Annotated in this window: 100 protein-coding genes, 4 tRNA genes and 17 pseudogenes (2 of these 121 cut by a window edge); 90 read left to right on the top strand and 31 right to left on the bottom strand. The window is 72.9% G+C overall.

Annotated features, from left to right (window positions below; all coding sequences use genetic code 11):
* Positions 1-808 carry the 3' portion of an ABC transporter ATP-binding protein gene (locus QQK45_RS02870; RefSeq protein ID WP_431310318.1) on the top strand. Its footprint begins 242 nt before the window's first position, so the window shows 808 of its 1,050 coding nt (coding positions 243-1,050); the start codon falls outside the window, past its left edge; its stop codon occupies positions 806-808.
* Here the strand turns inward: QQK45_RS02870 and QQK45_RS02865 are convergent.
* The 6 genes from QQK45_RS02865 to QQK45_RS02840 form a co-directional block, all read right to left on the bottom strand.
* Positions 771-1,340: a GNAT family N-acetyltransferase gene (locus tag QQK45_RS02865; RefSeq protein WP_284291990.1), complete on the bottom strand. Its 570-nt coding sequence runs from the start codon at positions 1,338-1,340 to the stop codon at positions 771-773. The genes QQK45_RS02870 and QQK45_RS02865 overlap by 38 nt on opposite strands.
* A 20-nt stretch (positions 1,341-1,360) precedes the next feature.
* On the bottom strand, positions 1,361-1,579 hold the full coding sequence (locus tag QQK45_RS02860; protein WP_284291989.1) for a hypothetical protein: 219 nt from the start codon (positions 1,577-1,579) through the stop codon (positions 1,361-1,363).
* Positions 1,576-2,283, bottom strand: coding sequence for a metallophosphoesterase family protein (locus QQK45_RS02855; protein WP_284291988.1), 708 nt, complete (start codon positions 2,281-2,283; stop codon positions 1,576-1,578). The genes QQK45_RS02860 and QQK45_RS02855 overlap by 4 nt, the downstream gene beginning before the upstream one ends.
* Entirely contained in the window at positions 2,280-3,368 is a 1,089-nt protein-coding gene (locus tag QQK45_RS02850; RefSeq protein ID WP_284291987.1) for a hypothetical protein, read from the bottom strand. The genes QQK45_RS02855 and QQK45_RS02850 overlap by 4 nt, the downstream gene beginning before the upstream one ends.
* Before the next feature lie 582 nt (positions 3,369-3,950).
* Positions 3,951-4,973: a 1,4-dihydroxy-2-naphthoyl-CoA synthase gene (locus QQK45_RS02845; RefSeq protein ID WP_284291985.1), complete on the bottom strand. Its 1,023-nt coding sequence runs from the start codon at positions 4,971-4,973 to the stop codon at positions 3,951-3,953.
* Position 4,974: 1 nt separating this feature from the next.
* Positions 4,975-5,898 carry an EamA family transporter gene (locus QQK45_RS02840; RefSeq protein WP_284291983.1) on the bottom strand — a complete coding sequence of 308 codons (924 nt, stop codon included), beginning with the start codon at positions 5,896-5,898 and terminating at the stop codon, positions 4,975-4,977.
* A gap of 132 nt (positions 5,899-6,030) precedes the next feature.
* Here QQK45_RS02840 and QQK45_RS02835 point away from each other — a divergent pair, with 132 nt between their 5' ends.
* From QQK45_RS02835 to QQK45_RS02795, 10 genes are all read left to right on the top strand, one after another.
* Positions 6,031-6,432, top strand: a complete 402-nt coding sequence (locus QQK45_RS02835; RefSeq protein WP_348525131.1) for a DMT family transporter — start codon at positions 6,031-6,033, stop codon at positions 6,430-6,432.
* Between the two features lie 142 nt (positions 6,433-6,574).
* The gene (locus QQK45_RS02830) at positions 6,575-7,069 is read left to right on the top strand and encodes a TetR/AcrR family transcriptional regulator (RefSeq protein ID WP_348525130.1); all 495 of its coding nucleotides are present in this window, start codon (positions 6,575-6,577) and stop codon (positions 7,067-7,069) included.
* Positions 7,070-7,160: 91 nt separating this feature from the next.
* Positions 7,161-8,108 carry an o-succinylbenzoate synthase gene (locus QQK45_RS02825; RefSeq protein ID WP_284291981.1) on the top strand — a complete coding sequence of 316 codons (948 nt, stop codon included), beginning with the start codon at positions 7,161-7,163 and terminating at the stop codon, positions 8,106-8,108.
* 3 nt (positions 8,109-8,111) lie between these two features.
* Entirely contained in the window at positions 8,112-8,477 is a 366-nt protein-coding gene (locus tag QQK45_RS02820; RefSeq protein ID WP_284291979.1) for a hydrolase, read from the top strand.
* Positions 8,478-8,641: 164 nt separating this feature from the next.
* A complete protein-coding gene (locus QQK45_RS02815; protein ID WP_284291977.1) occupies positions 8,642-9,871 on the top strand; it encodes an ATP-grasp domain-containing protein in 1,230 nt (409 codons plus the stop codon).
* 69 nt (positions 9,872-9,940) lie between these two features.
* The gene (locus QQK45_RS02810; protein WP_284291975.1) at positions 9,941-10,192 is read left to right on the top strand and encodes a hypothetical protein; all 252 of its coding nucleotides are present in this window, start codon (positions 9,941-9,943) and stop codon (positions 10,190-10,192) included.
* Entirely contained in the window at positions 10,189-10,470 is a 282-nt protein-coding gene (locus QQK45_RS02805) for a hypothetical protein (protein WP_284291973.1), read from the top strand. The genes QQK45_RS02810 and QQK45_RS02805 overlap by 4 nt, the downstream gene beginning before the upstream one ends.
* Positions 10,471-10,613: 143 nt before the next feature.
* Positions 10,614-11,591: a thiamine pyrophosphate-binding protein gene (locus QQK45_RS21795; protein WP_348525129.1), complete on the top strand. Its 978-nt coding sequence runs from the start codon at positions 10,614-10,616 to the stop codon at positions 11,589-11,591.
* Positions 11,492-12,520, top strand: a complete 1,029-nt coding sequence (locus QQK45_RS21790) for a thiamine pyrophosphate-dependent enzyme (protein WP_348525328.1) — start codon at positions 11,492-11,494, stop codon at positions 12,518-12,520. Before QQK45_RS21795 ends, QQK45_RS21790 begins: the two co-directional genes overlap by 100 nt.
* Positions 12,521-13,047: 527 nt before the next feature.
* Positions 13,048-14,313, top strand: a complete 1,266-nt coding sequence (locus QQK45_RS02795) for a S1C family serine protease (protein ID WP_284291971.1) — start codon at positions 13,048-13,050, stop codon at positions 14,311-14,313.
* A gap of 177 nt (positions 14,314-14,490) precedes the next feature.
* Here QQK45_RS02795 and QQK45_RS02790 read toward each other — a convergent pair.
* A pseudogene (locus QQK45_RS02790) lies at positions 14,491-15,848 on the bottom strand (isochorismate synthase).
* Between the two features lie 224 nt (positions 15,849-16,072).
* Here QQK45_RS02790 and QQK45_RS02785 point away from each other — a divergent pair.
* The 13 genes and pseudogenes from QQK45_RS02785 (at position 16,073) to QQK45_RS02730 (ending at position 32,892) form a co-directional block, all read left to right on the top strand.
* On the top strand, positions 16,073-16,231 hold the full coding sequence (locus tag QQK45_RS02785) for a hypothetical protein (protein WP_284291969.1): 159 nt from the start codon (positions 16,073-16,075) through the stop codon (positions 16,229-16,231).
* A gap of 38 nt (positions 16,232-16,269) precedes the next feature.
* Positions 16,270-16,965 (top strand): demethylmenaquinone methyltransferase, encoded by a 696-nt coding sequence (locus QQK45_RS02780; protein ID WP_284291967.1) that lies wholly within the window; start codon positions 16,270-16,272, stop codon positions 16,963-16,965.
* Positions 16,962-18,290: a geranylgeranyl reductase family protein gene (locus QQK45_RS02775; protein ID WP_284291965.1), complete on the top strand. Its 1,329-nt coding sequence runs from the start codon at positions 16,962-16,964 to the stop codon at positions 18,288-18,290. Before QQK45_RS02780 ends, QQK45_RS02775 begins: the two co-directional genes overlap by 4 nt.
* Positions 18,287-19,378, top strand: coding sequence for a polyprenyl synthetase family protein (locus QQK45_RS02770; protein ID WP_431310215.1), 1,092 nt, complete (start codon positions 18,287-18,289; stop codon positions 19,376-19,378). Before QQK45_RS02775 ends, QQK45_RS02770 begins: the two co-directional genes overlap by 4 nt.
* Before the next feature lie 88 nt (positions 19,379-19,466).
* Positions 19,467-21,536, top strand: a pseudogene (locus tag QQK45_RS21785) (Ig-like domain-containing protein); the annotation flags it as partial.
* Positions 21,537-21,649: 113 nt separating this feature from the next.
* Complete coding sequence (locus QQK45_RS02760) at positions 21,650-25,669, top strand: Ig-like domain-containing protein (protein WP_284291963.1); 4,020 nt, start codon at positions 21,650-21,652, stop codon at positions 25,667-25,669.
* Positions 25,670-25,694: 25 nt separating this feature from the next.
* Positions 25,695-26,666, top strand: coding sequence for an AAA family ATPase (locus QQK45_RS02755; RefSeq protein ID WP_284291961.1), 972 nt, complete (start codon positions 25,695-25,697; stop codon positions 26,664-26,666).
* Positions 26,667-26,713: 47 nt separating this feature from the next.
* Positions 26,714-27,991 carry a DUF58 domain-containing protein gene (locus QQK45_RS02750; protein WP_284291959.1) on the top strand — a complete coding sequence of 426 codons (1,278 nt, stop codon included), beginning with the start codon at positions 26,714-26,716 and terminating at the stop codon, positions 27,989-27,991.
* Positions 27,988-29,970: a transglutaminaseTgpA domain-containing protein gene (locus QQK45_RS02745; protein ID WP_284291957.1), complete on the top strand. Its 1,983-nt coding sequence runs from the start codon at positions 27,988-27,990 to the stop codon at positions 29,968-29,970. The genes QQK45_RS02750 and QQK45_RS02745 overlap by 4 nt, the downstream gene beginning before the upstream one ends.
* A 238-nt stretch (positions 29,971-30,208) precedes the next feature.
* Complete coding sequence (locus QQK45_RS02740) at positions 30,209-30,457, top strand: hypothetical protein (RefSeq protein WP_284291955.1); 249 nt, start codon at positions 30,209-30,211, stop codon at positions 30,455-30,457.
* A pseudogene (locus QQK45_RS22830) lies at positions 30,454-31,140 on the top strand (RDD family protein); the annotation flags it as partial. The gene QQK45_RS02740 and the pseudogene QQK45_RS22830, both read left to right, overlap by 4 nt.
* Positions 31,068-31,838: pseudogene (locus tag QQK45_RS22825) on the top strand (FHA domain-containing protein); the annotation flags it as partial. The pseudogenes QQK45_RS22830 and QQK45_RS22825, both read left to right, overlap by 73 nt.
* A gap of 169 nt (positions 31,839-32,007) precedes the next feature.
* The gene (locus QQK45_RS02730) at positions 32,008-32,892 is read left to right on the top strand and encodes a PP2C family protein-serine/threonine phosphatase (RefSeq protein WP_284291951.1); all 885 of its coding nucleotides are present in this window, start codon (positions 32,008-32,010) and stop codon (positions 32,890-32,892) included.
* A 34-nt stretch (positions 32,893-32,926) separates the two neighbouring features.
* Here the strand turns inward: QQK45_RS02730 and QQK45_RS02725 are convergent, their stop codons facing one another.
* Positions 32,927-33,352, bottom strand: coding sequence for a hypothetical protein (locus QQK45_RS02725; protein ID WP_284291949.1), 426 nt, complete (start codon positions 33,350-33,352; stop codon positions 32,927-32,929).
* A 309-nt stretch (positions 33,353-33,661) separates the two neighbouring features.
* Between QQK45_RS02725 and QQK45_RS02720 the strand changes: the two genes are divergently transcribed.
* From QQK45_RS02720 to map, 16 genes and pseudogenes are all read left to right on the top strand, one after another.
* A complete protein-coding gene (locus tag QQK45_RS02720; RefSeq protein WP_284291946.1) occupies positions 33,662-34,636 on the top strand; it encodes an FHA domain-containing protein in 975 nt (324 codons plus the stop codon).
* On the top strand, positions 34,599-36,089 hold the full coding sequence (locus tag QQK45_RS02715; protein ID WP_431310214.1) for a serine/threonine-protein kinase: 1,491 nt from the start codon (positions 34,599-34,601) through the stop codon (positions 36,087-36,089). The genes QQK45_RS02720 and QQK45_RS02715 overlap by 38 nt, the downstream gene beginning before the upstream one ends.
* A gap of 369 nt (positions 36,090-36,458) precedes the next feature.
* Positions 36,459-37,172 (top strand): hypothetical protein, encoded by a 714-nt coding sequence (locus QQK45_RS02710; RefSeq protein ID WP_284291944.1) that lies wholly within the window; start codon positions 36,459-36,461, stop codon positions 37,170-37,172.
* A 17-nt stretch (positions 37,173-37,189) separates the two neighbouring features.
* Positions 37,190-41,643, top strand: a pseudogene (locus QQK45_RS02705) (type VII secretion EssC family protein).
* 148 nt (positions 41,644-41,791) lie between these two features.
* Positions 41,792-42,064, top strand: a complete 273-nt coding sequence (locus QQK45_RS02700) for a WXG100 family type VII secretion target (RefSeq protein ID WP_284291942.1) — start codon at positions 41,792-41,794, stop codon at positions 42,062-42,064.
* A gap of 158 nt (positions 42,065-42,222) precedes the next feature.
* On the top strand, positions 42,223-43,377 hold the full coding sequence (locus QQK45_RS02695) for a hypothetical protein (protein ID WP_284291940.1): 1,155 nt from the start codon (positions 42,223-42,225) through the stop codon (positions 43,375-43,377).
* A gap of 66 nt (positions 43,378-43,443) precedes the next feature.
* Positions 43,444-43,926, top strand: a complete 483-nt coding sequence (locus QQK45_RS02690) for an LpqN/LpqT family lipoprotein (protein WP_284291938.1) — start codon at positions 43,444-43,446, stop codon at positions 43,924-43,926.
* Between the two features lies 1 nt (position 43,927).
* Entirely contained in the window at positions 43,928-44,422 is a 495-nt protein-coding gene (locus QQK45_RS02685) for a hypothetical protein (protein ID WP_284291936.1), read from the top strand.
* Positions 44,423-44,448: 26 nt separating this feature from the next.
* The gene (locus QQK45_RS02680; RefSeq protein ID WP_284291933.1) at positions 44,449-45,699 is read left to right on the top strand and encodes a hypothetical protein; all 1,251 of its coding nucleotides are present in this window, start codon (positions 44,449-44,451) and stop codon (positions 45,697-45,699) included.
* 49 nt (positions 45,700-45,748) lie between these two features.
* On the top strand, positions 45,749-46,228 hold the full coding sequence (locus QQK45_RS02675; protein WP_284291931.1) for an LpqN/LpqT family lipoprotein: 480 nt from the start codon (positions 45,749-45,751) through the stop codon (positions 46,226-46,228).
* A 1,024-nt stretch (positions 46,229-47,252) separates the two neighbouring features.
* Positions 47,253-47,417, top strand: a complete 165-nt coding sequence (locus tag QQK45_RS02670) for a hypothetical protein (RefSeq protein WP_284291929.1) — start codon at positions 47,253-47,255, stop codon at positions 47,415-47,417.
* Positions 47,418-47,509: 92 nt separating this feature from the next.
* Positions 47,510-51,838 (top strand): type VII secretion EssC family protein, encoded by a 4,329-nt coding sequence (locus tag QQK45_RS02665; RefSeq protein WP_284291927.1) that lies wholly within the window; start codon positions 47,510-47,512, stop codon positions 51,836-51,838.
* A gap of 123 nt (positions 51,839-51,961) precedes the next feature.
* A complete protein-coding gene (locus QQK45_RS02660) occupies positions 51,962-52,258 on the top strand; it encodes a WXG100 family type VII secretion target (RefSeq protein WP_284291925.1) in 297 nt (98 codons plus the stop codon).
* 317 nt (positions 52,259-52,575) lie between these two features.
* Positions 52,576-53,988, top strand: coding sequence for an FAD-dependent oxidoreductase (locus QQK45_RS02655; RefSeq protein WP_284291922.1), 1,413 nt, complete (start codon positions 52,576-52,578; stop codon positions 53,986-53,988).
* A gap of 76 nt (positions 53,989-54,064) precedes the next feature.
* Positions 54,065-54,955, top strand: coding sequence for a zinc metalloprotease HtpX (gene htpX, locus QQK45_RS02650; protein WP_284291920.1), 891 nt, complete (start codon positions 54,065-54,067; stop codon positions 54,953-54,955).
* Positions 54,956-54,982: 27 nt separating this feature from the next.
* Complete coding sequence (gene map / locus QQK45_RS02645; RefSeq protein ID WP_284291917.1) at positions 54,983-55,747, top strand: type I methionyl aminopeptidase; 765 nt, start codon at positions 54,983-54,985, stop codon at positions 55,745-55,747.
* 218 nt (positions 55,748-55,965) lie between these two features.
* Here map and QQK45_RS02640 read toward each other — a convergent pair whose 3' ends face one another.
* The 5 genes and pseudogenes from QQK45_RS02640 to QQK45_RS22820 form a co-directional block, all read right to left on the bottom strand.
* A complete protein-coding gene (locus QQK45_RS02640; RefSeq protein ID WP_284291915.1) occupies positions 55,966-56,118 on the bottom strand; it encodes a hypothetical protein in 153 nt (50 codons plus the stop codon).
* Positions 56,115-57,755, bottom strand: coding sequence for a phospholipase C (locus QQK45_RS02635; protein WP_284291913.1), 1,641 nt, complete (start codon positions 57,753-57,755; stop codon positions 56,115-56,117). The genes QQK45_RS02640 and QQK45_RS02635 overlap by 4 nt, the downstream gene beginning before the upstream one ends.
* A gap of 34 nt (positions 57,756-57,789) precedes the next feature.
* Positions 57,790-58,026 carry a Dyp-type peroxidase domain-containing protein gene (locus QQK45_RS02630; protein WP_284291910.1) on the bottom strand — a complete coding sequence of 79 codons (237 nt, stop codon included), beginning with the start codon at positions 58,024-58,026 and terminating at the stop codon, positions 57,790-57,792.
* Positions 58,027-58,106: 80 nt separating this feature from the next.
* Positions 58,107-58,838 (bottom strand): annotated as a pseudogene (locus QQK45_RS02625) (Dyp-type peroxidase); the annotation flags it as partial.
* A 382-nt stretch (positions 58,839-59,220) separates the two neighbouring features.
* Positions 59,221-60,069 (bottom strand): annotated as a pseudogene (locus tag QQK45_RS22820) (imelysin family protein); the annotation flags it as partial.
* 535 nt (positions 60,070-60,604) lie between these two features.
* Here QQK45_RS22820 and QQK45_RS02615 point away from each other — a divergent pair.
* From QQK45_RS02615 to QQK45_RS02605, 3 genes are all read left to right on the top strand, one after another.
* Positions 60,605-61,000: a hypothetical protein gene (locus QQK45_RS02615; RefSeq protein WP_284291906.1), complete on the top strand. Its 396-nt coding sequence runs from the start codon at positions 60,605-60,607 to the stop codon at positions 60,998-61,000.
* Between the two features lie 39 nt (positions 61,001-61,039).
* Complete coding sequence (locus tag QQK45_RS02610; RefSeq protein WP_284291904.1) at positions 61,040-61,462, top strand: organic hydroperoxide resistance protein; 423 nt, start codon at positions 61,040-61,042, stop codon at positions 61,460-61,462.
* A gap of 174 nt (positions 61,463-61,636) precedes the next feature.
* A complete protein-coding gene (locus tag QQK45_RS02605; RefSeq protein ID WP_284291901.1) occupies positions 61,637-62,269 on the top strand; it encodes a hypothetical protein in 633 nt (210 codons plus the stop codon).
* A gap of 30 nt (positions 62,270-62,299) precedes the next feature.
* Here QQK45_RS02605 and QQK45_RS02600 read toward each other — a convergent pair whose 3' ends face one another.
* The 6 genes and pseudogenes from QQK45_RS02600 to rarD form a co-directional block, all read right to left on the bottom strand.
* Positions 62,300-63,643 carry a hypothetical protein gene (locus tag QQK45_RS02600; RefSeq protein WP_284291899.1) on the bottom strand — a complete coding sequence of 448 codons (1,344 nt, stop codon included), beginning with the start codon at positions 63,641-63,643 and terminating at the stop codon, positions 62,300-62,302.
* Positions 63,640-64,236 (bottom strand): hypothetical protein, encoded by a 597-nt coding sequence (locus tag QQK45_RS02595; RefSeq protein WP_284291896.1) that lies wholly within the window; start codon positions 64,234-64,236, stop codon positions 63,640-63,642. Before QQK45_RS02595 ends, QQK45_RS02600 begins: the two co-directional genes overlap by 4 nt.
* A 79-nt stretch (positions 64,237-64,315) precedes the next feature.
* Positions 64,316-64,942, bottom strand: a complete 627-nt coding sequence (locus tag QQK45_RS02590) for an NAD-dependent epimerase/dehydratase family protein (protein WP_284291893.1) — start codon at positions 64,940-64,942, stop codon at positions 64,316-64,318.
* 71 nt (positions 64,943-65,013) lie between these two features.
* Positions 65,014-65,271: pseudogene (locus tag QQK45_RS22815) on the bottom strand (NAD-dependent epimerase/dehydratase family protein); the annotation flags it as partial.
* Between the two features lies 1 nt (position 65,272).
* Complete coding sequence (locus QQK45_RS02585) at positions 65,273-65,767, bottom strand: YajQ family cyclic di-GMP-binding protein (protein ID WP_036953349.1); 495 nt, start codon at positions 65,765-65,767, stop codon at positions 65,273-65,275.
* 46 nt (positions 65,768-65,813) lie between these two features.
* Positions 65,814-66,827 carry an EamA family transporter RarD gene (gene rarD, locus QQK45_RS02580; RefSeq protein WP_284291891.1) on the bottom strand — a complete coding sequence of 338 codons (1,014 nt, stop codon included), beginning with the start codon at positions 66,825-66,827 and terminating at the stop codon, positions 65,814-65,816.
* A 66-nt stretch (positions 66,828-66,893) separates the two neighbouring features.
* Between rarD and QQK45_RS02575 the strand changes: the two genes are divergently transcribed.
* Positions 66,894-66,975, top strand: a tRNA-Tyr gene (locus QQK45_RS02575).
* A gap of 57 nt (positions 66,976-67,032) precedes the next feature.
* Here the strand turns inward: QQK45_RS02575 and QQK45_RS21780 are convergent.
* Together QQK45_RS21780 and QQK45_RS02570 are read right to left on the bottom strand one after the other, a co-directional pair.
* Positions 67,033-67,245 carry a hypothetical protein gene (locus QQK45_RS21780; RefSeq protein ID WP_348525128.1) on the bottom strand — a complete coding sequence of 71 codons (213 nt, stop codon included), beginning with the start codon at positions 67,243-67,245 and terminating at the stop codon, positions 67,033-67,035.
* The gene (locus QQK45_RS02570; RefSeq protein WP_348525127.1) at positions 67,239-67,775 is read right to left on the bottom strand and encodes a class I SAM-dependent DNA methyltransferase; all 537 of its coding nucleotides are present in this window, start codon (positions 67,773-67,775) and stop codon (positions 67,239-67,241) included. The genes QQK45_RS21780 and QQK45_RS02570 overlap by 7 nt, the downstream gene beginning before the upstream one ends.
* An 82-nt stretch (positions 67,776-67,857) precedes the next feature.
* Between QQK45_RS02570 and QQK45_RS02565 the strand changes: the two genes are divergently transcribed.
* The 5 genes and pseudogenes from QQK45_RS02565 (at position 67,858) to QQK45_RS02545 (ending at position 69,340) form a co-directional block, all read left to right on the top strand.
* A tRNA-Thr gene (locus QQK45_RS02565) sits at positions 67,858-67,929 on the top strand.
* A 63-nt stretch (positions 67,930-67,992) separates the two neighbouring features.
* Positions 67,993-68,069: transfer RNA gene (locus tag QQK45_RS02560), tRNA-Met, on the top strand.
* Positions 68,070-68,220: 151 nt separating this feature from the next.
* Positions 68,221-68,391 (top strand): 50S ribosomal protein L33, encoded by a 171-nt coding sequence (rpmG, locus tag QQK45_RS02555; RefSeq protein WP_036953345.1) that lies wholly within the window; start codon positions 68,221-68,223, stop codon positions 68,389-68,391.
* A gap of 65 nt (positions 68,392-68,456) precedes the next feature.
* Positions 68,457-68,908: pseudogene (locus tag QQK45_RS02550) on the top strand (FAS1-like dehydratase domain-containing protein); the annotation flags it as partial.
* A gap of 6 nt (positions 68,909-68,914) precedes the next feature.
* Positions 68,915-69,340, top strand: coding sequence for a MaoC family dehydratase (locus QQK45_RS02545; protein ID WP_284294916.1), 426 nt, complete (start codon positions 68,915-68,917; stop codon positions 69,338-69,340).
* 100 nt (positions 69,341-69,440) lie between these two features.
* Here QQK45_RS02545 and QQK45_RS02540 read toward each other — a convergent pair whose 3' ends face one another.
* Together QQK45_RS02540 and QQK45_RS21775 are read right to left on the bottom strand one after the other, a co-directional pair.
* The gene (locus QQK45_RS02540) at positions 69,441-70,259 is read right to left on the bottom strand and encodes a substrate-binding domain-containing protein (protein ID WP_348525126.1); all 819 of its coding nucleotides are present in this window, start codon (positions 70,257-70,259) and stop codon (positions 69,441-69,443) included.
* A complete protein-coding gene (locus tag QQK45_RS21775) occupies positions 70,193-70,726 on the bottom strand; it encodes a LacI family DNA-binding transcriptional regulator (RefSeq protein WP_348525125.1) in 534 nt (177 codons plus the stop codon). The genes QQK45_RS02540 and QQK45_RS21775 overlap by 67 nt, the downstream gene beginning before the upstream one ends.
* Between QQK45_RS21775 and QQK45_RS02535 the strand changes: the two genes are divergently transcribed.
* From QQK45_RS02535 to QQK45_RS02520, 4 genes and pseudogenes are all read left to right on the top strand, one after another.
* Positions 70,664-71,554: an MFS transporter gene (locus QQK45_RS02535; RefSeq protein ID WP_284291888.1), complete on the top strand. Its 891-nt coding sequence runs from the start codon at positions 70,664-70,666 to the stop codon at positions 71,552-71,554. The two genes, QQK45_RS21775 and QQK45_RS02535, sit on opposite strands and share 63 nt — an antisense overlap.
* Positions 71,524-72,075, top strand: a complete 552-nt coding sequence (locus tag QQK45_RS02530; protein WP_284291886.1) for an MFS transporter — start codon at positions 71,524-71,526, stop codon at positions 72,073-72,075. Before QQK45_RS02535 ends, QQK45_RS02530 begins: the two co-directional genes overlap by 31 nt.
* Entirely contained in the window at positions 72,072-73,391 is a 1,320-nt protein-coding gene (locus QQK45_RS02525; protein ID WP_284291884.1) for an MFS transporter, read from the top strand. The genes QQK45_RS02530 and QQK45_RS02525 overlap by 4 nt, the downstream gene beginning before the upstream one ends.
* Before the next feature lie 9 nt (positions 73,392-73,400).
* Positions 73,401-74,635 (top strand): annotated as a pseudogene (locus tag QQK45_RS02520) (UDP-N-acetylmuramate dehydrogenase).
* Here the strand turns inward: QQK45_RS02520 and QQK45_RS02515 are convergent.
* From QQK45_RS02515 to QQK45_RS02490, 6 genes and pseudogenes are all read right to left on the bottom strand, one after another.
* Positions 74,636-75,628: a L,D-transpeptidase family protein gene (locus QQK45_RS02515; protein ID WP_284291883.1), complete on the bottom strand. Its 993-nt coding sequence runs from the start codon at positions 75,626-75,628 to the stop codon at positions 74,636-74,638.
* Between the two features lie 179 nt (positions 75,629-75,807).
* Complete coding sequence (locus tag QQK45_RS02510; RefSeq protein ID WP_284294915.1) at positions 75,808-76,179, bottom strand: GntR family transcriptional regulator; 372 nt, start codon at positions 76,177-76,179, stop codon at positions 75,808-75,810.
* 19 nt (positions 76,180-76,198) lie between these two features.
* Positions 76,199-77,218 (bottom strand): annotated as a pseudogene (locus QQK45_RS02505) (adenosine deaminase); the annotation flags it as partial.
* Positions 77,219-77,236: 18 nt separating this feature from the next.
* Positions 77,237-78,556 carry an acyltransferase family protein gene (locus QQK45_RS02500; RefSeq protein ID WP_284291881.1) on the bottom strand — a complete coding sequence of 440 codons (1,320 nt, stop codon included), beginning with the start codon at positions 78,554-78,556 and terminating at the stop codon, positions 77,237-77,239.
* A 1-nt stretch (position 78,557) separates the two neighbouring features.
* Entirely contained in the window at positions 78,558-80,912 is a 2,355-nt protein-coding gene (locus QQK45_RS02495; RefSeq protein WP_284291879.1) for a glycosyltransferase family 2 protein, read from the bottom strand.
* A gap of 170 nt (positions 80,913-81,082) precedes the next feature.
* On the bottom strand, positions 81,083-81,595 hold the full coding sequence (locus QQK45_RS02490) for an EXPERA domain-containing protein (protein WP_284291877.1): 513 nt from the start codon (positions 81,593-81,595) through the stop codon (positions 81,083-81,085).
* Between the two features lie 188 nt (positions 81,596-81,783).
* On the opposite strand from QQK45_RS02490, the gene QQK45_RS02485 reads away from it, so the two are divergent.
* The 5 genes and pseudogenes from QQK45_RS02485 (at position 81,784) to rplA (ending at position 84,407) form a co-directional block, all read left to right on the top strand.
* A tRNA-Trp gene (locus QQK45_RS02485) sits at positions 81,784-81,856 on the top strand.
* A gap of 75 nt (positions 81,857-81,931) precedes the next feature.
* Positions 81,932-82,177: a preprotein translocase subunit SecE gene (gene secE / locus QQK45_RS02480; RefSeq protein ID WP_284291875.1), complete on the top strand. Its 246-nt coding sequence runs from the start codon at positions 81,932-81,934 to the stop codon at positions 82,175-82,177.
* 168 nt (positions 82,178-82,345) lie between these two features.
* A complete protein-coding gene (gene nusG / locus QQK45_RS02475) occupies positions 82,346-83,047 on the top strand; it encodes a transcription termination/antitermination protein NusG (protein ID WP_284291874.1) in 702 nt (233 codons plus the stop codon).
* Between the two features lie 116 nt (positions 83,048-83,163).
* Positions 83,164-83,595, top strand: coding sequence for a 50S ribosomal protein L11 (gene rplK, locus QQK45_RS02470; protein WP_284291873.1), 432 nt, complete (start codon positions 83,164-83,166; stop codon positions 83,593-83,595).
* Positions 83,596-83,691: 96 nt separating this feature from the next.
* Positions 83,692-84,407: pseudogene (gene rplA, locus QQK45_RS02465) on the top strand (50S ribosomal protein L1).
* 306 nt (positions 84,408-84,713) lie between these two features.
* Here rplA and QQK45_RS02460 read toward each other — a convergent pair.
* Positions 84,714-86,045 carry a glycosyl hydrolase family 18 protein gene (locus QQK45_RS02460; RefSeq protein ID WP_284291872.1) on the bottom strand — a complete coding sequence of 444 codons (1,332 nt, stop codon included), beginning with the start codon at positions 86,043-86,045 and terminating at the stop codon, positions 84,714-84,716.
* Positions 86,046-86,442: 397 nt separating this feature from the next.
* On the opposite strand from QQK45_RS02460, the gene QQK45_RS02455 reads away from it, so the two are divergent.
* Complete coding sequence (locus tag QQK45_RS02455; RefSeq protein ID WP_284291871.1) at positions 86,443-87,090, top strand: RNA polymerase sigma factor; 648 nt, start codon at positions 86,443-86,445, stop codon at positions 87,088-87,090.
* Positions 87,087-87,572: a carboxypeptidase-like regulatory domain-containing protein gene (locus QQK45_RS02450; protein WP_284291870.1), complete on the top strand. Its 486-nt coding sequence runs from the start codon at positions 87,087-87,089 to the stop codon at positions 87,570-87,572. Before QQK45_RS02455 ends, QQK45_RS02450 begins: the two co-directional genes overlap by 4 nt.
* A gap of 51 nt (positions 87,573-87,623) precedes the next feature.
* On the opposite strand, the gene QQK45_RS02445 is transcribed toward QQK45_RS02450, so the two are convergent.
* Positions 87,624-88,127 carry a hypothetical protein gene (locus QQK45_RS02445; protein WP_284291869.1) on the bottom strand — a complete coding sequence of 168 codons (504 nt, stop codon included), beginning with the start codon at positions 88,125-88,127 and terminating at the stop codon, positions 87,624-87,626.
* A gap of 110 nt (positions 88,128-88,237) precedes the next feature.
* Between QQK45_RS02445 and QQK45_RS02440 the strand changes: the two genes are divergently transcribed.
* From QQK45_RS02440 to rplF, 30 genes and pseudogenes are all read left to right on the top strand, one after another.
* The gene (locus QQK45_RS02440) at positions 88,238-89,218 is read left to right on the top strand and encodes a S8 family peptidase (RefSeq protein ID WP_284291868.1); all 981 of its coding nucleotides are present in this window, start codon (positions 88,238-88,240) and stop codon (positions 89,216-89,218) included.
* Between the two features lie 406 nt (positions 89,219-89,624).
* Positions 89,625-90,290 (top strand): tetratricopeptide repeat protein, encoded by a 666-nt coding sequence (locus QQK45_RS02435; protein WP_431310213.1) that lies wholly within the window; start codon positions 89,625-89,627, stop codon positions 90,288-90,290.
* On the top strand, positions 90,254-90,859 hold the full coding sequence (locus QQK45_RS02430) for a hypothetical protein (protein WP_284291866.1): 606 nt from the start codon (positions 90,254-90,256) through the stop codon (positions 90,857-90,859). The genes QQK45_RS02435 and QQK45_RS02430 overlap by 37 nt, the downstream gene beginning before the upstream one ends.
* Positions 90,856-91,836, top strand: a complete 981-nt coding sequence (locus QQK45_RS02425; protein WP_284291865.1) for a CHAT domain-containing protein — start codon at positions 90,856-90,858, stop codon at positions 91,834-91,836. Before QQK45_RS02430 ends, QQK45_RS02425 begins: the two co-directional genes overlap by 4 nt.
* Before the next feature lie 41 nt (positions 91,837-91,877).
* Positions 91,878-93,170 carry an MFS transporter gene (locus QQK45_RS02420; protein WP_348525124.1) on the top strand — a complete coding sequence of 431 codons (1,293 nt, stop codon included), beginning with the start codon at positions 91,878-91,880 and terminating at the stop codon, positions 93,168-93,170.
* A 282-nt stretch (positions 93,171-93,452) separates the two neighbouring features.
* Positions 93,453-93,983 carry a 50S ribosomal protein L10 gene (gene rplJ, locus QQK45_RS02415; RefSeq protein WP_284291864.1) on the top strand — a complete coding sequence of 177 codons (531 nt, stop codon included), beginning with the start codon at positions 93,453-93,455 and terminating at the stop codon, positions 93,981-93,983.
* Between the two features lie 101 nt (positions 93,984-94,084).
* Entirely contained in the window at positions 94,085-94,480 is a 396-nt protein-coding gene (gene rplL, locus QQK45_RS02410) for a 50S ribosomal protein L7/L12 (protein ID WP_284291863.1), read from the top strand.
* Positions 94,481-94,985: 505 nt separating this feature from the next.
* Positions 94,986-98,494 (top strand): annotated as a pseudogene (gene rpoB / locus QQK45_RS02405) (DNA-directed RNA polymerase subunit beta).
* 128 nt (positions 98,495-98,622) lie between these two features.
* Complete coding sequence (locus QQK45_RS02400; protein WP_284291862.1) at positions 98,623-102,492, top strand: DNA-directed RNA polymerase subunit beta'; 3,870 nt, start codon at positions 98,623-98,625, stop codon at positions 102,490-102,492.
* A 462-nt stretch (positions 102,493-102,954) separates the two neighbouring features.
* The gene (gene rpsL / locus QQK45_RS02395) at positions 102,955-103,329 is read left to right on the top strand and encodes a 30S ribosomal protein S12 (protein WP_036953306.1); all 375 of its coding nucleotides are present in this window, start codon (positions 102,955-102,957) and stop codon (positions 103,327-103,329) included.
* Positions 103,329-103,799: a 30S ribosomal protein S7 gene (gene rpsG, locus QQK45_RS02390; protein ID WP_036953304.1), complete on the top strand. Its 471-nt coding sequence runs from the start codon at positions 103,329-103,331 to the stop codon at positions 103,797-103,799. The genes rpsL and rpsG overlap by 1 nt, the downstream gene beginning before the upstream one ends.
* 100 nt (positions 103,800-103,899) lie before the next feature.
* Positions 103,900-106,017: an elongation factor G gene (fusA, locus tag QQK45_RS02385; protein WP_284291861.1), complete on the top strand. Its 2,118-nt coding sequence runs from the start codon at positions 103,900-103,902 to the stop codon at positions 106,015-106,017.
* An 88-nt stretch (positions 106,018-106,105) separates the two neighbouring features.
* Positions 106,106-107,302: an elongation factor Tu gene (gene tuf, locus QQK45_RS02380; protein ID WP_284291860.1), complete on the top strand. Its 1,197-nt coding sequence runs from the start codon at positions 106,106-106,108 to the stop codon at positions 107,300-107,302.
* A gap of 469 nt (positions 107,303-107,771) precedes the next feature.
* Positions 107,772-108,080 (top strand): 30S ribosomal protein S10, encoded by a 309-nt coding sequence (gene rpsJ / locus QQK45_RS02375; protein ID WP_284291859.1) that lies wholly within the window; start codon positions 107,772-107,774, stop codon positions 108,078-108,080.
* A gap of 19 nt (positions 108,081-108,099) precedes the next feature.
* Positions 108,100-108,771, top strand: a complete 672-nt coding sequence (gene rplC / locus QQK45_RS02370) for a 50S ribosomal protein L3 (protein ID WP_284291858.1) — start codon at positions 108,100-108,102, stop codon at positions 108,769-108,771.
* Positions 108,772-108,776: 5 nt separating this feature from the next.
* Positions 108,777-109,478, top strand: coding sequence for a 50S ribosomal protein L4 (rplD, locus tag QQK45_RS02365; protein ID WP_284291857.1), 702 nt, complete (start codon positions 108,777-108,779; stop codon positions 109,476-109,478).
* Positions 109,475-109,765 carry a 50S ribosomal protein L23 gene (gene rplW / locus QQK45_RS02360; RefSeq protein ID WP_036953293.1) on the top strand — a complete coding sequence of 97 codons (291 nt, stop codon included), beginning with the start codon at positions 109,475-109,477 and terminating at the stop codon, positions 109,763-109,765. The genes rplD and rplW overlap by 4 nt, the downstream gene beginning before the upstream one ends.
* A 32-nt stretch (positions 109,766-109,797) precedes the next feature.
* Positions 109,798-110,633: pseudogene (gene rplB / locus QQK45_RS02355) on the top strand (50S ribosomal protein L2).
* A gap of 14 nt (positions 110,634-110,647) precedes the next feature.
* Positions 110,648-110,928: pseudogene (gene rpsS, locus QQK45_RS02350) on the top strand (30S ribosomal protein S19).
* Positions 110,929-111,016: 88 nt separating this feature from the next.
* On the top strand, positions 111,017-111,388 hold the full coding sequence (rplV, locus tag QQK45_RS02345) for a 50S ribosomal protein L22 (RefSeq protein ID WP_036953287.1): 372 nt from the start codon (positions 111,017-111,019) through the stop codon (positions 111,386-111,388).
* Positions 111,388-112,230, top strand: coding sequence for a 30S ribosomal protein S3 (gene rpsC / locus QQK45_RS02340; protein ID WP_284291856.1), 843 nt, complete (start codon positions 111,388-111,390; stop codon positions 112,228-112,230). Before rplV ends, rpsC begins: the two co-directional genes overlap by 1 nt.
* Before the next feature lie 3 nt (positions 112,231-112,233).
* Positions 112,234-112,652: pseudogene (rplP, locus tag QQK45_RS02335) on the top strand (50S ribosomal protein L16).
* Positions 112,652-112,891 (top strand): 50S ribosomal protein L29, encoded by a 240-nt coding sequence (gene rpmC, locus QQK45_RS02330; RefSeq protein ID WP_036953284.1) that lies wholly within the window; start codon positions 112,652-112,654, stop codon positions 112,889-112,891. The pseudogene rplP and the gene rpmC overlap by 1 nt, the downstream one beginning before the upstream one ends.
* Before the next feature lie 11 nt (positions 112,892-112,902).
* Positions 112,903-113,197, top strand: a pseudogene (gene rpsQ / locus QQK45_RS02325) (30S ribosomal protein S17).
* A gap of 148 nt (positions 113,198-113,345) precedes the next feature.
* Positions 113,346-113,714 (top strand): 50S ribosomal protein L14, encoded by a 369-nt coding sequence (gene rplN, locus QQK45_RS02320; RefSeq protein ID WP_036953280.1) that lies wholly within the window; start codon positions 113,346-113,348, stop codon positions 113,712-113,714.
* A 2-nt stretch (positions 113,715-113,716) separates the two neighbouring features.
* On the top strand, positions 113,717-114,058 hold the full coding sequence (rplX, locus tag QQK45_RS02315; protein ID WP_036953278.1) for a 50S ribosomal protein L24: 342 nt from the start codon (positions 113,717-113,719) through the stop codon (positions 114,056-114,058).
* A complete protein-coding gene (gene rplE, locus QQK45_RS02310) occupies positions 114,058-114,636 on the top strand; it encodes a 50S ribosomal protein L5 (protein WP_284291855.1) in 579 nt (192 codons plus the stop codon). Before rplX ends, rplE begins: the two co-directional genes overlap by 1 nt.
* A 1-nt stretch (position 114,637) precedes the next feature.
* Positions 114,638-114,823 carry a type Z 30S ribosomal protein S14 gene (locus QQK45_RS02305; protein ID WP_036953276.1) on the top strand — a complete coding sequence of 62 codons (186 nt, stop codon included), beginning with the start codon at positions 114,638-114,640 and terminating at the stop codon, positions 114,821-114,823.
* Between the two features lie 89 nt (positions 114,824-114,912).
* Positions 114,913-115,311, top strand: a complete 399-nt coding sequence (rpsH, locus tag QQK45_RS02300) for a 30S ribosomal protein S8 (protein WP_284291854.1) — start codon at positions 114,913-114,915, stop codon at positions 115,309-115,311.
* Positions 115,312-115,329: 18 nt separating this feature from the next.
* On the top strand, positions 115,330-115,343 hold the start of the coding sequence (gene rplF, locus QQK45_RS02295; protein WP_036953272.1) for a 50S ribosomal protein L6. It continues 523 nt past the right edge of the window; 14 of the gene's 537 nt are visible here — the first part of the coding sequence; its start codon is at positions 115,330-115,332; its stop codon lies beyond the right edge, outside the window.

Below are 115,343 nucleotides of genomic sequence, written 5' to 3'. Positions count from 1 at the left end.
GGTGCGGCTGCGGCGCTCGATGGGCTACGTGATCCAGAACGTGGGTCTGTTCCCGCACCGGACGGTCGCGCAGAACGTCGCGACGGTGCCCGGCCTGCTGCGGTGGGACCGGAGGCGCACGAAGGACCGGGTCGCGGAGCTGCTCGACCTCGTCGGCCTCCCGCCGGACCGGTACGCGAAGCGTTACCCGCACGAGCTGTCGGGCGGCGAGCAGCAGCGTGTCGGTGTGGCCCGCGCGCTCGCGACGGACCCGCCGGTCCTGCTGATGGACGAGCCGTTCGGTGCGGTCGACCCGGCGGGCCGCCGCCGGTTGCAGGCGGAGTTCTGGCGGATCCAGCGCGAGCTCGGCACCACGGTCATGTTCGTCACGCACGACATCGACGAGGCCGTCCGGCTCGGCGACCGGGTCGCGGTGTTCTCGCGTGGCGGGCACGTGGAACAGCTCGCCGACCCGGTCGAGGTCCTGGCGCGACCGGCGTCGGACGCGGTCCGGGCGCTCGTCGGGGACGGTGCGCCCGTGCGGCTGCTGGGGATCACGCACGTCGAGCGGGGCGACGTGCAGCCGGCCGACGGGCGGACGCGACCTGCCGGCCCCGTCGTCGAGCTGGACGCGACGCTCGCCACCGCGCTCGAGGCGGTCGCCGAGGCGCCCGACGGGGTCGTCGCCGTCGTCGACGGGAAGGTCGCCGACGGCGGACCGGGGGCCGTGGTGGGCACGATCGACGCCCCCGGGGTCCTGTCGGCGCTCCGCCGTGCCGTCGACGGCGCGGTCACGCCGACGGGTGCAGGCTCCGCTGGTAGAGGGTGACCGCGACCCACCGCTCGTGCTTGCGGCCGACACCCTCGAGGCGCCCGGCCGCGCGGAAGCCGTGCCGCTCGTGCAGCACGCTCGACGGCGTCCGCGTGACCGTGCCCCGCGGGTCGGCCGGGTCGACGGCGTCGGCGATCACTGCGATCGCCTCGCGCGCACCGGCGTCACGGGCGGCGTCGAGCACCGCGTCGAGCAGACGCCCGCCGAGGCCTCGTCGCGTCGCCGCCGGGTCGAGGTAGATGGTCTCCTCGACCGTGTACCGGTAGGCGGCCTTGGGGCGGTACGGGGACGTGTAGGCGAAGCCGAGCACCTGGGGTTCCGGGTCGTCGTCGGCGAGCGGGCCCATGGCGACGAGGAACGGCCAGCCCGCGCCGACGCTCGCGGCGTGCTTGTCGTGCCACGTCTCGAGCGTCGGGGGCTCGGTGTCGAAGGTCGCGAGCGTGTGCTCGACGTAGTGCGCGTAGATGCGCGCGACGTCGGCCAGGTCGTCGGGGACGGCGGGACGGATCTCCGGGGTGGTGGTCGGCACGCGTCTGATCCTGGCACGCGTCAGCGGCCGGCTTCGTCGGGTCCGGCCGGTGAGCGGACGAGCCGGGACTGGGGGCGCGTGGCGAGGAACCGGGCGCGCAGGGCCGGATCCGCGATCCGCTCGGCCCGTGCGAGGACCCAGGTGGACGCCGCCTCACCCGCCGCCCCGGCGCGGGGGTCGCGCGTCGACCAGGCGGGAGGCGTCGGTGAGGAGCGCGGCGGCCACCGGCGCGAGGTCACCGGCTGAGTGGTCGCGTCACTTCATGTGGTGCTGGATGCCCTCGTCGAGGTCGCCCAGGTCGACGGCGATCGTGCTCTGGGCTCCGCGCTCCCGCCGCCGCCCGCTCAGTCGCCCGGCGGCAGCGGCGACGCGGGGACCTCGGCGCTCGTCGGCTCGGGCCACGGCTGCCGCTCGGACACCGACGCGACCCCTTCTTCGTGACGGACACGAGCTGCCAGTCGACGAACCGGTGGGTCTGGGTGTCGAACCGCAGGACCGTCATCTCGGCCGTGCCGTGCAGCGGGCCGACCGTCGCCTGGCCCAGCGTCGCCCCCGCCGTCGAGGAGTTCACGTACCGGATCCCCAGCCCGATCTGGGTCGGGTCGATGCGCCGGTGCAGGTGCCCCGAGACCTGCGCGGGCACGCACCCGGACTCGAGCGGCACCGTGCCGATGGTGGGGTCGTGGATGAGCAGCAGGTCGACCCCGGGCATGCCGTCCTTCTCGGCGTCGCACGCCTTGTCCGACAGGGCCTGGGACTGCTCGCCGGGGCTCACGTCGCCCGACTGGTGCGACGCGACCCCGATACGGGTCTGCAGGACGTCGTGGTCGCCGAGGATCCGCACGCCCTTGACGTCGACGACGTCGCCGTCGAGCACGGTCCAGCCGGCGTCGCGCGCGAACTTCGCGACGAGCGGGCTGTCGTGGTTGCCGTTCGCCATCACGGTGGGGATCTTCTGGGGATCGCGCTGGCGAAGCTGTCGACGCACACCTGCTCGACGGCGGTCCCGTTGATCGTCGTGTCGCCGGCGTTCAGCACGACCTGCGCGCCCGACCGCTCGACGGCCGTGTGGATCAGCGGCGACATGCCCGTGTTGCAGTGCAGGTCCGAGACGACCAGCAGCGTCACCAGGTCCGACGACGCCGTCGGGCTGGGGCTGGGCGTGGCCGTCCCCTCGGTCCCGGTCGCCGGCACGGTGGGCGGCGTCGTCGTGGTGGCCTGTGCGAGCGCGTCCTCGGCGTCCTGCAGGTCGTCACGCTCGTCCCACGCGGCCTGAAGGTTCCGGTTCGCCTTCGCGTAGAAGTCCTCGGAGCTCTGGTACGCCGTGACGAGCTGCTCGCCGTACGTGTTGACCACCCCGGCGAGGCGGCCCGTGATCCTGGCGCCCGCGAGCGGCGTGCCCGCGAACAGGGGACTGCCCTCCTGGGCCGTGGTGGTGGAGGTGCCGGGCTCCGACGAGCTCAGCGTGAGCGCGGTCGCCACGACCACCACGAGCCCCGCGGTGAGCTCCCAGGTGTGGCGCCCGGCCGCGGCCGCGAGCTCGCGCCGTCGGGCCCGGCCGAGGAGCAGGACCACCGCCGTCGTGGCGAGGGCGACCGCGGCGAGCGCGGCGAGCGTGCGCCACACCGCGTCGACCGCGAGCGCCCGCACGGCGCGGTGCACCGTGATGTCGGGGGTCGCGAAGAACTGCAGGTACGACTGGACGTCCGTGCCGAGCGCGTCGAGGTTCTGCGCCGGCGTGACCGACGTCAGCTCGGTGGGGATCTCCTTGACGACGACGCGCGCCCCGAGGCCCAGCGGCGCGGGCGAGTCGAGCTCGACCGTCCCCAGCGGGCCCAGGTCCACGACGATCAGCCCGTCCGTGGTGACCTCGTAGCGGGCCTCGTGGGGGCCGAGGCTCAGGTCGGCGCTCGCGGTCGTCACGCCCCACGCGGTGCACGCGACCACCGCGAGGACGACGCCCACCGTGCACAGGAGCCAGCGCGGCGGGACCCAGCGGGGTGCGGGCGGGGCGGTCGTGTCGGGCATCACCACCACCCTTCCACCTGGGTGGTTCGTCTGCACCTGTGGCCGTCCCGGGCGTGTCCGCGCCCGCCAGGTGCAGACTGGCGGGGTGCCGTCACCGAGGACCGGGCGTGCGTACGCCTTCGTCTCGTGCTGGGCTCTCGCGGCCCCGCGCGAGGCGTGCTGGGCGGTGCTCGCGGACCCGGAGCTGTCGTGGCCGCGCTGGTGGCCGGGCCTGCGGGGCCAGGTCGTCGCGTTCACCGACGACGGCGCCCGGCAGGGGTCGCGCGCCGCGCTCGCCTTCCGCACGCCGTTCGGGCGGCGGCTGCGGCTCGAGCTCGAGGCGACGACGGTCGAGCCGCCGTCGTCGGCGTGCTTCGCGGTGACCGGTGACCTCGTGGGGATGGGCCTGGTCACGCTGTCGGACGCCGGACCGGGGGCGACCGTCGTCGTCGTGCACTGGGACGTGCGGACGGCGCGGTGGTGGCTCGACCCTGTCGGCCCGCTGTCCCGGCCGCTCGCGGCGTGGTCTCACGCGCGGGTCATGCGGGCGGGCGAGCGGGGTTGGCCGCGGCCCTGGTCGCCGCAGCGGAACCGGTGGACGTCTCAGAACGCGTACGGGAAGCGTGACCAGTCCGGCTCGCGGCGCTCGAGGAAGGCGTCGCGCCCCTCGACGGCCTCGTCCGTCGTGTACGCCAGCCGGGTCGCCTCCCCGGCGAAGACCTGCTGGCCCATGAGGCCGTCGTCGGCGAGGTTGAACGCGAACTTGAGCATGCGGATCGCCTGCGGCGACTTGGCGGCGATGGTCCGCGCGTACTCGAGGGCGAGGTCCTCGAGGTCGGCGTGGTCGGCGACCTCGTTGACGGCGCCCCAGTCGTAGGCGTCCTGGGCGGAGTACTCGCGGGCCAGGAAGAAGATCTCGCGGGCGCGCTTCTGGCCGACCTGCCGGGCGAGGTACGCGGAGCCGTAGCCGCCGTCGAACGAGCCGACGTTCGCGTCGGTCTGCTTGAACCGGGCGTGCTCGCGGCTCGCGATCGACAGGTCCGCGACGACGTGCAGCGAGTGCCCGCCGCCCGCGGCCCACCCGTTGACGACGGCGATCACGACCTTCGGCATGGTCCGGATCAGGCGCTGCACCTCGAGGATGTGGAGGCGCCCGGCGCGCGCGGGGTCGACGGCGTCGCGGGTGTGCACGTCGCCTCCGCCGTCGGGCGCGGTCGTGTACTGGTAGCCGGACCGGCCGCGGATGCGCTGGTCGCCGCCCGAGCAGAACGCCCAGCCGCCGTCCTTGGGCGACGGGCCGTTGCCGGTCAGCAGCACCGTCCCGACGTCGGACGTCATGCGGGCGTGGTCGAGGGCCCGGTAGAGCTCGTCGACGGTGTGCGGGCGGAAGGCGTTGCGGACCTCGGGCCGGTCGAAGGCGATGCGGACGACGGGCAGGTCCTGCGTCGTCGTCGCACCGTCGGCCGCGACCTCCCGCTGGACGCCCCGGTGGTAGGTGAGGTCCGTGAGGTCCTCGAAGCCGTCGACGGTGCGCCACCGGCTCGGGTCGAACGTCTCGGACACGCGCTCCGGGAGGTCGGAGGGGTTCGTGGGGGAGGGGGCGGCGTCGTCGGTCACGGCGTCCATGCTAGTGAGCGGACGGACGCGCGTCGTCGGGCTCGACGTCCTCGAGCGTGCGCCGCGCGCCGACGCGGCCGGCGAGCCAGATCGTCGCGGCACCGGCGAACGAGACCAGGAGGATCCCGACGACGGCGACCAGTGCGAGCCCCTGCCCGAGCGCCAGTGCCCCGACGAGCGCACCCACCACGGGGTCCATCGCGAACAGCGTGCCGACGACCCGCGGCGAGCTCAGGTGCACGGCGAGGAAGTCGAGGCTGAACGCGATCGCGACGCCGAGGATCCCGGAAGCGGCGAGGCGCCCCCACCCGGCCGCGTCCACGTGCGGTGCGGACGCGATCGAGAAGGGGAGCAGCAGCACCGCGCCGCCGGTCACGGACAGCGCGAGCCCGTCCAGGCCGCTCGTGTCGCCCCCGACCCGGCCGGCCAGCAGGGTGTAGGCGCCGAACGCGACGGCCGCGCCGAGGCCGAACAGGATCCCGACGACGTCCGCCTCGCCGCCCGGCCCGCTGATCAGCACGACGCCGAGGAGAGCGGTCGCGGGAAGGACGAGCTCGAGGCGCCGCGTCACCCCGAGCGCGGCCACGGCGAGCGGGCCGAGGAACTCGAGGGTGACGGCGAAGCCGAGCGGCAGGTGGTCGACGGCGTTGTAGAACAGGACGTTCATCGCGGCCATCGCGAGCCCGTAGGACGCGATCCCGGCCCAGGCGCGCGCCGAGCGTCCGCGCAGGCTCGGGCGCGTCACCACGAGGAGGACGGCGGCGGCGACCGCCATCCGCAGGCCGCTGACGCCGACCGTGCCGACGGTGGGGAACAGCGTGGAGGCGAGGGCGGCCGAGAGCTGCACGCCGAACGATCCGCCGAGGACGCACACGAGCGCCAGGAGCGGGCCGGTGCGCGGGTGCGCAGGGTGAGGCGAGCCGAGTGAGGTCATGGAGGTTTCCCGAGGGGTCGAGCCGGGCACGACCCTAGCCGACGCTGCATTATGGTACGCTAGTACCACTTCGCGCGACCCGACGGCGGACCTGACACCCGGGGTCGCGCGTCGTCATCCGCGGAGGCGAACGTGAACGCCATCTCCAGCACCGGGTCCGGGCTCGCCTGGGCCGTCCTCATCGTGTCGGGCGGGTTCGAGGCCGGGTGGGCGCTGTGCCTCAAGGCCTCGTACGGGTTCAGCAGGCTCTGGCCCAGCGTCGGGTTCGTCGTCCTGCTCGCCGCGTCGATGGTCGGCCTGTCGTATGCGCTACGCTCCCTGCCCGTCGGCGTCGCCTACGGCGTGTGGGTGGGCGTCGGCGCCACCGCGACGGCCCTGTTGGCGATCCCGCTCTTCGGGGAGACTGTCACGATGCTGAAGATCGTGTCCCTCGCGCTCGTCGTCGCAGGGATCGTCGGACTGAACCTCGCAGGGGAGGACACGCATGACCCAAGCAGACCCCGACAGGCCTCGGGGCCCCGGGCGACCCGGTGAGCCCGCGCAGCCGCCCCGGCACACGGGCGCCCGCGGGCCGCGCAAACCCCGCGAGCCACGGCGGCAGAGCCGCGGCGCACAGCGTCGCGACGCGATCGTCCGGGCCGCGGCCGAGCTGATCCTCTCCGAGGGTCCCGCGGGCGTGACCCACCGGACCGTCGCCGCGCAGGCCGACGTCCCGCTCGCCGCGACCACCTACTACTTCTCGGGTCTCGACGAGCTCGTCGAGACCGCGGGCCGCCTCCTCGTCGAGCGCTGGACCGCGCACACGCGCGAGGTCGTCGAGCGCGACGACCTCCCCACCACCGCCGCCGGCAAGGCCGAGCGGATCGTCGACGCCATCGGTCCGAGCGGCGACGACGCCGCCGTCCGCGGGTTCTACGAGCACCTCGTCGCCGCAGGCCGTTCGGCGGCGCTCGGCCGTGCCTACGCCGAGACCCGCAACGGGCTCGACGACGCCGTCTCCGAGCTCCTCGCCAAGCTCGGCCTCGACGTCTCGCCTCAGCTCATCGTCGCGATCGTCGACGGGGCGGCCCTCACGGCACTGTCCGAGGGGCGGTCGGTCCGGCCGGTCGCGCTCCAGCTCGCCCAAGAAGTCGTCGAGCGGACCGAGCGTCACCAGCGGGGCGAGTGGTGACCGGGCCGGAGGGCGGCGACGAGCCCGTCGTCGTCTGGTCGACCCCCTGCGCACGCGCTTCCGCGGGCTCGACGTCCGCGACGGGCTCCTCGTGCGCGGCCCGGCGGGCTGGGCCGAGTTCTCGCCCTTCTGGGACTACGACGACGCCGAGTCGCTCGCCTGGTGGCGCGCCGCCGAGGAGGCCGCGACCGTCGGCTGGCCCGAACCGCGACGGTCCGCGATCCCCGTCAACGTGACCGTGCCGGCCGTCGGGCCCGAGCGGGCGCGCGAGATCGTCCTCGCGTCCGGCGGCTGCCGCACCGCGAAGGTCAAGGTCGCGGAGCGGTCGCCGCTGCCCGACGGCACGCGCGGCGCTCCCGAGCCCGTCGAGGCCGAGATCGCGCGGCTCGAGGCCGTGCGGGACGCGCTCGGCCCCGGCGGCCGGATCCGCGTCGACGCCAACGGCGGGTGGTCCGTCGAGGAGGCCGTCCGGCGCCTGCCGCTGCTCGACCGCGCCGCCGGCGGGCTCGAGTACGTCGAGCAGCCGTGCGCGACCGTGCCCGAGCTCGCGGCCGTCCGGCGCGTCGTCGCCGTCCCCGTCGCCGCGGACGAGTCGATCCGTCGCGCGGAGGACCCGTTCGCCGTCGTGCGCGCCGACGCCGCGGACGTCGTCGTGCTCAAGGTGCAGCCGCTCGGCGGCGTGCGCGCCTGCCTGGACCTCGCCGAGCAGGTCGGGCTGCCGGTCGTCGTATCGTCGGCGCTCGAGTCGTCCGTCGGGCTCGCTGCCGGCCTCGCGCTCGCCGCCGCCCTGCCCGAGCTCCCGTACGCGTGCGGGCTCGCGACCGCGCAGCTCTTCGAGCGCGACGTCGCGCCCTCGCTGCTCCCGGTCCACGGGGCCATCCCCGTGCCGCGCGGCCCCGGGCACCGGCCGTCGCCCGACGTCGAGCGCCTGGTCGCCATGGCCCCGCCCGACGACGTCCGGGCCGCCTGGCTCGACCGGCTCGCCCGGGTCCGGGCGCTCGCGGGGGAGCGGCTGGCTCGGGACACGGTCGAGGGCTGAGCCGTGGTCACGGCGGACGCCCTGGACCGGCTCGCGCCGTCCGGCGGGTGGCCCGCCTGGGTATCGTGCGCGCCCTACCTCTCGGACGCGCACCCCGGCGCCGCCGATCCGCGACCGTTGGGCGAGGGTGCCAACTGTCAGCGGTACGCGTACGCGGTCCTCGCGCTGTTCGCCCGGGAGGTGCCACCGCACCGGTCGAGCGAGCTCTGGGCGGACCCGCGGTTCGGGCACCCGCCCCGCGACGACGCTCGCGACCTCGATCTCGCGCTCTTCGGCCGGTCGGAGAACGCCTGGGGAGCACACGTCGCGGTCGTCGTCGGCGACGTGCTCCTGCACCTGTGCGCCGAGGTCGGCCACCCGGCGACCTGACGATGGTCCGACTTCGCGGAGCGGGAACGCTACTCGCACCTCGTGGGCCTGGTCCGCGTCGCGCCGAACTGACGCGGATCGTCGTCCACGCAGGCTGGGGGCGACAATCCGCGTCGGTTCGACGTCGGCGTCGACCGCGCGACTCCTCGGCCTAGCCTGTCCCGATGACGCTCTCGGACGCATCCTCCGAACGTACCCGCGTCTATGTCCTCCAGTCGCGACAGCCGCTCACCACGGACCCGGCCCACGCCTTCCCGGCGGACCGCTACGACGTCGTCGTGGTCACCGACGGCACTGCGCAGGAGGTCCTGCGGGAGGACGTCCAGGCCGGCCCGGTGACCGTCGTCCGCGCTGCCCGCGACGAGTGGGACTCGGTCGTGACGTCGATGCCGCCGGACGCCGTCGAGATCGTCACGAACGACGAGTACTGCGTCGCGGCCTGCGCTCGGCTGCGTGACGTGGTGGGACTGCCGCGCCGACACCCGACGAACGTCGACGGCTACCTCGACAAGGTCGTGATGAAGTGCCATCTGGCCGCGGCCGGCGTCCCGGTTCCCCAGGCCGTGGCCCTCGATCCCGTCGTCGTGGCGGCGCGGGACACGGCCGAGCGCGCCGTCTCGACGCTGGGGCTCCCGGTCGTCGCCAAGCCACGTCGCGAGGCCAACTCCCGCGGCGTCGAGATGCTGGAGGACGCCGGGGCGGTGCAGGCCTGGCTGGCCCGGCACGACGGCGAGCCGGGCTGGGAGCTCGAGGCGTTCGTCTCCGGGGACCTCGGGCACGTCAACGCGATCGTGCGAGACGGACGCGTCGAGCCCGTCCAGGCCGGGCGCTACCTCGGGCCGCTGCTCGGCGTCGGCGAGGGACGAGCCCTCGGCGGTTGGACGGTGCCCGCCGGGAGCGAGTGGGCCGCTCGTGCGCACGCACTGAACCGGGCCGTCGTCGACGTGCTCGGCACGGACGGTGACTTCGTCGTCCACACGGAGTTCGTCGCGAGGCCGGACGGACGGCTGGTCGTCCTGGAGACCGCGGCGCGGGCTCCCGGTGCGGGGGTGTCGGAGCTGGCGCTCGTCCACGCGGGCGTCCAGCTCGAGATCGCCAACCTCCGGCTGCAGGCGGGCCTCCCGGTTCCCGTCCCCGAGCCGTCCGGGAGGCAGGCTTGCTGGTTGTGGCTGCCAGTGCCGCCCGGTCGGAGGTGGGACGCAGCGCGCGACGGCGCACGCGCGGCAGAGCTCGGCGTCGACGTTCGGGTCCGCCAGGTGGGGCGGGAGGGCAACGACGGCGCGTCGGCTGCGGTCGGTGCCTCCGTGGTGCTGGTGAACGACGCCCCCGGCGGGCTGGCGCGCACCGTCGACGCTGTCCTCAACGAGCCGTGGTTCCGCGCTCACGCAGTGTGACGGGCGGGTGAGCCCTACCGGGCAACCTCTCGACCTTGGCAACTCGCTTTGCCTACTATGGTTGTCGTCATGGACGACGAGCCGCTGCTCCTGCCGAGCGCCCTGTGGCACGGAGTGCGTGAGGAGGACCTGTTGCACGCCTACGCCATGCCGGTAGCTGTGCTGACACAGCCGGACGGGATGGTGATGTTCCTCGGTCCCGGGCGTACGGGAACCGACCTGATCGAGGTCGGGGTGATCGAGTGGTTCGGGATGACGGCCATCGCGCACGGCATGAGACCGGCGCGCGACAAGTACCTACGAGCAGGAGGACTCGGATGACACGCTTCGACGAACTGCCTGCGGAGCAGCAGGCCGAGCTCGTACGGCTCGGAGAGGGCGCCGCCGATGTTTTCGAGAAGTCGTTCAGTCCGGACTCGTCGCACCATGTGCCACCGTTGATCGCGCTGCGGCAGGTGCGGTACCAGCGTTCGTATCTCGAGCGCCGTGCGGCGGAGCTGGTCGCGGAGGCGCGCGCCGAAGGAATCTCCTGGCACCAGGTCGGCGTCGCGCTGGGGACCACGGGGGAAGCGGCGCGACGGCGCTACTCCGCGGCCTGAAGCACCGCGCGACCCGGTCGGCACGGGACTCCGGATCCTGCTGCCACCGGGTACCGGGGACGGCAGGATCCGGAGACTCGGGGCGGCGCCCGGCTGTGCCCGTCCGGGCGGAGGCAGTACCCGGGAGCGGATAGCCTCGAGACGTGAACCCCGAGGACGCCGCACCAGGCGACCCGCCCGCCGTGGCAGCGGCCCGGCGCCTGCTCGACGCCCTCGTCGCGCAGGGGCTGAGGGACGTCGTCGTCGCCCCCGGCTCCCGCAGTGCCCCGCTCGCGTACGCGGCGAGCGCCCTCGCCGACGCCGGGTGCCTCCACCTGCACGTCCGCGTCGACGAGCGCGACGCCGGGTTCCTCGCGCTCGGCCTCGCCCGCGGGAGCGCGTTGCGCGGAGGGGTGCCCGAACCGGTCGCGGTCGTGACGACGTCGGGCACGGCGGTCGCGAACCTCCACCCGGCCGTCCTCGAGGCGCACCACGCGGGCGTCCCCCTGCTGCTCCTCACCGCCGACCGCCCCCACGAGCTGCGCGGCACGCGCGCCAACCAGACCACCGACCAGGTCGGGATCTTCGCGGGAGCGACCCGGCTCACGGTCGACGTGCCGGCCCCCGCCGGGCTCCCGACCGAGCTGCGCGACCTCGACCACCTCGCCGCGCGCGCGGTCGCCGCCGCCCGGGGGACGCGGTCCGGCTGGCCCGGCCCGGTCCACCTCGACCTCGCGTACCGCGAGCCCCTCGTCCCGACGCCACCGCCGCTGGACGGAGCGTCACCGTCGGTGGGCGCGGCGTCACCTTCGACGGTCGCGGCGGCGCCGTCGGCGGTCCTGTCGCCCGACGACGTCCCCGCCCCCTGCTCGACGTCGCGCCCGCGACGGTCGTCGTCGCGGGCGACGGCGCCGGCCCTCTCGCGCGGCGGCTCGCCGAGGCGCGGGGCTGGCCGCTGCTGGCGGAGCCGTCGTCGGGGGCGCTGGGAGGGCCGCAGATCGTGGCCGCCCACCGGCTCGTCCTCGAGGTCCTGGGGCCGCAGGTGCGACGCGTCGTCGTGCTCGGGAACCCGACGCTCTCGCGCCCCGTGCAGCGCCTGCTCGGCGGTGCGCTCGCGCCCGCCGGCGAGCGGGTCGAGGTGATCGTCGTCGCGCCGGGTTCCGGGCCGTGGCCCGACGCCGCGCGCGCGGCCGCGCACGTGCTGCCCGGCGTCCCAGGGTCCTGGCTCGAGCCCGGGTCGGAGGAGTCCGCGTGGGCCGCCCGCTGGCGCGCCGCGGGCGCCGCGGCGTCGCAGGCCGTGCGCGACGCGGTCGGCGAGCTGCGATCGGCCGACGGCGGCGCGCTCGACCCCGTGGTCGTCGCCGACGCCGTGGCCCGGGCGAGCGCGCCCGACGACGTGCTCGTCGTCGGGGCCAGCAGCCCCGTACGCGACCTCGACCTCGTCGCCGCGTGGGCCGAGCCCCCGCGCGTCGTCGCGAACCGCGGGCTCGCGGGCATCGACGGGAGCATCTCGACCGCCGTCGGGGTGGCGGTCGCCGCCCGGCGCGCGGGCCTCGGACCGACCCGGGCGTACCTGGGCGACCTGACCTTCCTGCACGACGTCGGCGGGCTGCACCTCGCGGGCGACGACGTGGACCTGCAGGTCGTCGTCGCGAACGACGGCGGCGGCTCGATCTTCGCGACGCTCGAACCCGGGGCGCTCGCGGCGTCGGGCGTCGGGCGCCGGTCGACGTTCGAGCGCGTCTTCTCGACGCCGCACGCCGTGGACCTCGGTCTGCTGGCTCGGGCGTACGGGGCGTCCCACGTGCGCGTCGACGCGCGGCACGCCGGCGTGCCCGCGGCGGTCGCCGAGCTCGAGGGGACGCTCGCCGGCCCGGTGCGGGGGATCCAGGTCGTCGAGGTGCTGGTCGACCGGTCACGGCGCGCTCCGGCGTCCGCGGACGCGTTGGCGCGGCGCGTGCAGGACGCGGTCGATGCGGCGGTGGGCTCCCTGGGCGAGAATCCAGAAACACTCCGTTCTCGGAGCGAACTCCCAGGTTCGCTCCAGTCCGGTTCCAGAACGATCGTGTGAAGTAGAGGTCATGAGCCAGCCGACGAACGACGAGAACCAGGACGCGCAGCAGGTTCCGCAGGGCGCGCAGGCACAGCAGCCCGCGCAGCCGGCGCCCGCGCAGCCTCAGGCCGACCAGCCGACGGCGCAGCAGCCCACCGCGCCGCAGCCGCCCGTGTCCCAGCCCGCGCCGCAGGAGCACCCCACCCAGCAGCTCCCGCGCCTCGTGCCCCCGGCGCCGCAGCCCCCGGCCCAGCCGGCCGCGCAGCAGCCCGCCCAGCCGCCGCAGCCCCGCTACGGCGCGTACGCCCCGCAGCCCACGCCGCAGCCCGGCGCCCAGCAGCCGCCGCAGCCGCAGTACGGTCAGGCCGCGCCGCAGGCGCAGCACCCGCAGCAGCCCCCGTACAGCCAGCAGGCGCCGCAGGGCCACTACGGCCAGCCGGCCCAGCCCCCACGACCCGTACACGGGCGCGGCGTTCGGCCTGCCGCCCCAGCCGCCGTCGGGCAACGAGAACCCGGCCAAGACCACGACGAAGACCCGCACCTGGGTGCCGGTCGCCGTCGCGGCGATCGTCGCCGCGGTCCTTGCCGCGGGCGGCACGGCCGTCGCCGTCAACGCCCTCGACGACAACTCGACGCCCTCGAGCATCGCCTCGATCGGCCAGCAGTCCTCGGGCGACGAGACGGTCCCGGTCTCCGGCTCGAGCTCGCAGAACCCGAACTGGGAGGCCGTGACCTCGACGGTCTCGAAGTCCGTGGTCGCGATCTCGGTGACGCTGAGCAACGGCGAGGCCGAGGGCTCCGGCGTGATCCTCGACAAGGACGGCCACATCCTCACCAACAACCACGTGGTGTCGGGTGCGCAGTCCGTGCAGGTCACGCTCGCGGACGGCCGCATCTTCAAGGCCAAGATCGTGGGCACGGACTCGTCGACGGACCTCGCAGTCGTCAAGCTCCAGGACGCCCCCAGCGACCTGTCGCCCGCGACGCTCGGCGACTCGTCGAAGGTCACCACCGGTGAGGCCGTCCTCGCGGTCGGCAACCCGCTGGGCCTCGCGAACACGGCCACGACGGGCATCGTGTCGGCGCTGAACCGGCCGGTCTCGACGTCGTCGAGCGACTCGTCGGGCAGCGGTTCGAGCGACGCCGTCGTGACGAACGCGATCCAGATCGACGCGGCCATCAACCCGGGCAACTCGGGTGGCCCGCTGTTCAACGCGCAGGGCCAGGTCATCGGCATCACGTCGTCGATCGCGACGCTCTCGCAGAACAGCCTGGGTGGCGACAGCGAGTCGGGGTCCATCGGCCTCGGTTTCGCGATCCCGGTCAACCTCGCGAAGAACATCTCGTCGCAGCTCATCAAGAGCGGCACCGCGGAGCACGCGTTCCTCGGCGTCACCCTGACGGACGCCACGGCCACCGCCGACGGCGTGACCCGCCAGGGCGCGAAGGTCAACGACGTGACGAGCGGGTCGCCCGCGGACAAGGCCGGCGTCAAGACCGGTGACGTCATCGTCGCGATCGACGGCGTCGCCTCGCCGGGGTCGGAGTCCCTCACGGGCTTCGTCCGGGGCCACGCGGCCGGCGACGTCGTGAAGCTGACCATCGTCCGCGACGGGAAGTCGATCGACGTGGACGCGACTCTCGCGGTCAAGCAGGAGACGGCGTCGAGCACCCCGAGCGGCTCGGGCGACCAGAACGGTCAGAGCGGCCAGGGCGACCAGAACGGCCAGCAGGGCCAGGACGGTCAGCAGGGCGACGGCTCCGGCCAGGACGACAACCCGTTCGGTGATTTCTTCGGCGGTCAGGGCTGAGGTAGGTCACCCCCGACGTCCCGCCGGCGCGATCCCCTCCGCCCGGCCGGGACCGTCGCAGCAGCGCCGTCCCCCGGCGCGCGCGACCCGACGCCCGCACGGTGCTCCCCTCACCGTGCGGGCGTCCTCATGCCCGGACGCCGCCCGCACTCAGCAGCGGGGAGGGCGGCTTGGGACTCAGGCGAGGGCGTAGCGCATGGGCTCGAGCTTCGCGTCGGACTCGTGCAGCTCGGCCTCGGGGTCGGACGCGGCGACGATGCCGCAGCCCGCGAACAGGCGGACGCGGTGCGCGGCGCCCGGATCGCCGTCGTCACCGGGGCCTGCGAGCTCCGCGGACCGCAGCGCGATGCCCCATTCGCCGTCGCCGTCGGCGCCGAACCAGCCGACCGGCCCGGCGTACCGCCCACGTTCCATGCCCTCGATCTCGGCGATCAGAGCCGCGGCGGCGTCGGTGGGCGTGCCGCAGACGGCGGCCGTCGGGTGCAGCGCCGCGGCGATCGCGAGGCTCGAGGCCTGCTCGTGCAGGACGCCCGTGACGTCGGTCGCGAGGTGCAGCACGTTCGGCAGGTCGAGCACGAACGGCGACTCGGGCACGTTCATCGACGAGCAATACGGCTCGAGGGCTCGCGCCACGGACCGGACCGCGTACTCGTGCTCCTCGAGGTCCTTGGACGAGTGGGCGAGGTGGGCGGCGCGCGCGAGGTCGGCGTCGTCGTCGCCGGTCCGGCGGACGGTGCCCGCGAGGACGCGTGACGTCACGAGCCCTTCTCGGCCCGGGCGAGCAGCTCCGGGGTCGCGCCGACCATCCCGCCGACGCTGAACGTCCACGCGCTCCGGTACCCCCGCGACAGGCGCCCGAGCAGGTGGCGCGGGTCGACGGGCCGCTGCGTCGTCGCGACGACGTCCCGCGCGAGGACGACCTTGTCGAGCTCGCCTGCGCGGATCCGGGCCACGCCCTGCCCGACGACGTCCACCCACGCCCGCGGGTCGCGCCCGCCGGGGGCGTAGCGCACCTCGCCGGGGGCGACGACGGCCGTGCGGGCCGCCGGGTCGAGGAGCGCGGGGGAGGGGGCGGGGCCGATCGAGCCGGCGGGGTCGATCGTGGTGATCCACGCCCGGCCGCCTCGACGGCCCACAACCACGCGTGGCACGACGACGACGCTGCGCGTGCCGTCGCCGGGCCCGAACGCGAACGCCCCGAAGGCGACCGGGCCGGTGCCGGGGAGCTTGACCTCGTCGCGCACGACGGCGCTCGCGAGGGTCGCGCGGCACAGGTCCTCGGCCGCACGGAAGCGGTCGGTGCCGGACGTCGTGAAGCGCAGCGCCTCGCCCCACCCGACGATCCCCTCGCCGCGCCGGACCCACGCGAGGGGCGTGTCGGCGTCGGGCAGGAGGTCGAGGAGGGCGCCGTCGTCGTCGGGGAGCAGGCTCGGGTCGAGCTCGGCGGTGCGGACGACGAGCGGCGCGGGGGCGGCGCCGGGCAGGTCGCGGGCGGTGCGGCTCGAGGTGCGGCTCCCCGCCGGGACGGTACTCATCGACTCCAGCGTAGGCGCGCACGGGCTCAGGGGCGGGCCGGGTGGGAGTGAGGTACCTCAGGGCGTGCGTGAGGTACCGCACACGCGCCGGCGGCCGCCGGGGGAACGTGAAGACCGGGCGATCGCCCGATGCGGCGGCCGACCGCTCAGCGGGAACGTGGTCGGTGTCGGGGATCCCCGGCACGCGGAGCCCGCCGGACGGCGGACCGGACGAGGAGACGACGATGAGCTTCGAGGCCCTGTTCCAGGCCGAGACCCTGCACGCACAGCAGGACGCCGAGCGCCGTCGGGCCGCGCGCCTTGCCGAGCTGCGCGCCGTACGTGTGACGGCGTGGCTGCGCGCCCGGTGGGTGCGACGCGACCGCGTGCGGCTCGCGGCCTGACGCGCGGGCGGGCGAGTCCGCCCCAGTAGGCTGACCGCATGCCTCGCGCCAGCCTCGACAAGGACCCGGACGCCGTCGCGTCGATGTTCGACTCGATCGCGGGCCGCTACGACCTCACCAACGACGTCCTCTCGGTGGGCCAGGACCGCCGCTGGCGCAAGGCCACGGTGCGAGCGGTCGATGCCCGGCCCGGGGAGCGTGTCCTCGACCTCGCGGCCGGGACGGGCACGTCGAGCGAGCCGTACGCGAACCAGGGGATCCAGGTCGTGCCGTGCGACTTCTCCGTCGGGATGCTGCAGGTCGGCAAGAAGCGCAGCCCCGACCTGCCGTTCGTCGCGGGCGACGCGACGGCGCTGCCGTTCGCGGACGCGAGCTTCGACGCGGTCACGATCTCGTTCGGGCTGCGCAACGTCACGGACACCGAGGGCGCGCTGCGCGAGATGCTGCGCGTCGTCCGGCCGGGCGGGCGGATCGTGGTCTGCGAGTTCTCGACGCCGACGTGGCCGCCGTTCCGCAAGGCGTACTCGGAGTATCTCGTCAAGGCGCTGCCCAAGGTCGCGGGCGCGATCACGCGCGAGGGCGGGTCGTACGACTACCTCGCGGAGTCGATCGAGGCCTGGCCCGACCAGGTGGGGCTCGCGAAGCTCATGCTCCGGGCGGGCTGGGGCAAGGTCGCCTACCTCAACCTCACGGGCGGCGTCGTCGCCCTGCACCGGGGGACGCGCCCCGAGTGAGCCGCCCCGGCACGTCCGGCGGCTCGGCCGACGTGATCGTCGTCGGCGCGGGCCCCGCGGGCTCGGCCACGGCCGCCTGGTGCGCGGCCGCCGGGCTCGACGTCCTGCTCCTCGAGCGGTCGGCGTTCCCGCGCGACAAGGTCTGCGGCGACGGGCTCACGCCCCGCGCGGTCGGGGAGCTCGAGCGGCTCGGCGTGAGCCTCCCGCGCGCCGTCCGCAACGCGGGCCTGCGGCTCGTCGCGGACGGGCGCGCGCACGAGCTGCGCTGGCCCGACGTCCCCGGCTTCCCGTCCTACGGGCTCGCGCTCGCTCGCACGGAGCTCGACGAGGCGCTCGCCCGGCACGCCGAGCGCGCGGGCGCGACGCTGCTCGAGCGCACGCACGTCGTCGGACCGGAGCTCGATCCGCGCTCGGGCCGCGTCGTCGGGGTGGTGGCCCGGGCCGCGGACGAGCGCGGGCGTGCGGTCGGCGACCCCGCCACCTACCGCGCGCCCGTCGTGGTCGCCGCCGACGGCGTCTCCTCGCGCTTCGCCGTCGCGCTCGGCGTCGAGCGGCGTGAGGACCGGCCGATCGGCGTCGCCGTGCGCACGTACGCACAGCCGCCCGCGACGTCGCCGTGGGGAGCCGTGGGCGACGGCACCGAGCGGTGGATGGAGTCGCACGTCGAGCTGTGGGAGGGCGCGCCGCGCACGTCGGCGCCCCTGTCCGGCTACGGGTGGCTGTTCCCGCTCGCCGACGGGACCGTCAACGTCGGGCTGGGTGCCGTCCACTCGACCCCCGCCCGCCAGTCCGCCGCCGACGCCGACCACCGCCGCACCCTCGACCGTTGGGTCGCGGGGCTCCCGGCCGGCCTGGGGCTGAGCGTCGAGCACCGGGTCGCGCCCGTCCGTGGTGCGGCCCTCCCCATGGGGCTCAACCGGACCCCGCTCGCGACGCGCGGCGCGCTCCTCGTGGGCGACGCGGCCGGCATGGTCAGCCCCTTCAACGGCGAGGGCATCGGGTTCGGGCTCCAGGCCGGCCGGATCGTCGGCGACGTCGTCGCGAAGGCGCTCGCCGCGCCGTCGGCCGCGGAGCGCGAACGCCTCCTGACCGGCTACGACGCCCGCGTGCGCGCCGAGCTCGGCGGCTTCTACACGCTCGGCCGGTACTTCACCCGGCTCATCGAGCAGCCCGCGCTCCAGCGGCTCGCCGTGCGGCACGGGCTGCCGCGCCGTGCCGTCATGGACGTCGTCCTCCGGTTGTTCTCCGACTGCTACGACCCGCACGGCGGCGACTGGGTCGACCGGACCGTCGCGGCGGCCGCGCGGCTCGTGCCCAGCGCGTGACGCGGCCCACGCCGGGTGCGTCGGGGCGCGGTGGTGCCGGACGGCCCACTATCGTCGTGCCCGTGACATCCACACCCGCCGGTCCCGTGACCGCCGTCCTCCCCGTCGTCGACGACGCGCTCGGCGCCCGGCTGGCCGCCCGCATGGAGCTCGTCGAGGAACGGCTCCAGGCAGCCGTCGCCAACGAGGACGCCCTGGTCGACGAGACCTCGCGCCACCTGCTCGCCGCGGGCGGCAAGCGCCTGCGCCCGTACCTCACGCTGCTCACGGCCGAGCTCGGCGACGGCGCGCGCGACGAGGTGCTCACCGCGGCGACCGTCGTGGAGCTCACGCACCTCGCGTCGCTCTACCACGACGACGTCATGGACTCCGCGTCCGTGCGGCGCGGCACGACGGCCGCCCACCAGGTCTGGGGGAACTCGGTCGCGATCCTCACCGGGGACCTGCTGTTCGCCCGCGCGTCGGGGCTCGTCTCCCACCTCGGGCCCGAGGCGGTGCTGCTCCAGTCCCGGACCTTCGAGCGCCTGTGCCTCGGCCAGCTCCACGAGACCGTCGGGCCCCGCGCGGGCGACGAGCCCGTCGCCCACTACCTGCAGGTGCTCTCCGACAAGACGGCGTCCCTCCTCGCGACGTCCGCGCGCTTCGGCGCGCTCTTCGCGGGCGCCCCGGCCGCCGTCGTCGACGCCGTGGCCGGGTTCGGGGAGAAGGCGGGCGTCGCCTTCCAGCTCGCCGACGACGTCCTCGACGTCGTGTCCGACGGCTCGCAGTCCGGCAAGACGCCCGGCACGGACCTGCGCGAGCACGTCCCCACCATGCCTGTGCTGCTCTTGCGCGAGCTGGTCGCGTCGCCCGCCGCGACCGACGAGGACCGCGCGCTCCTCGCCCTGCTCGACGGCGACCTCGACGACGACGGCGTCCTCGCCGAGGCCGTCGCCGCGCTCCGGGCGCACCCCGTCGTCGAGCGCACGCGGGCCCAGGCGCTCGCGTGGGCGCAGGACGCCGTCGACGAGCTCCGCGAGCTCCCGGTCGGGCCCGTGCGGGACGCGCTCGAGGCGTTCGCGCAGGCGCTCGCCGACCGCGCCGCCTGAGTCGAGGCGTGCGAAGCGTCGAGCTCGATCTCTGATGGCCTCAGGCAACGGGTGAATCGGCCCGACGGGGAGTTCTCCCCATTGCCCGGTGGGATCGTCCCGGGGGACGGTCGGCTATCGTGGCAGCCGCGGGCAGAGCCTGCAGCAACCCTTGATCGCCGACCAGACCGTGTACCCCCGAACCCTCGTAGGACGAATCTGTGGGCATACTGCGCGCCCTGAGCAGCAACAAGAAGACCGTGACCTCGGTCGGGACAGTGTCAGTCGTCTCGACGGCCATGGTCGCGCTCGCTCTTACCTACCACGGCGAGCCGACCGCGAAGGTGGAGCTCAACGACTCGGGCGTGTGGGTGACGCGGGGGACGGGGGCGGAGCTGGGCCGGTTCAACACGGCGGCGCAGGCGTTGGATACGACGTTGGTGTCGTCGGGGACGTCTGCGGACGTGTTGCAGCAGGCCGAGACGGTCCTGGCGTACGACCCGAGCCTGGGGACGTTGAGTCCCGTGGACGTCGCGGACTCGAGGTTGCGGGGCACCGCCAAGCTGCCGACGGACGCCCAGGTCGGGCTCGGTGGTGCGGCGACCGCGATCCTGGCCCCGGACAGCGGTCTCGTCTACGTCGTGCCGGCGGAGGGTGTGGCGTCGTTCGACACGAAGGTCACCAAGCCCGTGGCGAAGGTCGGGAAGGGGCCGTCCTCGCGGTCGGGACCGGTGGCACGGTGCACGTGGCCGACCGTTCCGGGACGCTCACGACGCTCACGACGACGGACAAGGGCACGGCGGAGCGGACCAGCCGCTCCAAGCTCAAGGGAGTCGGGGCGAACGACACGCTCGCGATCACCGCGGTCGGCGACCGGGCCGTGGTCCTCGACCAGAACACCGCCACGCTGTACCTGCCCGGCAAGACCGTCCCCGTGGCCGGGACGGATGCGGTGCTGCAGCAGCCGTCGGCGGCGTCGGACACCGTCGCGTACGCGACGACGTCGGGCCTGGTCTCCCAGCCCCTCGGCGCAGGCAAGGCGACGGTCCACCAGGCCTCGGGTCGACCTGCCGCGCCGGTCCAGGTGGCGGGCTGCACCTACGGCGCGTGGTCCACGACCGGTCAGGTCGTGCGCGACTGCGAGGGCACGACGCGTGACCTCGACCAGCGGCTCGCCGGCCTCGACCCCTCCGCGTCGCTGCGCTATCGCGTGAATCGCTCGAACGTCGTGCTCAACGACCTCGCGTCCGGGACCGTCTGGCTCGCCGCCGACCAGTTCCAGAAGGTCGACGACTGGGAGCAGAAGATCCCGGAGAACAAGAAGGGCGCCGAGACGGACGCCAAGAACGACAAGCCCGAGCAGGTCGACAAGCCGATCAAGAACCGGTCGGAGAAGAACCGCCCACCCGTCGCCAAGGACGACTCCTACGGCGTCCGGCCGGGTCGTTCGACGATCCTGCCCGTGCTGTCGAACGACATCGACCCGGACGGCGACGTCATGGCAGCCGCCCTGGACGGGGACGGTCCGACGAACGCCCGCGTCTCGCAGGTGATGGGTGGCGACGCCCTGCTGGCCACCACGGACCAGGACGCCGGCGGCTCGTCGACGTTCCGCTACCAGGTCACGGACGGTCGCGGCGGCAAGGACGCCGCGTCGGTCCGCCTCAAGGTCGTTCCGTACAGCCAGAACACCAAGCCGGAGCAGACCGGGGAGCCCGTGCTGACCCTGGCGCGCGGCAAGACCGGGAAGATCAAGGTCCTGCCGTTCTTCCGCGACCCCGACGGCGACGACCTGCTGCTGGCGGACGCGACGGCCAAGACGAAGGGCGACGAGGTCCGTTTCGAGTCGGACGGGACGGTCGAGTACCGCGACGCCGGAGCGTCGACAGGCCGCAAGGCCGTCTCGCTGACGGTCTCGGACGGGCTCGGGGGGACCGTCGAGGGCACGTTGTGGGTGGACGTCAAGGGCGCGGACAACCAGCCTCCGGTCGCCGTCGGCGACCACGCTGAGACCCGTGCGGGGCAGCCCGTGACCGTGTCCCCGTTGCGCAACGACACCGACCCCAACGGCGACACGCTGCGCCTGGCCAAGGTCGACCAGCCGTCCGGGGCGAAGATCACGCCCAACTACGACGCCGGTACGTTCCAGTTCGCCGCCGACAAGCCGGGCTCCTACGTCTTCACCTACCAGGTGAGCGACGGTCCGTCGGCGTCGACGGGCGTCGTGCGCGTCGACGTCGTCGACCCGGACAAGTCGTCCGGCCCCCGGTCGCGGTGCCGGACACGGCGCTCGTGCCGTCCGGCGGTCAGACCCTCGTGGACGTCCTGGCCAACGACTCCGACCCCTCGGGCGGCGTGCTCGTGGTGCAGTCGGTCGACGTGCCTGACGGCGCGGGCGTCACGGTCGCGGTGCTCGGCCACTCGGTCCTGCGGATCACGCAGGTCCGGAGCCTGGACAAGCCCGTCACCCTGCACTACACGGTCTCCAACGGCACCGACTCGGCCGTCGGTCAGGTCAGGGTCGTCGCGGTCCCGCCGCCCAACAAGCTCCACCCGCCGAACGCCGCCGCCGATGAGGCCACGGTGCACACGGGAGACGTCGTGACGATTCCCGTGCTCGCGAACGACACCCACCCGGACGGGCTCCAGCTGTACCTCCAGCCCAAGCTGGCCCGGCAGCCCGACGCAGCGCTCGGCTCCGCCTTCGTGTCGGACCAGGTGGTCCGGTTCCAGGCCGGCTCCAAGGCCGGGACGGCATACCTGATCTACCGCGTGCAGGACAAGAACGGCCAGGAGGACTCGGCCGAGGTCACCGTGCACGTCATCGGCGGCGACGACAACTCGCCGCCCAAGCCACCGACCGTCGAGGCGCGCACCCTCTCGGGCGGCTCGGTGACCATCACCCCGTCGCTCAGCGGTATCGACCCGGACGGCGACTCGGTGCGGCTCACCGGCATCGGCGCGCCGGCGTCGAAGGGAACCGCCAAGGTCACGGCCGGGACCATCGTGTACACGGCGGCCAAGGGCGCGACGGGCACGGATACCTTCCAGTACACCGTCGAGGACCGCCGCGGTCAGCAGGCGACGGGAACCGTCCGGGTCGGGATCGCGTCCCCGCCCTCGACCAACCAGCCGCCCGTCGCTGTCGACGACGCGGTCACCGTCCGTCCGGGACGGGCGGTGTCGTTGGCGCCTCTCGTGAACGACTCCGACCCGGACGGCGATCTGATCGCGCTCGTGTCCTCGGGCCTCCAGGCCCAGGACGGGCTCAAGGTCAAGGCGGACGGGAACCTCGTCGCCTTCACGGCGCCTGACAAGGCGGGCACGACCACGGTCTTCTACACGATCCAGGACACCCACGGTGCCCGGGCGTCGGGAGCCATCGTGGTCACGGTCGACACCAAGGCCCCGCTCAAGCCGCCTGTGGCCAAGGACGACGTGATCTCCGGCGCCGACGTCGTCGGCAAGAAGGCGATCTCCGTACCGGTCCTGGCGAACGACTCCGACCCCGACGGCGCGGCGAGCGCGCTGACCGTCACCACCGCGCACAAGGGTGTGACCGTCGGCGAGGGCGGTGTTCTCTCCGTGCCGCTGACCGAGTCCGACCAGGTCTTCCGATACACGGTGACGGATCCTGACGGGCTGACCGACTCGGCGTTCGTCTGGGTGCCTGCGCTGCAGACCACGGCACCGACGTTGCGTCCTGACGCCCCGCCGCTCAAGGTCGAGAGCGGCAAGCCGTTGAAGATCGACATCCGTGCCCTGGTCCGAGTCGCCGACGGCAAGACGCCGCGGCTGACGACGGACGCCAAGGTCAAGGTCGTGGACGGGACTCGGGTCGTGAACGACGCGCACACCGTGACGTTCACGTCGGACGAGAAGTTCGCGGGACAGGCGTCTCTGAGCTTCGAGGTCACGGACGGCGCGAGCGCCGGCGACCCGAAGGGGCACACCGCGACGCTGAGCGTGCCGATCACGGTCGTCGCGCCCAAGAACCAGCCGCCGACCTTCACCGGGAACCCGACGGTCTCCGTCGGCGCAGGCGACACCAAGCCCGGAACGGCGGACCTGGCGGGCGCCGCGACGGACCCGGACGACGACGACCTGACCTTCGACGTCTCCAAGGCCTCGTCGGGACTCCACGCCCAGGTGAGCGGTGGCACGCTGAGCGTGACCGCTGACGCCGACGTCGCCAAGGGCACCTCCGGCACGGTCACGGTCTCCGCCTCCGACGGCCACAACCCGGCCGTGTCCGGCGAGGTGCGCGTAGCCGTGGTCGCCTCGACCCGACACCTGCCGGTCGCGACCGAGGACGACGTGGACAAGGCTCTCGCAGGCAAGGAGCTCACGATCCCCGTCCTCGCCAACGACAGCAACCCGTTCGCTGCAGAGGGCAAGGCGCTGACGGTTGTGGGTGTCGTCCTCGAGTCCGGAGACGCGAGTTCGCCGGTGGTCAAGGGCGACGACGTCGTCGTGACGCCCGACAAGGACTTCCACGGTCAGATCGCGCTCAGCTACACGATCCAGGACGCGACCAAGGACCCCGACCGCCAGGTCGACGGTCAGGTCCTGATCACCGTCCAGGGCCACCCCGACGCCCCGGCGAAGCCCGAGATCGGCACGATCGAGTCGCACCAGGTGACGCTGTCGTGGACGCCGCCCAACAACAACGGTGCCGACATCACCTCGTACACGGTCACACCGTCGGCGGGCGCGCCGCAGGACTGCGTCACGACGACGTGCACCATCACCGGGCTGACGAACGACCAGGAGTACACCTTCACGGTCGTCGCCAACAACGCGGCGGGCGCGTCCGATCCGTCGCCCGAGTCGGACGTCGCCCGCCCGGACGAGCGTCCGGACGCCCCCGACGCGCCGACGCTCGAGTTCGGCGACGGTGAGCTCACGGTCGCATGGACGAACAAGACCTACGCGGACCGTTCGGCGATCGAGTCCGTCAACCTGCAGATCTCGCCCGCCGCACCGGACGGCCGCACCGTGCTGCAGGGCGTCACGGGCACGACGACGGTGTGGAAGGGGCTCCAGAACGGCGTCGCGTACAAGGTCCAGGTCCAGGCCGTGAACAAGGCGCCGGAACCGTCCGACTGGGGCGCGTGGTCGGCGACCGAGACGCCGGCAGGCAAGCCGGCCGCGCCCGCGACGCCGACGGTGACCCGGACCTCGCTCGGGACGACGTCGCAGATGCAGGTGGCGTGGCAAGCGCCGAACGACAACGGCGGCGACCTCACGGGCTACGACGTCGAGGTCCTGCGCGGCGGGTCGTCGGTCAAGACCGTGACAGCCGGCGCCTCGGCGACGAGCGCGACGATCGACGTCCAGGCGAACACCACGGACTACACGTTCCGGGTGCGGGCGAAGAACAAGGCGACCGTGAAGTTCGGTGACGCCGACTGGAGCGCGCAGTCCACCGCCGTGCGTGCGTTCGCCCTGCCGCCGGCTCCCACGTCGCTCAAGGCGACGGCGACGGGCGCCGACGGTCAGGTTCAGCTTGCGTTCACCGACTCGGTCTTGTCGGGCACTGGCCTGAACTCGGGCGAGATCTCCTACCAGTACTCGGTCGGGAACGGATGGAACTCCCTGGCCGCCGGCCGCGTCGTCACTGGCCTGAACAACGGCACGAACTACACGTTCCAGGTCCGCGCCGTGGCAACCGTCGAGGGGACGAGTGAGGCGGGAGGCGAGTCCACTCCAGCGTCGGAGTCGCCCTACGGCCCTATCCCTGCGCCAAACGTGAGCGCGACGGTCGACGGCCAGAAGATCACGTTCACCTGGTCGACGTCAGGCAACGGCAACGCGTACACGACATCGTACGAAGTGTCAGGCGCCGTCATCGCCAACGCCTCACCAGCGGCGGCATCAGGTTCGAAGACCTTCAACGTGGGCTACTCGGCGCAAGCGAAGATGTGCGTGACGGTGACGCCCGGCAGGGGAGCCAAACAGACGGCGTGTGCGAGCAAGAAGACAGGCGAGAAACCGAAGCCGGTCGATCCTGCCGTGGTCGTGTCGAGCGGGCCGCGGTCGGACGTGACCGGCTGCAACGGATCCGTCTGTCACAAGTTCAACGTGACGCCGAACTCGACCTTCCCCGCCGGCTCCTACACCGTCGAGTGCTTCTGGACCTACGGCGGTTCCACGCATTCGGTCACCGGCCACGGCTATCCGGGCACGCAGCTGACGCCAGGAGTCACCGTGACGATGCCGTGCGTCGCGGGGCACCATGACGGGGCGAAGGCCTGGGTGACCGTCGACGGGAAGTCCTACGAGAAGGACGCGATCACGTGGCCGAACTAGACACACCACAGAGAAGGACCGAACCATGACCATGACACCCGAGCAGTCCGCGTGGTTCGCGCAGACGTTCGACCGCCTCGCCGGCAACGTCGGCCAGGCGGTCCTGGGCAAGCCGACGACTGTGCGCCTGGTGCTCACGTGCATGCTCGCGGAGGGCCACGTCCTCCTCGAGGACGCGCCCGGCACCGGCAAGACGATGCTGGCCCGTGCGATCGCGGCGTCCGTCCAGGGCAGCCACAGCCGCATCCAGTTCACGCCGGACCTGCTGCCGTCGGACGTCACGGGCGTGACGATCTACGACCAGAAGACGGGCGCGTTCGACTTCCACCCGGGCCCGGTGTTCGCGTCGATCGTGCTCGCGGACGAGATCAACCGGGCCTCGCCCAAGACCCAGTCCTCGCTGCTCGAGGTCATGGAGGAGGGCCAGGTCACGGTCGACGGCGTGCCGCACACCGCGGGCCGCCCGTTCATGGTGATCGCGACACAGAACCCGATCGAGCAGGCCGGCACGTACCGCCTTCCCGAGGCCCAGCTCGACCGCTTCCTGATGAAGACGTCGCTCGGCTACCCGGACCGCGCGGCCGCCGTCGAGATCCTCGCGGGCTCGGCCCAGAAGGACCGCTCGGCGGCGCTGGCGCCGATCGTGACCACCCAGGCGGTCGCTGAGATGGCCGACCTCGCGGCGACCGTCCACGTCGACCCGGCGGTCCTCGACTACGTCGCCGGGCTGGCGGAGGCGACGCGCAGCGTGCCGGAGGTGCGCCTGGGAGTGAGCATCCGTGGAGCGCTCGCGATGACGCGTTGCATCAAGGTGTGGGCGGCGAGCCAGGGTCGCAACTACGTCGTGCCCGACGACGTCAAACAGCTCGCGCTGCCGGTCTGGTCGCACCGCATCGTGCTCGACCCGGAGGCCGAGTTCACGGGCACCACGACCGAGGGCGTGCTCGCGCGGGTCCTCGCGGACGTGCCCGCACCGCAGGAACGTCAGACGGTCTGACCGGGGTCGGTCGGAGACCGCGGCCGGACCCTCACGAGCTCGCTGGGATGGCAGGGATGAGAAAGAGGTCGAGACGGCTGGCGCGTGCGCTCGCGCCGGTGCGTGACGCGGCGGCGCCCGTCGTGGAGGCGGTCACGCCGGCGGCGCGCACCGTCGCGCGGTGGGCGCGCCCGGTCACGGACGTCGTGAGCCCGCTGGGCTGGACGGTCGCCGTCGGGACGCTGCTGGCCTGGTGGGCGGGGCTGCGGTACCACTGGGCCGAGCTCGTGGTGCTCGCGCTGGTAGGCACCGTCGTGCTGCTCGCGGCCGTGGTGTTCGTGCTGGGGCGCTTCCAGTACGCGGTCGAGCTCGACCTCGCGGGCCACCGCGTCGTCGTGGGGGAGCGCGCGGTCGGACGGATCCAGGTGACCAACCCGACGTCTCGCCCGCTGCTGCCCGCGGTGATGGAGCTGCCGGTCGGGGTGGGGCTCGCGAGCTTCCCGGTCCCGCGCCTGCGGTCTGGCGCGGTCCACGAGGACGTGTTCGCGGTGCCGACGCGGCGTCGCGCGGTGATCCCCGTCGGGCCGGTGCGCTCGGTGCGCGCTGACCCGCTCGGGCTCCTGCGCCGCCAGGTCGACTGGACGGACGCGGAGAAGCTCTACGTGCACCCGCGGACCACGAGCCTCACGGGCTCGTCGTCGGGCTTCCTGCGCGACCTCGAGGGGCGCAGCACCCAGGACCTGTCGAACTCCGACGTCTCGTTCCACGCGCTGCGCGACTACGTCGCGGGCGACGACCGGCGGCACGTGCACTGGAAGACGACGGCGCGCACGGGCCAGCTCATGGTCCGGCAGTTCGAGGAGACCCGCCGCTCGCACCTCGCGGTGATCCTGTCGACCCGCACCGAGGACTACGCGCACGCCGACGAGTTCGAGCTCGCGGTGAGCGTCTGCGGCTCGCTCGGCCTCCAGGCGATCCGCGAGGACCGCGGGCTCACGGTCCTGAGCAACGACGCCCAGCTCCGCGGCGACTCCCGCACGCGCCTCCTCGACGACCTCGCGGGCGTCCAGACGCGGTCCCTCGCCGAGGGGATCGCCCAGCTTGCGCGCGGCGCGGCGCAGTCGGTCGCCGACGCGTCCGTGGTCGCCGTCCTCGTGGGCAGCCGCGTCTCGCCCGCGGACCTGCGGGCCGCGTCCGCGCGCCTCCCGCAGGACGTGCGGGTCATCGCGGTGCGCTGCGTGCCCGGTGAGTCCGCGGCCCGTCGCAACATCGCGGAGCTCGTCGTCCTCACGATCGGCGCGCTCGACGAGCTCGGGTCGGCGATGCGGCGGGTGACCGCGGCATGAGCCCCCGGACCTCGACCTTCGCGCCCGACGCCGCCCCCGCCCGCGCGCGCACCGACCGCCACCCGCGCGGCGAGCGCTTCGCGCACGACGACCCGCGCTACTCGCCCCCGCGCGCCCGCACGCGCGCCGGGATGCTCGACCTCGCGGCGCTCGTCGTCATGCTCGGCGTGGTCGTCATCGGCTTCGAGCCCGTGTGGGGCAGCCAGGGCTACCTGGCTCCCGCCGTCGGCGGCCTGGTGCTCGGGCTGCTCGTCGCCTGGCTGGGCGCCGCGTGGCGCTGGTCCACCCTCGCGGTGGCCGCGGCGACCGTCGTCGTCTACTTCGTGGCGGGCGGCGCGCTCGCGCTGGGCAGCTCGACCGTCGCGGGCGTCGTCCCGACCGCCGAGACGGCCCGCGGCCTGCTCCGGGGCGCCGTCTTCTCGTGGAAGTCCTTCGTCACGACGGCGCCCCCGCTGTCGTCGTTCCCCGACCTCGCCCTGGTCCCGTTCGTGCTGCTCCTCGTGACGAGCGTCGTCGCGGGCACGATCGCGTGGCGCTCGAAGCGACCCGTGTGGGCGCTCGTCCCGGTCCTCGTCGGGCTCGTGGCCGCGATCCTCCTCGGCACGATCGTCCCCGCCCGCCCCGTCGTGCAGGGCACCGTGCTCGGCGTGGTCGCGCTGCTGTGGTCCGCCTGGCGCACCACCGAGCGCCGCCTGCGCGACCGGGACACCACCACCGAGGCGTCCGAGGAGGCGCTGCGACGGCTGACGCTGCACCGCGCCCGCACGGGAGCGATCGTGCTCGCCGTCGCTGCGGCCGCCGCCGTCGTCCTCGGGCCCGTGGTCGCACCCGACCACGGCCGGGTGGTGCTGCGCGAGGACGTCGTCCCGCCGCCCGACCTGCACGAGTACGTGACGCCCCTCGCGTCGTTCCGCCACTACGTCAAGGACCAGAAGGACGACGCGCTCCTGACCGTCTCGGGCCTGCCCGCGGGCGCCCGGGTGCGGCTCGCGACGCTCGACGCGTACGACGGCGTCGTGTACTCGGCGACGAGCGACGACAAGAGCTCCGGGTCGTTCGTGCGCGTCGGCGAGAAGATCGCGACCGACGCCACCGGCACCCCCGTCACGCTGGGTGTCCAGGTCAAGGGCTACAGCGGCCCGTGGATCCCGGACCTGGGCTCCCTGACCGGGGTGACGTTCGGAGGCGACCGGGCGAAGGACCTCGAGGACGGCACCTACTACGACGCCGTGACCGGCACGGCCATCACGACGGGCCTCCTGCGCGACGGCGACACCTACACGGTGCGCGCCGTGGAGCAGGCGCAGCCCAAGGAGGCCGACCTCAAGGGCGTCCCGATCGCCGACGTCGCGCTCCCGAAGCCCACCGACGTCCCCGCGTCGGTCCAGGCCAAGGCCGAGCAGTTCGTCGGCGGCGCGACCGACCCGCTGACCCAGCTCCAGCGCCTGCGCGACGCGCTCCTCAAGAGCGGGACGTACTCGAGCGGCATCGGCGACCAGCCGCCGTCGCGCCCGGGCCACTCCGCGGACCGCATCGACACACTGCTCGCGAGCGAGACCATGGTCGGCGACGACGAGCAGTTCGCCGTCGCCTACTCGCTCATGGCCCAGTCCCTCGGGATCCCGGCGCGCGTCGTCATGGGCGTCTACCCGGACGCCGCGGGGGCTGGAAGCCGGGTACGGCCTTCACCGCGACCGGCAAGGACGTCCACGCCTGGGTCGAGGTCCCGTTCCAGGGCAAGGGCTGGGTCACGTTCGACGCCGTGCCCGACGTGGACAACAAGGTGCAGCCGCAGCCCCGCAGCCAGCAGGTGCCCAAGCCGCCGGTGCTGCAGGACCCGGAGCCGCCGTCGGAGCCCGACCAGGCGGACACCGCGAAGGCCAAGGACGACAAGAAGAAGGACGACAAGCAGGACGGCGCGCCGTTCGACTGGGGCCATGCGGCCGCCGTCGGTGCGGCGGTCGCGATCCCGATCGTGATCGTCCTCCTGCCGTTCGTGCTCCTCCTCGGCTACAAGTCGCGCCGGCGGCTTCGCCGCCGACGGACGGGCGCGCCGGCGGACCAGATCTCGGGCGGCTGGCACGAGATCGTCGACGCCGCCGTCGACCTCGGACACCCCGTCACCGCGGGCGCGACCCGGCAGGAGACCGGGGAGCGCTCGACGCGTCGTACCCCGCCGCGGGGACGCTTACCCTCGCCCGGCACGCCGACGCGAGCGTGTTCGGGACGGGCGACCCGAGCGACGCCGACGTGGAGGCATACTGGGGCGGCATCGAGGCCGCGGTCGCACAGATGCGCGCCGCGGTCCCGTGGCGCAAACGGGTGGCGGCGCGGCTCTCGCTGCGCTCGGTCCGCCGCTCGCGGTCCACCCCCTCGACCACGGCGGTCGCGGACGACCCGCTCACGCCGACGCCCGACCCCCGGCCCCGGCGCCGGTGGTCGCGACCCTCAGGAGAAGCACGATGAGCTCCGTCACCACCTGCCCGCGCTGCGGGGCTGCCGTCCCGCCGGGGGCGAGCCTGTGCCCGTCGTGCGCGGCGCCGCTCGGCGCGGCCGCCGGCGTCGGCGTGCCGTCCGGCCACACGACGGAGCCCGTCCTGCTGCCGGGCACCGTGCCGGCCCCGGGGCACCCCGGCCCGGCGGTGCGGGTCCCGCAGTCGGCGGGCTTCGCGGCGCAGACCCTCCCGGGGTTCCCGACGCCGCCGCCCGCCCCCGCGGGCCCGGTCGGGGCCACCGAGGGCAAGCGCGTGCTCGCGTGGCTGATCGACCACCTCGTCCTCGCAGTCCCGGCCGTCGTCGTGGTCCTGCTCATGCTCCCGGGCATCGAGGACAAGGGAACCCCTCTCGGGGACGGCACCTACCAGGTCTCGGTCGGTGACATCACGCCGTTGTACCTCGCGGTCTTCGGGATCTTCCTCGTGGGTGGGCTGGTGATCGTCACGGTCGAGGGCGTGACCGGCCGGACGCTCGGCAAGCTCGCGCTGGGCCTGCGCACCCAGGACGTCGTGACTGGGAAGCCGATCGGGGTCGGGCGCGGGATCGTCCGCGGCCTCGTCTTCGGCGTGTCGAGCCTCGCGTGCGGGATCGGCCTGTTCGTCATGCTGCTGAGCCCCCTCTTCGACAAGTCGCCGCGCCGCCAGGGCTGGTTCGACAAGGCCGCGCGCGCCGTCGTCGTGCCCGTGAAGGCGCCGGCGCCGCGGGCGTCGTTCGTGCCCGGCGGCCCGCTGCCCGGTCAGGCGCCGGTCCCCGGTCCGACGGCGACGGCCGGCCCGGCCGCCGCCGCGTACCCCGGCCCGGCCGCGTACCCCGGGGCGCCCGGCGCGCCGGCCGCGCCGGTCGCCCCCGTGCCCGGCTCGGCAGCACCCGCGCCGACGCCCCCGCTCCCGCCGCCCCGGACCCGGTCTCCGGGGGCTGGGCCCCGCCCGCCGCGCCGTCGGTGGCCCCGGCAGGCGCCACGCCGCCGGTGGCGCCGAACGGTCTCGTCACGGGCGTGCCCGGTGCACCGGTCGGCAACGCTCCGGCGACCCCGCCGACGACCTGGGCAGCGGGCCAGCCGGCCGCGCAGCCGTCGCCCCAGCCCGCCGCGGCGCCCCAGGGCGCCGCGCCCGCCGGGGTCACGCTCACGCTCCCGGGCGGCTCGACGGTCGTCGTCGCGGGTGCCGCGCTGCTCGGCCGCGACCCGGCGCTGCCGCCGACGACGACGGGACCGGCGCCCCTGCTGGTCGCCGTCCCCGACCGCTCGGTCTCCAAGACGCACGCCGAGCTCGGTGTCGACGCGTCGGGGCTGTGGCTCGTGGACCGCGGCTCGACCAACGGCACGACCGTCGAGGCGCCGGGCGCCACCCCCGTGCGGGCCACCCCGGGCGAGCGGGTGCGCGTGCCCGCCGGCTCCGTCCTGCGCGTCGGCGACGCGGTCGTCGCGGTCGGCGGCGGTGACGACGGCTTCGACGAGTCGACGGTGATCAGCGCCCGCCGCCCCCTTCGGCTGGGGGCTCGTGGTGAGCGAGGACGCGCCCGTGTCGGTCCGCTGGGGCGCGTCGTCCCACCGTGGCGCGCGGCGCAAGCTCAACGAGGACTCGTACCTGGCGTCGCCGTCGGCGTTCTTCGTGGCCGACGGGATGGGCGGTCACGAGGCCGGCGAGGTCGCGAGCGCGATGGCGATCGACGCCCTGCGCCCGCTGTCCTGGCTCAGCGTCGTGACCGCGGACGACGTCAAGGAGCGGCTGCACGTCGCGCACGACGACGTGTCCGGCATCGCTGCGCCCGAGGGCCGGGGTGCGGGGACGACGCTCACGGGCGTCGTCGTGTCGGAGCAGGACGGCCTGCCGTACTGGCTCGTGGCGAACGTCGGCGACTCGCGGACCTACCACCTCGTGGACGGGCGGCTCGAGCAGATCAGCGTCGACCACTCCGAGGTGCAGGAGCTCGTGGACGCTGGAGCTCTCACGCCCGCGCAGGCGGCGCACCACCCGCGCCGGCACGTGGTCACGCGCGCCCTGGGCGCGGCGGCGCGGCCCGACGCCGACTACTGGTACCTGCCGCTCAGCACCGGGGACCGCCTCCTCGTGTGCTCGGACGGCCTGACGACCGAGCTCGACGACGACCGGATCGCCGCGCTGCTCGTGGCGCACGCCGAGCCGCAGGCCGCGGCCGACGCGCTCGTGCAGGCGGCGCTCGCCGCGGGCGGCCGCGACAACATCACGGTGCTCGTCGTCGACGCGGTCGACGCAGGCCCGGACGCGGAGAGCACGGCGCCGCGCATCGTGCTCGCCCCGCCGCCGCCCCCGCCGGACGAGGACACCCGACCGCGTCAGGAGGGCGTGGCCGACGACGCGTCGCCCGCCCGGACGCCGGAGGAACCCGCGGCCGCGGCGCTCGCGACGACCGGAGGAGACGTATGAGCGGGGCAGGGACGACGCCCGGACGCACGGCGCGCTACGTGCCGGGCGCCGGGAACGTGGTGCTGCGGGGCGACGTGCTCGTGGCGCTGCCGTACGCGCCGGCGGACCGGGCGGCGGCCGTGTGGGACGCCCTCGACGGCGCCGCGGGCGTGATGGACGCGCTGCAGGTCCTGTCGGGGACGTTCGACGCGGGGCTCGCGGCGCTCCCGCCGTTCGCGGTCGTCGTGCTGACGTCGGGCGGCCGGGCGCACGTGCTCGTCCGGGGCGACGTCGAGGTGCACGTCGACGGTCGCGACGGCCGGGCCGAGCTGCACGGCCGCGACGTGTCGACGTGGACCGAGCGGGCCGTCGACGGGGTCGACGGGGTGCGCGTCCGGCTGGGGGCGTCGTCGGGGTCCGCGGGCGACGCCGACGCCGGGCCGACGACCCTGCCGCTGGTCGGCGGCGTGGTGCGCGCCAAGGCTGTCACCTGGGGCTCGCCGACGTGGGCGCAGGACACGGCGACGGGCACGGACGCCGAGGACGCGCCGCCCACCGTCGCGCTCGCGAAGTCCGAACCGGCCGCGCCGGCCGAGGAACCGGCCGCGCCGGCCGACGCGCCGGCCGCGGCCGACGCAGCGCCGGCACCGGGCGACCTCCCGCAGGCCGTCCCGGGTCTCGTGACCGCGGTCCCGGGCCTCCCCGCGTTCGTCCCGACGACGCCCCCGCACCCGCGGCGGGCGAGGTCGTCGGCACGGTCGAGGTGCCGTCGGAGCTCACGCTCGCGCCGATGGAGACCATCGCCCCGGGCGCGAACGTGCCGGACGCCCCGGCCACGGACGCCGTCGGGCCTGCCGAGGTCGACGGCCCGGGCACCGCCGAGCCGCCGGCCGAGGACGCCGGCGACGACTACCAGTCCCTCTGGGAGACGACGATCCACCGGTCGGTCGAGGAGGCCGCGGTTCGCATCGACGAGGCGGAGGAGTCCGGCGAGGGCGCGCCGTCCACGGGTGCGGAGCCGTCGCCCGGCGGGCTGGTGTCGGGGGTCCCGCAGGACCTCCCGTCCGCGAGCGCGCCCGTCGACCCGGACGGCCCCGACGGGTTCGACCACGACGGCCACACCGTGATGGGGTCGTCGGTCTCGGACCTGCGGGCGGTGGCGGCCGCGGCGGCCGCCCAGCTCGCGGCGTCCAGCGAGCTGCCCGCGTTCTCCGCCCCGCCCGCCCCTCCCGCGCCGTCCGGGCCGCCCGCCGCGGCGCCGGGCGAGCAGCCCGTCGCCGGGCCTCAGCTCGTGGCCCGGCTCTGCGTGTCGGGGCACGCGAACCCGCCGTCGCGCGAGCGCTGCGCGGTGTGCGGGCTCGCACTGTCCGGCGAGACGCGGGCCGTCGCGCGTCCCGCGCTGGGCCGCGTGCGCGTGACGATCGGCGAGGGCGGCGAGCCGCAGGTGCTCCCGCTCGACCGCCCGCTCGTCGTCGGGCGGCGTCCGCGCTCCCCGAAGGGCGCCAACCAGGGCGGCGAGGGCGCACTGCACCGGATCGTGACGGTGCCGAGCCCCCAGCAGGACATCTCGCGGTCGCACGTGGAGGTCCGGCTGGAGGGCTGGAACGTGCTCGCGGTGGACCTCAACACGACCAACGGCACGACGCTCCTGCGCCCCGGCCAGACCCCGCTGCGCATGCACCCGGGCGACCCGCTGCTCGTGGTGTCGGGCGACGTCGTCGACCTCGGTGACGGCGTGGCGCTGGCCTTCGAGGACGTCCCGTGAGCCCCCGCCGCAACCCGACCGCGCCCCCGCGATCCCGGGCTTCGAGCACGTCTCGCTGATCGGCTCGGGCGGCTTCTCGGACGTCTTCCTGTACGAGCAGAAGCGACCGCGTCGCCGCGTGGCGATCAAGGTCCTGCTCCACGAGTGGGCGAACGCGCAACAGCGCGCCGCGTTCGACGCCGAGGCGGACCTGATGGCCCGCCTGTCGACGCACCCGTCGATCGTGACCATCTACGAGGCCGACATCGCGTCCGACGGGCGCCCGTACCTCGCGATGGAGTACTGCTCCCGCCCCAGCCTGGGGACGCGGTACCGGACGGAACGGCTGGGCGTCGCGGAGTGCCTGCGCGTCGTCGTGCAGATCGCGGGCGCGGTCGAGACGGCGCACCGGGCGGGCATCCTGCACCGCGACATCAAGCCGGCGAACATCCTCGGCACCGACTACGGCCACCCGGTCCTCACGGACTTCGGCATCTCCTCCACGCTCGACGACGTCGCGCGCGCCGAGGGCCTGTCCATCCCCTGGTCGCCGCCCGAGTCGTTCGCCGACCCGCCCGTCGCGGGCGTCGGGACGGACGTGTGGGCGCTGGGCGCCACCCTCTACTCGTTCCTCGCGGGCCGGTCGCCGTTCGAGGTCCCGGGGGCGTCGAACGGCAGCGCGGACCTGGTGCAGCGCATCTGCGCGCAGCCGCTCGCGCACACGGGCCGCTCGGACGTGCCGGCGTCCCTCGAGCTGGTGCTGGCGACGTCGATGGCGAAGGACCCTGCGGCCCGCTACCCCTCCGTCCTGGACTTCGCCCGGGCGCTCCAGCAGGTCCAGATCGAGCTCGCGCTCGGCGTGACCCCCATCGACCTGTTGGACGACTCCGGCGTGGTCGTGGTGGACGACGACGACCTCGACGAACCGGACGACGAGCCGGGGACGCGCCTGCGCGGCGTCGTCTCGATCGACCCGGCCGGTCCGGGCGCGCCCGGGAAGCCGCGCGACGCCGCGGGCCCGGTCGAGCGGCTCGGCACGGGCTCCGCCTGGCCCGGCGCGCCCCGGGTCGGCGTGCCGGCCCCCGCGACGCCGGCGCGGCGCGACCCGGGCCTCCCGCCGGTGTTCGTGCCCGCGCCCGAGCCCGTCCGGCCCGCCGCTGCGGAGCCCCGGCCCGTCGCGGTCGTCGACCCGGGCTGGACCGGGGCGTGCCGGCGGCGTCGGTACCGGCCACGTCCACGGCGACGGCGGCCCCGGCCCCGGCAGCGCCCCGCTGGGCGGGCGACGTCCCCGGGATGCCCGCGCCCCAGGCCACGCCGCTCGAGCCGGTCGAGGACACGGTCCTGCGCGCCGCTCCCGCGGAGGCGGAGGAGGCCGTCGAGGAGACCCCGCGCAAGCGCCCCGTCTGGCAGTCGGTCGCGGCCGTCGTCGCGCTCGTCGCGCTCGCGGGCGGCGGCGCGACGGCGTACGCCCTGACGCGCGGCCACGCGCAGAAGGCCGACGCGCAGGAGACCACGTCGACGCGCGAGCACCCCGCCGGGACCGCCGACGACGGCCCCGCGAACGACAACCTGGGTGACCTCGTGCCGGCCGTGACGCATCTCAAGGGCAAAGCCGACAAGGGCGGGAAGACCGCGACGTTCACCTGGGACTACCAAGGTAAGGACGGCGACACCTTCCGGTGGCAGACGGTCACCGCGCTGGGTGCCGGCAAGTCGCAGCCGACGTCGAAGCGGGAGGCCGTGGCAGCCGTCGGGAGCGACGGGAACGTGTGCATCAAGGTCGAGGCGGTGCGGGAGGGCAAGCCGTCGCCCTCGGTCGGTGCCTGCCTGAAGGGGGACTGACGTGTCGGGGCTGAGGGTCGAGTTCTGCGGGGAACGGTTCGACGTCGACCCCGACGTGCCGTTCGAGATCGGGCGCGACGGGGACCTCGAGGTCGACGACAACCCCTACCTGCACCGCCGCTTCCTGCGGATCACGTTCGAGCACGGCATCTGGTGGCTCGCGAACGTGGGCACCCTGCTGTCGGCGACGGTGTGCGACGCGACGGGCGGCGTCCAGTCCTGGGTCTCGCCCGGGACCCGGCTGCCGATCGTCTTCCCGCACACGACGGTCGTCTTCACGGCCGGCCCGACGACGTACGAGCTGAGCGCGGAGCTCGCCGACGCCCCGTACGACGAGGTCCGCGCGGACGACCTGCGCGGCGACGGGGACGGCGACGGCACGGTGACGATCGGCGTCGTGCCGTTCACGACGAGCCAGCGCCAGCTCATCGTGGCGCTCGCGGAGCCGCTGCTGCGCCAGAGCGGCACGGGCCTGTCGGAGCTGCCGTCGTCGGTCGACGCGGCGCGACGCCTCGGCTGGACCACGACGCGCTTCAACCGGAAGCTCGACAACGTCTGCGACAAGCTCGACCGGATCGGGGTCAAGGGCCTGCGTGGCGGGCCGGCGTCGCACGCGAAGAACCGGCGCGCCCGGCTCGTGGAGTACGCGGTCGCGAGCCGGCTCGTGACCGTCGAGGACCTGCCCCTGCTCGACCTGCCCGACGACGACGCCTGACGCTAAGGAATCCCTGAGTGCGCATCAAGCTGACCCTGCAGCGTCCGGACGCGTCCGCGACGGACGTCGCGGTGACCGCCGACGCGACCGCCACCGTGCGCGACGTCGCCGAGGCCCTCTACTCGGGCGACCCGGCCCGCGGGGGCGCGGAGGCGCCGCCGCGCCTGAGCCTGCAGATCTCGGGAGACGTCGCGTCGTCGGGCACCCGTGTGCTGGACCCGGCGAGCGAGCTGTTCGAGGCGGGCCTGCGGGCGGGCTCGACGGTCTCGCTCGTGCAGGTCCCGGAGCAGTTCGTGGCCCCGGGGCACGACCGGGGTGCGGCCGTCGCGATGCTGCGGGTCCTCGACGGCCCGGACGCCGGCGCCGAGTTCCCGCTGCCCGCGGGCACGAGCTGGGTGGGCCGCGGCATCGAGGCGGACGTGCGGCTGTCCGACCCGCTGGTGTCCAAGCAGCACGCCCGGCTGTCGGTCGCGGAGAGTGTCGAGATCATCGACGCGAACTCGGCGAACGGGCTGGTCATCGGCCGCGAGCGGGTGACGCGCGCGACCCTCACGGCGGCCGACCAGGTGACCCTCGGCGCCACGACCCTCGCGGTGACGCCGCTCCAGCACAGCGCGGACCTCGCGCCGACGAATCCGGTGATCGAGTTCAACCGGTCGCCGCGCGCCGTCGCCCGGTTCGCGGAGCACGTGCTCAAGCCGCCGAAGCCGCCGGAGCGGCCGAACCGCGCGCGCTTCCCGGTGATCGCGATGCTGGCACCGCTCCTCATGGGCGCGATCCTGTTCGCGATCCAGCACACGATCCTCTCGGTGATCTTCGTGGCCCTGAGCCCGATCATCATGATCGGCACGTACCTGGATCAGAAGTTCGAGTCGCGGCGCACGTTCAGGGAGCAGGTCGAGCAGTTCGACGCCTCGATGGCCGCGCTCCGCGAGACGATCGAGAAGGAGCACGCGACCGAGCGCGGCGTCCGGCTCCAGGAGGCGCCGTCGGTCGGGGAGGCCCTCGAGTCGGCCCGCCGGCTGGGCCCGCTCCTGTGGACGCACCGCCCGGAGCACCGCGAGTTCCTCTCGGTGCGGCTGGGGCTGGGCAGCGCCCGGTCGCGGACGCAGGTCGACGAGCTCGACGAGAACTCGACGCTGCCGCGGTTCTGGGCCCAGGTCGAGGAGGTCCGCCAGCAGTGCGCGACCATCACCGAGGTGCCCACCGTGGCCCAGCTCCGGTCGAGCGGCGCCCTCGGCATCGCTGGGTCCCCGGCCCGGGTGAGCGGCGCGGCGCGGGGCCTGGTCGTGCAGCTCACGGCGCTCCACTCGCCCGCCGAGCTGGTCGTCGTGGGGCTTACGTCGCCACGCTCGCGCGACGCCTGGGAGTGGCTCCGGTGGCTGCCGCACACGGGCTCGCCGCACAGCCCGATCTCGGGCGACCACCTCGCCGACAACCCGGGTGGGGGCGCGGTCCTCCTCGCGAAGCTCGAGGAGGTCGTCGAGACCCGGTCGGGCACGATCGAGGAGCGCGCGACGCCGCGGCCCCCGGTCGACGAGTCGAAGCCCGCCAAGGACCTGCCGCCGCCGCTCCTGCCGTCGGTCGTCGTCGTGGTCGAGGACGACGTCCCCCTCGACCGGGCGCGCCTGACCCGGCTCGCGGAGCGCGGGGCGGACGCCGGCGTCCACGTCGTGTGGGTCGCGCCGCGCGTCGAGCGGCTGCCCGCGGCGTGCCGCACGTTCGTCCAGCTCGGGGACACGGGCTCGGCCGTCGGGGAGATCCGGATCGGCCGGTTCACGTACCCGGTCGCCGTCGACCAGGTCGACCTCGAGACGGCACACGCGTTCGCGCGGTCGCTCGCGCCCGTCGTCGACGCGGGTGCGACGGTCAAGGACGACTCGGACCTGCCGCGCGCGGTCTCTTTCCTGACGCTGGCCGGCACGGAGCTCGGCGAGGACCCCGCGGCCCTGGTCGAGCGCTGGCGCGAGAACGACTCGCTGACGGTCCGCGACGGCTCGGCGCCCCGCCGGCGCCGCACCCCGGGACCCTGCGGGCGCTCGTCGGGCACTCGGGCACGGAACCGCTCTACCTGGACCTGCGCACGCAGGGCCCGCACGCGCTCGTCGGCGGGACGACGGGCGCGGGCAAGTCCGAGTTCCTCCAGTCGTGGGTGCTGGGCATGGCGGCCGCGCACAGCCCGGACCGGGTGACGTTCCTGTTCGTGGACTACAAGGGCGGCGCGGCCTTCGCGGACTGCGTGAACCTGCCGCACACCGTCGGGCTCGTCACCGACCTGTCCCCGCACCTCGTGCGTCGGGCGCTGACGTCGCTGCGGGCAGAGCTGCGGTACCGCGAGCACCTGCTCAACGCGAAGAAGGCCAAGGACCTCGTGTCGCTCGAGCGGACCGGCGACCCGGACACGCCGCCGAGCCTGCTCATCGTCGTCGACGAGTTCGCGGCGCTGGTCAGCGAGGTCCCGGAGTTCGTGGACGGCGTCGTCGACGTCGCCCAGCGCGGCCGGTCGCTCGGGCTGCACCTCATCCTCGCGACGCAGCGTCCGGCGGGCGTCATCAAGGACAACCTGCGCGCCAACACGAACCTGCGCGTCGCGCTGCGCATGGCCGACGAGGCGGACTCCTCGGACATCCTCGGGCTCCCGATGGCGGCGCACTTCGACCCGTCGATCCCGGGCCGCGGCGCCGTGAAGACGGGCCCCGGCCGCATCCAGACGTTCCAGACGGCCTACGCCGGCGGCTGGACGTCGAACGAGCCAGAGCGCCCGCGCATCGACATCGAGGAGGTCGGGTTCGGCACGGGCGCGGCCTGGGAGGTCCCGGGGCCGGTGGTCGACCCCGACCTCGACAAGGGCCCGTCGGACATCGCCCGCACGGTCGCGACCGTCTCGCAGGCCGCGCGCGACGCGGGCGTCCCCGAGCCGCGACGCCCGTGGCTCCCCGAGCTCGCGCGCGCCTACGACCTGGCCCGCCTGCCCAACCCCCGCACGGACGAGCGCCTGCTGCTCGGCGTCGTCGACGACCCGCACACCCAGTCGCAGCCCACCGCGTTCTACGAGCCCGACCGCGACGGCAACCTGGCCGTGTTCGGCACGGGCGGGTCCGGCAAGAGCGCGGCCCTGCGGACGATCGCCGTCTCGGCGGCCATCACGGCCCGCGGGGGACCCGTGCAGGTGTACGCGATCGACTGCGGCTCCGGCGGCCTCCGGATGCTCGAGGAGCTGCCGCACGTGGGCGCCGTCGTGCAGGGTGACGACTCCGAGCGCGTGACGCGCCTCGTGCGGATGCTGCGCGACGTCGTCGACGAGCGCGCCGCACGGTACGCGGAGGTCCGCGCGTCGACGATCGGCGAGTACCGCCGCCTGGCGAGCGCGCCGGCCGAGCCGCGGATCATCCTGCTCATCGACGGCATCGGCGCGTTCCGCGAGGAGTACGAGTACAAGTCGACGCCGTGGTTCCCGGTGTTCGCGGCGTTCCAGCAGGTCGCGACGGACGGTCGGCCGGTGGGCGTACACGTCGTGGTCTCGGGCGACCGGCCGATGTCCGTGCCGACGTCGCTCGGCTCGACGATCCAGAAGCGCCTCGTCCTGCGGCTGGCCCGCGAGGAGGACTACCTCGCGATGGACATGCCGCGGGACGTCCTCACGGTCGCGTCGCCCCCGGGCCGGGCCATGCTCGACGGCGCCGAGCTGCAGGTCGCGGTGCTCGGCGGGGACTCGAACGTGTCCACGCAGTCCCGGGCCCTGGCCCGGCTGCGCGGCGTCATGGTCGCGAACGGCGTCCAGCAGGCGCCGCCGATCCTCAGCCTCCCGGACTCGATCCCGCTCGGGTCGCTGCCCGCGAACACGGGCGGCGGGGCCGTGGTCGGCCTCGACGACCTCGACCTCGCGCCGGTCGTCCTCCCGGACCGCGGGCCGTTCATGCTCTCGGGCCCGCAGGGCTCCGGCCGCACGACGGCGCTCGTCACGCTCGCGCAGGCGGTGCGTCGCGCTAACCCGGCGGCCCGGGTCGTGTACCTGGCGCCGCGGGCGGGGAACGTGTCGGGGCTGCCGGTCTGGTCGACGGCCGCGGTCGGGGACGACGTCGCGCCGCTCGTCGACGAGCTCGTGACCCTCGCCGAGTCGGGGACCCTGGCGCGCGGCCAGATGGTGCTCGTGATCGAGGCGGTCACGGAGTTCACGGGCAGCAGCGTCGAGAGCTCGCTCGAGCGGCTCGTGCGCGCCATGGTGCGCGCCGACCAGCTCGTGGTGGGCGAGGCCGAGGCGTCGACGTGGAGCCAGGCGTGGTCGCTCGCGCAGCCCTTCAAGGGCGGTCGCGAAGGTCTCCTGCTCACCCCGAACGAGGGCGACGGCGACACGCTGCTCTCGACCGGGCTCGGACGGGTGCGCCGGGCGGACTTCCCGCCCGGGCGCGGGTTCCTCGTCACCGGCGGGGTCGCGCGCAAGCTGCAGGTCGCCCTCCCGGAGCCCGTCTGACGCGGGCACGGGGAGGTCCGGGCACACGTGCCAGGCGGATGGGGAGTCCTCCCCATCGACCCGGTGCGGGGGCCCATGGTTGAGTTCTCGGTGTCGAGAACAACGGACGGTCGCCCGCAGGGGGCGGCCACGACGAAGGAGCAGTCACATGGCGGGAATGATCGGTCTTGACGTCGAGCAGGTCAACGCACTCGGCGACAAGCTGAACCAGGGCGCGCAGGAGATCAAGGAGCTCGTCCAGAAGCTCAACGGTGCGCTCAACGGCGTGCAGTGGAAGGGCACCGACGGCGACAAGTTCCGCGACGAGTGGCACCACCAGCACGTCACGCAGCTCAACAAGGTCGCGGACGCGCTGCAGCAGGCCGGCCAGACGGCCAAGAAGAACGCGCAGAACCAGCAGCAGACCTCGAGCGCTCTCTGAGCCGAGGGACGCGACCTCGGTCGTGACTCGACCGCGCGGCGGGCACCGTCTCCGGTGCCCGCCGCGCGGCACGTTCGTCGTGGGCGGCAGGAGGGCCACACGACGGGCACCAGCACGTGGGCAGCGGACGGCGTAGTGCGTGAGCAGGAGGAGGGGCGATGGGGATCGTCGGGGCGGACGTCGACGAGCTGAAGCAGCTCGGGGAGCAGTTCGCGGAGGCGTCGACGCGGTTGGAGCACCTGCGGACGACGGTGGCGTCGTCGGTGCGGTCGAGCGGGTGGGCCGGTCCCGACGCGGACGGCTTCCGGGGCTCGTGGTCGGGGCACGACGCCAAGATCGTCGCGGCGCGTGACCTGCTGAGCCAGGCGGGCAAGACCCTGGTCAAGAACGCGGAGGACCAGCGCCAGACGAGCGCCGTGCTCGTGGGTGCGGGGGCGTTCGCCGGGGCCACGGCGACGGCGACCGCCTCCGGTGGCTCGGGCGAGGAGGGCGGCGCGAGCGCGTTCGCGGGAGCGCGGGCCGACGGCAGCGCGTCGGCGTCGGGCTCGGGCACCGAGGACGACCCGTGGGCGGCGAAGGCCGACGCGAGCGCCTTCGCGGGCGCCGAGGCGAGCGCGGAGGGCAAGTTCGGCTCCGACGACGGCCTCCACGGGCAGGGCGAGGCGGAGGCGTGGGCGGGGGCGAAGGCCGACGCGGGCGCGCACGCCGGTTTCGACGGGAAGAACTTCACGGCCGACGCCTCGGCGGAGGCCGCCGCGGGAGCGGGCGCCAGCGCGTCCGGTTCGATCGGCTACGGCGAGGACCTCGGGGTCTCGGGGGAGGCGGACGCGTTCGCGGGTGCGAAGGCGAGCACCGACGCCACGTTCGCCGCCGGGCTGTCCGGGATCAGCGCGGCCGTGGGCGCGCACGCCATGGCCGGCGCGGAGGCCAACGCCAAGGCCGACGCCCACGCGGGGATCCTCAAGGGCTCCGCCGAGGGCAACGCGTTCGCGGGCGCGAAGGCCGACGCCGACGCCAAGGCGTCGATCGGTCCCGGCGGCCTGAGCGCTGAGGCGGGCGTCGACGCGTTCGCAGGGGCGTCCGCGGAGGCCAAGGCCGAGGGCGGGATCGACGGCGCGACGGTCGGCGCGGGCGTCGAGGCCAAGGCAGGGATCGGCTTCGAGGCGAAGACGAGCGCCGACATCGGCTGGGAGGACACGAAGGTCGACGTGCACCTCGCCGCTGCGCTGGGCATCGGCGGCGGTCTCGACTTCAGCGTCGACGTGTCCCCGAAGAAGCTCGCGAGCGGCATGCTCCACAGCCTCGGCTTCTAGTCTGTCCGGGCGCACCGCCGGACCGACACGACCCGCACGACGAGACGACAACACGAAGGACATCCGATGACCACCGTGCAGTTCCCCTCGCAGGACTTCCCGGCACCGCCGGCGCTCACGCTCGACTGCCCCGAGGGCTGGCGCCCGCTCACCAACGTCGCCACGCAGCTCGCCGTCGGCAAGGAGGTGCCGGAGGGCCAGTTCCGGCCCAACGTGATCGCCGTGGTCACGCGCGTCCGGTCCACCTACTCGCTCGACGACGCGATCCGCGAGGTCACCGAGGCGCTCACGCCGCTCGACGGCTACGCCGAGGTCGGCCGCGAGACCACCGAGGTCGACGGCCGCACGATGTTCCGCATCGAGGTGACGTTCTCCGACCAGCACGGCGCCACGATGGCGCAGGCGATCCGCCTCTTCGTGATCGACCGCGGCCCCGTCCGCGACCTGGTCCAGCTCACGGGAAGCTGCCTGGCGCCGCAGGTCGAGAGCACCTGGCCCGAGATCCGTGAGATCCAGGCGAGCATCCGCATCACCGACGAGGAGGCCTGAGATGGCGCTCGACGTGCAGTCCGCGCTCGCCGCGGTGGAGGCGCTCAACTCCGACGACGCCCCGTTCACGGTGACGACCGAGCGCACGGAGGCGGGCGGCGTCGTCCGCGCCACCTGGAAGGTCTGGGACACCCGCTGGAGCAGCCTGCTCAACGCGGGCCACCTGTCCAAGGACTACGAGCTCGAGGTGACGCTCGACGCGGAGACGGGGAACTACCGCTTCACCGAGCGGTCGACCGAGGTGCGCGAGGGCGCGGGCGCCGTGGGTGACGGCCTGTCCGCGAACCGGACGACGTCGCACACCAAGGGCAAGTTCGTGGTGCGCGAGCACTCGACGGTCAAGGCGCCGTCGGTGACGTGGCAGGACGGGACGGGCCGCTCGTGGTCGGGCACGTTCTCGTCCAAGACGGTCAAGGAACCCGTGCTCGGCGCGCTCCGCGACCGGGGCTGGCGGCCCAAGCACGACAACTGGTTCAGCCGGCTCCTCGAGCGCTGAGCGCGGGACCGGGGCAGGAGGGCGTCATGGGGTTCGTCGGTGCGGACGTCGACGAGCTGGCACAGCTCGGCGAACGCTTCACGGAGGCGTCGAAGCGGCTGGAGTCGTTGCGGACGACGGTCGCGTCGTCGGTGCGCTCGAGCGGCTGGTCGGGGCCGGACGCGGACGACTTCCGGCACTCGTGGTCGGGGCACGAGGCGAAGATCCTCGCGGCCCGGGACCTGCTCGCCGCGGCCGCGAAGACGCTCCAGTCCAACGCCGACGACCAGCGGCAGACGAGCGCGACGCTCACCGGGGCGGGCGCCGGGAGCGGGGGCTCGACCGGCACCGGGTACTCCGGCGGAGGCGGTGGCGGCGGCGGGGGCGGCGGCTATGGAGACGACCCGGGCGCCACCACCGGCGTCGCCGACACCCTGAGCGGCAGCAAGGAAGGCTTCGTGGGGATCGGGCCTCTCGGCGCCGGCGGCAGCGTCGACTACGGCCTGGGCCAGTCCGTGGACGACGCCGAGTCGCCGTACGACGACGGCCGCTACCTCCTGCACGACGACGACCACGGGATCCTGGCCGAGTCGCTGCCCGGGCAGCACACCGACGGTGCGACGGTCCAGGGGCAGGCGTCGGTCGAGGTGCGGGACGCCGACGCTCCCGAGGGCGAGGACAAGGGCAGCAGCCCGCTCGACGACGCCGTCAAGCTCGGAGGCGTGCGCGCGGGCGGCGTCCTCGGGCTCCAGGGCGAGACGTCCGGCCAGTTCGGCACGGAGGACGGCGCCCACGGCGAGGGCTCCCTCGAAGGGTGGGCCGGCGCCAAGGGCGACGTCGGGGCCGGTGCCACGATCGGTGCCGCAGGACTTGCGGCGACCGCCTACGGGTCGGCCGCCGTCGGCGCCGGCGGGAGCGCGAGCGGCTCGGTCGGCTACGGCATCCTCGAGGCCAAGGGCGAGGCCACCGCGTTCGCGGGCGCCCGCGCCGAGGCCGGTGCGGGCGCCTCCGTGGGACCGAACGGCGTGAGCGCCAACGTCGGCGTGGACGCGTTCGCTGGGGCCGAGGCGTCGGTGTCCGGCTCGGCCGGCATCGAGGGCGCCCAGGTGGGCGCGACCGCCACGGGCTACGCCGGCATCGGGTTCTCCGCGAACGCGTCGCTCGACGTCGGCACCGACGGCATCAAGGGCACCATCGACTTCGGCGCCGCGCTCGGCATCGGCGGGAAGATCTCGCTCGACGTCGACATCGAGCCCGCCAAGCTCGTCGACGACATCGGCGGCTGGTTCGGCTTCTAGGCTTCCACACAGCTCATCCCCTGCAGCGAACGAGAGAGGACCACCCCCGATGACCCTCCAGGTGACGAGCCCGGGCGACGACTTCCCGGCGCCCGCGCAGCTGACCGTCGAGATCCCCGACGACTGGCACACCCTGCCCGACGTCGCACTGCCGCTCGCCGTCGCCAAGAGGGTCCCGGAGGACAACTTCCGGCCCAACGTCGTCGCGGTCGTGACCCGGATCCGCTCGGCATACACACTCGACGCCGCCGTCGGGGCCGCCATGGCGCGGCTCACCCCGCTCGACGGGTTCGCCGAGATCGGTCGCGAGACCCTCGAGGTCGACGGCTGGCCCGCGTTCCGCGTGGAGGTCGCGTTCACGGACACCCGGTCCGGCGCCACGATGGCACAGGCGCTGCGGCTCGTGCGGGTCGAGCGTGGACCGGTCGCGGACCTCGTGGAGCTGACGGGCTCGTGCCTCGCGCCGCAGGTCGAGGTCGCGTGGCCGGAGATCCGCGCCGTTCAGAACAGCCTGCGCATCGCTGTCTGACCCGTTCGCCGACGGTGAGGTGTCGTGGTCGGGTTCGCGGGTGGGTGCGGCGAGGTGGTTCGGGCTGTCGTGCTCCGGCCCTGGGGGCCGTGCGCACTCCTTGACGCCCTTCACCGCCTCCCCGCACCCACCCGCTTCGCCGTCCGCTCACCTTCCTCGCGTCCCGGCGTCCGCGCGGCCGTCGTCTCGCCTTCCCTGCGCCCGCCCGCTCGGCCGTCGTCTCGCCTTCCCTGCGCCCGCCCGCTCGGCCGTCGTCTCGCCCTTGCCACGTTCCCGACCGTCCGGTTCGTCGCCGCCTCTTCCTCGACGCGAGTCAGCGCGTTTCGTCCGAGTCAGCGGGGAGTTCACGCTGACTGGGGTGATTCGCGCTGACTCGGCGGCGCCTGGTGCCCCCGCTGTCGGGACGTGTGCCGTCGTGAGCCGGGCACGACCAGTACCGAACCTGCTGGCAAGCTTCCTGAGCCGGCTGCTCGGACGCTGCCGGTCCTGGCCTCTCGGGCTGGGGTGACGCCGTCGTCGGTGCAGGTCCGACCGCCGAGCATGCGGTTGTGCCCGTTCCCTCGGGCCGAGCATGGGGTTGCGTCCCTGGTCAGCGGTGAGGTGGTGGGCAACGTCATGGTCGGCGATCCCGGGGGTGGCTGATCGCATGGTCGGCGGCGCTTGGAAGCGGGGGAACTGGATGTCGCCGACGGCGGACTCGTCGCCGCAGCGGTCTGGGGCGGGCGACCGGTTGTGGAGGTGAGCTGACCGCGAAGGGTGGGGCGGGTGGGGTGCGCGCGGTCGTGGAGGGTCTGGCGGGAGCCGAAGCGAGGAACGAGCGAGGCGGATGGAAGACCGCGCGCACCCCACCCGCCCCGCCTGACCCGACCACAGGGCACCCGACCCGACCACAGGGCGCCCGACCCGACCACAGACGAGAGGGCATGACATCCCTGCTGGCGGGCGTCGTCGAGGTTGTCCACAGGCGTGCCCGCGACACCGGGGCCTCCGTCTAGGCTCTCGCGGGACCTGGCAGGGAGGGTGCATGCGGCTCAAGCTCACGTTGGTGCGCGCGGACGGTACGGACGACGACGTGGTGGTCACGGCGGACGCGGCGACGACCGTGGCCGACGTGGCGCAGACGATCGCCCGCGTCGACCCGCGACGCCCCGGGACGGGTGCCGGTGGCGGGGGCCGCGGGGCGGGCTGACGTTGCAGGCGCGGCTCCCGGGCCAGGAGCGGCCGGTCGTCCTGCCGCCGGACGCGCCGATCGGCGAGGCGTGGATCGGGTCCGGAGCGACGGTGGCGGTCGTCGCCGCTGGGACGCACCGGCCGGAGGCCGGCCTGGGGCGGCGGACGCCGCGGGTCGTGGTGCGGGTCGTCGGGGGCCCGGACACCGGTCTGCACGTCGAGCTGCCCGAGGGGACCTGGACGGTGGGCCGGGCTCCCGGCTCGGCGGTGCGCCTCACGGACGCGCTCGCCTCGAAGCGGCACGCGCGGATCGACGCGGCGCGCGGCCTGGAGCTCGTGGACCTGGGGTCGGCGAACGGCGTGGAGGTCGACGGCGGCCTGGTCCAGCGGCTGCGCGTGGACGCACCGGTCCGGGTGACGTTGGGCGGCACGGTGCTCGTCGTCGAGCCGGCCCGGGCGGTGCTGAGCGACGTGGTCGCGTCCGCCGGCCCGGTGCCGTTCAACCGCTCGCCCCGGGTCGAACCGCGCCACGAGGGCCTCGAGCTCACGGCCCCGGAGGCGCCGGCCGAGGACGACCGCCAGCCCTTTCCGCTGGTGGGGATGCTCGCACCGCTCCTCGTCGGTGGCGCGATGTTCATGCTCACGCACAACCCGACGTCGCTGATCTTCGTCCTTATGACGCCGCTCATGCTGGCGGGGAGCTTCGGCACCCAGAAGCGGCAGCGCCGTCGACGGCGTGAGCGTCTGCTGGCCCGGTTCGACGAGCGCCTCGAGGGCCTCGAGCGGACCCTCGCGTCCCTGGCCGTCGCCGAACGGGAGGGCCGGCTCGCGGAGGCGCCGTCGACGGCGGTCGCGCTGGCCGAGGCGGTCCGCCGTGGCCCGCTGCTGTGGACGCGGAGGCCGGAGCACTGGTCGTTCCTCAACGTGCGGCTGGGCCTGGGCGCGATGCCGAGCCGTACGACCGTCGGCCGGGGGAGCCGCGGCGACCTGCTGCCGGAGCACGCGGAGCGGCTCGACGCGCTCGTGTCCCGCTACCGCACGGTCGCCGGGGTGCCGGTCATCGAGAACCTCCACGACGTGGGCGCGCTCGGGGTCGCCGGCCCGCGCGACCGGTCGCTGGGATCGGTGCACGGGTTGCTCGTGCAGCTCAGTGCGCTGCACTCGCCCGCCGAGCTCGCGGTGGCGGCGATCGTGAGCCCCGCCTGGTCGCGTGACCTGGACTGGTTGTCGTGGGTACCGCACACGTCGTCGCCGCAGTCGCCCGTCACCGGACCCCACCTGGCGGACTCGCCGTCGAGCGCGGCCGTGCTGCTGGCCGAGCTCGAGGGAGTGATCCGTTCCCGGCTCGCCCGCGGCGGGGTGCGCCGGCGGGGCGCGCTCCGCGTCGCCGACGCGGCGCTCGACCGCGGCGCGACGGTCGGGTCCGACGCCGACGGGACGCAGGCGCCGCTGCCTGCGCTGGTGGTCGTCGTGTCCGACGACGCGGACGTGGACCGCGCGCGTCTCACGCAGCTCGCGGAGGTCGGGCCGGACGCGGGGGTCTACGTGGTGTGGCTGGCACCCGACGTCGAGCGGCTGCCGGGCGCCTGCCGCACGTTCCTCGCGTTCGACGACGACGGCGCCGCCCGGGCGGGGCTCGTCCGGCTGGGCGAGCGGGTCGACCTGGTCGACGTGCGCGACGACGTCGTGGACGGGGACACGGCCCACGACTACGCGCGCCGCATGGCTCCGGTCCTCGACGCGGGGGCCGTGGCGGAGGACGCGAGCGACCTGCCCCGGTCGGTGGCGCTGCTGTCGCTGCTCGGGCACGACCTGGCGGCGTCCGCGGACGCCGTCGTCGACCGGTGGCGCCAGAACCGGTCGGTCCACGACCGCACGCCGGGGGCGGTGCCGCGCCGCCGGAAGGCCGGCTCGCTGCGTGCGACGGTCGGGTCGGCGGGCGTGGACGCGATGCAGCTCGACCTGCGGGCGCACGGTCCGCACGCGCTCGTCGGCGGGACGACGGGGTCGGGCAAGTCGGAGTTCCTGCAGGCGTGGGTGCTCGCCCTGGCCGCCGAGTACAGCCCGGACCGTGTGACGTTCCTGTTCGTGGACTACAAGGGCGGCTCGGCGTTCGCCGACTGCGTGGACCTGCCGCACTGCGTGGGCCTGGTCACGGACCTGTCGCCGCACCTGGTGCGACGCGCCCTCACGTCGCTGCGGGCCGAGCTGCGGCACCGCGAGCACCTGCTGAACCGGAAGCAGGCGAAGGACCTGCTCGAGCTGGAGCGGCGCGGCGATCCCGAGTGTCCGCCCGCCCTGGTGCTGGTCATCGACGAGTTCGCGGCGCTCGCCGGGGAGGTCCCCGAGTTCGTGGACGGCGTGGTCGACGTCGCGCAGCGCGGCCGGTCGCTCGGGATCCACCTCGTCATGGCGACGCAGCGCCCGGCGGGCGTCATCAAGGACAACCTGCGCGCCAACACGAACCTGCGCGTCGCGCTGCGCATGGCGGACGAGCGCGACGCGGTCGACGTGGTGGAGGTCCCGGACCCGGCGCACTTCGACCCGGCTCTGCCGGGGCGCGCCGTGGCCGCGACGGGCCCGGGCCGGCTGCAGGTGTTCCAGTCGGCGTACGCGGGTGGGTGGACCTCCCCGGACCCGGAGCGCCGCGACGTCGAGGTGGCCGAGCTGCGGTTCGGCACGGAGGTGCGCTGGGAGGAGCCGGACCGCCCGTCCGACGACGCACCCGACGACGAGCCCGGCCCCACGGACCAGCAGCGGCTCGTGCGGGCCGTGGTGGCGGCGGCCGGCGCCGCTGCCGTGCCCGAGCCCCGTCGCCCCTGGCACGACGAGCTGCCGGCGGTCCTCGACCTCGCCCCGCTCGTCGCGTCGGCCGGCGCGGTGGCGAGCCCGAGGACCCTTGCGCTCGGGCTCGCCGACCTGCCGGACCAGCAGGTCCAGCGGCCCGCGGGCTTCGCCCCCGACGTCGACGGGCACCTCGGCGTGTACGGGACGAGCGGCGCCGGGAAGACGACGACGCTGCGGGCGGTCGCGGCTGCGGCCGGCTGGGCCTGCGCCGGGTCGGGCGACGCCGCCGGTCGCGTCCACGTCTACGCGCTCGACTTCGCGGCCGGGGGCCTGCGGGTGCTGGAGCCGCTGCCGCACGTGGGCGCCGTCGTCGACGGGGAGGACGGCGAGCGCGTCGTCGCGCTCCTGCGCCTGCTGCGCGACGAGCTCGAGGCGCGTGCCGAGGTGTTCGCCGCCGCGCACGCCTCGAGCGTCGACGAGCTGTGGCGCGCAGGCCGCACCGACGTCCCGCGCCTCGTCGTCCTGCTCGACAACCTCGCGGAGTTCCGCGACCGGTACGAGGCCGGACCCGGCCGTGCGGAGTGGTTCGGGGTGTTCCGGGACGTCCTCGCGAACGGCCGGCGCCTCGGGGTGCACGTGGTGTTCACGGCCGACCGGCCCGGCGCCGTGCCGAGCTACGTGCGCTCGTTCGTCCAGAGGAACGTGCTCCACCGGCTCGTGGACGACGGCTACCTGGCGTTCGGCGCGCCGCGGGACGTGCTGACACCGGCCTCGCCCGCGGGCCGCGCGGTGCTCGACGACGTCGAGGTGCAGGTCGGGGTCCTGGACGGCGACCCGTCGGCGTCCGCGCAGGCCGCGGCGACGGCCGCCCTGGCCGCCCGGCTGCGTGCCGCAGGTGTCCCCGACGCGCCGGGCGTCCGGGTCGCCCCCACCTCGTACGCGGCGTCCGACCTGCCCGCCGACGTCGCCGGGGCGCCCGCCCTGGGGCTCGACACGGTCACGCTCGAGCCGGTGGGGTTCGCGCCCGAGGGGACGCTCCTGGTGGCGGGACCGCCCGCGTCGGGCCGCACGAACGCCCTGGCTTGGCTCGTCCGCTCCGTGCTCCGCGCGGACCCGGACGCCCGCGCGTACCGGGTCGGGCCAGCCCGCTCGGCGCTCGCGGGCGTCGCGCCCTGGGCGGGCTGCGCCTCGGGTCCGGAGGAGGTCGCGACGCTGGTGGAGGAGCTGACGCGGCTCGTGCCGGACGACGCGGTCGCCGGGCGGCTCGTCGTCGTGGTCGAGTCCGTGGGCGACTACCTGCAGACGCCGGCCGACCGCGCGATCGTCGCCCTGGCCAAGGCGGTCCGCCCGACGCGTCACCTGCTCGTCGCCGACGGCGAGACGTCGGCCTGGAGCGGCCCGTGGCCCCTGCTCGCCGAGCTCAAGGCCGCTCGCCGCGGGCTGCTCCTGCAGCCCGACCCGTCCGACGGCGACGTGATCCTCCGGACCCCGCTCCCGCGTGTCGCCCGTGCCGAGCTCCCACCGGGCCGCGGCGCCTGGGTGGCGCGCGGCAAGGTCGCCCGTGTCCAGGTGCCGTGGGTGCTCGACGACGTCACCGCGGGCCTCGACGCGTCCGGAGCCGAGCGTGACGGGCGCCTGGTGCGGGTGGGCTGACCTGCGCGGACGCCGTCGTCCACAGGCCTGTGGATCGGCGGCACGGCGGGGTGCGACGCCGCTACGGTGGCGTCGACCGGGGCCGCAGGGGCCTCGTGCGACCTCGAGAAGGAGCTTCGGACCATGGCGAACGTCAACGTCACGTACGACGAGATGCAGGGTGCGGCGACCCGGCTGCGCGGAGGCCAGCAGCAGGCGACGGAGACACTGCAGCACCTCCAGCAGCAGGTCGACGACCTGGTGGCGGGCGGCTTCGTGACCGACCACGCCTCGGGCGCCTTCCAGGAGTCGTACCAGGAGTTCACGTCGGGCACGACGAAGGCGATCGCGGGCATCGAGGGCATGGCGCACTTCCTGGAGCAGGCGGCTCAGACGCTGCAGGACGTCGACACGCAGCTCGCCGCGGGTCTGCGCGGCTGATGCGGGCCGATCTCGAGCGCTGCCTGCAAGAGTTCACGGCGACACATTTGTCCGCGTCCTGAGACGCCCTATCCAGCGAGCGAGACGGACGCCACACTGGTCGGGCGGGGCAGGCGTCATAGACTCGGGGGAGCACACACCCGACGACGCCGCCTCGGCCCTACCGTCCGGGCTCGCGCCTGCACCGCCGAGCCGCCCCGGCCCCGGTGCCCCGGCTCCCCTCCGGGCGAGTCGCAGCGGTCGCGGACGGCGTCGGAACAGCACAGTGTCCGAGCATCCGGTGCACGAACACTTCAGCACGGAAGGCGTCCTACCACGTGAGCAGCAACCGGCCCTTGCGCGTCGCCGTCGTCGGCGCCGGCCCCGCGGGCATCTACGCCTCGGACATCCTGTCCAAGACCGACCTCGACGTGAGCATCGACCTCTTCGAGCGTCTGCCCGCCCCGTTCGGTCTCGTGCGCTACGGCGTCGCGCCCGACCACCCGCGCATCAAGATGATCATCGACGCCCTGCACAAGGTGCTGGGCCGGGGTGACATCCGTCTGATCGCGAACGTGGACTACGGGGTCGACCTCAAGCTCGACGACCTGCGCCAGTTCTACGACGCGGTCATCTTCTCGACGGGCTCGATCCGGGACGCGGCCCTGCCGATCCCCGGCATCGACCTGCCCCGGTCGTACGGCGCCGCGGACTTCGTGTCCTGGTACGACGGTCACCCCGACGTGCCGCGCACCTGGCCGCTCGACCAGCAGAAGGTCGCCGTGCTGGGCGCGGGGAACGTCGCGCTCGACGTGGCGCGCGTCCTGTCGAAGCACGCGGACGACCTCCTGCCCACCGAGATCCCGGCCAACGTGTACGAGGTCCTCAAGGCGAGCCCTGTGACCGACGTGCACGTCTTTGCGCGCCGCGGCCCCGCCCAGGCGAAGTTCTCCCCGCTGGAGCTGCGCGAGCTCGGCCACGTGCCGGACGTCGACGTGATCGTCTACCCGGAGGACTTCGAGTTCGACGACGGCTCGATGGCCGCGATCAGCTCGTCGAACCAGACCAAGCAGGTCGTCAAGACCCTCACGGACTGGACCCTCAAGGACCCGGCGTCGTTCACGGCGTCGCGCCGCCTGCACCTGCACTTCCTGCACGCGCCGGTCGAGGTGCTGGGCGACGAGGAGTCGGGCGTGACGGGCCTGCGCACGGAGCGCACCAGGCTGAACGGCGACGGCACCGTCTCCGGCACGGGCGAGTTCCACGACTGGGAGCTCGGGGCCGTCTACCGGGCCGTCGGGTACTTCGGGTCGCCGCTCCCGGAGATCCCGTTCGACGAGCTCAAGGGCGTCGTGCCGAACCGCGAGGGCCGCGTGATCGACATCGACGGCGAGCACATCCCCGGCGTGTACACGACCGGTTGGATCAAGCGCGGACCGGTCGGCCTCATCGGCCACACGAAGTCGGACGCGTCGGAGACGATCCGTCACCTCGTCGAGGACGCGACGGGCACGCCGGGCGAGGACGGCGTCCCGACGACGCCGCTGAACGACGCGGTGCACCGCGACCCGCAGGCGATCCTCGACTTCCTCGCCGAGCGGGGCGTCGACGCGATCGACTGGACGGGCTGGCTGCGTCTTGACGGGCACGAGCGAGCGCTGGGCGAGCCGCACGGCCGCAAGCGCATCAAGGTCGTGCCCCGCGACCAGCAGGTCGAGATCTCGCTGGGTCGCGCCGCGCAGCAGGACTGAGAGCCGCGAGGCGGGCTGGGTGTCGTCCACCGACGACGCCCAGCCGGCCTTCAGCATGCCCGGGTAGCGTGGGTCCATGGGACACCGTCATTTCAACGGCCTCAAGACCGCGCTGCTCTTCGGCGTGCTGTGGGCCGTGCTCCTGGCGATCTGGGCGCTGTTCTTCCGCAACTCGGTCGGCATGCTGTGGTTCTTCGTGTTCCTCGGTCTCGCCTCGACCGCGTACGGGTACTGGAACTCGGACAAGATCGCGATCCGCTCGATGCAGGCCTACCCGGTCACCGAGCAGGAGCAGCCCGTCATGTACCGCGTGGTGCGTGAGCTCTCCGCGCGCGCGAACCAGCCGATGCCGAAGCTCTACGTGTCGCCCACGCAGGCGCCCAACGCGTTCGCCACGGGCCGCAACCCCCAGAAGGCGGCGGTGTGCTGCACGGAGGGGATCCTCCAGATCCTCGACGAGCGCGAGCTCCGCGGCGTGCTCGGGCACGAGCTCATGCACGTGTACAACCGCGACATCCTCACGTCGTCGATCGCCGCCGCGGTCGCGGGCGTCATCACCTCCCTCGCGCAGTTCCTGCTCTTCTTCGGCGGGGGCGGCGACCGCCGCGACAACAACGGCGGCAACGCGATCGCCGCGATCGCCCTGGCGATCCTCGCGCCGCTCGCCGCGACGGTGATCCAGCTCGCGATCTCGCGCACGCGCGAGTACGACGCCGACGAGGACGGCGCTACGCTGACGGGCGACCCGATGGCCCTCGCGTCGGCGCTGCGCAAGCTCGAGAGCGGCACCCAGGCAGCCCCGCTGCCCGCCGACCAGAAGCTCGTCGACGTCTCGCACCTCATGATCGCGAACCCGTTCAAGGCCGGCGCCGTCTCGAAGCTGTTCTCGACCCACCCGCCCATGGCGGAGCGGATCCAGCGCCTCGAGGCGATGGCCGGGCAGCAGGGCGGCATCACCTACTACTGAGCACCACGACCGACTGGAGCGCACCCTGTGGCACTGAAAACCCCCGGTGAGATCGACGGAATGCGGGAGGCGGGGCGCGTCGTCGCCCGCGCCCTGCAGGCGTGCCGCGACGCGGCCGCCGTCGGCGTGACGATGAAGGAGCTCGACCAGGTCGCGCGGGACGTCATCTTCGGTGCGGGCGCCACGTCGCCGTTCCTGGACTACCACCCGTCCTGGGCGCCCACGCCGTTCCCCGGCGTCATCTGCGCGAGCGTGAACGACGAGGTCGTCCACGGCATCCCCACCGAGTACGCGATCGCCGACGGCGACCTCGTGAGCATCGACTGCGGCGCCACGCTCGACGGCTGGACGGGCGACGCGGCGGTGTCGTTCGTCGTCGGGAACGCTCGGCCCGAGGACCTCGAGCTCATCGCGACCACGGAGCGCGCGCTCGAGGCGGGGATCGCGGCGTCGACCGTGGGCAACCGGATCGGCGACATCGGCTACGCGATCGACAGGATCGCGCGCAAGGGCCGCTACGGCAACCTCGAGGACCACGGCGGTCACGGCATCGGCCACACGATGCACGAGGACCCGTTCATCCCCAACGAGGGTCGCCGTCACAAGGGCGCCGAGCTACGTGCGGGTATGACGATCGCCATCGAGCCCATGTTCATCCTCGGCGGCTCGGGTGCCTACAGGTACGCCGACGACGGCTGGACGCTCTTGTCGCGCGACGGCGGCCGCGCCGCGCACGTCGAGCACAGCATCGCGATCACGGACGACGGGCCCCTGATCCTCACCGCCCTCTGACCCCACCCACCCGGCCCGCGGACGCGGCTTGGACGCCGGCAGAGGCCTGGTCGTCGAGCAAGCAGACATTCTCCCGAGCAAGCGGACGAACGGTGCTTGCTCGACGTGGCATCCGCTTGCTCGGCGTCGGCGTCGGCGTCCGTAACGTCCCGTCGGTACGCGACGACGCCCGGGCCGCCACCGACCCGGGCGCCGCCGTCACGCGGAAGCGGTGACCGTCAGAACCACCGCGGGCAGCCGGGCGAGCCGCGGCCCGACCCGTTCCCCTTGCCGTGGCCGGGCTTCGATGGCTTGCCGTGCCCGCTGCCCTGGCCGTTGCCGTGACCCTGGCCGTGACCGTCGTCGTGCGACGCAGGGACGACGGACTTCACGGCGCCGTCGTCCTTGAGCACGACCTGGGGGCCTTGGCCTTGGCGAAGCTGAACATCGACTGGATCGACCCGGCGGTCGCGTCGAACGACGCGTCGCCGATCCGGCCGGTCTTCCAGTTGTCCTCGACGAACCGCAGGACGGACGCCTGGTTCGTCTGGGTGTGGTCGACGTAGTTCGTCTTCGCGTAGGGCGAGATGACGACGAGCGGCAGGCGCTGGCTGGGCCCGCAGCGGTCGGCGTACCCGCCGGCGACGGTCTTCACCGAGGTGCAGAGCGTCGTGTCACCGTTCGCAGTGTCGTGTGACCCGTTGGCGATCTTCGGGGCGACGTGGTCGTACCAGCCGTCCGAGTCGTCGTAGGCGACGACGATCGCCGTGCTGGACCAGTACGGCGACTTCTGGATCGCGTTGATCTCCTTGACGAGGAACTTCTGCTCGTCGATCGGGTCGGAGTACGACGCGTGGCCGTCCTGGGCCTCGGGGGCCTTGAGGAAGGACACGCTGGGCAGCGACCCGTGGGCGAGCGCCGCGTCGAAGTCGGTCAGGTCGTACTGGTGGTTGGCCTGGTCGGTCTGCCCGATCTTCGCGACCGACGACGGCGCGAGGTGGTGGGGGTTGGCCGTCGACTTGTAGTACGCGAACGGGTTGTGGTGCGGGGAGTAGTCGACGACGGACGCGCCGGCGATGTTGGTCGTGGTGGCGTCGCACTTGGCGTAGTGCCCCGCCTGCCCGTCCCACGTCGTCGTCGGGCGGAAGCCGCCCTGGAACCAGCCCCAGGTGACGTTCTTGGCGTTGAGCAGGTCGCCGATGTTCTTGCCCTGCATGCCGACGAGCGCGTTGGTCGACGTGTGGTCGGCGTCGGCGCAGTCGTCGTAGACGGGGTCGGGGTCGGCGGTGACGGAGCCGACGCCCTTCGCGTCGGGGGACTTGACACCGTACGCGTCGGGGGTCGAGGTCTTCTTGCCCGTCGTCGAGTCGTACGAGATCGCGCCGTGCGTCTGGCCGGAGACCAGGTTGAGGGCGCCCGGCGTCGACGGCCCGAAGGTGGTGTCCCAGCTGTTGTCGCTCATGGCGTAGTGCTGGGCGTAGTTCCACAGGGCGGTGACGGTGTTGCCGTCGTAGTAGTCCATCCCGAGGCCGGGGGCGCCGAACTGGCCGGTGCAGGTGTCCGTGCTCGTGTTCTGCACGAACAGGTTCATGCGACCGTTGTTCTCGGCGAGCTGCTCGGGCCCGTAGTTGTGGTTCTGGTCGCACGTGACGGCCTCGTCGGGCGAGAGGCGGGCCGGCGCGTACAGGTTGGGGTTCTTCGTCAGCAGGCCGGCGGCCTTCACGGTGTCGGCCTTCGGGGTGCCCTGGGCCGCCTTGAAGGTGGTGCCGTCGGTGTTGGCGGCCTGGGGGTAGGTTGCGAAGTAGTGGTCGAACGAGACGTTCTCGTCGAACAGCACGACGAGGTGCTGGATCGGCGTGGTCGTCGACGAGCCCTTCGACCGTGACGACGAGGACGTCGTCGCGGTGCTCCGGGCGCTCGCGTGGTGTCCCGACGCGACGGCAGGCAGGATGCCTCCGCCGGCGAGCGCGAGGCCGGCGATCGCGGCGGCGGACGCGACGGTGCGCGTCCGCTTGGCGAACAGAGCCATGGGGGTGCCTCTCTGTGGGGGATGGGGGCGGTGCTCAGGCGAGCAGCCGGCTGGCGTACCAGTCGTCTGCCGCCCTCACCCCCGGGAGCGCGAAGAAGTAGCCGTCCCCGAAGGGTGAGATGTAGTCGACGAGCGGTTCGCCCGCGAGGCGCTTCTGCACCGCGACGAACTGCCGGTCGAGGTCCTGGTTGAACGCGACGAACACGAGGCCCATGTCGAGGTTGCCGTTGGCGTCGGTGCCGGCGTCGTAGTTGTAGGGGCGGCGCAGCATCCGCAGCCGGTCGGAGCCGGGGAGCGCGGGTTCGCGAGCCGGATGTGCGCGTCCATCTGGATGGCGTCGCCCGTGGGATCGAGCTCCAGGTGCGGGTCGTCGAACTCGTGCGTGCCCGTCAGCGGGGCGCCGGTGTCGCGGCGGCGGCCGATCATGTTCTCCTGCTCGTGCAGCGAGACCCGGTCCCAGAACTCGACGAGCATCCGGATCAGCCGCACCACGTGGTAGCTCCCGTCCGTGGTCCAGCCCGGCTCGACCACGGCGGGCAGCCCGTCGGAGGCGGCCACCTTCCCCGCCTTCGTCCACACGACGTCGCCCATGGCGGTGGCGTCGTTCGTCGAGGGGTTCGCCGTGCCGTCCTTGAAGCCCATGAGGTTGCGCGGGGTGCCGCTCGGTCGGGGCGGGGACGCGAAGCCGTCCTGCCGCCAGCGCACCTGCATCGCCCCGCGGGTCGCCCGGGCGATGTCACGGACCGCGTGCACGACGACGTCCACGTCGTCCGCGCAGACCTGCAGCAGCAGGTCCCCGTCGCAGCGGGCGCGGTCGAGCGCGTCGTCGGGGAACGTGTCCATGGCGCGCAGCCGGCCGGGCTTGCGGTCGGCGAGCCCGTACCGGTGGTCGAACAGGGACGCCCCGACGGACGTGGTGATCGACAGGCCGCCGGGCACCACGTCCGGGCCGAGGACGCCCGAGTCGGCCGGCGGAGCGCCGGGGCCTGCGCCGGCCGGCGTGCCGCCGGTGGTGAGGAACCGGGCCCGGTCGGTGAGCGTGCGGAACAGCTCCTCGAGCTCGGTCCTCGACCCGGCGGTCACGTCGAGCGCGACGAACGCCGCGTGCTTCTGCAGCGGGGTGAGGATGCCCGCCTGGGTGGGGCCGTGGAAGACCACGGACCGGGCGGTGTCGTCGGTCGTGGGCAGGGCCGTGGGCGTCGGGTCCGCGTGGGCGACGCGCGGAGCGAGCGCCCCGAGCCCGACGACGCCCGCCGCGCCCGCGACCGAGCGGAGGAAGGTGCGTCGCCCCAGCCCGGTCGTGGTGGCCGGGTCGGCGGGGCCGAGGTGCGCGGGGCAGGTGGGTGCTGTCGTGTCGGCGTGGTTCACAGGGCCCTCCGGGGTCGGCGAGCGCGGCGACGGTCGCGAGACGCTCGACGCACGTGTCGACCTCCGCGTCGAGGCGCTCGCGCTGCGCGGTGGTGAGGTCGGCGCGGGGCGTCCAGCGACCGTCGTCGTCGTAGCCGCGCAGGGTGTGCTCGAGGGTGGCGAGGGCGTCGTCGACGTCGCTCAGGTCCGCGCCGCGCGCCGAGAGGAGCGGTCGCAGCGCGCCGAGCGGCTGCCGGGTGCCCACGACGCCGGCCTCGATCTCGGCGAGGGTCGTCCCGCTCGCGCCGTCGGCAGCGCCGCTGAGCTGCACCTGGACGGCGTCCTCGAGGATCTCGTGCGCCCGGATCCCCAGGTCCATGGGGTCGACCTGGGCCGCGGGGAAGTCGGCGCGCAGCGAGGCGACGTCCTTCACGAGCGTCCGGGTCAGGGGCCGGACGGCGCTCGCGGGCCGGCCGGCCCAGAGCAGCGCCTCGATCCGGCGGAACCCGGTGAGGTCGTGGTCGGCGAGCGCCGTCGTGCCGGCCGCGGGGAAGCCGTCGATCGCGTCCCCCAGGTCGCCGAACGCGTCGTACGCGCCGCCGAGCGTCCCGTAGGTCGAGTGGGCGGTGAGCCAGTCCCGCCGGGCGGCCGTGAGGTCGCCGCGGGCGACGTCGTCGTCGAGCGTCGTGACCTGGCGGGAGAGGACGGCGAGGTGGGCCGCGACCCAGGTCTCGTAGGTCTTGACGGCGGGGACGAGGTCGGCCCGCGTGATCGGGACGATGCCGGGGGTCGAGGTCGTGCCTGCGGGCAGCGTCCCGGTGACCTTCACGACGGGCCCGAGGACGGGCTCCTCGTCGGCCTGGACGCACACGACCCGGTAGCTCCCGGGCCCGAGCGTCACGTCGCCCGATGCGGCTCCGCCCACCCCGATCGCCTCGAGCTCGAGGTACTCGCGCGCCGTCGTCATGTCCGTGGCGGCGTCGGCGACGACCACGTCCATGCCGCCCGTGGAGGTGTTCCTCGCGTCGAACCGCCAGGTTCCTGCGGTGCCGCCGCCCCACCCGGCGCCGCAGTCGCTCTGCCCGGCGGTCACGCTCGCGGTGCGTGCCGTGGGCGTGGTCGACGGCGAGGCCGCGGCGTCCGCCGTCGACCCGGTGCCGCCCGTGCAGCCGGCGAGCGTCGCCGCGATGGCGCCCGCGGCGAGCAGGGCCGCGACGCTCGTGCCTCGTGCCTGGTGGCGGGGACACGCCCCCGCGTCGTCTGCCGCCTGGCCGGACCGGTCTCGCATGTGCCCTCGCCTCTCCCCTCGGGGCGCGACGGACGCGCTCCCGGACGACCGTACGGACGCGGGGCGGGTGAACAGCCGGGGTTCAGGAAGAGTTCATCGAGGCGTCGCCCGCGCGCCGTCGGACCTACCACGAGTCGTTGCCATGTGCACATGAACCTCACAGGAAGCGGATTCTCGTCGTGCCCGCCGGCGGCGCGGTGCTAACCTCCCCGCCGTGGGACGCAGGGAGATGGACGGCGCCGCGCTGCGCGAGCTCGTGCGCCGGGTGGAGGTGGACTGGCGCGGCGAGGACGTGCCCGACGACGAGCGCGAACGCTTCCGGCGCGACGTCGCCGACCACCTGGGTCCGGTCGTGCGGGCGCGCGTGCTCGAGACCGTGGGCGTGGCCGTGGACGTCGAGGGGGTCGCGATGGTCGCCGACCTCCTGCTCGACGACGGCTCGTGCGAGGACGAGCGCCGCTGGCTCCTGGTTTCGCCGGACCCGTGGGGGTACCTCGCGGACTGGCTCGTCGCCGTCGTCGGACGGTCGTACCGCCGCGCGGACGGCACGCCGCGCGCCCGGGCCAAGGAGCTCCGGCACCTCGAGAAGGCGCTCCGCTCGGAGGCCTGAGCCGGGAAGCCCTGGCACCGCGGATCTGTTCGTACAGGCATGGAGATCCTCTACACGGCATCCGCCCTGTCCACCGGCGACGGCCGCAACGGCCACGTCCGCACCTCCGACGCGACGCTCGACGTCGACCTCGCCGTCCCGAAGGAGATGGGCGGCCCGGGCGGAGGCCTCAACCCCGAGGCCCTGTTCGCCGCCGGGTACGCCGCCTGCTTCCACTCGGCGCTGCGCGGCGTCGCCCGGTCGAAGGGCCTCACCCTCGCGGACGACTCCGTGACCGCCGAGGTCTCGATCGGCCCGAACGGGCAGGGCGGGTACGGGCTCGCCGTCGTGCTGCGCGTCGAGCTCCCCGGCCTGACGGCCGACGACGCCGGGGCGCTCGCGGCCGCGGCGCACCAGGTCTGCCCCTACTCCAACGCGACCCGGGGCAACGTGGACGTGGAGCTCGACGTCACCGTCGGCTGACCCACCCACCCGCCGAGCACGGGGTCTGCGTCCGTCCTGTACCGCGGACGGGCGGACGTCGCGTGCTCGGCGGGCGGCCATCGCGTGCTCGCGGGGCTCGACTCACCCCCGTGGGGGACGCGGTTCACGTTCGCGGGTGAGGTGCGGCGCGTCCCGGGCGACGAACGTCGAGGCATGGCCTCTTCTCTCCCCCTCGTCCGTCCTCCGGCCCTGCCGTGGCGTCGCCTCTGGCACGGTCTGCACGCGCCGGTCCCCGGCGTCCCGCGCTGGGCGCGCGTGGCGGCGCTCGTCGTCCCGCTCACCGTGCTGCCGTCGAGCCTCTGGCGGATCGCGACAGTCACGCTCCACCTGCCGATCACCGACACCTCGATGACGGGTCCGGACGCGCGGGGCACCCTCCCCGCCTGGATGCCGCTCGGGCTGTACGTGGTCCTGCTCTCGATCGCGTCGGAGCTCCTCGCGTTCACCGCGGTCGGGCTCGTCGCGCGCTGGGGCGAGGTCGTACCGCGCCGGGTCCCCGTTCTCGGCGGCCGCCGCGTCCCGACGCTCGCCGCCCTGATCCCCGCGACCCTCGGCGCGGTCGTGCTGACCGCGCTCTGGACCTGGACAGGGGTGTCGCTCGCTCTGGGCCGCGACATCCGGGGCCGGGCCCTCGGCGCCGACTTCCCGCTCGACCCGCACGACTGGCAGGGCGCGGTCGCGCTGGCCGCCTACGTGCCGCTCCTCGCGTGGGGCCCGCTCCTCGGCGCGCTCACGGTCGCCTACGCCCGCCGCCGCTCGTCGGGACGGGTCGGGGCCTTCCGGTAGGGCGGACGTCGGCGGACGAACAGGGCCGCATCAGAACCAGCCACCGACGCCCGCGACGGCGAGCGTCGCCGCAGCGGCCCACCAGACACCGGCCAGCAGCACGAGTGAAGGCCGACGGCGTACGCGTGGAGCGTGCGCGTCGGGGAGCGCTGCGCGCCGGGCTTCGTCGATCCGGTCGCGCGCCTCCTCGGTGGAGCGTGCACCGGCGAGCAGCGCTGCGCCCTCGTCGTCGGCGGCGAACAGGAGCGCATCGCCCGCGCCCTCGAGAGCGTCGTCCAGACGGACCACGAGGGCGTGCTCGTCGGCCACCACCGCGGTGATCTCGCGCCACGGGACGAGCTCGCTCGACCAAGGGCCGCTCGCCACGAGCCCGGCGGGCTTCACGGAGAGCGGCCGAACCCAGGCCAGTGCCCACGAACGTCCGGCGCGCCACAGCAGGCCGACGGGCACGATCAGATGCCACCACCCCACGTCTCCGGCAGCGAAGAGCATGCCGAGCGGGACTGCCGCGAGCCACGCGGCCGGCCACGAGAGCCAGGGTCCCGTCCGTCGGGCGAGGCTCCGTAGGGACGACGTCGCACGAACGGGTGCGGCGTCGGCGTCTCGACGCCTCAGGCCGTCGGCGCTCCGACGACCGGACTCCGGTGCCGGGTCGGCGTCGGAAGCCACGAGGGGTGGCGCAGGCGTCGAAGGGCGGCTGCGACGCGTCGTCTCGATCGGAGCGCTTCCGCGGGTCGTGACGGTGCGGGCTCCTCGCAGCGACACCCACCAGCCGGTTCCGTCGCTCAGGGCCACGGGTCTCGTGTCGTCGCCGAGGCCGACGATCGTCACGGCCGCGCTGTCCCAGGGCGGCGGCGCGAACGACGGTGCGGCGTCGACGTCCTCCGGCGGCTGCCCGTGGCGCGCCACCTCGAGGAGCTCGGCGTCCGTGAGCGACGCGGCGGGCGGCAGGTCGGACGTCACCTCGTCCGCAGGCAGCACGGTCTCACCGAGCGAGCCCGGCACGAGGGGTCCGAGGCGGGCGAACGGTCGCGTCGGGTCGCCGCACGGTGCCACGCTGATCGCGGCATCGTGCCGGCCGCGGGACACCCGGACGAGCCACGCCGGTCCGCCGTCGTCGAGAAGAGCGCGGATCGCGGCGCGCCGCCGTCGCTCGTGCGCGAGCGCGGCGGCGCCGAGGAGCCCGCCTCCGACGAACGGCAGGAGCGCGAGGGTCGGGTCGAAGACGTCGTCCGTCAGCTCGGCCCGCGAGCCGTCGGGGTCGTACCGCACCTGGACGGTCTCCCCGGCCTTCGGTTGACGCGTCGACCACGGCACGGCGTACGTGCGGCCGCCGATCGTCACGTGCGCTGCGTCGTCGTCGGCACTCGTCACGACAGCTGGTGATACCGCGGCGGACCCCGGAAGGACTGCACCGCGACGACGTCGTGGACGTACAGGCCGCCCCCGATCGCCGCGACGACGAGCGCAGCCCCCGCGAGGCCGACCCAGCGCTGATCGAAGGCCAGCAGGACGGAGCGCGCCTCTCCGTCGACCTCAGGCCGCCGCCAGGCGACGGTCCCGACGGGCGCGGCGCGCCCGGCGGTCCGCTGGAGCGCGCGCTGGTGCACGCGCAGGACGACCAGCACCGCGAGCAGGGCGGTCACCACGCACCAGGCGAGCCGCGGCGCGCCATCGTCGAACCCCGCGATCACGGCTGCGGCGACCAGCCCGAGTCGCTCGCCCGCCGGGGGCAGGAGCACGAGCAGCAGGACGGCCGCGACGAGGGCGCTGAGCACGACCGCCTGCGAGAGGGAGGCGATCGAGCTCGCCTCCGCGGCGGTCAGGGCGTCGCTGTCGTCGACGAGGGTGCTCCAGACGATGGCCACGACCACCACGCACGGCGCGAGGATCCTCGAGACCCACCACGGAAGCTGGCGTGCCCACGCGTCCGCGGCGGTCTCGGGCAGGGGCGTCGGGCTCGGCACGGCGGCAAGCGTAAGGCGCGCTCGTGCGGCCGACGGACCCGGGACCGGGTGAAGAACGGCGTGGGTCGTGACGCCCGCCTCAGGAGGCCGACGCGTGGGCCCACGTGTCGCGGACCGTCTCCTCGACGGGTCGGCAGCGCAGCCCGCTCGCGACCGCGCGTCCGATGTCGGTGCTGATCAGCCCCTCGGTCGCAGAGGTCCGCGGGACCCACCCCGGGAGCTCTGCCCAGCGGTCCACGCCGGACTCCTCGAGCTCCGCCCACGAACGCCAGTCGAGGCGTGCCGGTGCCCCGCTGGTGCGGACGGCGTCGGCCGCGGTGGCGTCGACGACGGCGTCGAGCACGCCGCGGGTCGTGGCGTGATCCTCGGGTGCGGCGACGTTCACCGGCCCGCTCACGACGGAGCCGGGCTCCAGCGCCGTGAGCAGCCACGCCGCGAGATCGCGGGCGTCGACCAGGCGCCACGGCTGGTCAGGGTCGCCGGGTGCCACGAGCGTGCCGCCGCGGGCCGCGCGACGCAGCCAGACGGGAAGCCGTTCCGGCTCCTCCCCGGGACCGACGATCAGTGCGCACCGCGCGAGCAGCGCCCGTTCGCCGAACGCGTCGGTCGCAGCGACCTCGCCCCCACGCTTGACCGCTCCGTACTCCGCGTCCCGGACGGTCGTCGCGTCGGCTGCCGGGGCGCGCGTCGCGTGCGTCTCGTCCATGCCGGCGCGGAGCGGGGAGCGTAGACCGCGCGGCTGGAGACGTAGCCGTAGCGTCCGACGACGTCAGCCAGCGCGGTCGCGGCGAGCCGGACGGCGCCCGCCGCCCCGGCCCAGGTGTCCACGACGGCGTCCCACCCGCCGCCGGGTGCCGTCGCGACCAGCCGCGCGACGTCGTCGGGCGCGGTGCGGTCGCCCCGCACGTGCCGCACGCCCGGGGCGACCGGGCGCACGCCGCGCGTGAACGTCGTGACGTCGTCGCCCCGCTCCAGCGCGGCGCGGACGACCGCGCCCCCGACGAACGCCCCGCCCCCGAGGACGAGGAGCCGCACGTCAGCGGTAGTTGACGAACTGCAGCGCCACGTCGAGGTCGGCGCCCTTGAGCAGAGCGATGACGGCCTGCAGGTCGTCGCGCGACTTGCTGGTCACGCGGACCTCGTCGCCGGTGATCTGCGTCTTGACGGCCTTGGGGCCCTCGTCGCGGATGATCTTGGTGATCTTCTTCGCCTGGTCGCTGGCGATGCCCTCCTTGATGGAGGCCTCGAGGCGGTACTCCTTGCCCGACGGCTTGGGCTCCTTGTCGCCCGCGTCGAGCGACTTGAGGGAGATCCCGCGCTTGATGAGCTTGGTCTCGAACACGTCGAGGATCGCGAGAACCCGCTCGGCGGAGTTCGCGACCATGACGATCTTCTCGCCGCTCCAGGAGATCGAGGCGCCGACGTTGCGGAAGTCGTAGCGCTGCGAGATCTCCTTGCCGGCCTGGTTGAGGGCGTTGTCGACCTCCTGGCGGTCGACCTTGCTCACGACGTCGAACGACGAATCGGCCACGGTTGCTCCTCGGGCAGGGTCCGCGCGCCGGCGGGCGCGGGACGGGTCAGGTGATGGGTTCCACCGTATCGGCTGCGGCGTCGTCGGCCCGGGCTGACGGGGCCGCCCGACGGCGCGGGTCGGCGAGGCGGAGGGCGTGCGCCGCGCGCAGCCCGTCCGTCGTGAGGACGACGAGCGCCGCCCACACGAGGACGAACCCGACCCAGCGGGCGACGGGCATGGTCTCGTGGAACACGAGGAGCCCGACGAGGAACTGCAGCACGGGCGTCAGGTATTGGAGGAGCCCGACGACGCGCAGGGGGACGCGTCGTGCGGACGCCGCGAAGAGCAGGAGCGGGACGGCCGTCACGACCCCTGCGGAGGCGAGGGCGAGCAGGTGCCCCGTGCCGTGCGTCGTCATGGTGTTCTCGCCCTGGGCCTGCAGGTAGACGAGGTACCCGATCGCGAGCGGGGTGAGCACCAGGGTCTCGGCGGCGAGACCCGGCGCGGCGGCGACCCGCCCGCCCACCCGGTTCTTCACGAGGCTGTACAGGCCGAACGAGAAGGCGAGCGCGAGCGAGATCCACGGCACGTGCCCGACGCCGACGGTGAGCACGACGACGGCCACGAGCCCGAGCGCGATCGCGACCCACTGGAGCGGCCGGAGCCGCTCGCGGAGCACGAGCACCGCGAGCAGCACGGTCACGACCGGGTTGATGAAGTAGCCGAGCGCCGCGTCGAGGACCTTGTCCTCGAGGACCGCCCAGACGTAGATGCTCCAGTTCACGGCGACGAGCACTGCGCCGAGGCTGAGCGTCAGGAGCAGACGCCGGTCCCGCAGGACCGCTCGGAGCTGGGGGAGCGTTCGGGTCACGACGAGGAGCAGCACGCAGAACACGAGCGACCACACGACGCGGTGCGCGATGATCTCGAGCGGCGCGGCGGGCTTCAGGAGCGGGAAGTAGAGCGGCATCGCGCCCCACAGGAGGTACGCCGCGAAGCCGGCCGCGAGCCCGCGGCGGTGCTCGCGACGCGCGTGCTCGTCCGCGTCGTCCGGCTGCGGGGGAGGGGCGGACGTCACCTCGTGAGCCTACGGCGGGATCGGATTTCTCAGCAGCGCCCGCGTTGGGTATCGTTGGCTCGCCACGGCAGGTTGCCCGAGCGGCCAAAGGGAGCTGACTGTAAATCAGCCGCGTCATGCTTCGGGGGTTCGAATCCCTCACCTGCCACGCTCGGTCGAAGGCCCTGGACCTCATGGTCCGGGGCCTTCGTCGTACCCGGTGCGGTCAGCGCTCCGGTTTCTCCCAGACCGAGACGTGCGACGGGCTCGTCGCGGTGAACGGCGCGCGGTCGAAGCCGGCCCAGCGGTCGCGCAGGCGCAGTCCCGCGAGCTGCGCCATGAGGTCGAGCTCGGCCGGCCACGCGTAGCGGAACGGGACGCTCATGTTGCGTCCCTCGCGCGGCCGGTAGTGGTGCGACCACATCTGCTGCGTCACCACGTCGTACTCGTCGAAGCCCAGGTGCTCGGGCGTGACCTCGAACGGGACGTACCGCTCGCCGAGGGGAGGCGCTGGAGCTGCGGCACCCCGTTCTCGACGACGAAGCACCCGCCCGGCTCCAGGTGCGCCGCGGCGTTCCGGAAGCAGGCGACCTGTCCCTCCTGCGTCGTGACGTTCGCCACGGTGTTGAAGACCAGGTACGCGACCCGGAACGTGCCCGGCACGCGCGTGGAGGTCATGTCGCCGACGGTCACCTGGACCGTCCTCCCCGGGTCGTTGGCGCGCAGCCGGGCGACCATGGCCGCCGACAGCTCGATGCCGTGCACGGGCACGCCCCGGGCGGCCAGAGGCAGCGCGACGCGGCCGGTCCCGACCGCGAGCTCGAGCGCCGCTCCGTCGCCCGCGAGCTCCGCCAGCAGGTCGACGGTCGGCCCGAGCACCTCGGGTGCGGACATCGCGGCGACGTCGGCGTCGTAGGTCGCCGCGACGTCCTCGTCGAAGTGGTTGGGTGGGTCCGTCGGGCTCGTCATCCCTCGAGGCTCGCACCACCGTGCCCGCGGGCGCCCGCGGATTTCACGACGGGGCCCTGCGTCTTGTAGAGTTTTCCGCGCTGCCCCCGTAGCTCAGTGGTAGAGCGCAGTCTTGGTAAGACTGAGGTCATGGGTCCGATTCCCATCGGGGGCTCTGTTGGTGCCGTGCATGCGGCCGTGGGACCATGAGGTCCTCCGGGCGCTGCGGTGCCCACGCGGCGGGGTAGCTCAGATGGTTAGAGCGCACGACTCATAATCGTGAGGTCGCGGGTTCGATCCCCGCCTCCGCTACCACGGAACGGTGTGCTCGCGGCGACGTCGCGCGCGCGGTTCCTTCTGGTGGACGGACCCTCGGGTCCGCGCCGCAGACCTGGTGGTACGACGGCCGGCGTCGTGCCCTGCACAGCACAAGCGCCTTCCGGGGGCGCGAGAGGTGGCACCAGCCATGGCCAGCAAGAGCCAAGACGTTCGCCCGAAGATCACGCTCGCCTGCGTGGACTGCAAGGAGCGGAACTACATCACCAAGAAGAACCGCCGCAACGACCCTGACCGGCTCGAGCTGGCGAAGTTCTGCCCGCGCTGCGGCAAGCACACCTCGCACCGCGAGACCCGCTGACTCTCCGTCGCGATCTCGTAGCACCCACCCGGCGCTGACCCGCCGGCGACCTGCAAGGAGCGCTCGTGCCCGTCAACCCGGAGTACGAAGGCCGTCAGTACCCACCGACCGCCCCGTACGCGGTCGGGCGTGAGAAGCTCCGCGAGTTCGCCGCGGCCGTCGGGTCCACCCACCCCGCGCACCACGATGTCACCGTGGCGCGGGGTGCGGGCTATCCGGACGTCGTCGCGCCCCCACGTTCGCCGTGGTCGTCGCGCAGCGCGCCGAGGCCCAGTACATCGAGGACGACGCCGCGGGCATCGACTTCTCGCGTGTGGTCCACGCGGACGAGCGCTTCACCCACCACCGGCCCATCGTCGCCGGTGACGAGCTCGTGACGGTGCTGCACGTCGACTCCCTGCGGGAGCGTGCGGGCATCACCATGGTGTCGACCCGGTGCGAGATCTTCGCCGCCGACGACGCAGGGAACCCGGGCGAGCCCGTTTCGACGGTCGTGTCGACGCTCGCCGTCCGAGGAGGACGCGTGAGCGCCCCCGTGCTCGCCGACCTCGAGGTCGGCCAGGAGATCGGCACCCGTGAGGTCGTCCTCGACCGCGCCCGCCTCGTCCGTTACGCCGGTGCGAGCGGCGACTTCAACCCCATCCACTGGAACGAGCGCTTCGCGACCGAGGTCGGGCTCCCCGGCGTCATCGCGCACGGCATGCTCTCCATGGGAGTCGCGGTAGCGCTCGTCGAGGAGTGGGCCGGTGACCCGGGGCGCGTCGTCGACTACCAGACCCGCTTCGCGCGTCCTGTCCCCGTGCCCGACCCGGGGACCGCGACGCTCACCGTGACCGGCGTCGTGGGCGCGCTCGACGCCGAGGCCGGGACGGCCCGGATCGACCTCACCGTCGCGCTCGACGGCGTGCGCGTCCTCGCGAAGACCCAGGCGGTCGTGCGGCTCACCTGAGCCGAGCCCTCGTCGTTCTTCTGCCTCCGGCGCTGGCCGTCGACGGCACGCGCCCCCATGCCGAGGTATGCCGGCGGCCGTACTGCTTCGCGAGGGCGGGTCAGCGCGGGGCCGGGCCGGTGGTGGTGCCCACGACGAGCTCGACGGGCAGCATGACGTCCTCGACGTCGTCGCCCGCGACGAGCTGGAGCGCCGAGCGGCCGAGCGCGACGCCCTTCTCCTCGAAGGGCTGCCGCACGCTCGTGAGCTGGACGTCCGCGCCGAGCCAGGGCAGGTCGACGCCGTCGAAGCCGGCGACGGACAGCTCGCCCGGTACGTCGATGCCGAGCTCGCGCGCGGCCAGCAGGACGCCCGCGGCGAGGAGGTCCGATTGGGCGACGACCGCCGTCGGGCGCTCGCCCGCGGGCACGTCGAGGAGCGCGCGGCCGGCGGTGCGCCCGTGCTCGACGAGCGACGCCTCGGTCTCCCACACGGCGACGGGCACGATCCCCGCGTCGGCGAGCCCGTCGAGCCGGTTGCGCGTGGGCGTCTTCTCGACGTCGGCGAGGCGGGCGGCGTCGGCGAGGCCGGTGCGCTCGGGGAAGGTGACGGGGAGCGCGACGACGGCGACGCGCTCGTGGCCGAGCTCGCGCAGGTGCCGGCCGAGCTCGGCGGCGCCCTGGCGGTCCTCGAGCCCGACGACGGGCGCGGCGGGCTTGGCGGTGCCCTCGCCGATCACGACGGGGATGCCGCGGCGGACGAGCGCGTCGTGCGTGGGGTCCTCGCGGCGTGCGCCCCAGACCAGGATCCCGACGTCCATCGCCGCGGAGGCGACGAGCGGGTCGGCGGTGCCGTCGGAGGGCACGGCGGGGATCAGGAGGACGCCCACGCCGTGGGTGCCGAGCTCGGAGACGAGCCCGTCGAGGACCTTGATGGACACGGGGTCACGAAACGTGCGGGAGACGTGGTCGCCGATGACGACACCGACGATCCCGGACCGGCCGGAGCGGAGCTGGCGGCCGAGGGGGAAGGGCCGGTGTACCCGAGCTCGGTCGCGGCGGCGAGGACGCGGTCCCGGGTGGCGTCGGCGATGGGCCCGGAGCCGGAGAACGCGAGGGACGCGGTCGACACGGAGACCCCGGCGAGAGCCGCCACCTCGGACAGCGTGGTGCGACCGCCCTTCGGTGCGTCGGGCGGGGTGTTCGCGCCTGGCTGGGGGTGCGTCGGCAACAGGGTCCTCCGGGCGGGTCGCGGCGCGCGGCGCGCCGTGGTCGGCGGCGTCGGGACCGGCGTGTCCGCTGGTCCGGTTGACGTCGCGGCCAGCGTACCCGCACAATCGACACCATGCCTCGAAACGATTCGAAGCGCGGGCGTGGCATGCGGTTCGAATCGTTTCGACCTCACCATGCACCGCCCGACGCGCTCTGGCCGGCACGGCTCGGCCTGCTCGGCCTCTTCCTGCTCATGGGCCTGACCTTCTCGAGCTGGCTCGCCCGCATCCCGACCGTCAAGGCAGAGCTCGGGATCAGCACCGCCGAGCTCGGCGTCGTGCTGCTCGCCGGCTCGGTCGGTGCGCTCGCGACCGTCGCGGTCGCGGGGGCCGTCGTCGAGCGCGTCGGGGGCCGGGCCGCGCTCTCGACCGCAGCCGTGGTCGCCGCCCTCGCCTACGTCTTCCTCGGGCTCGGCCCGACCGTCGGCTCGGTCGCCCTCCTCACCGTGGGCGTGCTGCTCAACGGCGTCGCGTTCGCGCTGGCCAACGTGCCGCAGAACGTCGAGACCGCGGGCATCGAGCGCCGCCTCGGCCGGACCGTCATCCCGCAGTTCCACGCCGCGTTCTCCGTCGGCGCGGTCGTGGGCTCGCTCCTCGGGGCCGCCTGCGCGGCCGGCGGCGTCCCGCTGCTCGTCCAGTTCGGCGTCACCGCGGCGATCGCCACCGTGTGGCGGTTCCTCACCTTCCCCGTCGTCGTGCACGACACCGCGCGCAAGTCCACCCGCGGACCGGCCGTGCCCGCCCCCGCCACGCCCGACGACGCCCGGCCGCCGCGCCGCGCCCGGCTCGCCGCGTCCCTGGGCGCCTGGCGCGAGCCCCGGACCCTGCTGGTCGGGCTCGTGATCCTCGCGGCCGCGCTCTCGGAGGGCTCGGCGAACGACTGGCTGTCCTCGCCGTCGTCGACGGCTTCGGTCGCACCGAGGCCGTCGGGGGCGTGGTGTTCGGGACGTTCGTGGCGGCGATGACGGTCGTGCGGATCCTCGGGACCCGGCTGATCGACCGCTTCGGGCGGGTGCGCGTCCTGCGCGTGTCCGGCCTCGTCTCGCTCGCCGGCCTGCTCGCGTTCGGGCTCGCCCCGTCGTTCCCCCTCGCCGTCGTCGGCGTCGTGGCGTGGGGCGTGGGTGCTGCTCTCGCGGTGCCGATCGGCATCGCGGCCGCCTCCGACGACCCGCTGCGCGCCGCCGGCCGCGTCTCGGTCGTCTCGTCGTTCTCGTCGCTCGCGAGCATCGCTGCCCCACCGCTGCTCGGGCTCGCGGCCGAGGCGATGGGCGCACGCCACGCGCTCGTGCTCATCGCCTTCGCCATGGTCCTGAGCGTGGGTCTCGCCGCCCAGGTCGCGGCGCCGCGCCGTAGGTCCGACGACGCAGCCCCCGCTAGCCTGGCCGTGTCGTCCCAGGCCGGCGCAGCCCCGGCGGACGCGGCCCCCGAGTCCGTCCCGCCCCACCCCGGGCCTTCCGCCCGCCTGCCCGAGGAGGTCCTCGCGTGAACCAGCCCCGCCCCGAGCCCCGGAGCGCCGCCGACGGCGCGCCCACCGCCGCGCGCATCAGCCACGCGTCGTGGGCCGTCTTCCTGGTCTTCACGCTCAACGGGTTCGCGTTCGCGAGCTGGGCGTCGCGACTCCCGACCGTGCGCGACAAGCTCGACCTCGAGCCCAACCAGATGGGCCTGCTGCTCCTGTTCTCCGCGATCGGCTCGATCTGCGCGCTCCCGCTCGCCGGGCTCGTCGTGGACCGGCTCGGCTCCCGGCGGGCCGTCGAGACGTTCGCCGGCGTGGGTGGCGTGGGCCTGCTCGTCGTCGCGCTGTCCGTCGCGCAGGAGAGCGTGGGCCTGGCCCGCGTCGGCCTGTTCGTCGCCGGGGTCGGCATCGGCGTGTGGGACGCGTCGATGAACCTGCAGGGGGCTCACGTCGAGCAGCAGCTGGGCAAGGCGATCATGCCGCGCTTCCACGCGGGCTTCTCCTTCGGGACGGTGGCCGGCGCGGGGTTCGGTGCCCTCTTCGCCGCGCTCCACGTGCCCGTCCCGCTGCACCTGACGATCGCCGTCGTGGTCGCCGTCGTGGGCGTGCTGCTCGCGGTGCGGCTCTTCCTCCCGGACCCGGCCCACGAGCACGAGCCCGCACGCGTCGCCTCCGACACGACCGGCGACCCCGCGGACTCGTTCCCGACGCCCGGTGCGGCCGGGGACAAGGGCGCCCGACGGCGTCGGGCGCTGCAGGCGTGGACCGAGCCGCGCACCCTGATGATCGGCCTGGTCGTCCTCGGGGCGGCGCTCACGGAAGGCGCGGCGAACGACTGGGTCTCGCTCGCGACCGTCGACGGCTTCGACACGAGCGACTCGGTGGGAGCGGTGGCGCTCGGCGTGTTCCTCGTCGCGATGACGGCGATGCGCCTGCTCGGCACGCCGCTGCTCGACCGCTTCAGCCGCGTCCTGGTGCTCCGCGCACTCGCCGCGTCCGCGCTCCTCGGCGTGCTCGCGTTCGCCCTGCTGCCGCACCTCGTCGGGGCGCTCGTCGGCGTCGCCCTGTGGGGCATCGGGGCCGCGCTCGGCTTCCCGGTCGGGATCTCGGCCGCGTCCGACGACCCCCGTCGTGCGGCCGCCCGGGTGAGCGTCGTGACGACGATCGGATACTCGGCGTTCTTCGTCGGGCCGCCGCTCATCGGGTTCATCGCCCACCACGTGGGGTACCGCCACGCACTGCTCTTCGTCGGCATCCCCATCGCGCTCGGGCTCGTCGTGATGAACGCGGTGCGCCCGCTGCCGGGCGCCGTCGGGCAGGGCACCGAGCCCGCGACCGCCCCGTAGGCTGGTCGGGTGCCCGACTCGCCCGCCGCCCCCGCGGTCTCCGCACTCTCCCGGCCCGACACCCAGCCGACGCTGGCGGACCTCACCACGCTGCGCGTCGGCGGTGACGTCGACACGTACGTCGAGACGTCGACCGAGGCCGAGCTGATCGACGTCGTGCGGTCCGCCGACGACGCCGGCGAGCCCCTGCTCGTGCTCGGTGGCGGCTCCAACCTGCTCGTCGCGGACGAGGGCTTCAGCGGCGTCGTCGTGAAGGACGTGCGCACGGGGCTCCGCGTCGAGTCGGAGGACACGTGCGGCGGCGCGAGCATGAGCGGCCCGGCCGGGCACCCCTGGGACGACGTCGTCGTGCAGGCGATCGACGCCGGCTGGGTGGGGATCGAGGCGCTCTCCGGCATCCCGGGGACGCTCGGCGCCGCGCCCGTCCAGAACGTCGGCGCCTACGGCCAGGAGGTCGCGGGCGTGATCTCGACGGTCCGCGTCTGGGACCGCGGCGAGAACTGTGTCCGCACGTTCGCGAACGGCGAGCTGGGCTTCGGCTACCGCACGTCCCGGCTCAAGCGGTCGATGCACCTGGGCCTGGCGGGGTACGTCGGCGACTCCGACGACGACCCCCGCGCCCCTGGTACCCGTCACCCCGGTACGTGGTGCTCGACGTGTCGATGCAGCTCCGGCTGGGGACTCTGTCCGCGCCCGTGGCGTACGCGGAGCTCGCGCGCCGGCTCGGTGTCGACGTCGGTGAGCGGGCGCCGAGCGCCGACGTGCGCGCCGCCGTCCTCGAGCTGCGCGGAGGCAAGGGCATGCTCCTCGACCCGGCGGTGCAGGGTGGCCGGCTCGTCGGGGAGCCCGACCACGACCGTTGGAGCGCCGGCTCGTTCTTCACCAACCCGGTCGTCCCCGCCTCGGTCGCGGACGACCTGCCGGAGGGAGCGCCCCGGTTCGAGGTGCGGTCCCCGTTGCCCGCCGTGAGCACGGGCCCGAGCCTCGGCGCCGTGGACCCGACGCTCGTCAAGACGTCGGCCGCGTGGCTCATCGAGCACGCGGGCTTCGGCAAGGGGTTCGGGGTCGCGGGCGAGGCGAGCCCGGCGCGGCTGTCGACGCGGCACACGCTCGCCCTGACGAACCGCGGCGGCGCGACCGCCGCGGACCTCGTGGCCCTCGCGCGCGCCGTGCGCGACGGCGTCCGCGAGCGGTTCGGCATCGAGCTCGAGCCCGAGCCGGTGCTGGTCGGCGTCAGCCTCTGATCAGCGGTAGACCGTCACCTGGGTGCCCTGCGGCGCCTTGTTCGTCGACCACACCCAGTCCATCGCGGGATTGGAGATGCGCACGCACCCGTGCGACGCGGGGTACGGCGGCACGTCGAAGCCCAGCCCGTGCAGCGCGATGCCGCCGTTGAAGAACTTGGGTCGCCACATCGTGCCGAGGCCGAGGTTCGACGTGTACATGCCGTCGTGCTGGCGGCCCATCCGGTAGGTGCCGGTGGGCGTGTGGGCGACGTACTGGTGGCCGTCCTTGTCCTTGAAGGGCTTCCCGCTGCCGGACGACGCGTTGAGGATCGTGCTCACGTGGCCGTCGTCGACCATGAGGACGAGCTGCTTGGTGAGGTCGACCTCGATCACGTGCCCGTGGTGCGTGCGCGCCGTCGGGCGTACGCCCTTCTCGATCGCCTGCCGGGTCATCTTCCCGACGACGCCGTCCCGCTGGAGCCCCGCCGCCTTCTGCACGGCCCAGACGGCCTGGAGGGTGGACGGCCCGAACGAGCCGTCGGCCGACGGGAGCCAGTAGCCGGCGTCGAGGAGCTGCTGCTGCAGCTTCTTCACGCGCGCGCCGTGGTCGCCGGACCGCAGGTCGGCGTGCTCGGTGCTCTTCGGCTTGTCCTCGCCGCCCTTGTCCTTGCTGCCCTTGCCGTCGCTCGACGGGGCGGTGCTCGGGGTCGCGCCCTTCGTGGGGCTCGACGTGCTCCCCGTGGTCGGCGTGGGCTCGGTCGACCCGTCGCCCGACGGCGTGGCGTCCGACGGAGTCGCGGAGTCCGTGGGGGAGCTCGACGTGTCCGGGGTCTCGGTCGGTGAGCCGGCCGGGGACGCGGACGTGACGACCGGCGCCTGCGGCGTCGGCGTGCTGCCCGTGCCGCAGCCGGCCGCGACGAGCGCGACGGCCAGACCGGTGGCGCCGAGCGCGATCAGCCGGGCACGGACGTGCCCTCGCGTGGTGCCCGTGCGCGTCGTGGTCGGACGCATGCCCCCTCCTCCTCTTCCGGCGTGCGTCGTGGGCGCAGGCCGGAGACCCATTCTGGTACGGGAGCGGCCGTCTCCCGTGCCACGGCCGCGGCTACGGCCCAGGTGGCACCCGAATCGTTACAGAACGTGCGCAGCGGCGTCCCGGCTCGTCCATGCCCCGCCGGGACCCCGCGGGCGGGTCAACGAGAGCGCAGGGCGGCGCGGACGATGTCGACGACCGCCCCGTCGTCCAGCCCCGCCTCGTGCGCGACGGCGGCCAGGTCGGCCGCCGCGCGCTGCACCCGGGTCGTGACGGCGAGCGCGGCGTCGGCGACGACCGTCCCCGCGCGTCGCCGGGTCACGACGACGCCCTCGGCCTCGAGCTCCCGGTAGGCGCGGGCCACGGTCCCGGCCGCGAGGCCGAGGTCCGTGGCGAGACCCCGGATCGGCGGCAGCTTGTCGCCCGGCGCGAGGCGCCCGGCCTCGACGTGCGCGACGACCTGGCGTCGCAGCTGCTCGAACGGCGGTGTCGGGGAGGCGGGGTCGATCTCGAGTCGCGGGAGGTCGCTCATCGGGGGTCCCTTCGTCTGCGGGGTCCTGCGCGAGCCACGTGTCGACGCCCGCGAGGAGGCGGCGCTTCGTGGCCCCCGACGCGCGGCTGGCCCGGACCGACGCCCGCGCGAGGTCCGCGAGGGCGTCGTCGTCGAAGCCGTGGACGTGCCGGGCGGTCTCGTACTGGTCGACGAGCCGCGACCGGAAGAGCAGGGGGTCGTCGGCGCCGAGCGCGACGGTCGCGCCGGCGGCGACGAGCGAGGGGAGCGGCACGTCGCCCAGGTCCTCGTAGACGCCGAGCGACACGTTGGAGGCCGGACAGACCTCGAGCGCGACGCCGGCCTCCACGAGCCCGGCCAGGAGCGCCGGGTCCTCGGCGGAGCGCACGCCGTGCCCGAGGCGGTCGGGACGCAGCGCCCCCACGACCTCGCTCACGTGCGCCGGGCCGAGCAGCTCGCCCCCGTGCGGGACGGACGCCAGCCCCGCCCGGGCGGCGATCCGGAACGCGTGCGCGAACTCCTGCGTGTCGCCGCGGCGCTCGTCGTTCGACAGCCCGAACCCGACGACCTGCCCGGGCCTGTCGCCCGCGTACCGCGTCGCCAGGCGGGCGAGGGTCCGCGCGTCGAGCGGGTGCTTGAGCCGCGAGGCCGCGACCACGACGGCGACCTCGAGCCCGTGCCGGGCCGACGCCTCGCGCGCAGCGTCCAGGACGAGCTCGACGGCGGGTGTGATGCCGCCGAGGAACGGCGCGTACGACGTCGGGTCGACCTGGATCTCGAGCCGCCCCGAGCCCTCCGCGGCGTCGTCCTCGGCCGCCTCGTCGACGATCCGCCGCATGTCGTCGCCCGAGCGCACGCAGGCGCGGGCCGCGTCGTAGAGGCGCTGGAACCGGAACCAGCCGCGCTCGGTCGACGGCACCCGGAGCGGGTCGGCGTCGAGCAGCGCGGGCGGCAGCCGGACGCGGTACCGCTCGGCGAGGTCGAGCAGCGTCGACGGCCGCATCGAGCCCGTGAAGTGCAGGTGCAGGTGGGCCTTGGGCAAGGCGGCGAGGTCTCGCACCCGGGCAGTCTCGCACTCTCAGCCCCGGCCCTCCTCCTCGGGCGCGAACAGCCGCGCGCTCGGGTAGAAGCTGCGCTTGGCTCCGCCGGGCGTCCTCAGGAGGCGCAGCCGCCCGACGGGGTACTCGATCGCCCAGTAGCTGAGCCAGCCCACCGGGACCGCCACGACGAGCAGCGTGAGGGCGACGAAGGGGAAGGCCGACTGGTCGTGGGAGAGCCGGCCGTGCGCGTCGAGGTACAGGAGCACGGGCTCGTGCCACAGGTACACCGAGTAGGAGATCAGGCCGCACCACACGAGGACGGAGGACGCCATCCAGCGCCGCCAGCGCGCCGTCGTCGGAGCGAGGACCGACGACGCGAGCAGGAGGACGAACGCGACCGTGGAGAGCTGCTGCCACCACAGGGACGACGCCGCGGACTCGGTCCGGATCGCGCACCCCCAGACGAGCAGCGCGAGCGCTCCGAGCCGGAGCGCCCACAGCGCGCGCGGCGGCAGCGGGAGCGCCGCGTGCCCGCTGTTCCAGGCGATCATTGCGAGCGCGAGCACCATCCCGCCGACGAACACGGTCCCCTTGGCGAGCGGGTTGAACCAGACCTCGTAGTGCGTCGACGGCACGTGCGTGACGAGCGCCCAGCCCTGGTAGGCGAGCGACGCCACGCCCACCCCGACGACGGGCGCCCAGACGAGCGCGCGTCGGACGCGGGGCGAGCGCTCGTGCGCCCGGACCCGGCCGTAGACCGCGAGCAGGACGACCAGGAACGCGTAGAAGAACACCTCGACCGCGAGCGACCACGCGGGCCCGATCGTGTAGAAGATCCGCTCGCGGTCGAAGATCTGGGTGAACGTGAGGTGCTCGACGAGGTCCTGCCAGTTGCCGGGGAGCGTGGGGTTCCGGTAGGCCCAGACGACGAGGATCGCCACCCAGTACAGCGGCAGGATCCGGAGCGCGCGCCGCGTCGCGAAGAGTCGCCACGATCCCGGGTCCTGGCCCGCGAGCACCTTGCGGGCGATCGGCAGGAACAGGAGGAACGCCGAGAGCACGAGGAACATGCTCACGAGCCCGTCGAGGTTGAGGAGCACGTGGTAGCCCCACGTGTCCTGGTACGCGTACGAGGACGACGTGCCGGCCCGGCAGAACTGGTACGCGTGGAAGACGACGATGCCGAGCGCGGCGAGCCCGCGGTAGCCCTCGAGGTCCTCGAATCGGGTGCCGGTGTTGCCGGGGACGGCGCGCTGCTTGTCGATCCGGGGCGGCGCGTCGCTCACGGGCAGCGCGGCGGAGGGGTCGCGCAGGACGGTGTCCTCGAGGCGCGGCGGTCGGGCGTCGGGAGTGGTCATGTCAGGCCGCCTTCGCGGGGAGGGGGCGCGGGCCGACGGCGCCGGTCGCGGTGGCGCGGACGTCGCGCGGCGTGACCCGCCAGACGCGCTCGCGCGTGAGCTCCTTGAGGTGCGCGATGCGGGTGAGGGCGCTCTTGAACTCGGTGTAGACCATCGCCCACAGCAGGTACCGCCAGAACCACCCCGGGTGGGCCCGGACGGAGGGTTCGCCCAGCACGTACGCCATGAGGGTCTGCAGCGGTCCGACGAGCGTGGTGGCGACCGTCGTGAGGACGAACAGCGAGATGAACCAGCTCTTCGACCCACCGACGCCGTGGGTCATCGCGAAGACGAGGATCGGCAGGATCTGCAGCGAGATCCAGGGGTAGACCTCGCGCCAGCCGAGCAGGTACGTGGCCCCGATCTTCTGGCGCACGGTCAGGCGGGGCGAGGCGAGCAGCGAGCGCAGGTGGGTGACCGACACCTGCAGCCAGCCCTGCGCCCACCGCAGACGCTGGGCGGTGAGCTGCGGGACGGTCGTCGTCGCGAGCTCGTAGGACGTGAGCCGCGGGTCGGACGCGATGCGCGCGCCGGACTCGAGCGCGCGCATCGACGCGTCGATGTCCTCGGTGAGCATCCGGGGCCGCATCCGGACCGACCGGAGGACGTCGGCCCGCCAGAACCCGTTCGACCCGCCGAAGATGCCGAACCCGTGGAGCCGGGCGCGGCCCGGGTGGGAGACGGCGTAGATGGACTCGAACTCCACGGCGACGACGCTCGCCAGGCCCGACGCGTCACCGTTGCGGACCACGCAGTGCCCCTGCACGACGTCGTAGCCCGCCCGGATCCACCGGACCGCCCGCTGGAAGCCGCCGGGTCCGGGGTGGTGGTCGGCGTCGAACACGCCGACCACCTCGCCCGTCGCGATCTGCAGGGCCGCGTTGACGTTCTGCGCCTTGGACGTCGACCCGTCGACGCGCAGCAGCTCGACGCGCGGGTCCGCGGCCGCGACGGCGCGCAGGGCGTCCTCGACCGGGAGGTCCTGCGGCGTGTTGTAGGCGAGGACCACCTGGAGCTCGCCGGGGTAGTCGAGGCGCCGGAACGCGGCGAGCGTGGACTCGACGGTCGCCGACTCGTTGGGCAGGTAGGCGGCGATCACCGCGCTGACCCGGGGCCAGGTGTCGGGCTCGGGGACACCGTCGAGCGGGTCCTCCTGCACGGCGAGCATGCTCTCCGCGACGATCGCGACCGTCGTGACGACGAGCGCCGCGACCACGAGGGCGTAGGTGAGAGCCGTGAGGTCGAACCCGGCACGGTCGAACGTCACGTAGGCGAGGTACGGCACGAGCGTCCCGACGGCGAAGGTGCCGACGGCCTGCCAGGCGAGCCGGACACCGGGGCGGCGGGTCCACGCGAGCGTCTCGCGGACCTGCTGCCGGGTGCGCGCGACGGCCTCGCCGACGACGTGGACGAGGTGGCCGGGGAACGTCGTGGGCGAGGGCGCCGACGGCAGCTCGGGCGGCTCGGGTTCGTCGAGCAGCGCACGCACCTGCGCCCCGGTGAGGATGTCGGGCGCCTTGGTGGGCTCGAGGTCGAGCCTCCCGGCGGACAGGTCGGTGGCCGCGAGCGCGCCGGCGAGCGCCCGCCGGGCGCCGCGGCGCAGCGAGGCGTACCCGAGCAGCGGGGTGAGCGAGAGGGCGTCCGCCTGCGGCTCGCCGGTGACGTCACTGCCGTACCGGCGACGCGCGAGCATGGTCCCGAGTCGTTCGAGGCGCCGCGACATGCGGCCCACGCGCTGGCGGTCGAGGACGACGACGAGGTCGCGCGACGCCGTGAAGCCCACCGGGTGGACACCCGGGAGGTCGTCGTCGACGCACTGAAGCAGGTGGTCGGCGAGGCGGTCCGCGACCGCGGGACCGTAACGCTGCGCGACCCGCGGCAGCTCGAACGCGCGGACCACCAGGACCGTCCAGCGGCCGCCGGCCGGTCCCGGTCCGTCGCCGTCCGTGACGAACGGCTCGATCGCGGCGACCAGCTCGGCGGGGCTCGCCGGCTCGTCGGCCCGCGGCCGTGGCGCCGGGGCGAGCTCGGGGGCGCGGCGCAGGACGTGCGCGACGACGAGGTCGTGGTGCTCGAGCGCGGTCCGGCCCACCACGTCGACGCCGGGACCGAGCCCTCCGTCGTCGTCCCACAGGTCGACGGCGGTGTGGGGGTCCGCCACGACCAACGAGGGATGGCGGGGGAGCGGCGGAGCGTCGGGCGCGTCGTCGGCGCGCGCGGCCGCCGGGAAGCCGAGCCCGCGCAGCCTCCGGGCAGCGGCGCTCGCGAGGGTCCGGTCGGTCAGGTCGATCAGGATGGGCGTCAGTGCACGGCTCATGGCGTCCTCTTCGCGTCGGTCCCGTCGGGGGCTGATGCTCGACGGTGAGCCGACTCGACGCCGTTGGCGCAGCGGTGGTGCGTGGCTCCCAGCGTGCCGGTGCTTCGTTACTGCACGGTTTCAGCGAGGCAAACGTTGGGGTGCTGTTCGCGGCCGCTGCGGCCCGCTGCTCAGAAGCGCCGCGAGAACGGGTCGGGCTTGCGCATCCGCACGAGGAGCAGCAGGGGCAGCAGGACGTACGGGACGTTGAACGCGAGGAACTTGCCGGGCCGCGGCGTCACCCACTCGGGCTCGCCGAACAGCTCGACGCCGAAGATCACGATCCCGGTGAGCGTCACGATCATGGTCGCGTAGATCACCGCCGGGAGCTGGATCCACTGCCAGCCCCGGATCAGCGCGATCACGAGCAGCACGTAGAACGGCAGGTACACGAACGCCGACAGGCCGGTGCAGATCCGCATCCAGGTGGGCGGGTGCATGAACAGCGGGTCGGTGTCGTGCGCGTACCAGTAGTTGCTGTTGACGATCGGGTTGGAGGACGGGTGCGAGATGTCGACGCCGAGCGTCGGCAGCATGTCGCTGATGATCGAGGTGATCGTGAACGCGCTGAAGACGAGCGCGAAGCCGATGTCGAAGGGGCGCTCGCGCAGCGGCAGCGCCCGGATCCCGGGGTCGGAGGCCATGTCCGCATGCTGCCACCCCGGACGAGTTCGACCCACCGCCCGGCGTCGCGTAGAGTAGGGCTCCGGTGGTTGACTTCCGCCATGCTGGGTCGTGCCCGAGGGCGCGAGACGCATGATCCGGGACGTGCCCCGTGAACCCCTCGTCGGAGGTGCTTCTCGGAGTGCGCCCTGGTGGAGGAACTCCACGAAGGGCAGTGGCGCAATTGGTAGCGCAGCGGTCTCCAAAACCGCAGGTTGCAGGTTCGAGTCCTGTCTGCCCTGCACGACGCACGAGGTGCGTGTCCGTCGTTGGACCTGACAGTTGGGAACGAAGTGAGCGAATCGCCGTCGGAGTCCGTGAGCGCCAGCGCTCCGGCTGCGAAGAAGCGCTCGGCGTCGTCCGACAAGCGCGGGTTCTTCGGCCGGATCGCCCTCTTCGTGCGGCAGGTCATCGCCGAGCTCAAGAAGGTCCACACACCGACTCGCTCGGAGCTCTTCACGTACACGGCCGTGGTCATCGTCTTCGTGGCGGCGATCATGGCGTTCGTGACGCTGCTGGACTTCGGGATCGGCAAGCTCGTGCTGCTGGTGTTCGGCGACTGACGCCAGCACCCGTCGTCTGAAGCACACCCCTACGCCGTCGCCGGCAACGCCAACGAAAGCAGGTTCGCTCGTGTCCCAGGAGTCGCAGGACCACGCGGAGGAGCTCTCCCCTTCGCCGACGCCGCGTCCGATGTCACGCCCGACGCTGCGCCGGAGGCCGAGGTCGAGGTGACCGAGGGCGAGACCGTCGAGGCCGACGCGGCCCCCGAGACCGACGAGGTCGAGGACGAGGACGCTGCTTCCGAGGCTGAGGCCGAGGAGGACCCGGTCGAGGCCTTCAAGCGCGAGCTGCGGACCCAGCTCGGCGACTGGTACGTCATCCACTCGTACGCAGGCTACGAGAACCGGGTGAAGACCAACCTGGAGACCCGCATCCAGAGCCTCAACATGGAGGACTTCATCTTCCAGATCGAGGTGCCCATGGAAGAGGTCACCGAGATCAAGAACGCGCAGAAGAAGACGGTGCGCCGCGTGCGCATCCCGGGCTACGTGCTCGTGCGCATGGACCTCACCGACGAGTCGTGGGGTGCCGTGCGCCACACGCCGGGCGTCACGGGCTTCGTGGGCCACACCCACCAGCCGGTCCCGCTGACGTCGGACGAGGTGTTCTCGATGCTCGCCCCGTCCCTGGCTCCGAAGCCCGAGGCCGGTGCGCGCGCCGCCGCCGGTGGCGGCGCCCAGGCCGCGACGCCGATCGCGGTCGACTTCGAGGTCGGCGAGTCCGTGACCGTCACCGACGGTCCGTTCGACACGCTGCCCGCCACGATCTCCGAGATCAACGCCGAGAGCCAGAAGCTCAAGGTGCTCGTCTCGATCTTCGGCCGGGAGACCCCGGTCGAGCTGTCGTTCAACCAGGTCGCCAAGATCTGAGTTCCCGCAGCCCGTCGGGCCGGTCCAGGACCGGTGGCTGACAGGCGCGACGACAGCACTGCAACCGGGTCATCGCCCATGGCGTCGGCCCACGAACAGAAAGCGAGGAGTGCGACATGCCTCCCAAGAAGAAGGTCTCCGGCCTCATCAAGCTCCAGATCCAGGCCGGCGCAGCCACGCCGGCCCCGCCGATCGGCCCCGCCCTGGGTCAGCACGGCGTGAACATCATGGAGTTCTGCAAGGCCTACAACGCGGCGACCGAGTCGCAGCGCGGCAACGTGGTCCCCGTCGAGATCACGGTGTACGAGGACCGCTCGTTCACGTTCATCACCAAGACGCCGCCGGCTGCCGAGCTCATCAAGAAGGCCGCGGGCGTCGACAAGGGCTCGAGCACGCCCCACTCGGTCAAGGTCGCCTCGATCAGCGCGGACCAGGTCCGCGAGATCGCGCAGACCAAGCTCGAGGACCTCAACGCCAACGACATCGACGCCGCCGCGAAGATCATCGCAGGCACCGCGCGCTCGATGGGCATCACCGTCCAGGGCTGACGCCCCGGCCGGCAAGCAGCACCACAGAGCAGAAGAACAGTGGGAGGGACCGCCGTCGGCGGACCCGACCGACCACGACTGCAAGGAGAAGCAGCAATGGCTCAGCACAGCAAGGCGTACCGCGCCTCGGCCGAGAAGATCGACCGCACGCGCCTCTACGCCCCCTCGAGGCCGTCCGCCTCGCAAAGGAGACGTCGACCACCAAGTACGATGCGACCGTCGAGGTCGTGTTCCGCCTCGGTGTCGACCCGCGCAAGGCGGACCAGATGGTCCGCGGCACGGTGAACCTCCCGCACGGCACCGGCAAGACGGCCCGCGTCCTCGTGTTCGCGAACGGTGAGAAGGCCGAGCAGGCCCGCGCCGCCGGTGCGGACATCGTCGGTGGCGACGAGCTCATCGACGAGGTCGCGAAGGGCCGCACGGACTTCGACGCCGCCGTCGCGACGCCCGACCTCATGGGCAAGGTCGGTCGCCTGGGCCGCGTGCTCGGCCCGCGTGGCCTCATGCCGAACCCCAAGACCGGCACGGTGACCATGGACGTCGCCAAGGCGGTCGAGGAGATCAAGGGCGGCAAGATCGAGTTCCGCGTCGACAAGCACGCGAACCTCCACTTCATCATCGGCAAGGTGTCGTTCTCGGACGAGCAGCTCGTCGAGAACTACGGTGCCGCGCTGGACGAGGTCCTGCGTCTGAAGCCGTCGTCCTCGAAGGGCCGCTACATCACGAAGGCGACCGTCACGACGACGATGGGCCCCGGCATCCCGCTCGACCAGAGCCGGACGACCAAGCTCCTCGAGGAGGAGGCGGCCTGATCCAGGCCACTTCCTTCCCGACGACGAACGGCGCGACCCCCGCGGGGGCCGCGCCGTTCGTCGTTCCGCACCCCTGTCTCGTGCCGAACACGGGCTCCGCGCCCGTCATCGCGAGCCGGCGGGCGCGGACCGCGTTCTCGCGGGGCGAAGACCCCGTTCTCGCGGGGTACTCGCGGGGTAGGTGCGGGCGGTCGCCCAAGCGGACCGTGCGATCAACCCGTGCTAGACCCAGGCGAGAAGCGTCCGAGGTCTCCGGCCTCGTCGGGCCGGTCGCCGGCGGCGGGTCCCGCCGCCGGCGAAGGGGTGTCAGCAGGTGCCGACGACCGCCCAGGGGCCCCACTCGGCGGCACCAGGGGTCTCGCCGAGCGTCCACCACTTCGCCTGATAGACCTGGCCGCCGTACGAGACGGTGTTCCCGCCCGTGTACACCGTCGACGACGACCATGCCGCCGCCGAGCAGTCCGCCGGAGGGGTCGTGGGGTCGGTGGGCGGGGTGGTCGGGTCGGTCGGGGGCGTCGTGGGGTCGGTGGGCGGGGTCGTGGGGTCCGTCGGAGGGGTGGTCGGGTCGGTGGGCGGGTCGGTCGGGTCCGTGGTGCCGCCGCCGGTCGCGAGCCGTGTGCCGACGGCGTCGGCGAACGCGTACCCGCTGGTCTTGTCCCAGTTGACCGACCACGTCATGATTCCGCCGAGCTTGCCGTAGGCCTTGGACGGCTTGAAGGAGCCACAGCTCGTGCCCTTCTCGAGGCAGTCGAGCGCCGCGATGACGTTGGCGGTCGTCTGGTAGCCGCCTCCGGCCGCCTGCGACGTCGCGGGGTAGCCGAGCCCGACCTGGTCGGGGCGCAGCCCGAGCTGGTCGAGGAGGATCGCCGCCTGCGAGGTGACGAAGTCGACGCTGCCCTGGGAGTAGACCTTGCCGTCGGCCCCGAGCATGGAGCCCGAGTTGTAGTACTGGGTGTTGACGACGGTGAGGATGTCCTTCACGTTCTGCGTCAGCTGGTAGTACGCCATCGACGTCGCCTGGTAGTCGATGGTCTGGGGCGCCATCGTCAGGATGAATGACGGGCCGACCTTCGACGCGAGCGTGTGCAGCGCGTTCGCCGTGTAGGTCGCGTCGATGCCGTTCTCGAAGTCGATGTCGACGCCGTCGAACCCGTACTCCTGCAGGACGGCGTACGCGGTGGTCGCGAAGTTGGCAGCCTGCGTCGCGCTCGTGACGTTGATGGTGCCGTTCTGCCCGCCGATGGACAGGACGACCTTGCGGCCCTGGGCGTGCAGGGTCTGCACGTCGGCCTTGAACTGGTCGACGCTGTAGGTGCCGCCGAAGTCCGTGGTCGCGAGGTTGAACTCGATGCCGCCGGGGGAGGAGGCCGATGCGTCGGCGAACGCGACCTCGACGAGGTTGTACTGAGACGGGACGTCGGCGAGATGGATCGTGCCGGACCCGTTGTCGAAGTTGTGCCAGTAGCCCGTGAGCCACTGGCTGCCGCCGGTCGTGGCGGCGGCGAGCGCGCCGTTGCCGGCGAGCGGGGAGGCGGTCGCGGGGAGGCCTGCGCCGGCCATTGCGGCGGCACCGAGGGCGACGGCGGCCGCGGCGCCGAGCACGCGCCGACGGCCCGCGGCGTTGCGGGTGAGGTCCATGTGAACTCCTTTGTCAGGGGGCCTTACTAGGCTAGGTCAGCGGCGATCCGGTCCGGTATGAGGGATTTCCACCGTCGCGGACTCGATGTACGAGATCTCCCGTAGAACGCGAATGTGACCCAGGTCACTCTCGATGGCCGTATCACCAGGGCGCCGCGGCGCTCTCGCCTTGGTGGGGGACGGGCGCCCCGCGGCAGAGGGGAGCGGGGCACCCGTCCGGCAGGCCGAGACGGTCGGCGCAGGCGCCGAGGACGACGTGAGAGGTGGTGGCGTGATGGTCGAAGATCGCCCGCTCGCTCCTCGCCGTACGGACCGGGCCCTCGTAGAATCGTCGAAACCGCAGGTCAGCGTCGATCTGAGCGGAGAACCGACCGGACCGGGAGGCGTCGGTAGCGCGATGGCTGAGAGCAGGCAGAAGACCGTGCGTGACCCGGACGAGGTCAGCCTCGGGGACCGGGCCGCGCACGCGGTGCTCGAGTACCGCGAGGGCAGACCCGCGGCGCTCGAGGCGGTCGTCCGCGAGATGACGCCCTTGCTCTGGCACACGGTGCGCGCCCAGGGCGTCGAGCCCCAGGCCGCCGACGACGTCGTCCAGGACACCTGGGTGGCGCTCGTCCGGCACATGGACACGATCGCCGAGCCGCACGCCGTGTTGAAGTGGCTCCTCGTGACCGCGCGGCGCGGCGCCTGGGAGGCCGTGCGTCGTCGTCGGCGGGACGAGAAGAACCGCACCGAGCTGCACGACGGGCCCGACCCCGAGACCGGTGCGCACCGCGAGGTGCCGTCGGCGGACCCGGCACCAGACGCCGTCGTCGCGACGAACGACCGCGACCGGACGCTCTGGACCGTCTTCCAGGACCTCCCGGACCGGTGCAAGGAGCTCCTCCGGCTCGTCTCGCTGGCAGACCGACCCGACTACAAGTACATCTCCGAGGCGATCGGCATGCCGGTCGGCAGCATCGGAGCGACGCGAGGCCGCTGCCTTGCCAAGCTGCGCACGCTTCTCGACGAGAGCGGCGCCGACGACACCTGGAGGCACGCATGAGCACGCCGTACTCGCCAGACGAGCCGTTCGACGCGAACGACGAGGCGACGCTCGCCGCGCTCGGACGCATCGCGCTGCTCGCGGACCCCGTGCCGCCCGACCTCGTCGACCGGTCGCTGTTCGCGATGACGCTCGCGGCGCTCGAGACCGAGCTCATGACCCTCGAGCGCATGCCCGAGGCCGCCGGCGTGCGGGCCGCGGAGGCCGCACCCACGCAGGCGCGGACCATCACGTTCACGTCGACGTCCCGCACCGTCATGATCACCGTGGCCCCCGGGCCGGACGGGGTCCGCATCGACGGCTGGATCGCGCCGACCGGAGAGGTCGACATCGAGCTCCATCGCCCGCACGACGAGGTCGTCACGACCCGGACCGACGAGGACGGCCGGTTCGCGTTCGACGCCGTCGCGCCCGGTCCCGCGAGCCTCGTCGCCCGGCCCGACGACGGCCCCGCCGTCAGCACACCCGTCATCGAGCTCTGAGGGCGGCCTGATCCGCCCGGTGCGGCGCCTCGTCGCGCTCGGCACCGCACCTCACCACCGCACGCGACGACGCGGCGAGCGTCGTCCTGAACGAGAGGCACCACCGTGAGCGAGATCCCGCCCGGCACCGGCGACCCCGGCACGCCCGAGGAGCATCGACTCGGCCGGCACGTCCGCACCCTGCGCGACCACGACGGCGTCGTCCACGAGGTACGTGACCTGGATCCGGTCCGGGCGCGGGTTCGGCGCCCGCGGCGGGTCGCTCCGACGCGGTACGTGGCGGACCGGCTGATCGTGCGGACGGCGCCCGACGGCGCGGCAGACGACGCGCTGGTGGCGGCGGTGCGTGAGGCGGCGGGGCGTCGGGGGTTGGAGGTGCGGGTGACCGAGGCGCCGGTCGCCGAGGCTCGCCAGAGCACGCCGCGTCAAGGTGCGGCGGTCCACGTCGAGGGCGGCGACGTCGACGCCTGGGAGCTGCTGGACGAGGTTGCCGGGGGTCTCGGGGCGTCGGAGGAGGTCGCGCGGGTAGGCCTGGACCACGTGCTTCAGGGCCACCGAAACTGGACGCCCCACGGCGTCGAGGAACCCGGGAGCCGGCGACCTTTGTCGGGCCCGCGCCCCGCCGAGCCCACGCTGATCGCGACGTTTGGAAAACGGCCGATGGGGTGGCGCGTCCGGTCGTCGCGATCGTGGACACCGGCGTGGGGCAGCACCCGTGGTTCGACGCGCCCAACCAGGTGGTCGCACGCGGAGTCATGTTGGATGGCGCCCCCATCGGGACGTATGACGACCGCGAGCCCGATGGCGACGCCGAGCCGGGCAGCACTGCCGAGGGCACGATCGGCGAGTATTCAGGGCACGGGACGTTTATCGCGGGTGTGGTGCACCAGGTCTGCCCCGACGCGGTGATCTTGCCCGTCCGCGTCTCCGGCCGCACTGGAGAGGCAACCGAATGGGACGTCGCGCGCAGCCTCGAGCGGCTGCTCGACTTCCATCTGCGTGGGGTCGCGGGCGACGCAGCGTGCGCCGCGGTTGACGTCGTGATCCTGCCGTTCGGCTACTACCCCGAGGAGGTCGACCAGGACGACTACGACGGCGTGCTCCGCGGAGTCCTGCGCGACCTGCGCGAGGCCGGCCTGCTCGTGGTCGTGTCGGCGGGGAACGACGGCTCGACGCGACCGGTCTTCCCCGCGGCGTGGGCGCCATCGGTTCGCCGCGTGCCTGGCGGAACCGTCGTGCCTGAGGTGCCTGGCGACCTCGTCGCGGACTACACCCCGCTGCTCACGGTCACGGCGTCGAACCCCAACGGGACGCTGGCGGACTTCGCCAACGACGGGCCATGGGTCACGGCCGTTCGCCCCGGGGCAAAGTCGCTCAGCACGATGCCGACCACGTTCGACGGGCCAGAGGTTCCCACGGTGCGTACGGCGGACGGAATGCGCGAGTCGATCGACCCGGACGACTTCCGGGGCGGCTTCGCGCTGTGGAGCGGGACTTCGTTCGCAGCGCCTGTCCTCGCGGGCCAGCTCGCCGACGCACTGCTCGACCTTCGCGTCAACGGGCGTGAGACATCGTCGCGCGTCGCGGCGGCATGGGATGCTGTGGTCGCTGTGGGCGACCTGTATCAGGCGGTGCCCGCGTCCTGATGTGAGAGGCGGTCGGCGTGACGGACCCGGACTGGTCGCGGTACGCCGACCGCCTCGCGCGTGCTCGTGATCTCAACGCCAGAGCGCGTTCGGGCCTCGCGTCGACGATGTTCGAAGAGCTAGTGCGCGAACTTGAGACGCTCGACCCGGCCAACCTCACCGTCGATGATCGCGGACGTGCCGCTACGCTCACTTGCCAGGCTCTCGTCGGTCAGGCCGGCGCGTTGCATTCGGACAACGCGGGCCTCCTCGCGCACTCGCACTCCTTAATCGTGCGGCGGTCCTGGCGCCTTTCGCGGATGAGCAGGACATCATCGGTTCGATCGAAGGTCAGCGTGGCTTTCTGCTGGCACGTGCCGGCGACACGGAAGGCGCATGGCACGCGATCACCCGTGGCCTCGCCGGCGTGTCCAAGGACAACCATCGCGAGCGGGCGATCAGCTTCATGAATCGTGGCAATGCTGCGGCCGAACTGGGGGACGTGCGCGGAGCGCTCAGCGACTACCGGACAGCGCACGGCCATGCGGAGGCGCTGGGACACGAGCTCTACATCGCGCTCTCGATGCACAACGTCGGGTATGCGAAGCACATGCTCGGCGACCTCCCTGGCGCGTTGTCCGCGATGGACGAGGCTCGCACCCACGCCCCCGAGCAGGACGACGGCATCCCTCTCCTGGGTAAGGCGGAGGTGTTGGTCGAGGCCGGTCTGTGGACCGAGGCGGACGCGGCGCTCGAGGAGGCGATCCCGCAGCTCCAGCGCGCGGGCCTGCGGCTCGACCGGGCGGAGGCGGAGTACTTCCGGGCGCGAACCCTGCTGGGCCTGGAGCGGTACCCCGACGCGAAGCGCTGGGCGGCGCAGGCTCGACGACACTTCGAGGCGGGCGGGCACGCGTCGTGGGCGGTCGTCGCGCGCGTGCTCGAGCTCGAGATCGAGCTCTCCCGAGCGCGCAAGGAGGGAGTCCCGTCGGCGCGCACGTGCCGCCGTCGGGCGCTGGAGGCGCTGGACGTGGCGGACCGGGGAGCGCGACCGGTGCCGTGCTCGGCCGCGAGCCGTCGGTCGGCGCGCGGTTGATCGCGGTGCAGTGGCTCGTGTCGGCGGGCGACGTGGAGGCGGCGCGCGGCGTGCTCGCGGAGGTGCCGTCCAACCTGCAGGGCGCGCCCCTGACGCTCCGTGTCCAGCGCTATGCGGTCGCTGCCGAGCTCGCGTTCGCGGCGGGGGACCGTGCGGCGGGCCTCCGGGCGGTGAAGCGCGGGTTCGGGATCCTCGCGGAGCATCGCGCGCGCCTGGGCTCGGTCGACTCGGTCGCGGCGGCCGCCGTGCACGCGGTGGGCCTCAACTGGACGGACGTCGCCGCGGCCCGGGCGACGGGCCGCGCGTCGGCGGTGTTCGACGCTGTCGAGCGCGGTCGCGCGACCTTCGCGGGCGCCGCGCGCGTCACGCCCCGGAGGACCCCGAGTCGGCGGAGCTGCTGGCGACCGCGCGCGCCCTGCTGGCCCGCGCCCGGGAGCTGCCCGTCGACACCGACCCGGCAGCCGCGAAGGAGCGGGCCGAGCTCCACCGCCGGGCGCGCGCGCTGCAGGACCGGCTGCGCGAGCGCTCCTGGCAGCGGACGGGCGACGCCGAGGTGGCGCACGCGGTGACGAACCGCGAGCTCGTCCGGCTGCTCGCCGACCGGGGCGACGGCGCGGTCGTGGCCGACTTCGCCGTGTTCGGCGGTCGGGTCCTTGCGGTCCGCGTGGATGCGCGCGGCTCCCGGCTGCTCGACCTCGCCGACGCCGCCGACGTGACGGAGCGGGTGCGCCGCGTCCGCGCCGACCTGCAGATCGCGTCCAATGAGCTCATCCCGGCGCCGCTGCACGCGGTCGCCGCCGCCTCGCTGACGACGGGCCTGCGCCGCCTCGACGACCTCCTCGTGCGGCCCCTCGCCGCCGAGGGTGACCTCTACGTCGCGGCGCGGGACCCGCTCATCGCGCTGCCGTGGTCGTCGTTCCCGTCGCGTCGCGGTCTGCGGACGGCGGTGAACTCGCACGTGGCGCGGGGCCGCGCGGTGGACGGCGACGGCCGCGCGCCCCGCGTCCTCGCCGTCGCCGGGCCCGGGGTCCAGCACGCCGACCGCGAGGCGTTGGACGTCGCCGGCGGCTGGGAGCACGGGACCGCGCTCACGGGCGCGGACGCCTCGACCGACGCCGTGCGGCGCGCCCTCGAGGACCACGACGTCGTCCACCTCGCCGCGCACGGCCGTCACGACGCCGACAACCCGCTCTTCGCGTGCATCGAGCTCGCCGACGGACCGCTGTTCGCGCACGAGCTCGACGGGCTGCACCTCCCACGGTCGGTCGTGGTCCTGTCGGCGTGCGAGGTCGGGGGCGTGACGCCCGGACTCGGCGGTGAGGTCCTGGGCCTCACCTCGGTCCTGCTGCGCCTCGGCGCCCGCGCCGTGATCGCCTCGGTCGCGCCCCTGCCGGACGTCGTCGCGGCCGACATCATGCCGCGCCTGCACGCCGAGCTCCGCGCGTCCGACGACCCGGAGGGCGCCCTGGCCCTGGCGCTCGCGGATGTCGCGGAGCCCGTGCCGCTGGTCTGCTTCTCGTCGGTCGCGGGCCTGGCGTCCGGGTAGGGGCCGTTCTGCGGCAGGACCCGGTCGGCTAGCCTCGGGCCGTGCGCGTGCGACGTGGGGGATCTTTCGGTCGGCTGTGGTCGTCCATGATGGCCGGCTACCTGGGCGACGCGCTCCTCTGGACGGCTGCGCCGCTGCTCGCGGTGCGCCTCACGCAGGACCCGTTCGCCGTGTCGGCGATCTCCGCGGCGTCCTACCTCCCGTGGCTGCTGTGCGGCGTCGCGGCGGGTGTCGCCGCCGACCGCTTCGACCGTCGTCGGCTCCTCGGCGCCACCAACCTCGCGCGGGCTGCCGTCCTGGTCGCGGCGGCGGCACTGGTCGCAGCGGGTCGCATGCCCGTGTGGGGCCTCGTCGCGCTGATCTTCGTGGTCGGGGTCCTCGAGACGCTCGTGGAGGAGGCGAACCAGGCGCTCCTGCCACGCGTCGTCGACGTCGCGGGGCGTGACGCCGCCAACTCCCGGGTCGCTGCGGGCACCCAGGTGGCGCAAGGGCTCGTGGCGCCGTCGGCGGCGGCCGCTCTCCTCGCGCTGGCCACCGTGGCGCCCTTTCTCGTCTCCGGCGCAGCCTTCGCGGTCGCCGGTGGCCTGGCCCTGCTCCTGCCGCGCGCGACCGGACCCGCGGAGGCGTCGTCGACGCGGACGGCGGAGGACGGGTTCTTCCGCCAGCTCGACGACGGCGCCCGCTTCCTCTGGCGCGACCGGCCGCTCCGCACGCTCCTGGTCGTGACGACCGGCTCCGCGACCTGCCTGACGCTCGCGCAGGCGGCGCTGGTCGTCTTCCTGGTGCGCACGTTGCGTGTCCCCGACGCGACGGTCGGGCTGTTCCTCGCCGTCGGGGCACTCGGGAGCGTGGCGGCGTCCGTCCTGCTCGCGCGGGTCGTGCGCCGGGTCGGCCGGCCCTGGGTCATGGCAGGGTCGGCGGTCCTGTGCGGCCCCTTGCTGGTCGTGACGGGCCTCGCTCCGGCGTCGGTCGCCGGCGTGGTCGTGGCGGCCCTGGCGTTCGCCGGCATGACGCTCGGCGTGACCGTCTGGAACTCGCTGTCGGCCTCCGTGCGCCAGCGCCGCGTCCCGGACGAGCAGCTGGGAAGGGTCTCCGGCACGTGGCGGACCGTCTGCTGGGTCCTCGTGCCGCTCGTGACCCTCGTGGGCGGCGTGCTGTCGCGGATCGACCTCCGGCTCCCGCTGGTCCTCGGGGGTGGGCTCGCGACGGTCCTCGCGGCCCTCACCGCCCGTCCGGTGGCGCGCGCCGTGGGTGCCGCGGAAGACGCGCCCGCCGCGGCTCCCGTGGATGACGGGACGTCCGGCGAGCCCGAGCTCGTCGGCGCCGCTCCCTGACCGGGGTGTCCGGCGCAGTTTGGCCGTGGTCGCCGCGTGCCCTACCATGGACGGGTACCCAAGACCGCAGGTCGTCGACGCCTGCCCGGAACCCGGTTCGCCGGGGGCACGGGAAGACGTCACCGAAGTCCCGCTCTCGAGCGGAGGCCGGCGCAGGTGCGAGCCTCATGACCAGTCCACGGACGCCGGTCGTTCCTGAGAGCCCCGCCCTGCGCGGGGCTCTTCTCGTTTCCCGAGGTTCTCGGCACGGCGCGCTGCGGCACCACCATCGGAAGGATTGCCATGGCGAGGCCGGACAAGGCAGCCGCAGTTGCCGAGCTCACGGACGCGTTCCGCGAGTCGAACGCTGCCGTGCTGACCGAGTACCGCGGGCTCACCGTCGCGCAGCTCAAGACGCTGCGTCGGTCGCTCAGCGGCAACGCAACCTACGCCGTGGTGAAGAACACGCTGACCGCCATCGCGGCCAAGGAGGCCGGGGTCGACATCGCCGACACCGACCTCGCCGGCCCGTCGGCGATCGCCTTCGTGACCGGTGACCCGGTCGAGGCGGCCAAGGGTCTGCGTGACTTCGCCAAGGCGAACCCCGCGCTCGTCATCAAGGGTGGTGTCCTCGACGGACGCCCCCTGACGAGCGACGAGGTCACCAAGCTCGCGGACCTCGAGTCCCGCGAGGTCCTGCTGGCCAAGGCGGCCGGCGCGATGAAGGCCAAGCTGTTCCAGGCTGCTTACGTCTTCACCGCGAACACCGCCCAGGCCGCCCGCGTCATCGATGCCCTGCGTCAGAAGCAGGAATCGGAGGGCGCTGCCGCCTGATCCGTGCACCCGCACGGACCAGCTCAGCGCACGCACAACCCCTGCTTCTGGCGGGCCCGGCACCGGGCCGCTGACGAGCACTGAACGAAAGGAACGCCATCATGGCGAAGCTCAGCACCGACGAGCTCATCGAGCAGTTCAAGGGCCTGACCCTCATCGAGCTCAACGAGTTCGTGAAGGCCTTCGAGGAGACCTTCGAGGTCACCGCCGCCGCCCCCGCCGCCGTCGCGGTTGCCGCCCCCGCCGCCGGCGGTGCCGGTGGCGACGCCGCCGCCGAGGAGGAGAAGGACGAGTTCGACGTCATCCTCGAGGCCGCCGGCGACAAGAAGATCCAGGTCATCAAGGAGGTGCGCGCCCTCACGTCCCTCGGCCTGAAGGAGGCCAAGGACCTCGTGGACGGCGCCCCGAAGCCCGTCCTGGAGGGTGCGAACAAGGAGACCGCGGAGAAGGCCAAGGCTGCCCTCGAGGGCGCCGGCGCCACCGTCACCCTCAAGTGATCACTCCTTCGTGATCTCGGCCCCGCGACCGGGGCCACCTGAGGGCGGTTCGCGAACCGTCGCACGAGGCCCCCACCCGTCCGGGTGGGGGCCTCGTCGTGTACGCGGCCGGGCGCCGTCGTGCACAACCGGGCGTGGCCGACTTCACGAACCGGGGGCGGTGTGCCACGATGTCGGGGCCGGCACGGCCTGGCGCACCAGCAGGACAGCGACGTGCGGCCGGGCCGGCGGCAGGAGACACGGAGGACGTGGGGGCGTCATCGCGGTCGGGTACCGTCGGCGAACACCGTGGTTGATGCGTCGGGCGATGGTGCCCGACGACAGGGGCTGGACCTGGAGGCAACTTCCGGGTATGCTAGCGCTTTGCGCTGTCCTGTGCCCCCGATCTCAGATACCCCTCGACCTCCCGGCGACGTACGTGCGCGTCGCGCTGCGGTCGAGGCGGCGGTGATCGATCCCGGCCCGGCGGTGCAGCGTTCTTTCGATCTGCAGGGAAGGACCCCTCTTGGCTGCCTCGCGCACCCCTTCTGCTCCGTCCGCTGACGCCATCGCGAACCGAACCGCCTCCCCCGCGTCTCCTTCGCCAAGATCTACGAGCCCCTCGGTGTGCCCGACCTGCTCGGTCTTCAGACCGACAGCTTCGACTGGCTCCTGGGCAACCCGAAGTGGCAGGCGCGTGTCGCCGCCGCTGCCGAGGCCGGGCGTCAGGACGTCCCGGACACCTCCGGCCTCGAGGAGATCTTCGAGGAGATCTCGCCGATCGAGGACTTCGGCCAGACGATGTCCCTCTCCTTCTCCAACCACCGCTTCGAGCCGCCCAAGTACACGGCGGACGAGTGCAAGGAGAAGGACTTCACGTACGCCGCGCCGCTCTTCGTCACCGCCGAGTTCGTCAACTACACGACCGGTGAGATCAAGAGCCAGACCGTCTTCATGGGCGACTTCCCGCTCGCGAGCGAGCGCGGCACGTTCATCATCAACGGGACCGAGCGTGTCGTCGTCTCGCAGCTCGTCCGCTCCCCGGGCGTGTACTTCGAGCGCGTCGCGGACAAGACGAGCGACCGCGACATCTTCAGCGCGAAGGTCATCCCGTCGCGCGGCGCCTGGCTGGAGTTCGAGATCGACAAGCGTGACGCCGTCGGCGTGCGCGTCGACCGCAAGCGCAAGCAGTCCGTCACCGTCCTCCTCAAGGCGCTCGGCATGACCGAGTCGGAGATCCGCGACGAGTTCGCGCAGTTCCCGTCCGTCCTCGACACCCTCGAGAAGGACCACGTCCACACCCAGGATGAGGCGCTGCTGGACCTCTACCGCAAGATCCGCCCGGGCGAGCCCCCGACCGTCGAGGCCGGCCGCGCGCTGCTCGAGAACTTCTACTTCAACCCGAAGCGCTACGACCTCGCGAAGGTCGGCCGCTACAAGCTGAACAAGAAGCTCGGCGTCGACGTCCCGCTCGCCGACTCCACGCTGTCCCAGGCCGACGTCGTCGCGACCATCAAGTACCTGGCCGCGCTGCACGCCGACGTCGCGACCCTCCCGGGCCAGCGGGGCGGCGAGGCCGTCGAGGTCCGCGTCGAGGCGGACGACATCGACCACTTCGGCAACCGTCGCATCCGCGCCGTCGGCGAGCTCATCCAGAACCAGGTCCGTACGGGCCTGTCCCGGATGGAGCGCGTCGTGCGCGAGCGCATGACGACGCAGGACGTCGAGGCGATCACGCCGCAGACGCTGATCAACATCCGCCCCGTCGTGGCCTCCATCAAGGAGTTCTTCGGGACGAGCCAGCTGTCGCAGTTCATGGACCAGAACAACCCGCTCGCTGGCCTGACGCACAAGCGGCGTCTGTCGGCCCTCGGCCCGGGTGGTCTGTCCCGCGACCGCGCCGGCATGGAGGTCCGTGACGTCCACCCGTCGCACTACGGCCGCATGTGCCCGATCGAGACCCCGGAAGGCCCGAACATCGGCCTGATCGGCTCGCTCGCCTCGTACGGGCGGATCAACCCGTTCGGCTTCATCGAGACGCCCTACCGCCGGGTCATCAACGGCCGGGTCACCGACGACGTCGAGTACCTGACCGCGGACGACGAGGACCGGCACGTCATCGCCCAGGCGAACACGCCGCTCGCGGCCGACGGCACGTTCGTCACCGACCGCGTCCTCGTGCGCATCAAGGGTGGGGAGACCGACGACGTCCTCGCGACGAACGTCGACTACATGGACGTCTCGCCGCGCCAGATGGTGTCGGTCGCGACCGCGCTCATCCCGTTCCTCGAGCACGACGACGCGAACCGCGCGCTCATGGGCGCGAACATGCAGCGCCAGGCCGTGCCGCTCGTGCGCTCCGAGCTGCCGCTCGTGGGCACCGGCATGGAGCGTCGTGCCGCCGTCGACGCGGGCGACGTCATCGTGGCGACCAAGCCCGGTGTCGTGTCCGAGGTGTCGGCCGACCTGGTCACCGTCATCAACGACGACGGCACCACGTCGACGTACCGGGCGCAGAAGTTCCAGCGCTCCAACCAGGGCACGAGCTACAACCAGCGCGTGATCGTGGACGAGGGCCAGCGCGTCGAGGTCGGCTCGGTGCTCGGCGACGGCCCGGCGACGGACGAGGGCGAGCTCGCGCTCGGCCGCAACCTGCTCGTCGCGTTCATGTCGTGGGAGGGCCACAACTACGAGGACGCGATCATCCTCAGCCAGCGCCTCGTGCAGGACGACGTCCTGTCCTCGATCCACATCGAGGAGCACGAGGTCGACGCGCGCGACACCAAGCTCGGCCCGGAGGAGATCACGCGGGACATCCCGAACGTCTCCGAGGAGGCCCTGGCGGACCTCGACGAGCGCGGGATCATCCGCATCGGCGCCGAGGTCGCGGCCGGCGACATCCTGGTCGGCAAGGTCACGCCCAAGGGCGAGACCGAGCTGACCCCGGAGGAGCGACTGCTTCGTGCGATCTTCGGCGAGAAGGCGCGCGAGGTCCGTGACACGTCCCTCAAGGTGCCCCACGGCGAGTCGGGCACGGTCATCGGCGTGCGCGAGTTCAACCGCGAGGACGGCGACGAGCTGCCCGCCGGCGTGAACCAGCTGGTCCGCGTGTACATCGCCCAGCGGCGCAAGATCACGGACGGCGACAAGCTCGCCGGCCGTCACGGCAACAAGGGCGTCATCTCGAAGATCCTGCCGGTCGAGGACATGCCGTTCCTCGCCGACGGGACGCCGGTGGACGTCATCCTCAACCCGCTCGGCGTGCCCGGTCGTATGAACGTCGGCCAGGTGCTCGAGACCCACCTCGGGTGGGTCGCCAAGCAGGGCTGGGACATCTCGCTCGCCGAGGGCGACGACCTGTCCTGGCGCGAGGACGTCCCCGAGATCGCGGCGAAGGCGGAGCCCAACACGCCCGTCGCGACCCCGGTGTTCGACGGCCTGCAGGAGAACGCGCTCACGGGTCTGCTGTCGACCACGCTGCCGAACCGCGACGGTGTCCGCACCGTGGGCGGCGACGGCAAGGCGCAGCTCTTCGACGGCCGCTCCGGCGAGCCGTTCCCGGCGCCCGTCTCGGTCGGCTACATGTACATCCTGAAGCTGCACCACCTGGTGGACGACAAGATCCACGCGCGCTCGACGGGTCCGTACTCGATGATCACGCAGCAGCCGCTCGGTGGTAAGGCGCAGTTCGGCGGACAGCGTTTCGGCGAGATGGAGGTGTGGGCGCTCGAGGCCTACGGCGCGGCGTACACGCTGCAGGAGCTCCTCACCATCAAGTCCGACGACGTCCCCGGCCGTGTGAAGGTGTACGAGGCCATCGTCAAGGGCGAGAACATCCCCGACTCGGGCATCCCGGAGTCCTTCAAGGTGCTCCTCAAGGAGATGCAGTCGCTGTGCCTGAACGTGGAGGTCCTCTCCTCGGACGGCACCACGGTCGAGATGCGCGAGTCCGACGACGAGGTGTACCGCGCCGCGGAGGAGCTCGGGATCGACCTGTCGCGTCGCCCGAACGCCTCCAGCGTCGAAGAGATCTGACGAACGCGACCCGGCCGTGCGCCGTCCTGCACGACGCCGGCCGGGCCGCCCCCACCGCTCCAGACATTCCCTGCACTGTTCACCACCGGGGCCACGGCCCCACGGTGAGACGAAGGAAGTAGGAAACCTTGCTCGACGTCAACGTCTTCGACGAGCTGCGCATCGGCCTGGCCACGGCCGACGACATCCGTGCCTGGTCGCACGGCGAGGTCAAGAAGCCCGAGACCATCAACTACCGCACCCTCAAGCCCGAGAAGGACGGACTCTTCTGCGAGAAGATCTTCGGCCCCACCCGGGACTGGGAGTGCTACTGCGGCAAGTACAAGCGCGTGCGCTTCAAGGGCATCATCTGCGAGCGCTGCGGCGTCGAGGTGACGCGCTCGAAGGTCCGCCGTGAGCGCATGGGCCACATCGAGCTCGCCGCGCCCGTCACGCACATCTGGTTCTTCAAGGGTGTGCCGAGTCGCCTCGGCTACCTGCTGGACCTCGCCCCGAAGGACCTGGAGAAGGTCATCTACTTCGCGGCCTACATGATCACGTGGGTCGACGTCGAGGGCCGCCAGGAAGACCTCCCGAACCTCCAGAACGAGATCGACCTGGAGCGCAAGGAGATCGAGAACCGGCGCGACAACGACATCAACACCCGCGCCACCAAGCTCGAGGCCGACCTGGCCGAGCTCGAGGCCGAGGGTGCCAAGGCCGACGCGCGCCGCAAGGTCCGCGACTCGGCCGAGCGCGAGATGGCGCAGATCCGCAAGCGTTCCGACGCGGAGCTCGACCGCCTCGACCAGGTGTGGGACCGGTTCAAGAACCTCAAGGTCGCCGACCTCGAGGGCGACGAGCTGCTCTACCGCCAGCTCCAGGACCGTTACGGCAGCTACTTCGAGGGCTCGATGGGCGCCGCGGCGATCCAGAAGCGCCTCGAGAGCTTCGACCTGGACGCCGAGGCGGAGTCGCTGCGCGAGATCATCCGCACCGGCAAGGGCCAGCGCAAGACCCGCGCCCTCAAGCGCCTCAAGGTCGTCAACGCGTTCCTCACGACCACCAACTCGCCCACGGCGATGGTGCTCGACGCCGTCCCGGTCATCCCGCCGGACCTGCGCCCGATGGTGCAGCTCGACGGTGGCCGGTTCGCGACGTCGGACCTCAACGACCTGTACCGCCGCGTCATCAACCGCAACAACCGCCTGAAGCGTCTGCTCGACCTCGGTGCGCCCGAGATCATCGTGAACAACGAGAAGCGCATGCTCCAGGAGGCCGTGGACTCGCTCTTCGACAACGGTCGCCGCGGCCGCCCGGTCACGGGCCCCGGCAACCGTCCGCTGAAGTCGATCTCGGACATGCTCAAGGGCAAGCAGGGCCGGTTCCGCCAGAACCTGCTCGGCAAGCGCGTCGACTACTCGGGCCGTTCGGTCATCGTCGTCGGCCCGCAGCTCAAGCTGCACCAGTGCGGCCTGCCGAAGCAGATGGCGCTCGAGCTGTTCAAGCCGTTCGTCATGAAGCGTCTGGTGGACCTCAACCACGCGCAGAACATCAAGTCCGCGAAGCGCATGGTCGAGCGTGCCCGCCCGGTCGTGTGGGACGTGCTCGAAGAGGTCATCACCGAGCACCCGGTGCTGCTGAACCGTGCGCCCACGCTGCACCGTCTCGGCATCCAGGCGTTCGAGCCGCAGCTCGTCGAGGGCAAGGCCATCCACCTGCACCCGCTCGTATGCGCCGCGTTCAACGCGGACTTCGACGGCGACCAGATGGCGGTCCACCTGCCCCTGTCGGCGGAGGCGCAGGCCGAGGCCCGCGTGCTCATGCTGTCGAGCAACAACATCCTGAAGCCGTCGGACGGCCGTCCGGTCACCATGCCCTCGCAGGACATGATCATCGGTCTGTTCCACCTGACGAACGAGCACCAGGGCGCCGAGGGCGAGGGCCGGGCGTTCAGCTCGGTCGCCGAGGCGATCATGGCGTTCGACCAGGGCACGCTCGACCTCAACTCCGAGATCAAGCTGCGGATCCCGGACCTGGTCCTGGACCCGGCGACGGCGCCCGAGGGCTACGTGCCCGGCGAGCCGTTCCTGTACACGACGACGCTCGGCCGCGCGATCTTCAACGACACGCTGCCGGTCGACTACCCGTACGTGAACGAGATCGTCGACAAGAAGCGTCTGTCGACGATCGTGAACGAGCTCGCGGAGCGCTACCCCAAGGTGGACGTGGCCGCGTCGCTCGACGCGCTCAAGGAGGCCGGCTTCCGCTGGGCCACCCGTTCGGGTGTCACCATCGCGATCTCCGACGTCGCGACGCCGTCCGAGAAGCCGGCGATCCTCGCCGAGCACGAGGAGCGTGCGCTCAAGGTCCAGCAGCAGTACGACAAGGGTCTGATCACCGACGACGAGCGCCGTCAGGAGCTCATCGAGATCTGGACCCAGGCCACCGACAAGGTCGCGACGGCGATGCGGGAGTCCTTCCCGGAGCGCAACACGGTCTTCACGATGGTCGGCTCGGGTGCGCGTGGTAACTGGATGCAGGTGCGTCAGATCGCCGGTATGCGCGGTCTCGTGGCGAACCCGAAGGGCGAGATCATCCCGCGCCCGATCAAGTCCAACTACCGCGAGGGCCTGTCCGTCCTCGAGTACTTCATCGCGACCCACGGTGCCCGCAAGGGCCTCGCGGACACCGCGCTGCGTACCGCGGACTCCGGCTATCTCACGCGTCGTCTCGTCGACGTGTCGCAGGACGTCATCATCCGTGAGGACGACTGCGGCACCGAGCGCGGGCTCCCGCTGCCGGTCGCCGAGAAGGTCGGCGACACCCTGGTCCGCCACCCCAAGGTGGAGACCAGCGTGTACGCGCGCAGCCTCGCCTCGGACGTCGAGGACGCCGACGGCAACGTCGTCGCCCACGCGGGCGAGGACGTCGGCGACGTGCTCATCGAGCGCCTCCTCGAGGCCGGGGTCACGGAGGTCAAGGTCCGTTCGGTCCTGACCTGCGAGTCCCGCGTCGGCACGTGCGCGAAGTGCTACGGCCGCTCGCTCGCGACCGGCAAGCTCGTCGACATCGGCGAGGCCGTCGGCATCATCGCGGCGCAGTCGATCGGTGAGCCCGGCACGCAGCTGACGATGCGCACGTTCCACACGGGTGGTGTCGCCTCCGCGGAGGACATCACGCAGGGTCTGCCGCGTGTCACCGAGCTCTTCGAGGCCCGGACCCCGAAGGGCGAGAGCCCCATCGCGGAGTTCTCGGGTCGCGTCGCGATCGACGACACCGAGCGCACCCGCCGGATCGTGCTCACGCCCGACGACGGCTCCGAGGAGATCGCCTACGCCGTCAGCAAGCGCTCGCGCCTGCTGGTGAACGACAGCGACCACGTCGAGGTCGGCACCCAGCTCGTCCAGGGCGCCGTCGACCCGAAGAAGGTGCTGCGCATCCTCGGCCCGCGTGCCACGCAGAAGCACCTGGTCGACGAGGTGCAGGAGGTCTACCGCTCCCAGGGCGTGGACATCCACGACAAGCACATCGAGGTCATCGTGCGGCAGATGCTGCGTCGCGTGACCGTGCTCGACTCGGGCGACTCGCAGCTCCTTCCGGGCGAGCTCGCCGAGCGTGCCCGGTTCGAGGACGCGAACCGTCGTGCGGTCGCCGAGGGCGGTCAGCCGGCCTCGGGTCGTCCGGAGCTCATGGGCATCACGAAGGCGTCGCTCGCGACCGACTCGTGGCTGTCCGCGGCCTCCTTCCAGGAGACCACGCGCGTCCTCACGGAGGCGTCCATGAGCGGTCGTCGTGACCCGCTGCTGGGCCTCAAGGAGAACGTCATCCTCGGTAAGCTCATCCCCGCCGGCACGGGTCTCCCGCGCTACCGCGACGTGGACGTCGAGCCGACCGAGCAGGCGCGCGCCGAGCTGTTCCCGACGTTCGGGTACGACGAGATCGACTTCTCGCCGCTCGGCATGGGCACGGGCGAGGCGATCCCGCTCGACGACATCGACTTCGGCGACTTCCGCTGACGTCGACCCGTCATCACCCCGAGGGGCCTGCCGCGTGCGGTGGGCCCCTCGGGCGCGTCCGGGGAGCTCCCGGACGCCGGACGCGCGTGCACGTGCCGCCCGCCGTCGGGTAGGGTTTCCCGCTCTTTGACGCGGCTTGCACGGGCACGTAGACTTGACGACTGTTGCCCGCGCCGTCGGGCCTGCTCTGATGCACCAGGGTGATCGGGACGATCTCGTATCGGTCCCTGACCGCCCGCCGACCCCGTCGGCGGCACCCGGTGCCCACTCGGATCTAGGCCTGATGTGAGCGCGCGGGCGATCTGCTCCGCCGGCCTGGCCGTCGCGGACAGACCATCGGGCCGGTGGAAAGTGGCTGTAGCAGCACCTGAGGTGCTGCTGGCGCCTCTGCTGCCGGCGCCCCAGACACAGACCACTGTCGAGGCAGCCGCCTCGAGCAGCTCGAGAAGACACGGAGACGTAGTGCCTACGATCCAGCAGCTCGTCCGCAAGGGGCGGACATCGAAGGCGTCGAAGTCCAAGACGCCCGCGCTCAAGGGTTCGCCCCAGCGCCGCGGTGTGTGCACGCGTGTGTACACCACCACCCCGAAGAAGCCGAACTCCGCGCTCCGCAAGGTCGCGCGCGTCAAGCTGTCCTCGGGCATCGAGGTCACGGCCTACATCCCCGGCGTCGGCCACAACCTGCAGGAGCACTCCATCGTGCTCGTCCGCGGTGGCCGTGTGAAGGACCTCCCGGGTGTCCGCTACAAGATCGTGCGCGGCGCGCTCGACACGCAGGGCGTGAAGAACCGCAAGCAGGCGCGCAGCCGCTACGGCGCGAAGAAGGAGAAGGCCTGATGCCTCGTAAGGGTCCGGCCCCCAAGCGGCCGCTCGTCGTCGACCCCGTCTACGGGTCGCCCATCGTCACCCAGCTCGTCAACAAGGTCCTGCGCGACGGCAAGAAGTCGACCGCCGAGGCCATCGTCTACGGCGCCCTCGAGGGCGTCCGGGCGAAGACCGACCAGGACCCGGTCGTCGTGCTCAAGCGCGCGCTCGACAACGTGCGTCCGGCGCTCGAGGTCAAGTCCCGCCGCGTCGGCGGTGCGACCTACCAGGTCCCGATCGAGGTCCGTCCCGCGCGTTCCACCACGCTCGCGCTGCGCTGGCTCACCGACTACTCGCGCGCTCGTCGCGAGAAGACGATGACCGAGCGCCTGACGAACGAGATCCTCGACGCCTCGAACGGCCTCGGTGCCGCGGTAAAGCGCCGCGAGGACATGCACAAGATGGCCGACTCGAACAAGGCCTTCGCGCACTACCGCTGGTAGTCCGCCCCGCGGCCCCGGCAACGCCGGGGCCGGGGAGGCTCCCGCACCATGCCGGCAGCTGCGCCCCCGCACCCACCCACGATCCAAGGGGTAAGACACCGTGGCACTTGACGTGCTGACCGACCTGAACAAGGTCCGCAACATCGGCATCATGGCGCACATCGATGCCGGCAAGACGACGACGACCGAGCGCATCCTGTACTACACGGGCGTCAACTACAAGATCGGCGAGACGCACGACGGTGCCTCGACGACCGACTGGATGGAGCAGGAGCAGGAGCGTGGCATCACGATCACGTCCGCTGCTGTGACCGCGTTCTGGAACAAGGGCAAGTCGAACGAGACGCAGATCAACGTCATCGACACGCCCGGTCACGTGGACTTCACGGTCGAGGTCGAGCGCTCGCTGCGCGTCCTCGACGGCGCGGTCGCCGTCTTCGACGGCAAGGAGGGCGTGGAGCCCCAGTCCGAGACGGTGTGGCGCCAGGCGGACAAGTACGAGGTCCCGCGCATCTGCTTCGTCAACAAGATGGACAAGCTCGGCGCCGACTTCTACTTCACCGTCGACACGATCGTCAACCGCCTCAAGGCGAAGCCGCTGGTCATCCAGCTCCCGATCGGGTCCGAGAACGACTTCATCGGCGTCGTCGACCTGGTCGAGATGCGTGCGCTCGTGTGGCGTGGCGAGACCCAGATGGGCGCCAAGTACGAGATCGAGGAGATCCCGGCCGACCTCGCGGAGAAGGCCGAGCAGTACCGCTCGGAGCTCCTGGAGGCCGTCGCCGAGGCCGACGACGAGCTGCTCGAGAAGTTCCTCGGCGGCGAGGAGCTGACGATCCCCGAGATCAAGGCGGGGATCCGCAAGCTCACGATCGCCGGCGACGCGTTCCCGGTCCTGTGCGGCTCGGCGTTCAAGAACAAGGGCGTCCAGCCCATGCTCGACGCCGTGGTCGACTACCTCCCGTCGCCGCTCGACGTCCCGGCCATCCAGGGCCACGACGTCAAGGACCCCGAGGTCGTCATCGAGCGTCACGCGGACGCCACGGAGCCGTTCTCGGCCCTCGCGTTCAAGATCGCCGCGCACCCGTTCTTCGGCAAGCTCACCTTCATCCGCGTCTACTCGGGCAAGGTGACGCAGGGCGCCCAGGTCGTGAACTCGACCAAGGGCAAGAAGGAGCGCATCGGGAAGATCTTCCAGATGCACGCCAACAAGGAGAACCCCGTCGACGAGGCGACCGCCGGTCACATCTACGCGTTCATCGGTCTCAAGGACGTCACCACCGGTGACACCCTGTCCGACCCGAACGCGCAGGTCATCCTCGAGTCGATGACGTTCCCGGAGCCGGTCATCGACGTGGCCATCGAGCCGAAGACGAAGGCCGACCAGGAGAAGCTCTCGACGGCGATCCAGAAGCTCGCCGAGGAGGACCCGACGTTCCGCGTCCGCCTGGACGACGAGACCGGCCAGACCGTCATCGGCGGCATGGGCGAGCTCCACCTCGACATCCTCGTGGACCGCATGCGCCGCGAGTTCAAGGTCGAGGCGAACGTCGGCAAGCCGCAGGTCGCGTACCGCGAGACCATCCGCCGCACGGTGGAGAAGGTCGACTACACGCACAAGAAGCAGACCGGTGGTTCGGGCCAGTTCGCCAAGGTCCAGGTGACCTTCGAGCCGCTCGACACGTCCGAGGGCGAGCTCTACGAGTTCAACAACGCCGTGACGGGTGGTCGCATCCCGCGCGAGTACATCCCCTCCGTCGACGCCGGCATCCAGTCCGCGCTGCAGCAGGGTGTCCTCGCGGGCTTCCCGCTCGTGGGCGTCAAGGCCACGCTGCTCGACGGGGCGTACCACGAGGTCGACTCGTCCGAGATGGCGTTCAAGATCGCCGGCTCGATGGTCCTCAAGGAGGGCGTCAAGCGGGCGGACCCGGCTCTGCTCGAGCCGATCATGGCCGTCGAGGTGCGTACGCCCGAGGAGTACATGGGTGACGTCATCGGCGACATCAACTCGCGTCGCGGCATGATCCAGTCGATGGAGGACGCCACCGGCGTCAAGGTCGTCCGTGCCCAGGTGCCGCTGTCGGAGATGTTCGGCTACATCGGGGACCTGCGTTCCAAGACGCAGGGCCGCGCGGTGTACTCGATGCAGTTCGACAGCTACGCCGAGGTTCCTCGGAACGTCGCGGACGAGATCATCAAGAAGACCCGGGGCGAGTGAGTCCCCACAGGTCGACCACCTAGAATCACCACATCAACCTGTAGCGACGCGCTCCGGCGCACCTACCCCGAGTCCCAGGAGGACCCCAGTGGCTAAGGCCAAGTTCGAGCGGACCAAGCCGCACGTCAACATCGGCACGATCGGTCACGTCGACCACGGCAAGACGACGCTGACGGCGGCCATCTCGAAGACGCTCGCGGACACGTACCCCGACCTGCCGGCGAACGTGCAGCGCAACTTCGACGAGATCGACGCGGCGCCCGAGGAGAAGCAGCGCGGCATCACGATCAACATCGCGCACATCGAGTACGAGACGCCGAAGCGCCACTACGCGCACGTCGACGCCCCGGGTCACGCCGACTACATCAAGAACATGATCACCGGTGCCGCCCAGATGGACGGCGCGATCCTGGTGGTCGCCGCGACCGACGGCCCGATGGCCCAGACGCGTGAGCACGTCCTGCTCGCCCGCCAGGTCGGCGTGCCCTACCTGCTCGTGGCGCTCAACAAGGCCGACATGGTCGACGACGAGGAGATCCTCGAGCTCGTCGAGATGGAGGTCCGTGAGCTCCTCTCCTCGCAGGGCTTCGACGGTGACGACGCGCCGGTCGTGCGCGTCTCGGGTCTGAAGGCGCTCGAGGGCGACCCCGAGTGGACCAAGAAGGTCCTGGAGCTCATGGAGGCCGTGGACGAGAACGTTCCCGAGCCCGTCCGCGAGCTCGACAAGCCGTTCCTCATGCCGATCGAGGACGTCTTCACGATCACCGGTCGTGGCACCGTCGTCACCGGCAAGGTCGAGCGTGGCACGCTCGCCATCAACTCCGAGGTCGAGATCGTCGGCATCCGCCCGGCGCAGAAGACCACGGTCACCGGTATCGAGACGTTCCACAAGCAGATGGACGAGGCGCAGGCCGGCGACAACACCGGTCTCCTGCTCCGCGGCATCAAGCGCGAGGACGTCGAGCGCGGCCAGGTCGTCGTGAAGCCGGGTTCGATCACGCCGCACACCAACTTCGAGGCTCAGGTCTACATCCTGGGCAAGGACGAGGGCGGCCGTCACAACCCGTTCTACTCGAACTACCGTCCGCAGTTCTACTTCCGGACCACGGACGTCACCGGCGTCATCACGCTGCCCGAGGGCACCGAGATGGTCATGCCCGGCGACAACACCGAGATGACGGTCGAGCTCATCCAGCCGATCGCCATGGAGGAGGGCCTCGGCTTCGCCATCCGTGAGGGTGGCCGCACCGTGGGCTCGGGCCGTGTCACCAAGATCCTCAAGTGATCTGAGCTGACCTGCCCGCGCGGGCTCGTCCCGCGCACCCGGTGGTTTCACGAGGGCCCCGGCACCGTCCGTGTGCCGGGGCCCTCGTGCGCCGACGGACGTCACACCACGCCGATTGGCGTCGACGGCGGTCCGTGTGGCAGACTAGTCCAGTTGCCTGTTACAGGTGCGCTCCTTCATGTATCGAACAGTGTGTTGAACCGCGGTGGCGGGTCTCTCTGACCCGGCCGGGCGCCGACTCTGCTGGACGACGCAGATCGAGCCCCGTGGAACACATGTTTCGAGCAGGCGAGCGCACGTTGAGGGACGTCGTCGCAGCCCTGGGCCTGAGCCCGGGGGAGCGTGACACCCGAAAACCACGGCCCCAGTACCCAGGTGGTACGCGCCGAGGTGCGTCGCACTAAGCGACACGCCCGAGCGCGGGGGTCGGACAGACATAGCGGTTCGAGAGAGAGAGTCAGACGACGCCATGGCGGGACAGAAGATCCGCATCCGGCTCAAGTCCTACGACCACGAGGTCATCGACAGTTCGGCGCGCAAGATCGTCGACACGGTGACCCGCGCTGGTGCGACGGTCGTGGGTCCGGTGCCGCTGCCGACCGAGAAGAACGTGTTCGTCGTGATCCGGTCGCCTCACAAGTACAAGGACAGCCGCGAGCACTTCGAGATGCGGACGCACAAGCGTCTCATCGACATCATCGACCCCACGCCGAAGGCGGATGACTCGCTCATGCGACTCGACCTGCCGGCCGACGTGAACATCGAGATCAAGCTCTGAGGCTGGGGAGGAGACGACAATGACCACCCAGCAGAACGAGCGCGCCGTCAAGGCCGTCCTCGGCACCAAGCTCGGCATGACCCAGACCTGGGACGAGAACGGGCGCCTCGTGCCCGTGACCGTCGTCCAGGTCGGTTCGAACGTCGTGACGCAGGTGCGCACGCAGGACGCGGACGGCTACAGCGCCGTCCAGCTCGCCTTCGGCCAGATCGACCCGCGCAAGGTGACGCAGCCCCTCAAGGGCCACTTCGAGAAGGCCGGCGTCACGCCGCGCCGTCACGTCGCCGAGGTCCGCACGCCGGACGCCGCCGAGTACCAGCTCGGCCAGGAGCTCACCGCCGAGGTGTTCGACGCCGGCCAGCTGGTCGACGTCGTGGGCACCACGAAGGGCAAGGGCACCGCGGGCGTCATGAAGCGTCACGGCTTCAAGGGCGTCAGCGCCTCGCACGGTTCGCACCGCAACCACCGCAAGCCCGGCTCGATCGGCGGGGCATCCACCCCGTCGCGCGTCTTCAAGGGCCTGCGCATGGCCGGTCGTATGGGCCACGACCGCCAGACCACCCAGAACCTGACCGTCTACAAGGTCGACGCCGACAAGGGCCTGCTGCTCGTCAAGGGTGCCGTGCCCGGCCCCAAGGGCGGCGTCGTCCTCGTCCGCACCGCGGCCAAGAGCGCCGTGAAGGAGGCCTGACCGTCATGGCCACGCTCACCGTCGACGTCCTGGACCCGAAGGGCAAGAAGGCCGGCACCGCCGACCTTCCCGCCGAGGTGTTCGACGTCCAGACCAACATCCCGCTGATCCACCAGGTGGTCGTCGCGCAGCTCGCCGCGGCCCGCCAGGGCACCCACGACACGAAGTCTCGTGGCGAGGTCTCGGGTGGTGGCCGGAAGCCGTACAAGCAGAAGGGCACCGGCCGCGCCCGTCAGGGCTCGACCCGTGCGCCGCAGTTCGCCGGGGGTGGCGTCGTCCACGGCCCGACCCCGCGCGACTACAGCCAGCGGACGCCCAAGAAGATGAAGTCCGCCGCGCTGCGCGGTGCACTGTCCGACCGCGCCCGCGCGGGTCGCGTGCACGTCGTGACCGGCTTCGGCATCGAGGACGCCCCGTCGACCCGCGCCGCCGTCGCCGTGCTCACGACCGTGTCGTCCCGGCGCCACGTGCTCGTCGTGCACGAGCGTGGCGACGAGCTCGCGGTCAAGTCGCTGCGGAACGTGGAGCAGGTCCACCTGCTCCCGGCCGACCAGCTCAACACGTACGACGTCCTGATCTCGGACGACGTGGTGTTCACCCAGGGTGCGCTCGAGGCGTTCCTCGCCGGCCCGCCCACGGGCCGCTCGGTGAAGGCCGTCGCGTCGGGTTCCGAGGCCGCGGACAACGCTGAGGAGACCGAGAAGTGACCACCGTGCAGAAGGACCCGCGCGACATCCTGATCGCGCCGGTCGTCTCCGAGAAGAGCTACGGGCTCCTGGACGAGGGCAAGTACACGTTCCTCGTGGACCCCCGCGCCAACAAGACCGAGATCAAGATCGCTGTCGAGAAGGTCTTCTCGGTCAAGGTCGCGTCGGTCAACACCATCAACCGCAAGGGCAAGACCCGTCGCACGCGGTTCGGCATCGGCAAGCGCAAGGACACGAAGCGCGCGATCGTCACCCTCCGCGAGGGCACGATCGACATCTTCGGCTGAGCCGGACGAGAGGCAAGTGAGGACAGACCCCGATGGGAATCCGTAAGTACAAGCCGACAACGCCGGGCCGTCGTGGCTCGAGCGTGGCCGACTTCGCCGAGATCACGCGTTCGACGCCCGAGAAGTCGCTCGTCCGTCCGCTCTCCAAGAGCGGCGGCCGCAACAGCTCGGGTCGTATCACGACGCGCCACAAGGGCGGTGGCCACAAGCGCCAGTACCGCGTCATCGACTTCCGTCGCCATGACAAGGACGGCGTGCCGGCCACGGTCGCGCACATCGAGTACGACCCCAACCGCACCGCGCGCATCGCGCTCCTGCACTACGCGGACGGCGAGAAGCGCTACATCATCGCGCCGACCAAGCTGCGTCAGGGCGACCGCATCGAGAACGGTGCGGGCGCGGACATCAAGCCCGGCAACAACCTGCCGCTGCGCAACATCCCGACCGGTACGGTCATCCACGCGATCGAGCTGCGGCCCGGTGGCGGCGCGAAGATCGCCCGTTCGGCCGGCACGAGCGTCCAGCTCGTCGCCAAGGACGGGCCTACGCCCAGCTGCGCATGCCGTCCGGTGAGATCCGCAACGTCGACCTGCGCTGCCGCGCCACGGTCGGCGAGGTGAGCAACGCCGAGCAGTCGAACATCAACTGGGGCAAGGCCGGCCGCATGCGCTGGAAGGGCAAGCGCCCGACCGTCCGTGGTGTCGCCATGAACCCGGTCGACCACCCGCACGGTGGTGGTGAGGGCAAGACGTCCGGTGGACGTCACCCGGTGAGCCCCTGGGGCCAGCCGGAGGGCCGTACCCGCCGTCCCAACAAGCCGAGCGACAAGCTGATCGTCCGCCGTCGCCGCACCGGCAAGAAGCGCTGATAGGAGCCTGACAGATGCCTCGTAGCCTGAAGAAGGGCCCTTCGTCGACGACCACCTTCAGAAGAAGGTGGACGTGCAGAACGAGAAGGGGACCAAGAACGTCATCAAGACGTGGTCCCGTCGGTCGGTCATCACGCCCGACTTCCTCGGCCACACCTTCGCCGTGCACGACGGTCGCAAGCACACCCCGGTGTTCGTCACCGAGGCGATGGTCGGCCACAAGCTCGGCGAGTTCGCGCCCACGCGGACGTTCCGCGGCCACGTGAAGGACGACAAGAAGGGTCGTCGCCGCTGAGCGCAGCGCGCCGGGCCCAGCCCGACGACGCAGCGACAGCGCAGCGACGGACCTGACGGTCGTCGAGAGACAAGAAGGTAGGACAGCAATGGAAGCCAAGGCGCAGGCGCGGTTCGTCCGTGTCACGCCCCAGAAGGCCCGGCGCGTCGTGGACCTCATCCGTGGCAAGCAGGCCTCCGAGGCCGTGGCGGTGCTCAAGTTCGCGCCGCAGGCCGCGAGCGAGCCGGTCCGCAAGGTCGTGGAGTCCGCGATCGCGAACGCACGGGTGAAGGCCGACCGCGCGAGCCAGGCGTTCGACGAGCAGCAGCTCGTCGTGACCGCCGCGTTCGTCGACGAGGGGCCGACGCTCAAGCGGTTCCGTCCGCGGGCGCAGGGTCGTGCGAGCCAGATCCTCAAGCGGACCAGCCACATCACCGTGGTCGTGGCTCCGCGTGACGACGAGAAGGGAAGGGCCCGATAGTGGGACAGAAGGTTCACCCGCTGGGGTACCGACTCGGCATCACCACCGACCACCGGTCGCGCTGGTTCGCCGACAGCACGAAGCCCGGCCAGCGGTACCGCGACTACGTCCAGGAGGACGTGAAGATCCGCAAGCTCATGAGCACGGGTCTCGAGCGCGCGGGCATCGCCAAGGTCGAGATCGAGCGCACGCGTGACCGCGTCCGCGTGGACATCCACACGGCGCGTCCGGGCATCGTCATCGGCCGCCGCGGCGCCGAGGCGGACCGCCTGCGCGGCGAGCTCGAGAAGCTCACCGGCAAGCAGGTCCAGCTCAACATCCTCGAGGTCAAGAACCCCGAGATCGACGCCCAGCTCGTCGCGCAGGGCATCGCCGAGCAGCTCGCGAGCCGTGTGTCGTTCCGTCGTGCGATGCGCAAGGGCATGCAGTCCGCGCAGCGCGCCGGCGCGAAGGGCATCCGCGTGCAGTGCTCGGGTCGTCTGGGCGGCGCCGAGATGAGCCGGTCGGAGTTCTACCGCGAGGGCCGTGTGCCGCTGCACACGCTCCGCGCGAACATCGACTACGGCTTCTACGAGGCCCGCACCACCTTCGGCCGGATCGGCGTGAAGGTGTGGATCTACAAGGGCGACATGACCGAGAAGGAGTTCGCTGCGCAGCAGGCGTCCTCCGCCGGTCGTCCGGCCCGTGGTGGCCGTGGCGAGCGTGGCGGCGACCGTCCGCGCGGCGGCCGTCGTAACGACCGTCCCGCCGCCGGCGCGCCGGCTGCGGCTGAGGCCCCCGCCGCCTCCTCGGCTCCCGCCGAGGCGACGGAGTCGGCCCCCGAGTCCGGAACGGAGGCCTGAGTCATGCTGATCCCCCGCAGGCTCAAGCACCGCAAGCAGCACCACCCGAAGCGCTCCGGCGCGGCCAAGGGTGGCACCACGATCTCGTTCGGCGACTACGGCATCCAGGCTCTTGAGCCCGCCTACGTCACCAACCGCCAGATCGAGGCTGCTCGTATCGCCATGACCCGCCACATCAAGCGTGGTGGCAAGGTCTGGATCAACATCTACCCCGACCGTCCGCTGACCAAGAAGCCGGCGGAGACCCGTATGGGTTCCGGTAAGGGTTCCCCGAGTGGTGGGTCGCCAACGTCAAGCCCGGACGCATCGTGTTCGAGCTCGCCGGTGTCGACGAGGAACTGGCCCGCGAGGCCATGCGCCGTGCGATCCACAAGCTCCCGATGAAGTGCCGTTTCGTGGTGCGCGAGGGTGGTGCTAGCTGATGGCTATCGGTACCAAGGAGCTCGCGACGAGCGAGCTGGACACGTTCGACGACGAGAAGCTCGTCGCCGAGCTGAAGAAGGCCAAGGAAGAGCTGTTCAACCTTCGCTTCCAGTCGGCGACCGGGCAGCTCGACTCGACGGGTCGGCTCAAGGCGGTGCGCCGCGACATCGCGCGGATCTACACGATCCTGCGTGAGCGCGAGCTCGGCATCCGCACGGCCCCGAGCGCGAGCGAGTGAGTGAGGCTGAGATGAGCGAGAAGACACAGCAGACCGACGAGACCGCAGCCGAGGAGCACCGCGCTCACCGCAAGACGCGCCGCGGCTACGTCGTCAGCGACAAGATGGACAAGACCGTCGTGATCGCCGTCGAGGACCGGGTCAAGCACCCTCTACGGCAAGGTCATGCGTCGCACGAGCAAGGTCAAGGCCCACGACGAGCAGAACTCTGCCGGCGTCGGTGACCTCGTCCTGATCATGGAGACCCGGCCGCTGTCCGCCACCAAGCGGTGGCGCGTGGTCGAGATCCTCGAGAAGGCCAAGTAGTCGCTGACCCGCCGCCCCGCGGCGGGACGCCGCCGGCTCCGGCCGGCCGTGCGCAAGCACGGCCGGCCCGTCGGCACCACAGACCACTATCCGTTCGGCAAGGCTCGCCGCGAGGCGAGAACCGGCTCGACAACAGGAGTTCACTGACATGATCCAGCAGGAGTCGCGACTTCGGGTCGCCGACAACACGGGTGCCAAGGAGATCCTCTGCATCCGTGTTCTCGGCGGTTCCGGCCGTCGCTACGCCGGAATCGGCGACGTCATCGTCGCCACCGTCAAGGACGCGATCCCGGGCGGCAACGTCAAGAAGGGCGACGTGGTCAAGGCCGTCGTCGTCCGCACCGTCAAGGAGCGTCGTCGTCCCGACGGGTCCTACATCAAGTTCGACGAGAACGCCGCCGTGATCCTCAAGAACGACGGCGACCCCCGTGGCACGCGCATCTTCGGCCCTGTCGGCCGTGAGCTCCGTGACAAGCGGTTCATGAAGATCATCTCGCTGGCGCCGGAGGTGCTCTGACCATGGCGAAGATCAAGAAGGGCGACCAGGTCCTCGTGATCGCTGGTCGCGACAAGGGCAAGACGGGCCGCGTCCTGGAGATCCTCAAGGACTCCGACCGCGTCATCGTCGAGGGTGTCCAGCGCGTCACCAAGCACACCAAGGTCGGCCAGAACGACCGCGGTACGCGCACGGGTGGCCTGGAGACCGTCGAGGCGCCGATCCACGTGTCCAACGTGATGGTCGTCGACCCGGAGACGAAGAAGGGGACCCGCGTCGGGTACCGCACCGAAGAGGTCGAGCGTGACGGCCGCAAGCGCACGGTTCGCGTGCGCGTCGCCAAGCGCTCCGGTAAGGACATCTGATGACCACTGAGACCACCGAGGCCCCGGTGACGACCGTCCCGCGCCTCAAGGAGCGCTACCGCAGCGAGATCGTCGCCGGCCTGCGCGAGGAGTTCGACCACGAGAACGTCAACCAGGTCGCTCGCGTGACCAAGGTCGTCGTGAACATGGGTGTCGGCGACGCCGCGAAGGACTCCAAGCTCATCGAGGGCGCGATCCGCGACCTGGCCCTGATCACGGGTCAGAAGCCGCAGGTCACGCGTGCCCGCAAGTCCATCGCGCAGTTCAAGCTGCGTGAGGGCATGCCGATCGGTGCGCACACCACGCTGCGCGGCGACCGGATGTGGGAGTTCCTCGACCGCCTGCTGTCGCTCGCGCTCCCGCGCATCCGGGACTTCCGCGGTCTGTCGGACAAGCAGTTCGACGGGCACGGGAACTACACGTTCGGCCTCACGGAGCAGTCCATGTTCCACGAGATCGACCAGGACAAGATCGACCGCGTCCGCGGCATGGACATCACGATCGTGACGACCGCGACGACGGATGCCGAGGGTCGTTCCCTGCTGCGCCGTCTCGGCTTCCCGTTCAAGGAGAACTGACATGGCGAAGAAGGCCCTGATCAACAAGGCGGCCGCGAAGCCCAAGTTCGCGGTCCGCGCCTACACCCGGTGCCAGCGGTGCGGTCGTCCGCACTCGGTGTACCGCAAGTTCGGTCTCTGCCGCGTGTGCCTTCGCGAGATGGCGCACCGTGGCGAGCTCCCCGGCGTCACCAAGAGCAGCTGGTAACGACTACGTCGCAGGTCCGTGCGGAACCGGCGGGACGAACGTCCTGCACGACCGTGGCGGATACCCCGACGAGGAAGGGCTGAAGCCCAATGACCATGACCGACCCGATCGCAGACATGCTCACGCGTCTGCGGAACGCGAACTCGGCCCACCACGACACGGTGACCATGCCGTTCTCGAAGCTGAAGTCTCACATCGCTGAGATCCTCCAGGCCGAGGGCTACATCACCGGCTGGAGCGTCGAGGACGCTCCCGTGGGCAAGAACCTCACCATCACGCTCAAGTACGGCCCGAGCCGCGAGCGCGCCCTGTCGGGCGTCCGCCGCGTCTCGAAGCCGGGTCTGCGCGTGTACGCGAAGTCCACCAACCTGCCCAAGGTTCTCGGCGGCCTCGGCGTGGCGATCCTGTCCACGTCCTCCGGCCTCCTGACGGACCGTCAGGCCCAGTCGAAGGGCGTGGGCGGGGAAGTCCTCGCCTTCGTCTGGTAACGGAAAGGAGATACGCCAATGTCTCGTATCGG

Source organism: Luteimicrobium album, assembly GCF_030161555.1.
Taxonomy (GTDB): domain Bacteria; phylum Actinomycetota; class Actinomycetes; order Actinomycetales; family Cellulomonadaceae; genus Luteimicrobium; species Luteimicrobium album.
The sequence above is the reverse complement of the archived record's forward strand: the minus strand, read 5'-3'. Positions and strand labels throughout refer to the sequence as shown.

Coding starts and splice junctions, on each gene's coding strand:
- QQK45_RS02850 (WP_284291987.1), bottom strand. CDS start 3,368: ATGCCCGACACGACCGCCCCGCCCGCACCCCGCTGGGTCCCGCCGCGC.
- QQK45_RS02845 (WP_284291985.1), bottom strand. CDS start 4,973: ATGGACGCCGTGACCGACGACGCCGCCCCCTCCCCCACGAACCCCTCC.
- QQK45_RS02840 (WP_284291983.1), bottom strand. CDS start 5,898: ATGACCTCACTCGGCTCGCCTCACCCTGCGCACCCGCGCACCGGCCCG.
- QQK45_RS02815 (WP_284291977.1), top strand. CDS start 8,642: ATGACGCTCTCGGACGCATCCTCCGAACGTACCCGCGTCTATGTCCTC.
- QQK45_RS02810 (WP_284291975.1), top strand. CDS start 9,941: ATGGACGACGAGCCGCTGCTCCTGCCGAGCGCCCTGTGGCACGGAGTG.
- QQK45_RS02805 (WP_284291973.1), top strand. CDS start 10,189: ATGACACGCTTCGACGAACTGCCTGCGGAGCAGCAGGCCGAGCTCGTA.
- QQK45_RS02785 (WP_284291969.1), top strand. CDS start 16,073: ATGAGCTTCGAGGCCCTGTTCCAGGCCGAGACCCTGCACGCACAGCAG.
- QQK45_RS02780 (WP_284291967.1), top strand. CDS start 16,270: ATGCCTCGCGCCAGCCTCGACAAGGACCCGGACGCCGTCGCGTCGATG.
- QQK45_RS02755 (WP_284291961.1), top strand. CDS start 25,695: ATGACCATGACACCCGAGCAGTCCGCGTGGTTCGCGCAGACGTTCGAC.
- QQK45_RS02750 (WP_284291959.1), top strand. CDS start 26,714: ATGGCAGGGATGAGAAAGAGGTCGAGACGGCTGGCGCGTGCGCTCGCG.
- QQK45_RS02745 (WP_284291957.1), top strand. CDS start 27,988: ATGAGCCCCCGGACCTCGACCTTCGCGCCCGACGCCGCCCCCGCCCGC.
- QQK45_RS02720 (WP_284291946.1), top strand. CDS start 33,662: ATGGAGACCATCGCCCCGGGCGCGAACGTGCCGGACGCCCCGGCCACG.
- QQK45_RS02700 (WP_284291942.1), top strand. CDS start 41,792: ATGGCGGGAATGATCGGTCTTGACGTCGAGCAGGTCAACGCACTCGGC.
- QQK45_RS02695 (WP_284291940.1), top strand. CDS start 42,223: ATGGGGATCGTCGGGGCGGACGTCGACGAGCTGAAGCAGCTCGGGGAG.
- QQK45_RS02690 (WP_284291938.1), top strand. CDS start 43,444: ATGACCACCGTGCAGTTCCCCTCGCAGGACTTCCCGGCACCGCCGGCG.
- QQK45_RS02685 (WP_284291936.1), top strand. CDS start 43,928: ATGGCGCTCGACGTGCAGTCCGCGCTCGCCGCGGTGGAGGCGCTCAAC.
- QQK45_RS02680 (WP_284291933.1), top strand. CDS start 44,449: ATGGGGTTCGTCGGTGCGGACGTCGACGAGCTGGCACAGCTCGGCGAA.
- QQK45_RS02675 (WP_284291931.1), top strand. CDS start 45,749: ATGACCCTCCAGGTGACGAGCCCGGGCGACGACTTCCCGGCGCCCGCG.
- QQK45_RS02670 (WP_284291929.1), top strand. CDS start 47,253: ATGCGGCTCAAGCTCACGTTGGTGCGCGCGGACGGTACGGACGACGAC.
- QQK45_RS02660 (WP_284291925.1), top strand. CDS start 51,962: ATGGCGAACGTCAACGTCACGTACGACGAGATGCAGGGTGCGGCGACC.
- htpX (WP_284291920.1), top strand. CDS start 54,065: ATGGGACACCGTCATTTCAACGGCCTCAAGACCGCGCTGCTCTTCGGC.
- QQK45_RS02635 (WP_284291913.1), bottom strand. CDS start 57,755: ATGGCTCTGTTCGCCAAGCGGACGCGCACCGTCGCGTCCGCCGCCGCG.
- QQK45_RS02630 (WP_284291910.1), bottom strand. CDS start 58,026: ATGCTGCGCCGCCCCTACAACTACGACGCCGGCACCGACGCCAACGGC.
- QQK45_RS02610 (WP_284291904.1), top strand. CDS start 61,040: ATGGAGATCCTCTACACGGCATCCGCCCTGTCCACCGGCGACGGCCGC.
- QQK45_RS02605 (WP_284291901.1), top strand. CDS start 61,637: ATGGCCTCTTCTCTCCCCCTCGTCCGTCCTCCGGCCCTGCCGTGGCGT.
- QQK45_RS02590 (WP_284291893.1), bottom strand. CDS start 64,942: ATGGACGAGACGCACGCGACGCGCGCCCCGGCAGCCGACGCGACGACC.
- QQK45_RS02570 (WP_348525127.1), bottom strand. CDS start 67,775: ATGACGAGCCCGACGGACCCACCCAACCACTTCGACGAGGACGTCGCG.
- rpmG (WP_036953345.1), top strand. CDS start 68,221: ATGGCCAGCAAGAGCCAAGACGTTCGCCCGAAGATCACGCTCGCCTGC.
- QQK45_RS02535 (WP_284291888.1), top strand. CDS start 70,664: ATGCCTCGAAACGATTCGAAGCGCGGGCGTGGCATGCGGTTCGAATCG.
- QQK45_RS21775 (WP_348525125.1), bottom strand. CDS start 70,726: ATGGTGAGGTCGAAACGATTCGAACCGCATGCCACGCCCGCGCTTCGA.
- QQK45_RS02515 (WP_284291883.1), bottom strand. CDS start 75,628: ATGCGTCCGACCACGACGCGCACGGGCACCACGCGAGGGCACGTCCGT.
- QQK45_RS02510 (WP_284294915.1), bottom strand. CDS start 76,179: ATGAGCGACCTCCCGCGACTCGAGATCGACCCCGCCTCCCCGACACCG.
- QQK45_RS02500 (WP_284291881.1), bottom strand. CDS start 78,556: ATGACCACTCCCGACGCCCGACCGCCGCGCCTCGAGGACACCGTCCTG.
- QQK45_RS02495 (WP_284291879.1), bottom strand. CDS start 80,912: ATGAGCCGTGCACTGACGCCCATCCTGATCGACCTGACCGACCGGACC.
- QQK45_RS02490 (WP_284291877.1), bottom strand. CDS start 81,595: ATGGCCTCCGACCCCGGGATCCGGGCGCTGCCGCTGCGCGAGCGCCCC.
- rplK (WP_284291873.1), top strand. CDS start 83,164: ATGCCTCCCAAGAAGAAGGTCTCCGGCCTCATCAAGCTCCAGATCCAG.
- QQK45_RS02460 (WP_284291872.1), bottom strand. CDS start 86,045: ATGGACCTCACCCGCAACGCCGCGGGCCGTCGGCGCGTGCTCGGCGCC.
- QQK45_RS02455 (WP_284291871.1), top strand. CDS start 86,443: ATGGCTGAGAGCAGGCAGAAGACCGTGCGTGACCCGGACGAGGTCAGC.
- QQK45_RS02450 (WP_284291870.1), top strand. CDS start 87,087: ATGAGCACGCCGTACTCGCCAGACGAGCCGTTCGACGCGAACGACGAG.
- rplJ (WP_284291864.1), top strand. CDS start 93,453: ATGGCGAGGCCGGACAAGGCAGCCGCAGTTGCCGAGCTCACGGACGCG.
- rplL (WP_284291863.1), top strand. CDS start 94,085: ATGGCGAAGCTCAGCACCGACGAGCTCATCGAGCAGTTCAAGGGCCTG.
- rpsG (WP_036953304.1), top strand. CDS start 103,329: ATGCCTCGTAAGGGTCCGGCCCCCAAGCGGCCGCTCGTCGTCGACCCC.
- rpsJ (WP_284291859.1), top strand. CDS start 107,772: ATGGCGGGACAGAAGATCCGCATCCGGCTCAAGTCCTACGACCACGAG.
- rplC (WP_284291858.1), top strand. CDS start 108,100: ATGACCACCCAGCAGAACGAGCGCGCCGTCAAGGCCGTCCTCGGCACC.
- rplD (WP_284291857.1), top strand. CDS start 108,777: ATGGCCACGCTCACCGTCGACGTCCTGGACCCGAAGGGCAAGAAGGCC.
- rplV (WP_036953287.1), top strand. CDS start 111,017: ATGGAAGCCAAGGCGCAGGCGCGGTTCGTCCGTGTCACGCCCCAGAAG.
- rpmC (WP_036953284.1), top strand. CDS start 112,652: ATGGCTATCGGTACCAAGGAGCTCGCGACGAGCGAGCTGGACACGTTC.
- rplN (WP_036953280.1), top strand. CDS start 113,346: ATGATCCAGCAGGAGTCGCGACTTCGGGTCGCCGACAACACGGGTGCC.
- rplX (WP_036953278.1), top strand. CDS start 113,717: ATGGCGAAGATCAAGAAGGGCGACCAGGTCCTCGTGATCGCTGGTCGC.
- rplE (WP_284291855.1), top strand. CDS start 114,058: ATGACCACTGAGACCACCGAGGCCCCGGTGACGACCGTCCCGCGCCTC.
- QQK45_RS02305 (WP_036953276.1), top strand. CDS start 114,638: ATGGCGAAGAAGGCCCTGATCAACAAGGCGGCCGCGAAGCCCAAGTTC.
- rpsH (WP_284291854.1), top strand. CDS start 114,913: ATGACCATGACCGACCCGATCGCAGACATGCTCACGCGTCTGCGGAAC.